This window comes from Devosia sp. XGJD_8 (assembly GCF_046614475.1).
Classification (GTDB): domain Bacteria; phylum Pseudomonadota; class Alphaproteobacteria; order Rhizobiales; family Devosiaceae; genus Devosia.
This window is the reverse complement of record NZ_JBKJHF010000001.1, coordinates 2,861,578-2,974,190: the sequence shown is the minus strand read 5'-3', so window position 1 is coordinate 2,974,190 and position 112,613 is coordinate 2,861,578. Positions and strand designations below refer to the sequence as shown.

General features: G+C 64.2%; 105 protein-coding genes and 1 tRNA gene (2 of these 106 only partly in view). 46 read left to right on the top strand and 60 right to left on the bottom strand.

The window, feature by feature from the left end:
- From ACLI1C_RS14205 to lgt, 7 genes are all read right to left on the bottom strand, one after another.
- Positions 1 to 1,052, bottom strand: partial view of an RNA polymerase sigma factor gene (locus ACLI1C_RS14205; protein ID WP_411397765.1) — the 5' portion only. Its footprint begins 184 nt before the window's first position; the window shows 1,052 of its 1,236 coding nt (coding positions 1-1,052); it begins with the start codon at positions 1,050 to 1,052; the stop codon falls past the left edge of the window.
- Positions 1,052 to 1,402 (bottom strand): YciI family protein, encoded by a 351-nt coding sequence (locus ACLI1C_RS14200; protein ID WP_411397763.1) that lies wholly within the window; start codon positions 1,400 to 1,402, stop codon positions 1,052 to 1,054. Before ACLI1C_RS14200 ends, ACLI1C_RS14205 begins: the two co-directional genes overlap by 1 nt.
- An 89-nt stretch (positions 1,403 to 1,491) precedes the next feature.
- Positions 1,492 to 1,851, bottom strand: coding sequence for a YciI family protein (locus ACLI1C_RS14195; protein ID WP_411397762.1), 360 nt, complete (start codon positions 1,849 to 1,851; stop codon positions 1,492 to 1,494).
- A gap of 83 nt (positions 1,852 to 1,934) precedes the next feature.
- Complete coding sequence (locus tag ACLI1C_RS14190) at positions 1,935 to 2,867, bottom strand: ribose-phosphate pyrophosphokinase (protein WP_411397760.1); 933 nt, start codon at positions 2,865 to 2,867, stop codon at positions 1,935 to 1,937.
- 115 nt (positions 2,868 to 2,982) lie between these two features.
- Positions 2,983 to 3,753 carry a peptidoglycan editing factor PgeF gene (pgeF, locus tag ACLI1C_RS14185; RefSeq protein ID WP_411397759.1) on the bottom strand — a complete coding sequence of 257 codons (771 nt, stop codon included), beginning with the start codon at positions 3,751 to 3,753 and terminating at the stop codon, positions 2,983 to 2,985.
- Positions 3,750 to 4,829 (bottom strand): class I SAM-dependent methyltransferase, encoded by a 1,080-nt coding sequence (locus ACLI1C_RS14180; RefSeq protein ID WP_411397758.1) that lies wholly within the window; start codon positions 4,827 to 4,829, stop codon positions 3,750 to 3,752. Before ACLI1C_RS14180 ends, pgeF begins: the two co-directional genes overlap by 4 nt.
- The gene (lgt, locus tag ACLI1C_RS14175; RefSeq protein ID WP_411397756.1) at positions 4,826 to 5,659 is read right to left on the bottom strand and encodes a prolipoprotein diacylglyceryl transferase; all 834 of its coding nucleotides are present in this window, start codon (positions 5,657 to 5,659) and stop codon (positions 4,826 to 4,828) included. The genes ACLI1C_RS14180 and lgt overlap by 4 nt, the downstream gene beginning before the upstream one ends.
- Before the next feature lie 112 nt (positions 5,660 to 5,771).
- On the opposite strand from lgt, the gene ACLI1C_RS14170 reads away from it, so the two are divergent.
- The 4 genes from ACLI1C_RS14170 to proC all read left to right on the top strand — a co-directional run bounded on the left by ACLI1C_RS14170 (position 5,772) and on the right by proC (position 8,341).
- Positions 5,772 to 6,026 carry an accessory factor UbiK family protein gene (locus ACLI1C_RS14170; protein ID WP_411397754.1) on the top strand — a complete coding sequence of 85 codons (255 nt, stop codon included), beginning with the start codon at positions 5,772 to 5,774 and terminating at the stop codon, positions 6,024 to 6,026.
- Positions 6,027 to 6,749, top strand: coding sequence for a metallophosphoesterase family protein (locus ACLI1C_RS14165; protein ID WP_411397752.1), 723 nt, complete (start codon positions 6,027 to 6,029; stop codon positions 6,747 to 6,749).
- A 270-nt stretch (positions 6,750 to 7,019) separates the two neighbouring features.
- Positions 7,020 to 7,520: a YbjN domain-containing protein gene (locus ACLI1C_RS14160; RefSeq protein WP_411397751.1), complete on the top strand. Its 501-nt coding sequence runs from the start codon at positions 7,020 to 7,022 to the stop codon at positions 7,518 to 7,520.
- Positions 7,517 to 8,341 (top strand): pyrroline-5-carboxylate reductase, encoded by an 825-nt coding sequence (gene proC / locus ACLI1C_RS14155; RefSeq protein ID WP_411397749.1) that lies wholly within the window; start codon positions 7,517 to 7,519, stop codon positions 8,339 to 8,341. Before ACLI1C_RS14160 ends, proC begins: the two co-directional genes overlap by 4 nt.
- A 3-nt stretch (positions 8,342 to 8,344) precedes the next feature.
- Here proC and ACLI1C_RS14150 read toward each other — a convergent pair whose 3' ends face one another.
- Both ACLI1C_RS14150 and ACLI1C_RS14145 read right to left on the bottom strand, forming a co-directional pair.
- Positions 8,345 to 8,848, bottom strand: coding sequence for a hypothetical protein (locus ACLI1C_RS14150; RefSeq protein WP_411397747.1), 504 nt, complete (start codon positions 8,846 to 8,848; stop codon positions 8,345 to 8,347).
- A gap of 181 nt (positions 8,849 to 9,029) precedes the next feature.
- Positions 9,030 to 9,239, bottom strand: coding sequence for a cold-shock protein (locus ACLI1C_RS14145; protein WP_332691596.1), 210 nt, complete (start codon positions 9,237 to 9,239; stop codon positions 9,030 to 9,032).
- Between the two features lie 505 nt (positions 9,240 to 9,744).
- On the opposite strand from ACLI1C_RS14145, the gene ACLI1C_RS14140 reads away from it, so the two are divergent.
- The gene (locus ACLI1C_RS14140) at positions 9,745 to 10,749 is read left to right on the top strand and encodes a methyltransferase (protein WP_411397745.1); all 1,005 of its coding nucleotides are present in this window, start codon (positions 9,745 to 9,747) and stop codon (positions 10,747 to 10,749) included.
- 60 nt (positions 10,750 to 10,809) lie between these two features.
- Positions 10,810 to 11,832, top strand: coding sequence for a low-specificity L-threonine aldolase (ltaE, locus tag ACLI1C_RS14135; RefSeq protein ID WP_411397744.1), 1,023 nt, complete (start codon positions 10,810 to 10,812; stop codon positions 11,830 to 11,832).
- A 37-nt stretch (positions 11,833 to 11,869) separates the two neighbouring features.
- On the opposite strand, the gene ACLI1C_RS14130 is transcribed toward ltaE, so the two are convergent.
- The 3 genes from ACLI1C_RS14130 to carB form a co-directional block, all read right to left on the bottom strand.
- Entirely contained in the window at positions 11,870 to 12,664 is a 795-nt protein-coding gene (locus ACLI1C_RS14130) for a phytanoyl-CoA dioxygenase family protein (RefSeq protein ID WP_411397742.1), read from the bottom strand.
- A gap of 181 nt (positions 12,665 to 12,845) precedes the next feature.
- Positions 12,846 to 13,886, bottom strand: coding sequence for a transporter substrate-binding domain-containing protein (locus ACLI1C_RS14125; protein ID WP_411397740.1), 1,041 nt, complete (start codon positions 13,884 to 13,886; stop codon positions 12,846 to 12,848).
- Between the two features lie 164 nt (positions 13,887 to 14,050).
- Positions 14,051 to 17,365, bottom strand: a complete 3,315-nt coding sequence (gene carB / locus ACLI1C_RS14120) for a carbamoyl-phosphate synthase large subunit (protein WP_411397738.1) — start codon at positions 17,363 to 17,365, stop codon at positions 14,051 to 14,053.
- Positions 17,366 to 17,731: 366 nt separating this feature from the next.
- Between carB and ACLI1C_RS14115 the strand changes: the two genes are divergently transcribed.
- Positions 17,732 to 18,040: a hypothetical protein gene (locus ACLI1C_RS14115; protein WP_411397736.1), complete on the top strand. Its 309-nt coding sequence runs from the start codon at positions 17,732 to 17,734 to the stop codon at positions 18,038 to 18,040.
- A complete protein-coding gene (locus ACLI1C_RS14110) occupies positions 18,037 to 19,830 on the top strand; it encodes a methyl-accepting chemotaxis protein (protein WP_411397734.1) in 1,794 nt (597 codons plus the stop codon). Before ACLI1C_RS14115 ends, ACLI1C_RS14110 begins: the two co-directional genes overlap by 4 nt.
- Before the next feature lie 61 nt (positions 19,831 to 19,891).
- On the opposite strand, the gene ACLI1C_RS14105 is transcribed toward ACLI1C_RS14110, so the two are convergent.
- Together ACLI1C_RS14105 and ACLI1C_RS14100 are read right to left on the bottom strand one after the other, a co-directional pair.
- The gene (locus ACLI1C_RS14105; protein WP_411397733.1) at positions 19,892 to 20,623 is read right to left on the bottom strand and encodes a hypothetical protein; all 732 of its coding nucleotides are present in this window, start codon (positions 20,621 to 20,623) and stop codon (positions 19,892 to 19,894) included.
- Entirely contained in the window at positions 20,620 to 21,549 is a 930-nt protein-coding gene (locus tag ACLI1C_RS14100) for an aminotransferase class IV (RefSeq protein ID WP_411397731.1), read from the bottom strand. Before ACLI1C_RS14100 ends, ACLI1C_RS14105 begins: the two co-directional genes overlap by 4 nt.
- 158 nt (positions 21,550 to 21,707) lie before the next feature.
- Here ACLI1C_RS14100 and ACLI1C_RS14095 point away from each other — a divergent pair, with 158 nt between their 5' ends.
- Genes ACLI1C_RS14095 through ACLI1C_RS14085 form a run of 3 tightly spaced genes read left to right on the top strand, consistent with a single transcriptional unit; the run spans position 21,708 to position 23,047 of the window.
- Positions 21,708 to 22,106, top strand: a complete 399-nt coding sequence (locus tag ACLI1C_RS14095; RefSeq protein WP_411397729.1) for a YciI family protein — start codon at positions 21,708 to 21,710, stop codon at positions 22,104 to 22,106.
- Positions 22,103 to 22,717: a glutathione S-transferase family protein gene (locus ACLI1C_RS14090; RefSeq protein WP_411397728.1), complete on the top strand. Its 615-nt coding sequence runs from the start codon at positions 22,103 to 22,105 to the stop codon at positions 22,715 to 22,717. The genes ACLI1C_RS14095 and ACLI1C_RS14090 overlap by 4 nt, the downstream gene beginning before the upstream one ends.
- 60 nt (positions 22,718 to 22,777) lie before the next feature.
- Complete coding sequence (locus tag ACLI1C_RS14085) at positions 22,778 to 23,047, top strand: DUF2277 domain-containing protein (protein WP_411397726.1); 270 nt, start codon at positions 22,778 to 22,780, stop codon at positions 23,045 to 23,047.
- 1 nt (position 23,048) lies between these two features.
- On the opposite strand, the gene clpS is transcribed toward ACLI1C_RS14085, so the two are convergent.
- The gene (gene clpS / locus ACLI1C_RS14080; protein WP_411397724.1) at positions 23,049 to 23,354 is read right to left on the bottom strand and encodes an ATP-dependent Clp protease adapter ClpS; all 306 of its coding nucleotides are present in this window, start codon (positions 23,352 to 23,354) and stop codon (positions 23,049 to 23,051) included.
- A gap of 81 nt (positions 23,355 to 23,435) precedes the next feature.
- On the opposite strand from clpS, the gene ACLI1C_RS14075 reads away from it, so the two are divergent.
- Both ACLI1C_RS14075 and ACLI1C_RS14070 read left to right on the top strand, forming a co-directional pair.
- Complete coding sequence (locus ACLI1C_RS14075; RefSeq protein ID WP_411397722.1) at positions 23,436 to 23,609, top strand: DUF1328 family protein; 174 nt, start codon at positions 23,436 to 23,438, stop codon at positions 23,607 to 23,609.
- 32 nt (positions 23,610 to 23,641) lie between these two features.
- Positions 23,642 to 24,478, top strand: a complete 837-nt coding sequence (locus ACLI1C_RS14070) for an aldo/keto reductase (RefSeq protein WP_411397720.1) — start codon at positions 23,642 to 23,644, stop codon at positions 24,476 to 24,478.
- A gap of 1 nt (position 24,479) precedes the next feature.
- On the opposite strand, the gene ACLI1C_RS14065 is transcribed toward ACLI1C_RS14070, so the two are convergent.
- The 4 genes from ACLI1C_RS14065 to ACLI1C_RS14050 form a co-directional block, all read right to left on the bottom strand.
- Positions 24,480 to 24,989, bottom strand: coding sequence for an N-acetyltransferase family protein (locus tag ACLI1C_RS14065; RefSeq protein ID WP_411397719.1), 510 nt, complete (start codon positions 24,987 to 24,989; stop codon positions 24,480 to 24,482).
- A 16-nt stretch (positions 24,990 to 25,005) separates the two neighbouring features.
- A complete protein-coding gene (locus tag ACLI1C_RS14060; RefSeq protein ID WP_411397717.1) occupies positions 25,006 to 26,538 on the bottom strand; it encodes a permease in 1,533 nt (510 codons plus the stop codon).
- Positions 26,535 to 27,269, bottom strand: a complete 735-nt coding sequence (locus ACLI1C_RS14055; RefSeq protein WP_411397716.1) for an ABC transporter ATP-binding protein — start codon at positions 27,267 to 27,269, stop codon at positions 26,535 to 26,537. The genes ACLI1C_RS14060 and ACLI1C_RS14055 overlap by 4 nt, the downstream gene beginning before the upstream one ends.
- A gap of 122 nt (positions 27,270 to 27,391) precedes the next feature.
- Positions 27,392 to 27,823 (bottom strand): organic hydroperoxide resistance protein, encoded by a 432-nt coding sequence (locus ACLI1C_RS14050; RefSeq protein WP_411397714.1) that lies wholly within the window; start codon positions 27,821 to 27,823, stop codon positions 27,392 to 27,394.
- Between the two features lie 106 nt (positions 27,824 to 27,929).
- Between ACLI1C_RS14050 and ACLI1C_RS14045 the strand changes: the two genes are divergently transcribed.
- On the top strand, positions 27,930 to 28,373 hold the full coding sequence (locus ACLI1C_RS14045) for a MarR family winged helix-turn-helix transcriptional regulator (RefSeq protein ID WP_411397712.1): 444 nt from the start codon (positions 27,930 to 27,932) through the stop codon (positions 28,371 to 28,373).
- Between the two features lie 76 nt (positions 28,374 to 28,449).
- The gene (locus ACLI1C_RS14040) at positions 28,450 to 28,650 is read left to right on the top strand and encodes a hypothetical protein (RefSeq protein ID WP_411397710.1); all 201 of its coding nucleotides are present in this window, start codon (positions 28,450 to 28,452) and stop codon (positions 28,648 to 28,650) included.
- A gap of 56 nt (positions 28,651 to 28,706) precedes the next feature.
- On the opposite strand, the gene ACLI1C_RS14035 is transcribed toward ACLI1C_RS14040, so the two are convergent.
- Complete coding sequence (locus ACLI1C_RS14035; protein WP_411397709.1) at positions 28,707 to 30,686, bottom strand: bifunctional 2',3'-cyclic-nucleotide 2'-phosphodiesterase/3'-nucleotidase; 1,980 nt, start codon at positions 30,684 to 30,686, stop codon at positions 28,707 to 28,709.
- A gap of 752 nt (positions 30,687 to 31,438) precedes the next feature.
- Here ACLI1C_RS14035 and ACLI1C_RS14030 point away from each other — a divergent pair.
- Genes ACLI1C_RS14030 through ACLI1C_RS14020 form a run of 3 tightly spaced genes read left to right on the top strand, consistent with a single transcriptional unit; the run spans position 31,439 to position 33,764 of the window.
- A complete protein-coding gene (locus ACLI1C_RS14030; RefSeq protein WP_411397708.1) occupies positions 31,439 to 32,371 on the top strand; it encodes a neutral zinc metallopeptidase in 933 nt (310 codons plus the stop codon).
- A gap of 23 nt (positions 32,372 to 32,394) precedes the next feature.
- Positions 32,395 to 33,204: a neutral zinc metallopeptidase gene (locus tag ACLI1C_RS14025; protein WP_411397706.1), complete on the top strand. Its 810-nt coding sequence runs from the start codon at positions 32,395 to 32,397 to the stop codon at positions 33,202 to 33,204.
- Positions 33,205 to 33,251: 47 nt separating this feature from the next.
- Positions 33,252 to 33,764, top strand: a complete 513-nt coding sequence (locus ACLI1C_RS14020) for a hypothetical protein (protein ID WP_411397704.1) — start codon at positions 33,252 to 33,254, stop codon at positions 33,762 to 33,764.
- Here ACLI1C_RS14020 and carA read toward each other — a convergent pair.
- Positions 33,761 to 34,966, bottom strand: coding sequence for a glutamine-hydrolyzing carbamoyl-phosphate synthase small subunit (gene carA / locus ACLI1C_RS14015; protein ID WP_411397702.1), 1,206 nt, complete (start codon positions 34,964 to 34,966; stop codon positions 33,761 to 33,763). The two genes, ACLI1C_RS14020 and carA, sit on opposite strands and share 4 nt — an antisense overlap.
- Positions 34,967 to 35,158: 192 nt before the next feature.
- Between carA and ACLI1C_RS14010 the strand changes: the two genes are divergently transcribed.
- Positions 35,159 to 35,611, top strand: coding sequence for a GatB/YqeY domain-containing protein (locus ACLI1C_RS14010; RefSeq protein WP_411397700.1), 453 nt, complete (start codon positions 35,159 to 35,161; stop codon positions 35,609 to 35,611).
- On the opposite strand, the gene ACLI1C_RS14005 is transcribed toward ACLI1C_RS14010, so the two are convergent.
- Both ACLI1C_RS14005 and ACLI1C_RS14000 read right to left on the bottom strand, forming a co-directional pair.
- Complete coding sequence (locus ACLI1C_RS14005; protein WP_411397699.1) at positions 35,612 to 36,754, bottom strand: diguanylate cyclase; 1,143 nt, start codon at positions 36,752 to 36,754, stop codon at positions 35,612 to 35,614.
- Positions 36,755 to 36,880: 126 nt separating this feature from the next.
- Entirely contained in the window at positions 36,881 to 38,059 is a 1,179-nt protein-coding gene (locus ACLI1C_RS14000; protein WP_411397697.1) for an MFS transporter, read from the bottom strand.
- 184 nt (positions 38,060 to 38,243) lie between these two features.
- Between ACLI1C_RS14000 and ACLI1C_RS13995 the strand changes: the two genes are divergently transcribed.
- Positions 38,244 to 38,807: an HdeD family acid-resistance protein gene (locus ACLI1C_RS13995; RefSeq protein WP_411397695.1), complete on the top strand. Its 564-nt coding sequence runs from the start codon at positions 38,244 to 38,246 to the stop codon at positions 38,805 to 38,807.
- Here ACLI1C_RS13995 and ACLI1C_RS13990 read toward each other — a convergent pair.
- Positions 38,804 to 39,697 carry a YihY/virulence factor BrkB family protein gene (locus ACLI1C_RS13990; RefSeq protein ID WP_411397694.1) on the bottom strand — a complete coding sequence of 298 codons (894 nt, stop codon included), beginning with the start codon at positions 39,695 to 39,697 and terminating at the stop codon, positions 38,804 to 38,806. The genes ACLI1C_RS13995 and ACLI1C_RS13990 overlap by 4 nt on opposite strands.
- 102 nt (positions 39,698 to 39,799) lie before the next feature.
- Here ACLI1C_RS13990 and dnaG point away from each other — a divergent pair, with 102 nt between their 5' ends.
- From dnaG to ACLI1C_RS13965, 5 genes are all read left to right on the top strand, one after another.
- Positions 39,800 to 41,734 (top strand): DNA primase, encoded by a 1,935-nt coding sequence (dnaG, locus tag ACLI1C_RS13985; RefSeq protein WP_411397692.1) that lies wholly within the window; start codon positions 39,800 to 39,802, stop codon positions 41,732 to 41,734.
- A gap of 187 nt (positions 41,735 to 41,921) precedes the next feature.
- Positions 41,922 to 43,988: an RNA polymerase sigma factor RpoD gene (rpoD, locus tag ACLI1C_RS13980; RefSeq protein ID WP_411397691.1), complete on the top strand. Its 2,067-nt coding sequence runs from the start codon at positions 41,922 to 41,924 to the stop codon at positions 43,986 to 43,988.
- A 12-nt stretch (positions 43,989 to 44,000) separates the two neighbouring features.
- Positions 44,001 to 44,291 carry a DUF2442 domain-containing protein gene (locus ACLI1C_RS13975; protein ID WP_411397690.1) on the top strand — a complete coding sequence of 97 codons (291 nt, stop codon included), beginning with the start codon at positions 44,001 to 44,003 and terminating at the stop codon, positions 44,289 to 44,291.
- Between the two features lie 24 nt (positions 44,292 to 44,315).
- The gene (locus tag ACLI1C_RS13970; protein ID WP_411397689.1) at positions 44,316 to 44,609 is read left to right on the top strand and encodes an HlyU family transcriptional regulator; all 294 of its coding nucleotides are present in this window, start codon (positions 44,316 to 44,318) and stop codon (positions 44,607 to 44,609) included.
- Between the two features lie 84 nt (positions 44,610 to 44,693).
- A complete protein-coding gene (locus ACLI1C_RS13965) occupies positions 44,694 to 44,915 on the top strand; it encodes a hypothetical protein (protein WP_411397688.1) in 222 nt (73 codons plus the stop codon).
- Here the strand turns inward: ACLI1C_RS13965 and ACLI1C_RS13960 are convergent.
- The 5 genes from ACLI1C_RS13960 to ACLI1C_RS13940 form a co-directional block, all read right to left on the bottom strand.
- Positions 44,896 to 45,951 (bottom strand): LLM class flavin-dependent oxidoreductase, encoded by a 1,056-nt coding sequence (locus ACLI1C_RS13960; protein WP_411397687.1) that lies wholly within the window; start codon positions 45,949 to 45,951, stop codon positions 44,896 to 44,898. The two genes, ACLI1C_RS13965 and ACLI1C_RS13960, sit on opposite strands and share 20 nt — an antisense overlap.
- Before the next feature lie 102 nt (positions 45,952 to 46,053).
- Positions 46,054 to 46,740 carry a tellurite resistance TerB family protein gene (locus tag ACLI1C_RS13955; RefSeq protein WP_411397686.1) on the bottom strand — a complete coding sequence of 229 codons (687 nt, stop codon included), beginning with the start codon at positions 46,738 to 46,740 and terminating at the stop codon, positions 46,054 to 46,056.
- Between the two features lie 178 nt (positions 46,741 to 46,918).
- Complete coding sequence (locus ACLI1C_RS13950) at positions 46,919 to 47,314, bottom strand: hypothetical protein (RefSeq protein ID WP_411397685.1); 396 nt, start codon at positions 47,312 to 47,314, stop codon at positions 46,919 to 46,921.
- A gap of 180 nt (positions 47,315 to 47,494) precedes the next feature.
- Positions 47,495 to 48,010 carry a TIGR00645 family protein gene (locus ACLI1C_RS13945; RefSeq protein ID WP_411397683.1) on the bottom strand — a complete coding sequence of 172 codons (516 nt, stop codon included), beginning with the start codon at positions 48,008 to 48,010 and terminating at the stop codon, positions 47,495 to 47,497.
- A 133-nt stretch (positions 48,011 to 48,143) separates the two neighbouring features.
- Positions 48,144 to 50,276 (bottom strand): OmpA family protein, encoded by a 2,133-nt coding sequence (locus tag ACLI1C_RS13940; protein WP_411397681.1) that lies wholly within the window; start codon positions 50,274 to 50,276, stop codon positions 48,144 to 48,146.
- A gap of 256 nt (positions 50,277 to 50,532) precedes the next feature.
- Between ACLI1C_RS13940 and ACLI1C_RS13935 the strand changes: the two genes are divergently transcribed.
- Positions 50,533 to 50,955, top strand: coding sequence for a secondary thiamine-phosphate synthase enzyme YjbQ (locus ACLI1C_RS13935; RefSeq protein WP_411397679.1), 423 nt, complete (start codon positions 50,533 to 50,535; stop codon positions 50,953 to 50,955).
- A complete protein-coding gene (locus tag ACLI1C_RS13930; protein ID WP_411397677.1) occupies positions 50,955 to 51,785 on the top strand; it encodes a sulfite exporter TauE/SafE family protein in 831 nt (276 codons plus the stop codon). Before ACLI1C_RS13935 ends, ACLI1C_RS13930 begins: the two co-directional genes overlap by 1 nt.
- Before the next feature lie 120 nt (positions 51,786 to 51,905).
- On the opposite strand, the gene ACLI1C_RS13925 is transcribed toward ACLI1C_RS13930, so the two are convergent.
- On the bottom strand, positions 51,906 to 52,625 hold the full coding sequence (locus ACLI1C_RS13925; protein WP_411397676.1) for an SIMPL domain-containing protein: 720 nt from the start codon (positions 52,623 to 52,625) through the stop codon (positions 51,906 to 51,908).
- Between the two features lie 182 nt (positions 52,626 to 52,807).
- On the opposite strand from ACLI1C_RS13925, the gene ACLI1C_RS13920 reads away from it, so the two are divergent.
- Both ACLI1C_RS13920 and ACLI1C_RS13915 read left to right on the top strand, forming a co-directional pair.
- The gene (locus ACLI1C_RS13920; RefSeq protein WP_411397675.1) at positions 52,808 to 53,959 is read left to right on the top strand and encodes a fumarylacetoacetate hydrolase family protein; all 1,152 of its coding nucleotides are present in this window, start codon (positions 52,808 to 52,810) and stop codon (positions 53,957 to 53,959) included.
- Between the two features lie 25 nt (positions 53,960 to 53,984).
- Complete coding sequence (locus ACLI1C_RS13915) at positions 53,985 to 55,424, top strand: aldehyde dehydrogenase family protein (RefSeq protein WP_411397674.1); 1,440 nt, start codon at positions 53,985 to 53,987, stop codon at positions 55,422 to 55,424.
- Positions 55,425 to 55,475: 51 nt separating this feature from the next.
- Here ACLI1C_RS13915 and ACLI1C_RS13910 read toward each other — a convergent pair whose 3' ends face one another.
- From ACLI1C_RS13910 to ACLI1C_RS13900, 3 genes are read right to left on the bottom strand one after another with little or no spacing between them, the layout of a single operon-like run.
- Positions 55,476 to 55,895 carry a DMT family transporter gene (locus ACLI1C_RS13910; protein WP_411397673.1) on the bottom strand — a complete coding sequence of 140 codons (420 nt, stop codon included), beginning with the start codon at positions 55,893 to 55,895 and terminating at the stop codon, positions 55,476 to 55,478.
- Entirely contained in the window at positions 55,892 to 56,377 is a 486-nt protein-coding gene (locus ACLI1C_RS13905) for a DMT family transporter (RefSeq protein ID WP_411397672.1), read from the bottom strand. The genes ACLI1C_RS13910 and ACLI1C_RS13905 overlap by 4 nt, the downstream gene beginning before the upstream one ends.
- A 54-nt stretch (positions 56,378 to 56,431) precedes the next feature.
- Positions 56,432 to 57,637 carry a PLP-dependent aminotransferase family protein gene (locus ACLI1C_RS13900; protein WP_411397671.1) on the bottom strand — a complete coding sequence of 402 codons (1,206 nt, stop codon included), beginning with the start codon at positions 57,635 to 57,637 and terminating at the stop codon, positions 56,432 to 56,434.
- A 159-nt stretch (positions 57,638 to 57,796) separates the two neighbouring features.
- On the opposite strand from ACLI1C_RS13900, the gene ACLI1C_RS13895 reads away from it, so the two are divergent.
- Positions 57,797 to 59,167, top strand: coding sequence for a PLP-dependent aminotransferase family protein (locus ACLI1C_RS13895; protein ID WP_411397670.1), 1,371 nt, complete (start codon positions 57,797 to 57,799; stop codon positions 59,165 to 59,167).
- A 16-nt stretch (positions 59,168 to 59,183) separates the two neighbouring features.
- On the opposite strand, the gene pobA is transcribed toward ACLI1C_RS13895, so the two are convergent.
- Positions 59,184 to 60,344 (bottom strand): 4-hydroxybenzoate 3-monooxygenase, encoded by a 1,161-nt coding sequence (pobA, locus tag ACLI1C_RS13890; protein ID WP_411397669.1) that lies wholly within the window; start codon positions 60,342 to 60,344, stop codon positions 59,184 to 59,186.
- A gap of 109 nt (positions 60,345 to 60,453) precedes the next feature.
- On the opposite strand from pobA, the gene ACLI1C_RS13885 reads away from it, so the two are divergent.
- The gene (locus ACLI1C_RS13885) at positions 60,454 to 61,290 is read left to right on the top strand and encodes a helix-turn-helix domain-containing protein (protein WP_411397668.1); all 837 of its coding nucleotides are present in this window, start codon (positions 60,454 to 60,456) and stop codon (positions 61,288 to 61,290) included.
- A 203-nt stretch (positions 61,291 to 61,493) separates the two neighbouring features.
- Positions 61,494 to 63,119, top strand: coding sequence for an MFS transporter (locus ACLI1C_RS13880; RefSeq protein WP_411398339.1), 1,626 nt, complete (start codon positions 61,494 to 61,496; stop codon positions 63,117 to 63,119).
- Positions 63,120 to 63,260: 141 nt separating this feature from the next.
- Here the strand turns inward: ACLI1C_RS13880 and ACLI1C_RS13875 are convergent, their stop codons facing one another.
- The 9 genes from ACLI1C_RS13875 to ACLI1C_RS13835 all read right to left on the bottom strand — a co-directional run bounded on the left by ACLI1C_RS13875 (position 63,261) and on the right by ACLI1C_RS13835 (position 72,477).
- Complete coding sequence (locus ACLI1C_RS13875) at positions 63,261 to 63,965, bottom strand: phosphotransferase (RefSeq protein WP_411397667.1); 705 nt, start codon at positions 63,963 to 63,965, stop codon at positions 63,261 to 63,263.
- Between the two features lie 337 nt (positions 63,966 to 64,302).
- Entirely contained in the window at positions 64,303 to 65,004 is a 702-nt protein-coding gene (gene phoB, locus ACLI1C_RS13870) for a phosphate regulon transcriptional regulator PhoB (protein ID WP_411397665.1), read from the bottom strand.
- A 119-nt stretch (positions 65,005 to 65,123) separates the two neighbouring features.
- A complete protein-coding gene (gene phoU, locus ACLI1C_RS13865; protein WP_411397663.1) occupies positions 65,124 to 65,834 on the bottom strand; it encodes a phosphate signaling complex protein PhoU in 711 nt (236 codons plus the stop codon).
- A gap of 28 nt (positions 65,835 to 65,862) precedes the next feature.
- Positions 65,863 to 66,687 carry a phosphate ABC transporter ATP-binding protein PstB gene (gene pstB / locus ACLI1C_RS13860; protein WP_411397661.1) on the bottom strand — a complete coding sequence of 275 codons (825 nt, stop codon included), beginning with the start codon at positions 66,685 to 66,687 and terminating at the stop codon, positions 65,863 to 65,865.
- A 51-nt stretch (positions 66,688 to 66,738) separates the two neighbouring features.
- The gene (pstA, locus tag ACLI1C_RS13855) at positions 66,739 to 68,022 is read right to left on the bottom strand and encodes a phosphate ABC transporter permease PstA (protein ID WP_411397660.1); all 1,284 of its coding nucleotides are present in this window, start codon (positions 68,020 to 68,022) and stop codon (positions 66,739 to 66,741) included.
- 7 nt (positions 68,023 to 68,029) lie between these two features.
- Positions 68,030 to 69,409 carry a phosphate ABC transporter permease subunit PstC gene (gene pstC / locus ACLI1C_RS13850; protein ID WP_411397658.1) on the bottom strand — a complete coding sequence of 460 codons (1,380 nt, stop codon included), beginning with the start codon at positions 69,407 to 69,409 and terminating at the stop codon, positions 68,030 to 68,032.
- Between the two features lie 69 nt (positions 69,410 to 69,478).
- Positions 69,479 to 70,516, bottom strand: a complete 1,038-nt coding sequence (locus ACLI1C_RS13845) for a PstS family phosphate ABC transporter substrate-binding protein (RefSeq protein WP_411397656.1) — start codon at positions 70,514 to 70,516, stop codon at positions 69,479 to 69,481.
- Between the two features lie 425 nt (positions 70,517 to 70,941).
- Entirely contained in the window at positions 70,942 to 71,697 is a 756-nt protein-coding gene (locus ACLI1C_RS13840) for an IclR family transcriptional regulator C-terminal domain-containing protein (protein WP_411397655.1), read from the bottom strand.
- Between the two features lie 111 nt (positions 71,698 to 71,808).
- Positions 71,809 to 72,477, bottom strand: coding sequence for a hypothetical protein (locus tag ACLI1C_RS13835; protein ID WP_411397653.1), 669 nt, complete (start codon positions 72,475 to 72,477; stop codon positions 71,809 to 71,811).
- A gap of 530 nt (positions 72,478 to 73,007) precedes the next feature.
- Between ACLI1C_RS13835 and ACLI1C_RS13830 the strand changes: the two genes are divergently transcribed.
- From ACLI1C_RS13830 to ACLI1C_RS13810, 5 genes are all read left to right on the top strand, one after another.
- Positions 73,008 to 73,083 (top strand) — tRNA-Ile (locus ACLI1C_RS13830).
- A 354-nt stretch (positions 73,084 to 73,437) separates the two neighbouring features.
- Positions 73,438 to 80,601 carry a peroxidase family protein gene (locus tag ACLI1C_RS13825; protein ID WP_411397652.1) on the top strand — a complete coding sequence of 2,388 codons (7,164 nt, stop codon included), beginning with the start codon at positions 73,438 to 73,440 and terminating at the stop codon, positions 80,599 to 80,601.
- 115 nt (positions 80,602 to 80,716) lie between these two features.
- Positions 80,717 to 82,423 carry a type I secretion system permease/ATPase gene (locus ACLI1C_RS13820; RefSeq protein ID WP_411397650.1) on the top strand — a complete coding sequence of 569 codons (1,707 nt, stop codon included), beginning with the start codon at positions 80,717 to 80,719 and terminating at the stop codon, positions 82,421 to 82,423.
- Complete coding sequence (locus ACLI1C_RS13815; protein ID WP_411397648.1) at positions 82,420 to 84,558, top strand: calcium-binding protein; 2,139 nt, start codon at positions 82,420 to 82,422, stop codon at positions 84,556 to 84,558. The genes ACLI1C_RS13820 and ACLI1C_RS13815 overlap by 4 nt, the downstream gene beginning before the upstream one ends.
- A 22-nt stretch (positions 84,559 to 84,580) precedes the next feature.
- Positions 84,581 to 85,927, top strand: coding sequence for an HlyD family type I secretion periplasmic adaptor subunit (locus ACLI1C_RS13810; protein WP_411397647.1), 1,347 nt, complete (start codon positions 84,581 to 84,583; stop codon positions 85,925 to 85,927).
- Between the two features lie 57 nt (positions 85,928 to 85,984).
- Here ACLI1C_RS13810 and ACLI1C_RS13805 read toward each other — a convergent pair whose 3' ends face one another.
- The 4 genes from ACLI1C_RS13805 to ACLI1C_RS13790 all read right to left on the bottom strand — a co-directional run bounded on the left by ACLI1C_RS13805 (position 85,985) and on the right by ACLI1C_RS13790 (position 89,019).
- The gene (locus tag ACLI1C_RS13805) at positions 85,985 to 86,644 is read right to left on the bottom strand and encodes a phosphoribosyltransferase (protein WP_411397645.1); all 660 of its coding nucleotides are present in this window, start codon (positions 86,642 to 86,644) and stop codon (positions 85,985 to 85,987) included.
- Between the two features lie 55 nt (positions 86,645 to 86,699).
- Positions 86,700 to 87,311 carry a LysE family translocator gene (locus tag ACLI1C_RS13800; RefSeq protein ID WP_411397643.1) on the bottom strand — a complete coding sequence of 204 codons (612 nt, stop codon included), beginning with the start codon at positions 87,309 to 87,311 and terminating at the stop codon, positions 86,700 to 86,702.
- A gap of 98 nt (positions 87,312 to 87,409) precedes the next feature.
- A complete protein-coding gene (locus ACLI1C_RS13795) occupies positions 87,410 to 87,964 on the bottom strand; it encodes a fasciclin domain-containing protein (protein ID WP_411397642.1) in 555 nt (184 codons plus the stop codon).
- A gap of 113 nt (positions 87,965 to 88,077) precedes the next feature.
- Positions 88,078 to 89,019 carry a nucleoside hydrolase gene (locus tag ACLI1C_RS13790; RefSeq protein WP_411397640.1) on the bottom strand — a complete coding sequence of 314 codons (942 nt, stop codon included), beginning with the start codon at positions 89,017 to 89,019 and terminating at the stop codon, positions 88,078 to 88,080.
- Positions 89,020 to 89,167: 148 nt separating this feature from the next.
- Here ACLI1C_RS13790 and ACLI1C_RS13785 point away from each other — a divergent pair, with 148 nt between their 5' ends.
- The 8 genes from ACLI1C_RS13785 to glgX all read left to right on the top strand — a co-directional run bounded on the left by ACLI1C_RS13785 (position 89,168) and on the right by glgX (position 103,784).
- Positions 89,168 to 90,427, top strand: coding sequence for an AI-2E family transporter (locus tag ACLI1C_RS13785; protein WP_411397638.1), 1,260 nt, complete (start codon positions 89,168 to 89,170; stop codon positions 90,425 to 90,427).
- Between the two features lie 203 nt (positions 90,428 to 90,630).
- On the top strand, positions 90,631 to 92,493 hold the full coding sequence (locus ACLI1C_RS13780; RefSeq protein WP_411397636.1) for a monovalent cation:proton antiporter-2 (CPA2) family protein: 1,863 nt from the start codon (positions 90,631 to 90,633) through the stop codon (positions 92,491 to 92,493).
- 94 nt (positions 92,494 to 92,587) lie between these two features.
- Positions 92,588 to 95,065, top strand: coding sequence for a glycogen/starch/alpha-glucan phosphorylase (locus ACLI1C_RS13775; RefSeq protein ID WP_411397635.1), 2,478 nt, complete (start codon positions 92,588 to 92,590; stop codon positions 95,063 to 95,065).
- A 99-nt stretch (positions 95,066 to 95,164) separates the two neighbouring features.
- Entirely contained in the window at positions 95,165 to 97,366 is a 2,202-nt protein-coding gene (gene glgB, locus ACLI1C_RS13770) for a 1,4-alpha-glucan branching protein GlgB (RefSeq protein WP_411397633.1), read from the top strand.
- Positions 97,367 to 97,420: 54 nt separating this feature from the next.
- Positions 97,421 to 98,692, top strand: coding sequence for a glucose-1-phosphate adenylyltransferase (glgC, locus tag ACLI1C_RS13765; protein ID WP_411397631.1), 1,272 nt, complete (start codon positions 97,421 to 97,423; stop codon positions 98,690 to 98,692).
- Entirely contained in the window at positions 98,692 to 100,152 is a 1,461-nt protein-coding gene (glgA, locus tag ACLI1C_RS13760; protein WP_411398337.1) for a glycogen synthase GlgA, read from the top strand. Before glgC ends, glgA begins: the two co-directional genes overlap by 1 nt.
- Positions 100,133 to 101,767, top strand: coding sequence for an alpha-D-glucose phosphate-specific phosphoglucomutase (locus ACLI1C_RS13755; RefSeq protein ID WP_411397630.1), 1,635 nt, complete (start codon positions 100,133 to 100,135; stop codon positions 101,765 to 101,767). The genes glgA and ACLI1C_RS13755 overlap by 20 nt, the downstream gene beginning before the upstream one ends.
- Before the next feature lie 13 nt (positions 101,768 to 101,780).
- Positions 101,781 to 103,784, top strand: coding sequence for a glycogen debranching protein GlgX (glgX, locus tag ACLI1C_RS13750; RefSeq protein WP_411397629.1), 2,004 nt, complete (start codon positions 101,781 to 101,783; stop codon positions 103,782 to 103,784).
- A gap of 39 nt (positions 103,785 to 103,823) precedes the next feature.
- Here the strand turns inward: glgX and ureG are convergent, their stop codons facing one another.
- From ureG to ACLI1C_RS13690, 12 genes are all read right to left on the bottom strand, one after another.
- Entirely contained in the window at positions 103,824 to 104,459 is a 636-nt protein-coding gene (gene ureG, locus ACLI1C_RS13745) for an urease accessory protein UreG (RefSeq protein ID WP_411397628.1), read from the bottom strand.
- Between the two features lie 138 nt (positions 104,460 to 104,597).
- The gene (locus ACLI1C_RS13740) at positions 104,598 to 105,029 is read right to left on the bottom strand and encodes a DUF3995 domain-containing protein (RefSeq protein WP_411397626.1); all 432 of its coding nucleotides are present in this window, start codon (positions 105,027 to 105,029) and stop codon (positions 104,598 to 104,600) included.
- The gene (locus ACLI1C_RS13735; protein WP_411397624.1) at positions 105,026 to 105,688 is read right to left on the bottom strand and encodes an urease accessory protein UreF; all 663 of its coding nucleotides are present in this window, start codon (positions 105,686 to 105,688) and stop codon (positions 105,026 to 105,028) included. The genes ACLI1C_RS13740 and ACLI1C_RS13735 overlap by 4 nt, the downstream gene beginning before the upstream one ends.
- On the bottom strand, positions 105,685 to 106,149 hold the full coding sequence (locus ACLI1C_RS13730; RefSeq protein ID WP_411397622.1) for an urease accessory protein UreE: 465 nt from the start codon (positions 106,147 to 106,149) through the stop codon (positions 105,685 to 105,687). The genes ACLI1C_RS13735 and ACLI1C_RS13730 overlap by 4 nt, the downstream gene beginning before the upstream one ends.
- Positions 106,150 to 106,176: 27 nt before the next feature.
- Positions 106,177 to 106,764 carry a hypothetical protein gene (locus tag ACLI1C_RS13725; RefSeq protein ID WP_411397620.1) on the bottom strand — a complete coding sequence of 196 codons (588 nt, stop codon included), beginning with the start codon at positions 106,762 to 106,764 and terminating at the stop codon, positions 106,177 to 106,179.
- 10 nt (positions 106,765 to 106,774) lie between these two features.
- The gene (locus tag ACLI1C_RS13720) at positions 106,775 to 107,158 is read right to left on the bottom strand and encodes an MliC family protein (protein ID WP_411397618.1); all 384 of its coding nucleotides are present in this window, start codon (positions 107,156 to 107,158) and stop codon (positions 106,775 to 106,777) included.
- 94 nt (positions 107,159 to 107,252) lie between these two features.
- Positions 107,253 to 107,705, bottom strand: coding sequence for a DUF4126 family protein (locus ACLI1C_RS13715; RefSeq protein WP_411397616.1), 453 nt, complete (start codon positions 107,703 to 107,705; stop codon positions 107,253 to 107,255).
- A gap of 114 nt (positions 107,706 to 107,819) precedes the next feature.
- Positions 107,820 to 109,529, bottom strand: a complete 1,710-nt coding sequence (gene ureC, locus ACLI1C_RS13710) for an urease subunit alpha (RefSeq protein WP_411397614.1) — start codon at positions 109,527 to 109,529, stop codon at positions 107,820 to 107,822.
- Between the two features lie 11 nt (positions 109,530 to 109,540).
- Positions 109,541 to 109,948 (bottom strand): hypothetical protein, encoded by a 408-nt coding sequence (locus ACLI1C_RS13705; protein WP_411397612.1) that lies wholly within the window; start codon positions 109,946 to 109,948, stop codon positions 109,541 to 109,543.
- A gap of 58 nt (positions 109,949 to 110,006) precedes the next feature.
- Entirely contained in the window at positions 110,007 to 110,315 is a 309-nt protein-coding gene (locus tag ACLI1C_RS13700; protein WP_411397610.1) for an urease subunit beta, read from the bottom strand.
- 13 nt (positions 110,316 to 110,328) lie between these two features.
- Positions 110,329 to 110,631, bottom strand: coding sequence for an urease subunit gamma (locus ACLI1C_RS13695; RefSeq protein WP_332691326.1), 303 nt, complete (start codon positions 110,629 to 110,631; stop codon positions 110,329 to 110,331).
- Between the two features lie 9 nt (positions 110,632 to 110,640).
- Entirely contained in the window at positions 110,641 to 111,501 is an 861-nt protein-coding gene (locus ACLI1C_RS13690; RefSeq protein ID WP_411397608.1) for an urease accessory protein UreD, read from the bottom strand.
- A 62-nt stretch (positions 111,502 to 111,563) separates the two neighbouring features.
- On the opposite strand from ACLI1C_RS13690, the gene ACLI1C_RS13685 reads away from it, so the two are divergent.
- Positions 111,564 to 111,878, top strand: coding sequence for a hypothetical protein (locus tag ACLI1C_RS13685; RefSeq protein ID WP_411397607.1), 315 nt, complete (start codon positions 111,564 to 111,566; stop codon positions 111,876 to 111,878).
- Between the two features lie 57 nt (positions 111,879 to 111,935).
- On the opposite strand, the gene urtE is transcribed toward ACLI1C_RS13685, so the two are convergent.
- Positions 111,936 to 112,613, bottom strand: partial view of an urea ABC transporter ATP-binding subunit UrtE gene (urtE, locus tag ACLI1C_RS13680; RefSeq protein ID WP_411397606.1) — the 3' portion only. It continues 27 nt past the right edge of the window; the window shows 678 of its 705 coding nt (coding positions 28-705); the start codon falls outside the window, past its right edge — the gene reads right to left on this strand; its stop codon occupies positions 111,936 to 111,938.

Below are 112,613 nucleotides of genomic sequence, written 5' to 3'. Positions count from 1 at the left end.
GTGTCGAGGCTGGCCAAAGCGGCCTCGGGACCTTCAACCTCCATCACGGCGGCAGCCCGGTTGAGCACGACCACCGGCGATTGCGTCAGGCGCAGCAGCACGTCGTAGAGCGCCACCACGGCATCCCAGTTGGCACGCCCGCTGATCCGCCGGGCGACATGGGCCGATTGGATGGCCGCCTCGATCTGGTAGCGCCCGGTGGGGCCATGTGCATTGGCATCGCGCAGCAGCGCTTCGGCGCTCACGATCTGTGGCTCGTCCCACAGGGCAATGTCCTGGGCCTCGAGGGGCACATAGGCGCCGCTGCCATCGCGCCGGGCTTCCCGTCGCGCTTCGGCATAGAGCATCAGGGCCAGCATGCCCTTGGCCTCCGGCTCTTCGGGCAGCAGCGACACCACCAGCCGCCCCAGCCAGATGGCCTCGTCGGCCAGCCGCTCGGCCGTCGCATCGCCGATCTCGGTCCAGCCCTTGGCATAGGCGGCATAGATGGCGCCCAGGACGGCGTCGAGCCGCTCGGCAAGGGACTCCCGCCCGGGTATTTCGAATGGGACGCCGGCTTCCTTGATGCGTGCTTTGGCGCGGACGAGGCGTTGGCCCATGGTGGCCGGCGGTATGAGGAAGGCCGCGGCGATATCGATAGCGGTGAGACCCAGGATGGTCTGCAGGATCAGCGGCGCGCGCATGCCGGCCTCGATTTCAGGGTGGGCGCAGGCGAACATCAGGGCCAGTCGCCGGTCCGGAATGGCGTCAGGGTTGGCAGCGGCTTCCGCAAGTTCTTCGGTCATGAGCTGGATATGTCCCTCTCCGGCGGTGCGGGTCTGCCGTCGTCTGACCGCGTCGGTCTGGCGGCGTCGGGCGACAGTCAGCAACCATGCATCGGGATTGGCCGGAACGCCGTGCTCCGGCCAGGTCTTGAGTGCGCTGGCGAAGGCCTCCGCCAGCGCATCTTCGGCGCCCGCCACGTCGCGGGTGCGGGCGGCAAGAAAGGCGAGCAGGCGCCCATAGCTCGCGCGGGCAACCTGCTCGGCAGTCTGGCGCGCCGCATCGTCCATCAGTTCTTGCCAGCGTCCACAACCTGGCGGATCTCGATGGTGCCGAAACGGGAGCTGGGGCAACGATTGGCCCATTCCACCGCCTCTTCCAGCGTCGCCACGTCGATGAAGAAGTAGCCGGCGAACTGCTCCTTGGTATCGGTATAGGGGCCATCGAGCACATCGGTCTTGCCGGCGCGGCTGCGCACGATGGTGCCGTCCTTGCCGGGCTGCAGCCGTTCGCCGCTGGTGAAGCCGGCACCCGCCTTGGCGAGAGCCTGGTTGAAGGCGGCGTAGTCGGCCCAGAGCTGCTGCTGGTTGGCATTGGCCAGGGCTTCGTCGTCGTTGTGAATGACCATCATGTAGCGCATCGCGTTTTCCTTTCATGGTCGGCGCATCATGCTCCGATGCAGCAATGTCGGTGCGCCATGACGGCTTTCGACTTTTCGACGCAAAATTGTCAGTCGGGCCCGTAACCGGGGTGGAAGGGGCGGATTTCGATGGGACCCCAGGCCGCCGCCGGGCACAAGGCTGCCAGTTCGATCGCCTTGGCCATGTCAGGTGCCTCGATCATGAAATAGCCGCCAAGCTGCTCGCGCGTCTCCGCATAAGGGCCGTCATGCACCTTGAGCTCGCCGTCATACCTGGTGATGGTGCGGGCATCTTCAGTCATGCCAAGGGCGGCCGTCGATACAAAGGCGCCGGCCTTTTCCAATGTGTGCTGGTAGGCCGACATCTGCTGCATGGCCTTGGCCATCTCGGCCTGGGGAATGGCGGCGCCCGCCTTTTCGTCGGCATACAGCATCAGCATGAACTTCATCGCGCGTCTCCTCGTTGCGGGCAGCATAGCCCTTCAAGGCAATGTCGCGCGAGGATCGGCGATTTCGACGGCGAGGGGGGAAATTAGTCGAACAGGCTCGACACGCTCTGCTCGCTGGCCGTCCGCGCAACGGCCTCGCCGATCAGCGGGGCAATGCTCATGCGGCGGATATTGCCGGCATTTCGCTGGGCCTCGGTCTCTTCGATCGAGTCCGTCACCACCAGTTCCTTGAGCTTGGATGCGGCGATGCGTTCGGCGGCGCCCTCGGACAAGACGCCATGGGTCAGGTAGGCCGAGACTTCCTTGGCGCCGGCATTCAGCAGCGCTTCGGCAGCGTTGACCAGCGTACCGCCACTGTCGACAATGTCGTCGATCATGATGCAGGTCTGGCCCTCGACATCGCCGATGATGTTCATCACTTCGCTGACGCCGGCGCGGGGACGGCGCTTGTCGACGATGGCCAGGTTGGCGCCGATGCGGCCAGCGACATTGCGCGCCCGGACCACGCCGCCAACGTCGGGCGAGACGATCATGACATTCTTGACGTCATAATTGTCCTGGATGTCACGCACCATGACGGGGGCGGCAGTCAGGTTGTCGGTGGGGATATCGAAAAAGCCCTGGATCTGGGCGGCGTGCAGGTCGAGCGTCAGCACGCGGTTGGCGCCGGCTTCAGTGATGAGATTGGCCACCAGCTTGGCCGAGATCGGGGTGCGCGGCGCCGATTTGCGGTCCTGCCGGGCATAGCCGAAATAGGGGATGACCGCGGTGATGCGCCGGGCCGACGAGCGGCGCAGCGCATCGATCAGGATCAGCAGTTCCATCAGGTTGTCGTTGGCCGGAAAGCTCGTCGACTGCAGGATGAAGGCGTCTTCGCCGCGCACATTGTCATGCACCTCGACATAGACTTCCTTGTCCGCGAAGCGCTTGACCGTGCAATCTGTGAGAGGAAGCTCGAGGTAGCTGGCGACGGCCTGGGCAAGGGCACGGTTGGAGTTGCCGGTCACCAGCTTCATGGGGCGCGATCCTGTCTCAACTACGCCCCGGGCGGCGGGGGTATCCAGTTTCGCGGGCAGCTTTAGCGAGTCCCCTCCGGCCGCGCAACGCAACAAATGGATGAAGGGTAAAGAATTACGTCAGGCCGATGATGGCGATCTGGCGGCCGGTCTTGGTGCCCTGGTGGGTGGCGTAGCGATGGGAGAAATAGCGGTCGGGATGGGCATAGGTACAGCCACCGACCCGGTCCACCGTTCCGATACCGGCGGCCCGCAATTGCCCCTCGACGAAACCGGGCAGGTCGAAATGCGTGCGCTTGCCCGGCGGCACGTGAAAATAGCGCCAGCCATCGGGCTGCAGCGCCACAAACTCGGTCATGAATTGCGGGCCGACCTCGTAATTGTCGCCACTGATGGTGGGGCCAATGACGGCGACGATGCGCGCTGGAGCGGCGCCGAGCCCGGTCATCGCTGCGACGGTGTTTCCAATGATGCCGTCCACTGCGCCGCGCCAGCCGGCATGCACGGCCCCTATGACGCCGGTCTCTTCGTCGGCCAGCAGGATGGGTGTGCAGTCGGCGGTGAGGATGCCCAGCGCCAGTGTCGGCAGCCGGGTCACCATGGCGTCGGCTTCGACCGGCACGTCATTGTCCGGATAGTCGGTCAGCACGCGCACACTGGGGGAATGCACCTGCTTGAGCAGATAGAGGTTCTGGCGCAGATAGCCCAGCGCCTGGGCCGCTCCGGTACGGTTGGCCTCGGCCAGGTGCGGCTTGTCGCCCAGCGCAATGGACATGTTGTTGGAGGCGAATTCGCCCTCCGAATGCCCGCCCTGGCGGCCGAAAAAGCCATGGCGCAGCGCTGGCATGGCAGCAAGCGCTTCGCTCTGTTCGAAAGGCACGGTCATGGCGCAAAGCCTGGCGGGAACAGGCCGGGGCTGTGGGCGCAGAAGGCCTTGAACAGCTCCCCCATCTGCCCGGGCTCCGCCAGCCGCGCCTTGGCGGCAGCGATGTCGGCAGATGAACCCGGATTGGCCGCGCTCAGTGCCTTGGCGCGTTCGTTAAGGCCCAGCCGCGTCAGGAAATCCCCCTGCGTCGCCAGCGGTTGCACAGCCAAACCTGCCTTGGCAGCGACATTGCCCAGAGCCTCGAAGTCGACATGGGCGGAGAGATCGGTCTCACCCGGCGCATCCAGCACATCGGCATATTGATGCCGGCGCACGCCCTGCAGGGTTTCCCCGGTCTGGGTGCGGGCATAACCGTAGTCCACGGCAAGGATAGCCCCGCCCTGGGTCGAAACGATGCTGGCAAGCCGCTTCATCACCTCGCCATTGGCCAGCCCCACCTCGAATACGCTGTTGGGCGCGGCATCGGCAACGGCTTCGGGCATCGCTCCGGGCGGGATCGGCGTCGGGTTGAGCCCGAAGCTGCGGCGGCCCTCGCTCAGGCCCACCATGCGCTCGTGCCAGCCATCGTCCATGCGGACGAACTGGCGGATGGGCAGGGCGTCGAAGAACTCGTTGGCCACAACCAGGAGCGGGCCATCGCCGACTTTTTCGAAGGCATCGATCCATTTCGGACCATATGCTTCCAGTCGCGCATTCTGCTCGGCAATCAGCGCCGGATTGGTCTCGAACAGCCGCAGGTCCAACGCATCGCGAAACCCTTCGGCGCGGCAGGCGACGCGCAGCATGTCGGCCATCAGCGTGCCGCGGCCCGGCCCAAGCTCGAGCAGGGTGAAGGCCTTGGGGCTGCCCATCTGCTGCCAGACGTTGACGCAGAAGAAGCCCAGCAGCTCTCCGAACATCTGGCTGATTTCCGGCGCGGTGACGAAATCGCCCTTGGCACCAAGGGGGTCCGCACTCTTGTAATAGCCCTTGGACGGATGGGTGAGGCAGAGCCCCATATAGCTGGCAATCGACATCGGGCCGCTGGTGCGGATCTGCATGTCGATCAGTTCGGGCAGGGTGGGGGCGTCGGTCATGCCGGAGCCCGCAGTGCGCTCTCTTTGCGGGTGGCCGCATAGGCGATCAGGCCCAGCCCGGCCAGCACGAGCGGAATCGAGAGCACCATGCCCATGGTCAGCCAGCCGCCAAAGAGATAGCCGATCTGGCTGTCGGGCAGGCGCACGAATTCCACCGCGATGCGCGACAGGCCGTAGCCCACCCCGAAGATACCGGCGACCATGCCGGGTCGGCGCAGCGCATAGAAGACGTGGGTTGCCACGCGAATGAGCAGGAACAGCAGCAGGCCCTCAAGTGCGGCCTCATAGAGCTGGCTGGGGTGGCGCGGCAATTGCTCGGGGTCGGTGGGGAAGACCACGCCCCAGGGCAGGGTGGTCGGCGCGCCATAGAGTTCGGCATTGATGAAGTTGGCGATGCGCACGAGGAAGATGCCGATGGTCGAGACGGAGGCGATGAGGTCGAGCCCGCTCAGCCAGTTGCCATTGCCCTTGAAGCGCGTGAACAGCACCACCGCCAGCATCAGCCCGAGCATGCCGCCGTGATAGGACATGCCGCCATCAAGCGTGTTGATGATCTGGCCCGGATTGGCGAGATAGTAGGGCAAGTTGTAGAACAGCACATAGCCGACGCGGCCGCCGAGCACGATGGCCAGCATGGTCCAGAAGGCGAAGTCCCAGATATCCTTGGCCGCAAAAGGCGGTTCGCCCTTGTGCCAGAGCCGGCTATTGGCCAGCAGCAGATAGCCATAGGCGGCGCCGAGACCGACGCCGAACAGGTAGCCCAGCGCATACCAGCGCACCGCAAAGGGGCCGATGGCAAAGGCGATGGGATCAATATTGGGGAAGGGCAATAGCGGCTCCTGCGGCAATCGGCCGGACCATTGCCGCTTCGGCCTCTCTGGTCAAGTCGGGCGGTGTGACCTAAGTAGTGGCTTACAGGGCCAAACCAAGTGGGTGTGTGCGATGAGCCAGAACAACAGGATCTTCGATGATCTGGGCCGATTGATGAACGAGGCGGCTGGCGTTGCCGACGGCGTCCGTCGTGAAGTCGAGACCGCGGTCAAGTCGCAGGCCCAGCGGCTGGTAGCCGATATGGACCTGGTCAAGCGCGAGGACTTCGACGCGCTGCGCGAACTGGTTCAGGTGCAGGGCGAGGAAATCGATGCGCTGCGCAAGGAACTGGCTGCGCTCCAAGGTGGCAAGGGCAAAGCCAGCTAATTGCGTGTCGCCGTTATCTCGGACATCCACGGCAATGCCCTGGCGCTTGACGCCGTGCTGGCCGACATAGTGCGCCATGGCGTGGATGCCGTCTTGAGCCTGGGTGACAATGTCAGTGGACCGGTCGATCCGGCCGGTACAGCCCAACGGCTGATGGCGCTGGGTGGCCTGTCCGTCCGGGGCAATCACGATCGTTGGACAGTCGACTTGTCCCTGCGCGGCTCGGGCGCCATCGACGCCTTTGCGCGCGCGCAGCTGAACCCTTCCCAGCTTGACTGGCTGGCCGGCCTTCCGGCGACGGCGGCCCATTCCGATGCGGTCTTTCTGTGTCACGGCACCCCGGCCGATGACGAGACGCCCTGGCTTGACACCTTCTATAGCGGTCGGACGACCACCGTCCCCGGCGAGGCGCAGGTCGCAGCGCTGGCCGGCGGCTTCGACTACCCCGTGCTGCTGTGCGGCCATACCCATATTCCCCGCTCGCTGCGGCTGCTCGACGGGCGCCTGATCGTCAATCCGGGCTCGGTGGGGATGCAACTGGTGCACGGTTCGCCCGATGCGCGATATGCCATCATCGAGCGTCGGCCTTCGGGCTGGCACACCAACCTGCTTGCCGTGCCCTATGATCATGCCGAAGCGGCTCGGCTGGCGGCTGCAAATGGCTTTCCGCAATGGGCGCAGTCCCTCACCAATGGCTGGGTCGGGCCCGAAAGCCTCTCCTGATCAGGTGAATTGCCCTGTTTTGGGCCAGTTTTGCTGGTGGCAAAGCTGCTGCCGTTAACGCTCCGTTAACCCTGCCGGTCCGATCATCCACAAGAGAATGCCGTCCTAGGTCCGCGTCGCGTCCCCTGAATCAGTGGGGCGGTGTAGGGTCAAATCATCAGGACGATTCGTAAGCCCTTGTGCGTGCGGCCAGTTCCTTGAGTACCCAACATTGCCGGCCCTTCGGGCCGCATGACTCGAATTCACGCGTTGCCAGGACGGAACCCGTCGATGTCACTTCTGCAAGTCGAGCCCGATCGCAATGTCCATCCGGTGGACATTATCGAGCATATCGCCTCGATCAACGACTGGTCCTTCGAGAGACAGGATGCCGACGAGATTTCGATCTCGGTGCGCGGCGGCTGGAGCGACTACCACGTCTCCTTCAACTGGATGGAAGACCTCGAAAGCCTCCACATCGCCTGCGCCTTTGATCTCAAGGTGCCCGAAGGCCGACGCACGGAAATCAAGCAGTTGATCTCGCTGATCAATGAGCAGCTGTGGATCGGCCACTTCGACATCTGGAACAAGGAAGGCGTGGTGCTGTTCCGAAATTCGCACCTGCTGACCGGGGGCGCCGATGTGTCGCCGCAGCAATGCGAGGCCTTGCTCCGCTCTGCGACCGACAGCTGCGACCTCTACTACCAGGCCTTCCAGTTCGTGGTCTGGGCTGGCAAGACGGCGGCGGATGCGCTCAGCCATGTCATGTTCGAAACGGTGGGCGAGGCATGAGTGCGGCCCTGCGCAGCATCGGTCCGGTCATGCTGGTCGGCGCCGGCAAGATGGGGCTGGCGCTGGCCCGTGGATGGCTCGATGCCGGCCTGCCGCCCTCCAATCTGTTGCTGGTCGATCCCAATCCCGGCGATGCGGCCCGTGACCTGGCCGAGGATTATGGGCTTACGCTGAATAGCGAAGCGGTCGGTCTGCAGCCCAATGTCCTGGTGCTGGCGGTCAAGCCGCAGATCGCCGACACGGTCATGGCGACACTCGCTCCGGTCGTGGGGCCGCAGACGCTGGCCATCTCCATTGCTGCCGGCATCGATATTGCGCGCCTGTCGCGTGGCTTGGGCATGGGGCGGGTGGTGCGCACCATGCCGAACACTCCGGCGCAGATCGGAAAGGGCATTACCGGCGCGGTGGCCGGTCCCGAGGTGAATGCGCAGGATCGTGACAATGCCGAGGCGCTGCTGCGCGCGGCGGGTCCGGTGGTGTGGTTTGACGACGAGAGCCAGCTCGACGCCGTGACGGCTGTGTCCGGTTCCGGACCGGCCTATGTCTTCCATCTGGTCGAAGCGCTGGCCGCTGCGGGCAAGGCGCAGGGCCTGCCCGATGCCATTGCCGAGCAGCTGGCCCGCCAGACCGTCATCGGCTCGGCTGCCTTGCTGGAGGCTGATCCGGCTACGCCGGCGGTGCTGCGGCAGAACGTGACGTCACCCAACGGGACCACGGCGGCCGGCCTTGCCGTGCTGATGGGCGACAACGGGTTGACGGAGCTTATCGATCGCACCGTTGCGGCGGCCCGGCAGCGCAGCGAGGAACTCGGGCGCGGCTGACCGTCAGCGGCGACGGGCGCGGCGGTCGCGCAATTCCAGCAAATGGTCCCGGATCGCAGAGACCCAGCCCACAAGGTCAGTCTCCCCGCGCTGTTTGAGCACCTCCTCGGTCCCATCCAGTGCCAGATGGGCGGCCAGAACGTCGTTCTCGTTCCGGGTCACCCCATAGCGGGCCATATAGACCAGAGCGAGATTGGCGCGGCAGGAAGCCCAATCCAGAGGGGCTGTCGTCTTGCGGCGATGCTTGAGCGCCGCTTTCAGCAGCTCCCGCGCCTGGTCGAGCTGGCTGAGCGCAATATCCTTCGAGACATCGGGGAGCTGGGCGAGCGTGCACAGCGCCACGGCCAGGTTGGTCTCGACCTCGCTGCGCAGGTCGGCGGGCAGATCGGTTTGCAGCAGGTCAGTATAAAGCCGCACGGCGGCGTCGAAATCCCGCTTTCCGATGAGGGTTTTGGCATGAGCCAGCTTGGCCGCTACGGTCTCGCCCGCAGCGCGGGATTTGCTCACCGCATTCACAGATATGACGCCATTGCTTCGGCCCGCCGCACATTGCCCCAGGCTTTAATAAACATTGATCCAATGGGCGGCAACAACCTGGCTGCCCGGTCAATGCATAGGCGGCTTGCCAAAGAAAAAGGGCGCGTCCCTCCAAGTTGGACGCGCCCTTTCGTGTCTGTTTGACCGGGGCCTAGGCCGCAGTCAGATTGTCGGCGGCGGACTTGCCGGTCCGCTTGTCCTTGACGATCTCGTAGTTGACCTTCTGGCCCTCATCGAGACCATTCAGCCCCGAGCGCTGAACGGCGGAGATGTGGACGAATACGTCCGCCCCGCCTTCGTCGGGCTGAATGAAGCCATAACCTTTTTGACCGTTGAACCACTTTACGGTGCCAGTTGCCATGATGCGCGTTCCCTCGTGCAGTCGCTGCTGGTAGGCGGTCCGGGCCACTATTGGCCCAGGACTGGTTGATATCGAAATATCGGAAAGTGACGTCAGCAGGCGCGAATGGAATTCGCAGGATCAGATCGGTCGGCCGCAATATTCGATCAGGCGAAGGTAGCCCGAAAAAATGGCGTGTTCAATATCTGTTTAGACATGACAAATCGCCCGGCGAGAACACAGGTTCTGCCAGGGGAAAATACAGCTTCGTCAAGTATTTGCACCGAGCCGTGGTGGCCCGGCGCCGACGCGCGACCGGCAGACGGAACTTGTCGTTGCCGTGCTGCGCCGCGGGCGCCTTGTCGAGGCCGGGCACCAAGGTGTCCGGCCTGACAGGGTTACAATACCGCAAATCGGTGCGCAGGAAACCCGCCCTGTCGTCGCACCCCTGATTTTCTGGCCCCACAAGCCTGCTTGCTTTCCGACCGGATTTGCGGCAAACCCCGCCCGCTAGGCGAGCCGCCTGGTGACCTCCAGAGATCTCTTCGTCTTGACCAAGGCGTTTCATTCTTCCGGCGACGTGATCGCCGATCGTCGCGCGGCTTATGCCGGGATGCTGGCGGAGGGCGGCGACCACGCGGCCGCGGCCGACCTCATGCAGCAGGCTCTTGAGATCACCCCCGACTGGGCCGCAGGCTGGGACCTGCTCGGACAATATTGCGAAAAGATCGGCAATGTCGCTGGGGCCATCTCGGCCTGGCGGCACCTTGAGGCCCTGGACGATAACGGCGTATTCGGCGCCGGGCTGAAGCTGGCCGCGCATGGCGCCGGCGTCGCCTCGGACGGCACCGCCGTTAGCTATGTCGAAGCCCTGTTCGACCAGTATGCACCGCAATTCGAGCGGGCTCTCGTCGACCGGCTGGGCTACCGGGTTCCCGAATTGCTCGATGACCTGGTGCAGGCCGAAATGGCCCGGCTCGGCATCGAAAATTTCACCCGGGCACTGGATCTGGGCTGCGGCACCGGCCTGATGGGTGAAAAGCTGCGCGCCAAGGCCACCTATCTCGAAGGTGTCGACATCTCGGCGGCCATGATCGCCGAAACGGCCCGCAAGGGCATTTATGACAGCCTGCAAAAGGCGGAACTGGTCGCGACCCTCAATGGGCGCCGCGCCGATGCCGACCTGGTGACCGCCGCCGACGTCTTCATCTATTGCGGTGCGCTGCAGCCGATCCTGACCGCGCTCGTGCCGGCCCTCCAGCCGGGCGGGCTGGTCGCTTTCTCGCTCGAGGCGCATGACGGTCCCGAGCCGCTCTTCCTGCGCCCTTCGCTGCGCTACGCCCATGGCGTGGATGCAACACGTGATGCCTTGGTCCTGGCGGGCCTCGAGATCCTGCGCTTCGAGACTGCCGTGCTGCGCTTTGATCGTGGTGCACCGATCACCGGCATGCTGATCGTCGTGCGCAAACCGCCACTGGAGCTGACGGCCGCCAATGACGGGCAGAGCGATGGCGGCGACGTCGCCGCCTAAAAGCCTAGGCAAAGCAGCATGGTCTTGGCACAAGTGGGCTTCGGTCCAAGAGTGCTGCTTATGAATACCATCCGCTACGATTTCCGTTCCGATACCGTCACGCGTCCCCCTGCCGGCATGCGCGCTGCCATGGCCGAAGCCGAGGTGGGCGATGACGTCTTCGGCGATGATCCCACGGTCAACCGGCTCGAGCAGCGCATGGCGGCAATGCTCGGCAAGGACGCGGCGATCTTCGTGCCCTCCGGCACGCAGTCGAACTTGCTGGCGCTGATGAGCCATTGCGGCCGCGGCGACGAATTCATCGCCGGCCAGAAGGCCCATCTCTATGTCAACGAGGCCGGCGGCGCGGCCGTGCTGGGCTCGATCCAGCCGCAGCCCGTTGCGCATCAGAGCGATGGCACGCTGGACCCGGGCGAGATCGAAGCGGCCATCAAGCCCGACGACAATCACTTTGCCCGCACACGGGTCATCGCGCTCGAGAACACATTCGGCGGCAAGGTGCTGCCGATGGATTATATGGTGGAGGTTGCCGGGATTGCGCAGCGGCATGGGCTGGGCCTGCATCTCGATGGCGCCCGTGCCTTCAATGCCTGCGTCGCGCTGGGCGTCGATATCAGGACCTTCACGACGCCCTTCGACAGCGTCTCGATCTGCCTCTCCAAGGGGCTCGGCGCCCCGGTCGGCTCGGTGCTGATCGGCCGGCAGGACCTTATCGACACCGCCCGGCGCCACCGCAAGATGCTCGGCGGGGGCATGCGCCAGTCCGGCATCCTGGCTGCGGCCGGCCTTTATGCGCTCGACCACCATATCGATCGCCTGGCCGATGATCACCGCCGTGCCAAGCGGCTGGCGGAGGGCCTCGCGGCCCATTCGGCGCTCACGGTCACCATGCCCGATACCAATATCATCTTCGTGGACATGGAGGCGGAGACCGGCCAGCGCTTTACCGATTTCCTGGTGTCGCGCGGCGTCGGTCTCACCGGCCGCTATGGCCAGCAGCGCTGGGTCACCCATCTCGACGTGGACGACGCCATGGTCGATGGCGCGCTCGCCGAAGTGGCGACGTTTTTCCGGGCCGCTTGATCAGGGCGGGCGGGATTGTCTCCCGCCCGCCGCTTCTCTACTGGCTGTCCAGCGCCACGCGAATGGCCAGCTCCACCGGCGAGTAATTGCCGTCCGCCCTGTCGACCTCCAGCGGCTCACTTGGCAGTAGCGGCGGCTGGGCCATGAACTTGACCGTCTTGCCGCGATGCCCTTGCGCCGCGTGCACGAGGAAGGGGTGGCAGAGATAGACTGTGCCCGCGGGCCCCGTCGCCAAGGCCTCACGGCCCGTGTCGAACCAGTCCGGCCGGTCGGTGAGCATGTCGCGGAGCGATCGTCCCGCTTCGCCCGCCGGGGCCAGGTAGCGGGCGACTTCGAGATGCGAGCCCGGCCGGATGCGCGTCGGGGCGTCGTCCTCCTCCACATCGGAGAACAGGAACAGCATCAGCAATGCGCGGCCACGCGAATAGACATTGGCCCGCCAGTCGAGGAAATCCGGCGCCTCGTGGCCGAAGCTGACATCGATGTGCCACCCCGTATCGCCGGCATCGACTGGCGAGGGGAAGCGCACCGGGAAGGTCCCGAGCCCACCGCGGGGCAGCCAGCGGCCTGCACCAACCAGCTGGTCATAGGCCGCCCGGAGCGCTGGCGAGTTGACGGCATTGCGGAAAGGCGGCTGGGAAAACTCCCCGAGCCGGACCACTGGCTGGATCCAGGTGGCGGGATTGTCGGGGTCGCAGCCGGTGGCCGCCCAGAGGATGGCGCGGCCCTGGTCGGCCAGGTCGCGGGGGAAGGCATTGTCGATGCGGACAAAGCCATCGGTGATGAAAGCGTCGATCTGCGCTGCGGAGAGCGCGGGCAAAGTGCCAGGCATTGGAAAGTCCATGAGTTCGCGTGACCGCCCATGGCGGCCGAATCGAGCGGTTAGCCGCTCAACGAGTGCCCGTCGGGGGCGCCAGTCAGGCGCCGAGGAACACAGCGAATTTGTTGGACTGGATCATCATCATGATGCCACCCAGCATATTGAGCGGGCTATCGCCGTCAACCCCGTTGCCTCAATGCTCCACGCCGAGGTAGCGGGCGCGCAGCTGCTGTGTCGTGCCATCCTCATGAGCCGCCAGCAGATCGAGCGAAACCGGACGGACCAAGGGGCTCCCCTGCGGCGCGGCGAAGCCGAACTTCTCGGGGTCGAAGAGCGGTCCGACAACCTCAAGGCCGGCATCGGCCATGTGGTGCACATAGTATTCCAGCGCCATGGAGTCGGCGATGACGGCGTCGACCTCCTTGGCGCGAAGACCAGCTTCGGCCTCTTCAAGAGAGCCATAGGCGCGGATGGAAAGGCCGATGGAGCGGGCATAGAGTTCGGAAGTGCCACCGTCGAGCACACCCACGGTACGGTCACGCAGGTCGCTGATCTCCTTGATCTCGTTGCCGACAGCCGCTGCCGTCATCACACTGGTGACCGATGAGGTGACATAGGCCAGCACGGCAACGCCGAAGACCAGCCAGAAGGCGGAAAACAGCCTGCCAAAGGCGCCGAACATCATCTTGCGCGATGTCTTGCCCGACGTGGTGATGGACATGACATGGTAGAAGCTCTCGACCAGCCCGTCGAACCAGCGGCGCGGGAAGTGCGGGTCGAACCGTCGGTCGAATATGGTGAGCAGGATGGTGGCGGCGACAATGAAGAAGCCCAGCCAGAGAAAGGCGCGCAGGTGTCCGGCGTCGCCCAGTTCGCCGAGCAGACTGCCCAGGTGCAGGGCATCGCTGGCATTGACCAGGATGCGCAATCCGCCGTCATGCCAGGGGACCGTAAAGTCCAGTGCGGCAAGGCGCTCGCGCGTGATGGTTAGATTGCCCACTGCCAGATCGATCTGACCGGCCGCCGCGGCAGCAAGCAGTTCTCGCGGCGTGGCATAGGGCTGATAGGTCGGGGAGAGGCTGCCGCGCCGGGCTATATCCTCGAAAAGCTCGAAGGCGAGGCCTGAATAACTGTCGCCCGCACGCATGATGAAGGGCGGGCTGAGATAGATGCCTACGGTAACCGGAGTTGCCGCACCTTCCGCGGCAGCGTCCTGCGCTGTGGCTGTCGTCAAATGACCGGTAAGTAAAACGAGCGCGGCGCAAATTAACGCCAATAGTTTTCGCGAAATAATCATGATGCCCCCGGCAATGCATGTGCACGCTAGCGGTCATGGGTGAAAAAGTTGCTAAATAGAGGCCTCAGTCCATCCGTGAGATGGACTGAGGATGTGTCAGGTCACGCTGCGAAATAGCTCTGCAGCGGGCGGACCGTCAGGTTGCCATTCTGCAGCGCCACAATGCCCTCCACCGCGGCCAGGGCGCCGTCGATGGTGGTGTAGTAGGGGATGCGGCTGAGCAGGGCGGTGCGGCGGATGTCGCGGCTGTCGCTGATCGACTTCATGCCGTCGGTGGTGTTGATCACCAGCTGCACGCCGCCATTCTTCATCGAATCCACGATATGCGGGCGGCCTTCGAGCACCTTGTTGATCTTGGTGGCGGCAATGCCGTTCTCGACCAGGTATTTCTGCGTGCCGCCGGTGGCGAGGATGGTGAAGCCGCCCTCGACCAGGTGGCGGGCCATGTCGACGATATACTGCTTGTCCTCGTCTCGCACCGAGATGAAGGCCACCCCGGACTGCGGCACCTTGGAGCCGGCGCCCATCTGCGACTTGGCAAAGGCCATGGCAAAATCGGTATCGAGGCCGATGACTTCGCCGGTCGATTTCATTTCCGGCCCCAGTACGGTGTCGACGCCGGGGAAGCGGTTGAACGGGAACACGGCTTCCTTGACGGCGATATGGCTGAACTTGCGCTCGACCAGGTTGAAGCTGGCCAGGCTCTCGCCCGCCATGATGCGGCTGGCGATCTTGGCGATGGGCTGGCCGATCACCTTGGCGACGAAGGGCACCGTGCGCGAGGCGCGCGGATTGACCTCGAGCAGGTAGATCACGCCGTCCTTGAGCGCATATTGCACGTTCATCAGCCCGCCGACCTTGAGCGCGAAGGCCAGCTCCGTAGTCTGCCGCTTGAGTTCGGCGATGATCTCGGGACCGAGATTCTGTGGCGGCAGCGAGCAGGCGCTGTCGCCCGAGTGAATGCCGGCCTCTTCGATATGCTCCATGATGCCGGCAACGAAGACGTCCTTGCCGTCGCAGAGCGCGTCGACGTCGATTTCGGTGGCGCCGGAGAGGTAGGCGTCGAACAGCAGCGGATTGTCGCTGAGCACCGAATTGATCTGGCCGGTCTTGTCATTGGGGTAGCGCTGCAGGATGTCGGGCGGCACGAGGCCCGTCAGCGTGTCCTGCACATAGCGCTCGAACTCGTTGGCCGAATGCACGATGGCCATGGCGCGGCCGCCCAGCACGTAGGAGGGGCGGATCACCAGCGGATAGCCCAGGCGCTCGGCGACGAGGCGGGCCTGTTCCAGGCTATAGGCGATGCCGTTCTTGGGCTGGGTCAGCTCCAGCTTGTTGAGCAGCTTGCTGAACAGGTCGCGGTCTTCGGCCAGGTCGATGGCGTCGGGCTGCGTCCCCAGGATCGGCACGCCGGCCTTGAGGACGGCCTCGGCCAGGTTCAGCGGCGTCTGCCCGCCGAACTGCACGATCACGCCATGCAGCGTGCCGTTCTGCTTTTCAGTATGGAGGATTTCGATGACGTCTTCCTCGGTCAGCGGCTCGAAATAGAGGCGATCGGAGGTGTCGTAGTCGGTGGAAACCGTCTCGGGGTTGCAGTTGACCATGATGGTTTCATAGCCCGCTTCGCTGAGGGCGAAGGCCGCATGGCAGCAGCAATAGTCGAATTCGATGCCCTGGCCGATGCGGTTGGGTCCGCCGCCCAGGATCACCACCTTCTTGCGGTCGCTCGGGCGCGCCTCGTCGGCCACGCCGCCGCCGGCAAAGGGCGTCTCGTAAGTCGAATACATATAGGCGGTTGGCGAGGCGAACTCGGCCGCGCTGGTGTCGATGCGCTTGAAGACCGGCCGGACATTGAGGCTGTGGCGGAGCTTCAGCACGTCGGTTGGCTTGAGATTGGCGAGCTGGGCCAGGCGCTTGTCGGAAAAGCCCATGGCCTTGAGCGAGCGCAGCGTCTCGGCTTCCTGCGGCAGGCCGAACTGCTTGACCTTGGCTTCGGTCTCGACAATGCCCAGCATCTGCTCGAGGAACCACGGGTCGATCTTGCAGGCGTCGTGGATGTCCTCGACGCTCATGCCCAGGCGCATGGCTTCGGCGACATGCAACAGCCGGTCCGGCGTCGGGGTGCCGAGCGCCGCCTTGATGGCATTCTTGTCCTCGCCTTCGCCAAGGCCGGGAATGCCGATCTCGTTGAGGCCGGTCAGGCCCGTCTCGAGGCTGCGCAGGGCCTTCTGCAGGCTTTCCTGGAACGTGCGGCCGATGGCCATGGCCTCGCCCACCGATTTCATCGAGGTGGTCAGGCGGTTGTCGGAGCCGGGGAACTTCTCGAAGGCAAAGCGCGGGATCTTGACCACGACATAGTCGATGGTCGGCTCGAACGATGCCGGGGTCATGCCGCCGGTAATGTCATTGTCCAGCTCGTCGAGGGTGTAACCGACGGCCAGGCGCGCGGCGACCTTGGCGATCGGGAAGCCGGTGGCCTTGCTGGCCAGCGCCGAGGAGCGCGACACGCGCGGGTTCATCTCGATGACCACCATGCGCCCGTCGGCCGGGTTGATGCCGAATTGCACGTTGGAGCCGCCGGTCTCGACGCCGATCTCGCGCAGCACCGCCAGCGAGGCGTCGCGCATGATCTGGTATTCCTTGTCGGTCAGCGTCAGGGCCGGCGCGACGGTGATGGAATCGCCGGTATGGACGCCCATCGGGTCGATATTCTCGATCGAGCAGACGATGATGCAGTTGTCCTTCTTGTCGCGGACAACCTCCATTTCATACTCTTTCCAGCCCAGCACGCTTTCCTCGACCAGCACTTCATTGGTCGGGGACGCGTCGATGCCGCTTTCGCAGATGGCCAGGTATTCTTCACGGTTATAGGCAATGCCGCCGCCGGTGCCGCCCAGGGTGAAGCTGGGTCGGATGATGGCGGGCAGGCCGATGACCTCGAGCGCCTGCAGCGCCTCGATCGTGTTATGTGCCAGCATGGAGCGGGGGGTTTCGAGCCCGATCTTCTTCATGGCGTCGCGGAACAGCTCGCGGTCTTCCGCCTTGTCGATGGCCTCGGCCGTGGCGCCGATCATCTCGACGCCGAATTTCTCCAGCACGCCCATCTTGCGCAGGCTGAGCGCGCAGTTCAGCGCCGTCTGGCCGCCCATGGTGGGCAGTAGCGCATCGGGGCGTTCCTTTTCGATGATCTTGGCGACCACTTCGGGGGTGATGGGCTCCATATAGGTCGCATCGGCCAGGTCCGGATCGGTCATGATCGTCGCCGGGTTCGAATTCACCAGGATGATGCGGTAGCCCTCTTCCTTGAGCGCCTTGCAGGCCTGGGTGCCCGAATAGTCAAACTCGCAGGCCTGCCCGATGATGATCGGACCCGCACCGATGATGAGGATCGATTTGATGTCGGTACGTTTTGGCATGGTGCTCGCTCAACTGTGTCTATCACTGTCACGCTCCCGAACCGGAAAAGTGGTTGCCACTTTTCCTGGGAGCGCTCCGAGTCGCAGGCGAGGGAAGAATCGCCCGGACAGCACCTGTCTCGCAGCGAACCGCGCAGCAACTGAGCGCTGCGGCGCGGTGGAAGGTCCAGACATGGTGGTTAGGTGGGCTGTCTAGCGGAAAGGGCCATGGAAGGGAAGGGGGCGATTGCCGCCTGGCCACAAGCAGCGAGGCCCATGCGAGCGTGGAGCGGCCATCGCCGCCGCATGGTTACTGAATCCTAAGCATTGCAGACTAAATTCCACGCCAACAACAAACCGCAGGCACACTGCGGGGGAGGCCGGTCGGTGCGCGAGCTCATTCCTGCGCTGGGTTTTTCTGCCGTGGCGGTCGCGCTATCGGTGGGAATAACCATGGCGGCTCCGGCTCGCGGTGAAATGGCCGTGGCCTTTTCACCCTTCACCAGCGAATCGACCGCCTGGGCCATCATTCACGAGGCCGGTGGTCTCATGGTGGCGCCCACGAGACTGCCCAATGTGGTGGTCGTCTATGCCGCCGACACCGAATTCCAGCAGCGGGCCCGCACCCTGGGCGCTCTCTTCTTCCTTAAAGCAACCGGGCTTTGCGCGCCTGAGACCAGGCCGGAGACAACATGACCCTTGAGACTATTCGCAGCCGTGCCACCATTGCGGTTGCCGGATTATCGGCTCTGATGACCGCCATTGCGGTGCTGACAGAGTTCCTGTTCCAGGGCCAATTCGGCACCGGCAGCCTGCTGGCGGGCTTCGGTTTTGCCGCGCTTATCGCCACCTATGCCTTCAGCCGGCAGTCGGCAGCCTTCCGCTACATGGCTGTCGCCGTGATGATGGCCGAGGTCATGGCTCTCTTGGTCGCCGCGCGCGGCATGCCGCTGCAGACCGATATCCACATGGCATTCTTCGCGGGGCTGGCGGTTTGCGCGCTGCTTTATGACGCCAAGGCGATCCTGCTCGGCGCGGCGCTGGTCGCGGTGCACCATCTTGCACTGGGCATGCTGCTGCCTGACCTGGTCTTTTATGGCGGCGGCGGTTTTCCGCGTGTGCTGATGCATGCCGTCATCCTGGTCATCGAAGCGGGCGGCCTCGTCTGGATGACCATCAATACCCGCCAGTTGCTGACCATTTCCGAATTGCGGTCCGAGCAGGCCCAGGTCAGCGCCCGTGAGGCAGAGTTACTGGCCGATGAAGTAGAGCATGCCACCGAGGCGCGCCGACAGGAACGCGCCCGGACAATGGAACAGCTCTCGGTCGACTTCAATCGCGCCGTCGATGCGGCAATTGACGGCGACTTCTCGGCCCGCATCGCGGCCAATTATGATGATCCGGCGCTGGTCAATCTTGCCCAGTCGATCAACCTGCTGATTGAGACAGTGGGCGAAAGCGTGGGCGATACGGCTCAGGTCATGGCTGGGCTCGCCAATTCTGATCTCAGCGTGCGCATGACGGGTCAATACCAGGGCGCCTTTGCCGCCCTCCAGCATGATACCAATGCTTTGGCCGACAAACTGGCCTCGGTCATGTCGTCGCTGGGGGTGGCTATTGACGGCCTGCGCACCGCCACTGGCGAAATTCTGGCCGGCGCGAATGATCTGTCCGAGCGCACCACCAAGCAGGCCGCCACCATCGAGCAGACTTCGGCGGCCATGGAGCAGCTTGCCACCACGGTCATGCAGAACGCCGACCGGGCTCGCGATGCCAATACCAATGCCGGCGCGGTCAGCCGGACCGCCGAAGAGGGCGGGCTGATCATGAGCCAGGCCACCGAGGCCATGGCCCGCATCACCCAGTCCTCGTCCAAGATCTCCAACATTATTGGCCTGATCGACGACATTGCCTTCCAGACCAACCTGCTCGCCCTCAACGCCTCGGTCGAAGCGGCGCGGGCTGGCGAGGCGGGAGCGGGCTTTGCTGTGGTCGCGGTGGAAGTGCGCCGCTTGGCTCAATCGGCCGCCCAGGCGTCCGCCGACGTCAAGCTCCTGGTCGACGCTTCGGCCGGCGAAGTGGGCTCAGGCACCAAGCTCGTGGCCGAGGCCGCTGCCAAGCTTAGCGCCATGCTTGATGCCGCCAGGGCCAATACCGGCCTGATGGAAGGCATAGCGCGCGACAGCCGCGAGCAGGCTGCTGCCATCGAAGAGGTCACCGTGGCCGTCCGGCTGATGGACGAGATGACCCAGCACAATGCTGCGCTGGTGGAACAAACCAACGCGGCCATCGAACAGACTGAGGCACAGGCCGGGGAACTCGATACCATCGTGCAGGGATTCAAGGTCGACGCCGGAACCCGGCCAGCACGCGCGCCCGTTCCGCTAACCAAATCCGCCAAGGACGTCCGCACCCTGCGCAATACCGCCAGCGCCTACTTGAGCCACGGCAATGCAGCAGTGTCCAAAGACTGGTCGGAGTTCTAACGGGCGAAGGGGCCTGCAGCGACCGACGTTGAAGCCATGGGCGAACGCGCCTGGCTGCCAATTACCCCTTATGCGCCGCCATCCGCTCGTAAAACGGCCGCGCTTCCTCGGCGATGGCCAGCAGATGCCCCGGCAGGTCTGGCGCTGTCTCCTCCGGCGGGGCAAATCCCGTCGTGTTGAAGATGGCGCCATACCAGTGCGGGGCCCAGACCCCGTCGTCGGGGTGCTGCCCCTTGGGCCAGCCCAGCATGGCATCGGTGAAGTTCAGGCCGATGGCGGTGCAGAGCGCGGTCAGCGCCTGGCGCGGGTCGCGACGCACATCCTCGGCCTCGATCACCGGCGGGGCGTGGCCCAGCCGGTCGGCGACGCGGTCGAACAGGTCGGCCTGCTCGGCAAAGCCTATGTCGCGCAGCGTCACGTCCTCGCGCTTCTGCGCATAGGAGGCGAGCACGCGCTCGGGGCGGCGCAGCAGGAAGACATTGGTCACGCCATCCATCCAGTCGCGCGGAAAGCCCTCGATCATGTGGTGGGCCATGTGCTTCTGGTACCAGACCGGCTTGCCGCCCGGCACCGGGCCGAGCATGTCGGCGGCGACGCGTTGCGGGTCCTGCGGCTGGCTCGCCAAAACGGCCTCGTTCATCGGGTGGATGATGCCGGTGGCGGCCAGGTAGGCGGCGTAAAAGGGCTCGTCGCTGACGGCGCAGTCGGGGCGCGAGGAGAAGGCACGCATCATCGCGGTCGACAAATTACGCGGGCCGGACCACATGGCGATGCGGCGGATGGGTTCACTCATGGCGGGTAGATCTCCCGTTCGATCAGGTCGCGGTAGAGGTCCTGGAGGCGCAGCGTCAGCTCGCCGGGAATCGGCCCCGGCCCGGTCAGCGGGTGACCCATGCGGCGGCCATCCACTTCGCGCACGGCAGTCAGCCCGGCAAAGGTGCCGGTGACGAAGGCCTCGTCGGCGCCATAGACATCGGTCAGCGAGAAGTTCTTCTGCCGCACGGTGATTCCCGCCGCCTCGGCGACCCTGATGATATTGCCGCGGGTAATGCCGCCCAGGCAGTAGTCGCCGGTCGAGGTCCAGAGCTCGCCACGCCGTACGATGAAGAAGTGGGTGGAGTTGCAGGTGGCGACGAAGCCCTGTGGATCGAGCATCAGCGCCTCGTCGGCGCCGGCCTTGGCTGCCTGGATGCAGGCCTGGATGCAGTTGAGCTTGGAGTGGGAATTGAGCTTCTGGTCCTGCATGTCCGGCGCGGTGCGGCGGATGGTCGAGGTGAAGAGGCTGATGCCGTCCGGCTTGGGCGAGGGGGCCTTGTATTCGGGAATGATCACGATCGTGGCGTCGCCGATGGTGACGCGCGGGTCCTGATAGGGCGTCGCCTTGATGCCACGGGTCACCATCAGCCGGATATGGACGCCGTCGGTCATGCCATTGGCGGCCAGGCAATCGAAGATGCGCTTGACCAGGGCGTCGGGGGTGAGGCCGATGGAGAAATCGAGCGCCTTGGCGCCTTCATAGAGCCGCTCCAGATGCGCCCAGAGGAAGGGGATCCCGCCCCGGTGCAGCCGCAGCCCTTCCCATACGCCGTCGCCCAGCACGAAGCCGGAGTCGAAGACGGAAACCACGGCCTGGGCGCGCGGCGCCAGCGTGTCGTTGACCGCGATCAGGATATCCGCATTGCGCGGATCATCCACATAGGCATGCACGCCGTAAGCCATTCCAGCACCATCACAAGTTGGGTGTGCCAGTGTCGACCTTCGCGGTGGCGCGGGCAAGCCGTCCGGCGCATTTGTGCGGGCCGACGCGCAAATTTTCGCGCATCATGTCGATCTGGCGGTGGCGCCACCGACTAGCCGCATAACCTGGAGGTCACTCTATGAAATATCTCTGCATCGTCTATGCCGGTGGTGGCGAGGGCACGCCTGGCCCCGATGAGGAAATCGCCATCAAGGACGGCTGCATCGAGCAGGACCATGCCTTGTTCCAGGCCGGCAAGCTGGTCCTGGCCAGCCCGCTGCAGGGGCCGGAAACCGCGGTCGGCCTGCGCTATCGCAACGGCGTGGCCTCGCGGACCGACGGCCCCTATGTCGAGACCAAGGAGTGTATCGCCGGCTTCATGGTGATCGAGGCGGCCGATATCGAGGAGGCCGTCGCCATTGCCAGCGAGGGGCCGCTTGAGGGCATGGCGGATCTCGAAATCCGGCCCCTGCTGGATGAGCGGCACAGCCGCACTGGCATGGACCGGTCGTTCTTCTTCGCCCGAGGCGCCAGATGAGTGCGCTGCAGCTCTACTATACGCATAACCTCAATCCGCGCGTGGCCGTGGCGGTGGCGCGTCATCTCGACCTGCCGGTCGAGTTCGCCCGCTATTCGCCGATGGGTGACGACCGCGAGGCTTTCCTGCCACTCAATCCCAACTCGCTGGCGCCGCTGCTGGTCGAGGATGGGCAGCCGCTCTGGGAGACGGACGCCATCGCCCTGCGCCTGTCGCGCCTCTCCGGTACCGATTTCTGGCTGGATACACATCCCGAAGAGATGATGCGCTGGGTGAGCTGGTCTGCCCACCATTTCACCCGGGCCGGCGGGACCATCGTCTTTGAGACCGTCACCGTGCCGCTCTATATGGGACGCGCGCCCGATCCGGCGGTGCTGGAGCCGGCGATGGCTGACTTCCGCCGCTTTGCCACCATCCTCGACGATGTCCTCGCCGGCCGTGACTGGCTGGTCGGGGGCAGGTTGAGCTACGCCGATTTCCGCGTTGCCACGGCGCTGCCCTTTGCCGGGCGGGCAGGCCTGCCGGTGGGCGACTATCGCCATATCGCCCGCTGGCATGACCGGCTCAATGAGATCGACGCCTGGCGCGAGCCGTTCGCAGGGATCGAATGATCGGGGAGTGGCGGAAAACCGGCAGGCTGGTGTAGCGTTACCGCCAAAAGGAGTGATGCCATGTGCCGCAACATCAAGCCCTTGTTCAACTTCGAGCCGCCGGCCACGCGCAACGAGATGCATGACGCGGCGCTGCAGTTCGTGCGCAAGATTTCCGGCTACAACGCGCCGTCCAAGGCCAATGAGGCCGCGTTCCACGAGGCGGTGGAGGATATCGAAAAGGTCGTCCGCAAGCTGCTCAAGTCCATGGAGACCAATGCGCCGCCGAGGGATCGCGACGTCGAGGCCGCCAAGGCAAAGGAGCGCTCCCGGCTGCGCTTTGGCACCTGAGCTACTCTTCCGGCTCGGTGCTGAAGAGCAGCGGATAGCCGTGGTCGCGGGCGAATTCGGTTGCCCGCGTTGCCTTTTCCTCGGCCACTTCCTTGGTGAAGACGGCCACCACGCAGGCGCCCTTGGTATGAGCCGTCAGCATGATGGCATTGGCCTGCGCCTCGGGCACCCGGAACTCGGCCTTGAGCAGGCGCACGACAAATTCGCGCGGCGTGAAATCGTCGTTGAGCAGGATGACCTTGTGCAGCGGTGGGCGCGCCGGCTTCAGCACGGTCGCGGTGCGGCGCTTGGTATTGGTATCGGCCATCCTTGCCCCCAATCACTGTGTGGCGGAACGGGCCTCTCCGCCATGCGTTAGCAAGCAAAACCTTCCAACTGGGGTCCGGTCATGCTTCAATTGCTCATCATACTCGTCCTCGTGGCTCTTGTCGCCGGGGGCCTCGGCTTCAGCGGCGTTGCCGCGGGGGCAGCCACGCTGGCCAAGATCATCTTTGCCATCATGCTCATCGGCATCGTGCTGCTGCTGATCCTGGCCTTCATGGGCATTGCCATCCTGATCTAGCGCTGCCGATCGCCACCTGCCGGGAGACCGAAATGGCCCAAGTACCGAACATCACTCTCAATGATGGCAAGACCATTCCCCAGCTTGGCTTCGGCGTTTGGGAAATTCCCAATAGCAGCGTGGCAAAGACTGTCGTCACCGCCATCGAGGCCGGCTACCGCTCGATCGATACCGCGCAGGGGTATGGCAATGAGGAGGGCGTCGGGCAGGGCATCGTCGATTCCGGCTTGCCGCGCGATGAGCTGTTCATCACCTCCAAATTGCGCACGAAGGACCAGGGCTACGACGCGACCCTCAAGTCCTTCATGGGCTCGCTGGACCGGCTGGGTCTCGACTATCTCGATCTCTTCCTGATCCACTGGCCGGTTCCCAAGCACGACCGGTATTCCGATACCTGGAAGGCCTTCGTCCAGTTGCAGCGCGACGGGCGCATCCGGTCCATCGGCGTCTCCAATTTCCTGCAGGATCACCTCGAGCGGATCATCGGCGATAGCGGCGTGGTGCCCGCGGTCAACCAGATCGAGCTTCATCCCGAATTCCAGCAACGCGACGTGCGCGCCTTCCACAGCCAGCACAATATCGCCATCGAGTGCTACAGCCCCCTGGGGCGCGGCCAGGTGCTGGGCAATGACATCATCGGCCGGATTGCTGCCCGGCATGGCACCACGCCGGCGCAGGTCATCATCCGCTGGCATGTGCAGCAGGGCCTGATCGCCATCCCCAAATCCGTGCGCCCGGAGCGCATCAAGGCCAATATCGACGTGTTCGGCTTTGCCCTTGACGATGACGACATGGCGGCCATCGCCAAGCTCGACCGGCCCGACGGCAAGATGGTCGGCGATCCGGCGACCAATAACAGCCTGTGGTAGGCTAGAGCCTGAGCTTGAAGCCTTCGTGGCTCTTGGCGAAGCCGAGCTTTTCATAGAAGCGATGGGCGTCGGTCCGGACCTTGTTTGAGGTCAGTTGCACCAGCCCGCAGCCGGCCTCGCGGCATTGCTCGACCGCCCAGAGCACCATCTGGCTGCCGAGGCCCGTGCCGCGCTGGTCGGCGCGGATATGGACGTTTTCCAGCAGGCCGCGCTTCATCCCGAAATTGGGCAGCCCGGGAATGAAGCTGATCTGCAGCGTGCCGACGACTTCGCCATCCTTCTCGGCGACGACGAGGCGATGGCTGGCATCGGCCGTGATCTCGTCGAAGGCAGCGCGATAGCGCGGATCGTCCAGCGTCGTCGGATCGAGCGGCGGCGTATCCTTGCCCCGCGCATCGCCGGCATGGCTGAGCCGGATCATGGTGGCAATGTCGGCTGGCGTAGCGTTGCGGTAGGTCAGTTCGGCCATGTCGATCTCGCGTCGTGACGGGTCGGTTTCGTCTTCGTGCAACTGCGCGCGCGTCGTGTCAACGTCGCCGCGGGCTGATCAGCTTTGCCAATCCCACCACGAAAAGCGCCACAATGGCCGGCCCCAAAGCCAGCCATGATTCTGCCGCGAGCAGGGCGCCGGTGCCGGCCCACATGATCGAGGCGAAGGCCTCGCTCAGCGTGGCGGCGCGGGAGGCGACTTGGCGACGGCGGAACATCGAGCGCTTGGCGACAACGCGGAACCACAGCTGGATGGCGGTGGCCGATCCGGCCGATAAGGCCGCGCATCCCGCGGTGATCAGCGCCATGCGCGGGGAGGAAACAGCCATCATCAGCAGCAGTGGCGACAGCACTACCGCAATGACGATCAGCACGGCCTCGATCTTGGCGATCAGCACGGTGCGCGGCGAAACCGGGGCGGTGACCACGAGGTCATGCGCGTCCTCGCCCGATATGGCGAGCCAGGCGAGGCCGCCGGCCAGTTGTCCCGCGGCCATGACCAGCACCGGCACGACCACGACGAAGGCGCCGCCACTGTCGCCGAAATTCATCCACAGCAGCAAGGCCGGCGGCACGAGATAGAGGATCTGCATCAGCGTCTGCGACAGCAGCCACGGGTCGCGCTGCAGCAGCCGCCATTCCTTGATGCGCAGCACCTGCCGCTGCGACGCCGGGCGGAAGGCGCGTGTCGATGGCCGGCGCTGGCTGCGGATGTGGTTGAGGCCGGCGGCGGAAATGGCGTGGTGCCCATAGCTCGACGCGGTCACTGCGATGGTGAGGGTCAGCGCCCCAAGCCCAAGCGCCAGCATGATGACCGAAGCACCCAGGTCCCCCATGGCGGCACGGGCGGGAAGCCAGAGCAGGCTGCCGAGATCCGGCGCCGAGGCGACGATATCGGCGGACTGGAAGATCGCGAAGCGGGACATGTTGCCATAGTAGAGGATGGCCGCGGCCTGGATGCCGATGACAAAGCCGGCGCCGACAATGCCGGCGACGATCTGCGCCACCAGCCGCGTCTGCCTGGGCCCGACGAGACGAAACAGCGCCATGGTGATGGCTACGGCAATCGCCGTCGACAGTGCGCCCAGGGCGATCACCACGCCATAGGCGGCCAGCCAGTGCGGGCCATCGAGCACCGCCAGCATGTTGATCAGGGGGCTGGCCAGCAGCCCGGTCAGCACGATCGTCGACACGGCGACCGAGGCCGTGCGCACGGCAAAGAGCCGTTGCGACGAGGCGGGCGAGGAAAGGATCAGGTCGAGGTCGGAGCGCGCATAATAGACGCGGGTGACCGATTCCAGCGCCTGCGACAGCATCACGGTCCAGAACAGGAGGCCGCTGCCGCTCAGCAACACCAGTGTCGCCTTGTCGGGCGCTATACCCCGCGTCACCCAGGGCGCCACGAGGCCATAGGCCATGAGGTGCAGCAGCACCACGACCACACCGATAAAGATCGCCAGCCCGATGCCGCGCGCCCGGCGACCGCCGGTCATCATGGCGACCCATTCGCGCCAGGCGAGGTTGAGCTCGTGGCGCGCGAACCAGGTCAGCGAGGCAGGCGCGGGGGTCATGCCGCTTCCGCCACCAGGTCGAGAAAGATGTCTTCGAGGCTCGATTCCCGGCCAATGCGGGCGCGCAATTCGGCCAGCGTGCCCTCGGCGATCAGCCGGCCCTGGCTGATGACGCCGATGCGCTCGGCCATGCGTTCGGCGACTTCGAGGATATGGGTGGTCATGATGACGGTAACGCCATCGCGGACCTTGCCCAGCAGCACGTCTTTGACCTGGCGGGCCGAGCCGGCGTCGAGCCCGGTCAGCGGTTCGTCGAGGATGATCAGCTTGGGCTCATGCACCAGTGCGCCGGCCAGCGCCACCTTCTGGAGCATGCCCTTGGAAAAGCCGCCGCAGAGTTCATTGGCATGCGGGCGCAGGCCCAGCCAGTCGATCAGCTCGTTGGCCTTGGCCTGGGCGGCGCGGGCATCGATCTGCCATAGGCCGGCGACGAATTCGAGATATTCGAGCGGCGTCAGCCGGTCATAGACCATGGGTTCGTCCGACACCCAGGCGACGATGCGCTTGGCGGCGACCGGGTCGCGCCGCGCATCGATGCCGAAGATCGAGATGTCGCCCGCATCGGGCTGCAGCAGGCCGGCCACCATGCGCAAAATGGTCGTCTTGCCGGCGCCATTGGGGCCGAGCAGGGCATAGAATTCACCCGCCCGGATGGTCAGGTCGAGATCGGCGACTACCGGGCGGTCGAAGCTCTTGCTCAGGTGGGAAACGGCGAGGGCGGGGACAGTCATGGCGGCGCTCCGGCGGGATAGCGGCGCGAGCGTAAGCGGGATGCCTTTCCCGGGCGTGAAGCGGCAGCGTTAAGTTTTCGGCAAGGGGGCAACGGGCGCCGCCGGGGCGCCCGTCTGCCGGATCAGGCGACGGTCAGCTTGACGTCGATATTGCCGCGCGTGGCATTGGAATAGGGGCAGATCTGGTGCGCCTTTTCCACCAGCGTTTCCGCCACGGTGCGCTCGATGCCGGGCAGGGTGATGGTCAGCTCCGCCGCAATGGCAAAGCCGGGGCCATCGGCGTTCTCGCCAAACGACACGGCGGCGTCGATCGTGGCCTCATCGGGAACCTTGACCTTCTCGCCACGGGCGACGGCCTTGAGGGCGCCGAGGAAGCAGGCCGAGTAACCGGCCGCAAACAGCTGTTCGGGATTGGTGCCCGCGCCGCCATTGCCGCCCATTTCCTTGGGCGTGTCGAGCGTGACCGACAGGCGACCGTCATCGGTCTTGCTGGTGCCGGTGCGGCCACCGGTGGTGTGGGCATGGGCGGTGTAGACGGCTGACTTGATCGACATGACAGGCTCCTTGTGGTTCGTTGGTGCCGGGTAGATAGTGCACAATTAAATCGTGTGCAATTGAAAAATGCATGCTAGATTGCCGCAGGTGTTCTCCGGAGGTGTCATGACGACCCAGGCTGATCCGCTCAGGCTCGACTCGATGCTGTGCTTTGCCGTCTATGCGGCCGGGCATGCCTTCACGCGCTTCTACAAGCCCCGGCTCGATGCGCTGGGCATCACCTATCCGCAATATCTGGTGTTCATGGTGCTGTGGGAGGCTGACGGCATTACCGTCAAGGCTCTGGGCGACCGGCTGTTCCTCGATTCCGGCACCATCACCCCGCTGGTCAAGCGGCTGGAGGCGCGGGGCCTGCTGCGCCGGCAGCGCGACGACGAGGATGAGCGGCAGGTCCGCATCTTCCTCACGCCCGAGGGCCGGGGGCTGCGGGCGAAGGCCCTTGCCGTGCCGCTGGCTGTGGGCGAAGCGCTGGGCGGGGAGGCTGCGGACGGGGACGCCTTGCGCGAAAGCCTGCACCTGCTGCGCCAGAGGCTCGATGCCGCTTCCTGACGGTCTTCAGTCCCCGGCGGAACTTTGTGGGTGGCGCGCCGTTCTCACCGCGACATAAATCGGAGACTTGAGAAAAATGGCGCCCACTGATCGTGAAACAGTCATCGTGGACCGCGGCGGCAGCGGCGCGGGCGGCGTGATCATCGGGATCATCGTCGCGCTCGCGCTGATCGTCGTGGCCTACTTCGTGTTCTTCAACAACAGCGGCGGCGGCAGCGGCACGGTCGATATCGACGTGCCCGCAGTCAGCGTCGATGTGGTGCCTGACGGGCAGTAAGCCCGGTCCGGACACGGAATAGGGGCGTCCACCTGGTGGGCGCCCCTTTCGTTTGGCTAGAGCGCGATGCGATAGAGGCCGAAGCCCTCGGCATTGGTCTCGCCCGTGGCTTCGATTGCGACGGCCGTCACATCCGCCAGGTGCTCGGCGGCCTTGGGTCCCGTGGCGAACAGCACGGTGGTGTCCCCGATCGGAGCCAGCGACCAGTTGCTGTCGGCCGTGGGGTTGATCGTGCCGTTCTCGACGATGAACCGCACTATGAGGTCGCGGTTGGTGTCGGGACCCTTGAAGATGATGTGGTCGGCCCCGGTTCCGGGGAACGAGCCGCCGCCGCCAGCGCGGTAATTGTTGCTGGCAACGACGAATTTGGCCTCCGGGTCGATCGGCGCGCCGTCAAACATCAGGTCGACGATGCGGTTGGCGTCGGGGTTGGTCACTTCCTTGCCGTCGCTCGAATATTTCGAGGGCTGGGTGAGGTCGATCTTGTAGGTGACCCCATCGATGATGTCGAAATTGTAGGACGGGAAGTCCGGATTGATCAGCTCGGCGTCCACCGCTCCCTTTTCGACCTGGTTGAAGATGCCAGCCGAGCGCTCCAGCCAGTCCTTGACCTCGGCGCCGGTCACGACGAGGGCCTGGATGGTGTTGGGGTAGAGATAGAGATCGGCGACATTCTTGATCGCCACCGGACCCACCGGCACATCGGTGTAGTAGTCCGGGCCGCCGCGGCCGCCGGCCTTGAACGGGGCCGCCGCCGACAGGATCGGCAGGTCTTCCCATTCGGTGCCCTTCATCATCTGCGCGATATACCAGGTCTGGGCCTGGCTCACGATCTGCACCGACGGGTCATCTGCCACCAGGGCGAAATAGGAGTGCAGCGGCGCGGCGGTCTCGCCCACGGCGCGGCGGATATAGTCCAGCGTCTCCTCATGGTCGGTCTGGGCCGCCGCGATCACCTCGGCGTCGTCGGTCACCAGCGCGCTCACCTTGCCGTCGACGCGCTCGAAGATCGGGCGGGCTTCCGACGTATGGGAGACTACGGTCCACTTGCCCTCGGCATCCTGCTCGATCAGCAGGTCGACCAGGCCCATATGGCTGCCCCAGAAGCCGGGCATCACGGCCGGCTTGCCGTTCAGCGTGCCATTGGCGACGTCCACGCCCTCGATGCCTTCATAGTCGGGGCCGGGGAAAACCAGGTGGTGGTGGCCGGTCAGCACCACGTCGATGCCGTCGACGCCCGCCAGCTGCAGCGAGGCATTCTCGGCGCCCGCGCCCTGGTCGGCAGCAATGCCGGAATGGGACAGCGCCACGATGATGTCGGCGCCTTCTTCCTTCATCTTGGGTACATAGGCCTGGGCCGTCTCGACGATGTCGCGCACCTCGACCTTGCCGGTCAGGTGGCTGGCATCCCAGGTCAGGATCTGCGGCGGCAGGAAGCCGATAATGCCGACCTTGATCTTGCGGGTGCCGCCGGCGCCGTCGGTCAGCTCCTTCTCGATGATGCGATAGGGCTCGATATAGGTCTCGTCCGACAGGGCATCCGCACCGAGCGTGCCGCGCACCAGGTTGGCCGAGACGAAGGGGAAATCCGCGCCTTCGAGCGCGCGGTCGAGATAGTCGAGGCCATAGTTGAATTCGTGGTTGCCCAGCGTGGCGCCTTCATAGCCCAGCGTATTCATCGCCGCGACGATGGGGTGCACGTCACCCTGGTTGAGGCCCTTCTCATAGGCGTAATAGTCGCCCATCGGGTTGCCCTGGATCAGGTCGCCATTGTCGAGCAGCATGGCATTGCCGGCCTCGGCACGAATCGACTCGATGATCGAGGCGGTACGGGCCAGGCCCATCGTGTCGTTGGGCGTATCGGCATAGTAGTCGTAGGCAAAGACCGCGACATGCAGGTCCGTGGTCTCCAGGATGCGCAGATGCGCCTGGTTCGACTGGGCCAGCACCGCATAGGGGTGCATGGCCGCCATGGCGCCGACGCTCGCCGAACCGGCGAGGAAGGTGCGGCGGGAAATCTTGGGCAGGAAATTCATTGGTCGTCTCCCTGACGTGTCCACATCGATGAAACAGGGTGCGGGGGCGCCATGCTCCCGAACCATGGACCTTGCGATCCCGTGCGATGCTCTTGCCGTCAGCAGGTGACGCTGGGATGACGGCGGCGTGATGACGCTATGGAATTTTGACCGGGTGGTCAATTTATGACAGTCGGTCTGGCATATGGAGGAGCCGCCTCTGCTGCTGAGAGCTTGCCAATCTAGCCCCACCCCACCGCGCGGCACCTCCCCATGACGAGGAAGGGTGGAGGGGTACGGAATCCCTGACGCGCTGGCCAGGTGTCCTCATGGCCAAATTTACCTCCCCACTTATCCCCCTCCCCGAAACCTGTGGCACACTTCTCCCCATCACTCCGCATGGGCGGCCTGCAGGCGAACAGTGGCGGGGTGAGCCGGGCGCGGGTTTTGCCTCTCGCGCAGGTTCGAGACCTGGCCGCAGCATGGCGAGCGATCATGCTGCGCGATAACCGGGACTGTTCCAAAAACCGGCACCCCGAGGCGGTCGTCGTCTCGTTTTTTAGTTTACCAGAGGCGGCATCCGCCTCGGGGTCCGCCCACCATGTGGGCAAGATCGGTCCGGTGGATCGATCTGAAGTGAGCAAGCCATGAGGGCAATGCGCCGAATGGCAAGTGACAACCGCGCTGCAGGCGGCGCTTGCGCATGCCTGCCGGAACCGATTGCTTTGAAGCGGCTTGTTGCTAGGCTGGGGCACAATCGGAGAAGAACCACCATGAAATGGCGCGGCAGGCAGCAGAGCTCGAACATCGAAGACCGGCGTGGTCAGGGCGGCGGCGGGCTCGGTGGATTGGGCGGCAGCTCATTCGGTCGCGGCGGTGGTTTCCGCCTGCCAACCGGCGGCGGGGGCGGGTCGCGTGGCGGCATCGGCAGCCTGATCGGTATTGTCGTGGTGCTGGGCATCATCTGGTTCGCCACGGGCCAGAACCCGATCGACATTCTCACCGGCGGCTCGAGCACCAGCGGCTCCTCGGCTAGTTCGTCGGGACAACTGCCGACCACCGGGGAAGAGGCGGAGCTGCGCGATTTCGTCGGCGTCGTCGTCAAGGAGACCGAGGACCTGTGGACCGAAGTGTTCCAGGCCTCCGGCGAGGATTATCCCGAGCCGACCGTGGTGCTGTTCACCGGTGCTGTCGACACCGCCTGCGGCGCCGCCGATTCGAGCGCCGGGCCCTTCTATTGCCCGGGCGATTCCAGAGTCTATATCGACCTCAGCTTCTACGATCAGCTGCACCGGCAGTTCGGGGCGCCGGGCGATTTCGCCCAGGCCTATGTGCTGGCCCATGAAGTGGGGCACCACATCCAGAACATTACCGGCGTGCTGCCCGAGTTCAACCAGCGCCGCGCCAGCATGAGCCAGGAAGAGGCCAATGCCTACTCCGTGCGCGTTGAGCTGCAGGCCGATTGCTATGCGGGTGTCTGGGCCAATTATGCCGGGCAGGAGGATCTGCTGGACAGCGGCGATATCGAGGAGGCGCTCAACGCCGCAAGCCAGATCGGCGACGATACGCTGCAGAAGCGCATGCAGGGCTTTGCCGTGCCCAAGACCTTCAACCACGGCACCTCGGCGCAGCGAAAAACCTGGTTCGAACGCGGTTATACTTCTGGCAATCCCGGCGATTGTGATACGTTCTCGGGCAACGTGTAACGATATAATCGGTGGACTAGACAGTGCTGGGAATACCCGAAAGCGTCATGCCGCATGTGCGGCGGTTTGGCTTTTCCGGCGTCATCGCCGTTGCAGTGGTGGTGGTGATGATCTTCGGCATCAACCCCATCACCGTGCTCACCGGGCAGGTGGCTGAGCCGCTGCCGCATACGACGCTGACGGCGCTGGAAGCCATTGCCGCCGGTGAGGATGGGCCGGAGGCGCTGGTCGACGCCGTGAGCCGCGAGGCCAACGGCTTCTGGGAACGGGCCTTCCGCAGCGCCGCCGTGCATTATCCGCCGGTCGCGCTCAAGATGGTGCCGACCAAGGCGGAGCTGGGCTGCGGCATGGCCGGCTCCGATGTGGGCACCTTCTACTGTCCCGATGACAGCACCGTCTATGTCGACATGGCCACTTATGCCGATCTGGTCGCCAGCTTTCCGGCCGAGGGTCACAAGGCGGAGGGCTATCTGATCGGGCTGGCCTATGGCCATCACGTGCAGGCCGCGCTCGATCAGTTCGAGGCGCTCGAGACCCTTGATGCGGCGGAGAGGGTAGTGCGCGAGCAGCAGCTGGGCGCCCAGGCCGCCTGCTATAGCGGCGCCTGGACCAAGTGGGCGGGGCTCGAAATCCTGCTCGATGATCCGGCCATCGTGCGGGCGATCGATTCGGGCAGCACCGGGCGGGACGTTACCGCCGCGCCGTCCCGCGCCCCCATTCCCCGAGCCTTGACGCCGCCGAGCGCGGCATTCCGCGCCCACGGCTATGGCCTGGGCTATGCCATCCCCGCCGCGGGGAGCTGCCGCATGGAGAATATTGGCCAGCCGATCTGAAACATGGCTGCCGCCGCAGCGTTATCCCCGCACACACGGAGGATGCTATGATCGGCAATATGAGCAGCGTGGTTTTTGAATATTTTGCCGATGACGGGCGGTTTCCCAACAACGTCCTGCCGGTCGTGATCTATCGGCGCGCGATTTCGCAGGCGGAAGCGTCGCCCGAGGCCATGGAGGCGCTGTTCGACGGCAATGGCTGGCCGAGCCAGTGGCGCTCCGGCATCTTCGATTATCACCACTACCATTCGACGGCCCATGAATGCCTGGGCATGGCCCGTGGCAGCGCTACGCTGCGGCTGGGCGGGCCGGAGGGTCGGGATGTCGCCGTAGCCGCAGGAGATGTCGTCTTGCTGCCGGCGGGCACGGCGCATCAACGCGTCAAGGCGAGCGCGGATTTCCTGGCCGTCGGCGCCTACCCGCCCGGGCAGGACTGGGACCTGCTGCGGGGCGATACCAGTGATCGTCCCGAAGCCGACAAGCGCATTGCCGCGGTGCCCTCACCCAGCACCGATCCGGTCGGCGGGCAGGGCGGGCCGGTGCTGGAAATGTGGCGTTAGGCGGCGGGTGCTGCGTGTTCGGGGCGCTCTTCCATGCCCTTTTGGGCGCGGACATGGTTGAGGAAGCGCGTGAAGAGGTAATGACTGTCGCGCGGGCCGGGGCTGGCTTCGGGGTGGTACTGCACCGAGAAGATCGGCTTGCCGTCGACGCGCAGGCCGGCATTGGAATTGTCGAACAGCGAGATATGCGTCTCGGTGACGCCGGAGGGTAGGCTCGCCTTGTCCACGGCAAAGCCGTGGTTCATCGAGGTGATCTCCACCTTGCCCGTGGTCAGGTCCTTGACCGGATGATTGGCGCCGTGATGGCCCTGATGCATCTTGGACGTGGTGCCGCCCAGCGCCAGGCCGAGCAGCTGGTGCCCCAGGCAGATGCCGAAGACCGGCTTGCCGGTTTCCATCAGCTTCTGGATCGTGGGCACGGCATATTTGCCGGTCGCCGCCGGATCGCCGGGGCCGTTGGAGAGGAAGATGCCGTCGGGATTGTGCGACAGCACATCCGCGGCCGTCGCCGTGGCGGGCACGACCGTCACCCTGGCGCCTTGGTCGGCGAGGCACCGCAGGATATTGCGCTTGGCGCCGTAGTCGATAGCCACGATGTGGAAGTCGGGATTCTCGAGCTTGCCGTAGCCCTTGTCCCACTGCCAGCCCGTCTGGTCCCAGTGATAGGTCTGGGCGGTCGTGACTTCCTTGGCCAGGTCCAGTCCCTCGAGGCCGGGAAAGGCCTTGAGCTCGGCATTGATCGAGCCGAGGTCGAAAATGCCGGTCGGGTCATGGGCGATGACGCCGTTGGGCATGCCGTTTTCGCGGATCAGCGCGGTCAGGGCCCGGGTGTCGATGCCGGTAATGCCGATGATGTTGCGCTTCTTGAGCCAGGCATCGAGCTTTTCGGCGGCGCGGTAATTGGACGGATTGGTGATGTCGGCCTTGAGCACGACGCCGCGGACACCCGACAAGGCGGCCATGTTGACTGTCTCGATATCCTCGTCATTGGTGCCGACATTGCCGATATGGGGGAAGGTGAAGGTGATGATCTGGCCCGCATAGGAGGGGTCGGTCAGCACTTCCTGGTAGCCGGTCATGGCGGTGTTGAAGCACACTTCGCCGGCGGCATGCCCGATGGCGCCGATGCCGCGGCCTTCCAGGCGCGTACCGTCTGCAAGGATCAGAAGGGCGGTCGCGGGGGATTGCTGCCAGCCGGTCACGGTGGGCCTCCAAGAATTGGTTTCATATGGTCGCGCGGCCGAACCGGAATAGTCTGGGACTTTTCCTGCCACGCTCTGCGATGTCGATTGAGGCCTCGTATTAGAAGCCCGGGCGCGCCAGCGCAAGTGGCGCGACCGCCTTATTGTGCCTATATGGGTCCAGCAAAACGCATAGCAAGAGGACATAATCCCATGCGCGAACAGTTCAGCGAGGGGCTCAAGACCGCCCTCAAGGCCCGCGATACGCGGCGCACTGCCACGCTTCGGGCCATCACCGCGGCCATCAAGGACAAGGATATCGCCATCCGGCAGGAGAACCGCGGTCCGGCCACCAACGAGGAAATCCTCGCCATCGTGCAGAAGATGGTCAAGCAGCGCGAGGAGAGCTTTGCCATCTATGCGCAGGCCGGTCGGGCTGACCTCGCCACGGTGGAAAAGGAAGAGATCGATATCCTCAACGAGTTCCTGCCCAAGGCTTTGACCGATGACGAAGTCGAGGCCGCTATCCGGGCCGCCATCGCCTCGACCGGGGCCGAAGGCGCCAAGGACATGGGCAAGGTCATCGCCCAGCTCAAGGTCGACTATCCGGGTCGCATCGACTTCGGCAAGGCCAGCGGCAAGGTGCGCGCGGCGCTGGCCGGCTGATCAGGCAATGGCGCGGGGCGGGCCGGTCACCCGGTTGCGCCCGTGGCCCTTGGCTTTGTAGAGCGCCGCATCGGCGCGGCTGAGCACCGACGAAAAGCCCTCGCCATGGCCACTGGTGGCGACGCCAACGCTGACCGTGGCCGGAATGATCTCTCCGCTAATCCGAGCCGGCGTCGCCTCGAAATCGGCGCGAATGCGCTCGGCAATGGCCTTGGCATGTTCGATCGGCACGGCCGGCAGGATGGCGCAGAATTCTTCGCCGCCGATGCGGGCCAGCGTATCGCCCTGGCGCATGCCCAGGCCCGCGATGACGCCGAATTGCTGGATCACCGCGTCGCCAGCGGCATGCCCCTGCCGGTCGTTGATTTGCTTGAAGTGGTCAATATCAAACATCAGCACCGCCGTTCCCGCGGGCAGGTCGGTATCACCAAAGCCGTCAAACAAGGCCCGGCGGTTCAGCAACCCGGTCAACGAATCGGTCATCGCGTCCTGCTGGTGCCGCTTGGTGGCGCGGAACTGGTTGAGCGTCAGCGACAGCGCCCCCACCCCGGTGAGGCCGACAATGGCCATGATCGAATTGAACTGTTCGGCCCAATTGCTGGGCGGCGCGGTGAGAACCAGTTCTCCGTCGAGAATCAGAAGAGCGGCGCAAGCCAGAAATGAGATGCTCGTCACGCCGTAGAGGCCTGCATTGGCCATCAGGTGCAGCGGCGCCTCGGCCCGGCCGGCCCAGTATTGATAGGCCGAAAGGGCCATGAACACGGCGCAGGACAGGTTGAGCATCACGGTGCCAACACCACTCAATCCGAGCACGAAAGGAATATTGGTCGCGACAATGGCGGTGGTCCACAAGACAGCTGGCAGCGCCCAGGAGGTGCTTCCTGACCGAAACTGGATGGCCCCCAGATAGATGAGTGCCATGCCGGTGATGAGCAAGGTGAATGGCCCCACCTGCGTCAGCAGGTCATGGGCGCCGCTGCGCAGGCCAAGCAGGGCCAGGGCAACGACGATGAAGGCCATGCCGCCCGCCCAACTGATGAGATAGCTGTCGCGGCGCGCACCGAGCCAATTGATGAGCAATGTCACCATGAGGGCGCTGCCGGAAAAGGCGATGGCGACCATCAATGTGGCATTGTCGATCATGACGTGCTCCGCCCGCCTTCCGGCTCACCCGGTCATTCGGGTGCCATAGCGGAAAATGACCGGGCAATGAATACCGAGCCACGGCATGGTGAGGAAAGCATTAAGCCCGGCAGGATTGTCTGGCCGCTACTCGGCCGGTTGCGGCAACGCCCTAGGGGAGCGGCGTTCCAGCCAATACGAGCCGATGGCGACAAGCACGGCGATAACCAGCGCCACGGTGCCGATCAGCGGCAGGTTGCGGTAGCCGAAACCGCCATCGAGCAGCGTGGCCCCCAGGATGGCGCCTATGGCTATGCCGATATTGAAGCCGGTCGGTATCAGCGCAGAGGCAAGGTTCGGCGCGTCGCCGGCCCAGGCCAGCACGCGGGACTGGACGGGCGAGCCGAAGGCAAAATTGACGCCGCCCCAGAATACCACTGCGATGGCCATGATCATGGGGTAGGGGCTCACTACGTAAAGCAGTGCGAAGGCCAGCGCCTGCGTCGTCAGAATGACGATCAGGGAGGGCATCAGCTTCCAGTCCGCCAGCCGCCCGCCCACAAAGACACCGATGGTCGCGCCGACGCCGTAGAGCAGCAATATCCAGGGCACGACGCCGGCATCAAGGCCGGTCACCTCAAGCAGCAGCGGCGCGATATAGGTAAAGAGGCTGTACTGCCCGATCATCACCAGGATGACGATGGCCAGGGAGGTCACGATCTGCTGGCGACCCAGCGCCTTGAACTCGCGCAGGAAGCTTCCGGTCGTGCTGGATTGCCCGGTAGCGGCTGGCAGGAAGAGCGCGACGCAAAGCGTCGCCGCCAGGCCAAGCGCGCCGACCGCCCAGAAGGTGGCGCGCCAGCCGAGCGCATTGCCTATGGCCGTCCCCGCGGGGACGCCCAGTATATTGGAGACAGTCAGGCCCGACAGGATCAGCGCGACGGCAAAGCCACGCTTGTCCACCGGCACCAGATTGACCGCCACGATGGCTGCGATGCCGAAATAGGTGCCGTGGACAATGGAAACCAGCACCCGCGCGGCCATGAGCAGCTCGAAGCTGGGTGCCAGCGCACACAGGATCTGGCCGAGGGTGAAGGTGGCGCCGAGCAGCAGGATCAGCGTCTTGCGTGAGAGCTTCTTGGTCGCCACCGCCAGGAGTGGTCCGCCGATGGCAATGCCGATCGCATAGCCACTGACCAGATAGCCGGCGATGGGGATCGAGACGCCGAGGCCGGTCGCGACGTCGGGCAGCACGCCGGCGATGACGAATTCCGCCGTTCCGAAGGCGAAGGCGGCGAGGAAGAGCGCGAAAAGTGGAAGTGACATGAAATCAACCGCCCCAGGCGGACCTCGACTGAAGCAGCCTCAAATCATGGGCAGATCGGGGTGGCAATCCACAAATAACCGGCGCGACTATAGAAAATCTCAAAGCCGCAGATGCTTGGCATTGCGGCGAACTGCGCTAAGGTGTTGACGGGACAAGGCGGCAGCCGCCGCGCAGGAGGCTAGAATGACGGTTTCGGCTACAACAAAAAGGCGCTTCGCGCTGGCAACGGCGTTGCGCGGGGCCTTGATGCTGATGGCGGGGCTCTACGCCATCGTGTTCCCCGCGGAAGCACTTACGGTTCTGGTCCTCGCTGGCGGCATCCTGCTCATCGTCGATGGCGTTTTGGGCCTGTGGAGCCTCACTTTCGGCGGCGGCAAGAGCGGCAATTACTGGTTTGACGTGGTGTCCAACGTGCTGTCGCTGATCCTGGGCGTGCTTTTCTTTCTCCAGCCTTTCATCGCGACGATATTCACGGTCACCCTGCTCTCCAGTCTGATCGGCATCGCCGCGCTGATCGTTGGCGTGATGCAGATCGTCGTCATCGTGCGCGAGCGCGAACATTATGCGCGGATCTGGCCGGTCGTGCTCTCGGGTATATCCTATATCCTGCTCGGACTGGTCTTTCTGTTCTTCCCGCTGCTGTCCGCCTCGCTCGGCATGATCTTCGGCGGCGTCCTGCTGGTCTTCTTTGCCTTCGGCCTGTTCGGCTGGGCATGGCGGCTCTACCAGCGCAGCAAGACCGCCTAGGTCTGCGCGGCGCGTTCGGCTTCAGTCTCGCGTTGCAGCTCGGCGTTTATCGTCGCGCCGAGCACAACAATGAGTGCGGAATTGTACATCCAGAGTAGCAGCACGATAGCCGTGGCCAGCGAGCCGAAGGTGGCTTCGAACTGGCCCAGGCGCTCGACGTAAAACGAGAAGATGGCGCAGACAAGCAGCCAGAGCACCGTGGCGATGATAGCGCCCGGCCAGACCCAGCGGGCCCGTTTTGAGCGGCGATCGGGCGCAAAGCGATAGAAGGCCGCTATGGCCAGCACGCCGAGACCAAGCAATATTGGCCAGCGCAGCCAGAGGACCAGTACCTGGCCCGAGCCCAACCAGGGCAGGGTGGCGAAATATGCAGGGATCAGCGCCACCAGGGTGAGCACCGTCATCATCACGATCCCGGCTATGAAGGTGACGCTGATCGACATGTAGATGGCCGCAAGGAAGCCACGCTTGTCGGGCTCCGCATGGGTCCGGGAGGTCGCATACATCAATGCCGCCACGCCCCGCGAACTGCTCCAGGCGGCGACAAGCAGTGAAATCGACAGGCCTATGCCCAGGCCGCTGCGGGGCTGCTCCAGCAGCGTGACCAGCTGGCTGGCCAGGGTCTGCCGCACGGTCTCGGGAATGAGACCCTCCAGGCGATCGATCATATCGGCCAGGAAGGTCGGTTTGGCAAAAAGCCCCAGAACCAGGACCATGCTGGCCACCGCCGGAAACAGGGACAGAAAGCCGAAATAGGCGACACCCGCGCAGCGCATGGCGGTGTCCATGCGCGTCATCGCCCGGGCGGTGCGCCAGAGGACGCGTCGCCAGCGGCGCCGATAGTTCTTGCGTATGGGAGCGGCCGTGGCCCGGACGGTTGTGTCAGTCATCTCGATCAACGTCGACCGGTGAACGAAGTTGCCGCGCTGGCGGTGGCTGTGGAAAAGCTCCTTGCTGATGACTTCGCGGATGGGATTGCTTAGGTAACAGGCATGCGCTTTTCCGATCAGTTCCTCGACGAAATCCGCCAGCGCCTGCCGATAACGCAGGTGGTGGGCGAGCATGTCATCTGGGACAAACGCAAAAGCCAGCCCGGCAAGGGCGACATGTGGGCCTGCTGCCCATTCCACGGCGAGAAGAGCCCGAGCTTTCACGCCGATGACCGGCGCGGTATCTACCATTGCTTCGGGTGCGGCGTATCCGGTGATCATTTTCGCTTTCTGACTGAAAAGGCCGGGATGAGCTTCCCGGAGGCGGTCGAGAAGCTGGCCGGTATGGCCGGCGTGCCGATGCCGGCACGCGATGAGCGGCAGGAAAAGCGCGAAGCCGAACGCAAGAGCCTGATCGACGTCATGGAGCTGGCGACGAAGTATTTCGAGGCAGCCCTGCAGCACAATATTGGGGCGCGTGCGCGCGGATACCTCCTGGAACGCGGTGTGTCGGCGCAAAGCCAGACGCGCTTCCGTATCGGCTTTGCCCCGGATAGCCGCAACGGGCTCAAGGAGCATCTGGCGCAGAATGGCGTCTCGGCGCAGGACATGATCGATACGGGACTGGTTACCAACCGCGATGGCGACCCGCTGACTTATGATCGCTTCCGCAACCGGGTGATGTTCCCGATCATGGATTTCCGCGGCCGCGTGATCGCCTTTGGCGGGCGGGCCATGTCGGCGGATGTACCGGCCAAATATCTCAACTCGCCCGAGACCGAGCTCTTCCACAAGCGCCAGACGCTCTATAACGGCCAGACCGCCCGGCAAGCCGCGCGCGATGGCAGCACGGTCATTGTCGTCGAGGGTTATCTCGACGTGATTGCTGCCGTGAGTGCGGGCTTTGAGGGCACGGTGGCCCCGCTGGGCACAGCCCTGACCGAGGAGCATCTGCAGCTGCTGTGGCGGATGAGTCCGGACCCTGTGCTGTGCTTTGACGGTGACAAAGCCGGGCTCAAGGCGGCCGAGCGGACGGCCGACCTGGTCATGCCCCATCTCAAGCCGGGCTTTACGGTCCGGATCGCCACGCTCCCGGAAGGGCAGGATCCGGACGATCTGATCAAGGCGCAGGGCAGGGCCGCCTTCGCCGATGTGATCGAGAGGGCGCGAAGCCTCTCCGATGTGATCTGGAGCATGGAAACCGGCGGCCTGGTGCCCGAGACCCCGGAGGCCCGGGCGGCCCTCCAGGCCAGATTGCGCGAGCGCTCCAATTCGATCCAGGACGGGTCGGTACGGTTCCACTATGCCCAGGCATTCGACGAGAAGCTGCGCGCCTTCCTCGCGCCGGTGCGGCAGAACCGGTTCGAGCCGCGTGGCGGGCAGCAGCGCTATGGCCAGAGCGGCGCCTATGGGTATCCGAGCCGGGGGACGCCGAGGCTTGTCGTATCCGACACGCTCCGCAATTCGCGCCTGTTGAAGCCCGGGTCGATGGCGGAGGCCACACCGCGAGAGGCGGCGATCATCCTGAGCCTCGTCAATCACCCGGCACTGGTCGAGGACAAGTTCGAGATGCTGGCGGCACTCGACTTCGACACGCCCAGCGCACAAAAAGTGATGAGCGAGATTCTGAACCTCGTGGTGCGGCACCACGATATCTCGGCCGATGACCTGAAAGCCGCGCTGGGCGCCCGTGGGCATGGGGCTGCGCTGGACCGGATGAGCGATGTTCTGGCGCGACAGGGCGTATGGCAGGCCGCATCCGAGATCGCGCTGGTCGATGCCGAGACCGGATTGAGTCACGCCCTGGCCTTGCATAACAAGAAAGTTCAGCTAAATAGGGAACTCAAGGCAGCCGAAGCGGCGCTGGGCGAAGACCCGAGCGAAGAAACCTTTGAAAGGCTGCGGGACATCAAGAACCAGATTACCACTGTCGATGGCACAGAGGCATTGATCGAAGGATTTGGTTCGTTATCGGGACGCGCGACACGCAGCTTTTAGGGATTGTCTCTGAAAGCCGGCGAGTACGCGCGATTTTGCATATGGCTTGTGTGAAATTTATCCGAGGCGAACCCGGCAGCTCTTGAGGCGTTAACGCCTGAGTTACCGAACCTTTACCTTGCCTTGAGGTGTCACCACTTAAGCCTTTACCCGGACCCAGGCGCTATGGGTTCCGACGGAGTACCACATGGCCACCAAGGCAGCACCCAAGTCCACCAAGGAAACCGAGAAGCCGGAAGCCGGCGCCCCAGAGGCGACGAATGACAGCCCGCTGCTCGATCTTTCCGATGCCGCCGTAAAGAAGCTCATCAAGGTCGCCAAGAAGCGCGGCTATGTCACCTATGAAGAGCTCAATGCGGTGATGCCCTCTGACGAGGTCTCGTCCGAGCAGATCGAAGATTTCATGTCCATGTTCTCCGACATGGGCATCAATGTCGTGGACGAAGACGAGGTCGAAGAGACCGAAGTCGAGAAGGACGAAGAAGACCAGGGCCAGGAAGTGGCGCCCGCCACAGGCTCGGCCGTTTCCACCACATCCAACACCAAGACGGGCGCAGACCGCACCGATGATCCGGTGCGCATGTATCTGCGCGAAATGGGCTCGGTCGAGTTGCTGAGCCGCGAGGGCGAAATCGCCATCGCCAAGCGCATCGAGGCGGGTCGCGAGACCATGATCGAGGGCCTCTGCGAAAGCCCGCTGACCTTCCAGGCCATCATCATCTGGCGCGACCAGCTCGCCCAGGGCGAAATCCTGCTGCGCGACATCATCGACCTGGAAGCCACCTATGCTGGCCCCGATGCCAAGCAGGCCGCTCCGTCGCCGGACCTGGTCAACCTCAACGCCGCCCCCAAGATGGAAGCCGTGGTTGAAAAGCCCAAGGCGCCGGCGCCCAAGCGCGCCTCGGGCAATGACGAAGACGATTATGTTCCCGAAGAGCCGCAGGCTCCGCAGGATCCGGCGCCCGATGACGACGACGACGAATATGAAAACGCGCTGTCGCTGTCGGCCATGGAAGCCGAGCTGAAGCCGCAGGTGGTGGAAACCTTCGACCGCATCGCCGAAGCCTATGGCAAGATGCGCGAAATGCAGGACAAGCATGCCGAGGACCGCACGGCTTCGGTGTCGGATGCCGACCGCAAGAAGATCGATGCGTTCCGCGTCGAGGTTATCGCCGACGTCAAGTCGCTGTCGCTCAATGCCGGCCGCATCGAGAACCTCGTCGAGCAGCTCTACGACATCAACAAGCGTCTGGTGAAGCTGGAGGGCCGCCTGCTGCGCCTGGCCGAGAGCTATGGCGTCAAGCGCGAGAAGTTCCTCGAGAGCTATTATGGCCGCGAAGTCGATCCCACCTGGGAAGCCTCGCTCGAGAGCTTCGAAGGCAAGGGCTGGAGCGAATTCGCCAAGCGCGAAGCCGATACCATCCATGAAATCCGCGGTGACGTGGCGACGCTGGCCACCGAGGCCGGCCTCAACATCGCCGAATACCGCCGCATCGTGCACAAGGTGCAGAAGGGCGAGCGCGAAGCTGCTATCGCCAAGAAGGAAATGGTCGAGGCCAACCTGCGCCTCGTGATTTCCATCGCCAAGAAATACACCAATCGCGGCCTGCAGTTCCTGGATCTGATCCAGGAGGGCAATATCGGCCTGATGAAGGCCGTCGACAAGTTCGAGTATCGCCGCGGCTACAAGTTCTCGACCTATGCGACCTGGTGGATCCGCCAGGCGATCACCCGCTCGATCGCCGATCAGGCACGCACCATCCGTATCCCGGTGCACATGATCGAGACGATCAACAAGATCGTCCGCACCAGCCGCCAGATGCTGCACGAAATCGGCCGCGAACCGACTCCCGAGGAGCTCAGCGAAAAGCTGCAGATGCCTTTGGACAAGGTCCGCAAGGTGCTCAAGATCGCCAAGGAGCCGATCTCTCTTGAGACGCCGATTGGCGACGAGGAAGATTCCAACCTGGGCGATTTCATCCAGGACGTGAACGCGATCCAGCCGATCGACGCGGCGATCCAGAGCAACCTGCGGGAGACCACGACCCGGGTGCTGGCATCGCTCACGCCGCGCGAGGAACGCGTGCTGCGCATGCGCTTCGGCATCGGCATGAACACCGATCACACGCTCGAAGAGGTCGGCCAGCAGTTCTCGGTGACGCGCGAGCGTATCCGGCAGATCGAAGCCAAGGCGCTGCGCAAGCTCAAGCATCCGAGCAGGAGCCGCAAGCTGCGGAGCTTCCTCGACAATTAGGAGCGGCTGGTGATGGCCGATCCGCGCCTCAAGGTTACAAGCATCAGGGCCATCGTGCCGTTCAAGCTGGTCGTGACCTTTTCGGATGGATCATCGGGTACGTTCAACGCGGCACCGATGATTGCAGAGCGCGGTGAAGGAACCGAGCCGTTGCGTGACCGGCGCTTCTTTGGCACGGTCGAACTGGCCAACGGCAAGCCGATCTGGCCGAACCACTTCGATCTCTCGCCAGGCTGGTTGCGCGAGGAAATGGAAAAACGCGGCGAACTGCAATTGCCGCTGCCGGTCCGCCGCAAGCGCTGACTGGACGAAAAGAGGAGACGAGCCATGTCGTTTTGGAAGAATCTGTTCGGTGGCGGTGGTTCGTCGAGCAACGAGCCGGCTGGCGACAAGGTGCTCGGCGAGGAAGGCTACAAGGGCTTCCTGATCAAGGCGATCGAGATGAAGGCCGGCAGCGAGCTGCAGCTGGCCGGGACCATCGAGAAAGACATCGGTGGCGAGCTGAAGACGTATCGCTTCGTCCGCGCCGACCGCATGAGTTCTCGCGACGACCTGATCCCCCTGGCACTGGCCAAGGGCAGGCAGATCATCGACGAGCAGGGCGAACATATCTTCCGCTAGCCCGGACTATCGCAATTTATGGCACTGCCGGTGATCGCGGACCTCAGGTCCTGCGAGACCTGCTTGCCGCACAGGAGAATGACCATGGCAAGAAAGCCAACCGCACGCAGCGAATTCGTAATGTTCGACGTCATCTATGAAGATGGCAGCCAGCGGTCCAACCGCAAGGTGGATTCGAGCCTGCTTGGCGGTCTGGACGGCGATGAGCCGGCCCGCACCGCCATCATGGATCAGGACCGCGCCATTTCGGAAAAGTCCGGCATGCCTCCGCTGCAGATCAAGACGATCAAGCGGAGCGGGAAGTAGTCCCCAGCGCCTTGTCGACAGCCGGTTTCACCACTGTTCCGTAGAGTTCGATGGCCTGCATGACCTTGTCGTGCGGTAGCGTGCCGACGCTCAGTTGCAGGCCGAACCGGTCGTGCTTGAACCATTCATGCTGCATCAGGATCTTGTCGATGATCTCCTGCGGCGAGCCCATGAAATATGCGCCCTGCGGGGTGGCCCCGGCATCGAACTGCGCACGGGTGGTCGGCGGCCAGCCGCGCTCCTTGCCGATCCGGCTCATGGCGGCGCTATGGGCGGGGAAGGCGATATCACGCGCATCCTGGCTGTCCGCGGCGATGAAGCCGTGCGAGCTGATGCCAACCGGCAGTGACGTCGGATCGCGGCCGACCTTCTCGGCGGTCTCCCGGTAAAACTGGACCAGCGGGGCGAACTGCCTAGGCTGACCGCCGATGATGGCAATCATCAGGGGCAGGCCATAATAGGCGGCGCGGGCGACGGAGTTTGGCGTCCCGCCGACCGCGATCCAGACGGGCAGCGGGTCCTGCACGGGCTTGGGATAGAGCTCGATCCCGGGAATGGGCTTTGTGTGGGCACTGCCTGGCCAGTTGACCTTGCCGCCTTCCCGGATCTTGAGCAGCAGTTCGAGTTTCTCCTCGAACAGGCTGTCATAATCGTTGAGATCAAGCCCGAAGAGCGGAAAGCTCTCGATGAAGGAGCCACGGCCCGCCATGATCTCGGCGCGGCCGTTGCTGATCAGGTCGAGCGTGGCAAATTGCTGCCAGACGCGGATCGGGTCTTCGGAGCTCAACACCGTGACTGCAGTCGACAGACGGATAGTCTTGGTACGGGCAGCCGCAGCCGCAAGGATCGTCACCGGCGCCGAGGCGACGAAATCAGGCCGATGATGCTCGCCCAGCCCGTAGAACGCCAGGCCAAGCTGATCGGCTAGCTCGATCTCTTCGAGCAGGTCCTTCAGCCGGTCAGACGGGCTTTGCAGCTGGTCCCCATTCAACGGATCGGGCGTATTTTCGGCGAAGGAATAAAGGCCGAGTTCCATCTGGATACCTCATGTTTGGTTCACAGATGGCTCGCCCGGCGGGTGCGATCAAGAACGCACACGAGTGTAACCGCGCACCTCGTCGGTGCGCGGCGGGATGGATCAGACGTTGCTGCCAGACGGCGTATAGGCGAATGGGGCAGGTGCTGGTGACGGCTGGGGCGCCTTCTCCCCAGCTGCCTTGTGGATTTCGCTGACCAGCGCGGGATCGAGCTTGAGCTTGGTGGCCAGCGCATCGAGATAGGCGCGTTCTGCTGCCGTCTCGGCAGTAATGGCGACCAGGGAGGCCGCGTAGATTTCGGAGGCGTGTGCGGGCGTGTCGGCACGAGCAACGACGGCGTTGATATCGAGCGGGCTCGATAGTTCGTCGAAGACCCAGGCTTTCTCCTCCGACGACAGGTTCATCGTCTCCAGCTTGCCGAAGATCGCCTCCTTCTCCTCGGCATCGATGCGGCCATCGGCCTTGGCTGCGGCGATCATGGCGCGGACCAATGTCTTGCCCAGTTCCTCCTGGCCCTGCGTGTCGCTTGCAGGGGGGATGAAAGCATCCTGTGCTGGTGCAGTAGGGGCGCCGGCCTGCTGATTGTTCTGGTAGTTCTGCCAGGCATTGTAGGCAAGCCCGCCTACTGCGGCCACGGCTCCGAGCTTGACGGCATTGCCGGCGAGCTTGCCCAGTCCACCGCCACTCAGCAGCATGCCGGCCGCAAGTCCCGCGGCGCCGGTCATGGCCGTGCGCTGCGTATTCTTGTCGGTCTGTAGGGCTTTGACGATCTGATCGATATTGAACATGGGAGCTCCCTTTCTAGTCGTTGTCGGAGATGGGTAGCGATGGGGTACAGTGCAAGGCAGCGCTGTGCGGGTGCGACCCTTTGCACGTGCAGCGAACATAGAAAGACCCCGGCCGAAGCCGGGGTCTCGATGATGGCACCAGAGGGAGAACTGATGGCATCGGCCGTCAGTTCTGACGTTACTGAGCGGCGGGGGCAGCCGGTTCAGCAACCGGGGCAGCTTCGGTAGCCGGAGCCTCAACCGCGGGAGCTTCCGTCGCCGGAGCGGCGTCAGTCGCAGGGGCAGCAGGGGCCTCAGTCATCGGGGCCGCGTCAGTGGCCGGAGCCGCCGGAGCTTCCGTCATCGGAGCCGGGGCAATGGCCGGATCGGCCGGAGCCTCAATAGCGGGGGTGGTGCTATTGACGTCAACCGTGGTCGACGGGCCGGAATTGGCCGAGAAGACCAGGTAGCCGATGGCCAGCAGGGCCAGGGCGACGATAATGCCGACAAACCAACCTGTGCCACTGCTTTCGCGGGTGTACACGGTCCGGTTGCCATCGTTCGTATAAACGGTATCGCGTTCAGGGATAGCCATGATTTCGCTCCTTTGTTTCACCGTATGGCAAAGAAACGCGGGCCTTTTATTTTCGTTCCCGAACGCGTGATCACGCTGCGTGCAGATTGTCGCAGCTAAATTTCAGTTATGGATTCAATGCATTGGCGCAACACGGGTCGACGGCAAGTGTCGCTCGGCGTGGACCCGAATGCGAAAAAATCAAATATCGGGACCCTTGGCGCTGCCCGGCTTCTTGGAGATTTTGTCGATCAGGGCCAGGAACAGGGCCGAGGCGATGAAGGTGACATGGAGGATCGTGTACCACATGATCTGGTTGTCGGTGTATTGCGGCACGTTGAGGAAGATCTGCAGAAGGTGGATCGAGGAGATCGCCACGATTGTCGAGGCTACCTTGATCTTGAGCGAGCCCGCATCGATCTGGCCCAGCCAGTGGACCTCGCCCTCATTGTCGAAGCGCGACACGAAGTTCTCGTAGCCCGAGATGATGACCATGACGACAAGGCTTGCGATCAGCGCCGCATCGATCAGGCCAAGCACCTTCAGAATGGTCTCGGTTTCGTCCATTCCCATCATGTGGCTGGCAAAATCCCACAGCTTGACGCCGAAGGTGACGGCATAGAGCGCCAGCGCAATGCCCAGTCCGATGTAGAAGACTACCAGCAGCCAGCGGGACGCCAGGATGATGCTCTCGACGAAGATTTCCAGCCGCTTCATGGGATGCTCCAGGATCGATAGCGGCAGGGATAGCAATTTCTGCGAAACTGGCAAGACGTCTGGCGGGCAGGGCACATGACAAAAAGAAAGGCCGGGCGCTGGGCCCGGCCTTTCCGCTATTTGTAGCCGACGATCAGTTTGCTGCGGTCGTGATCAGCGGCGTGATGCGGCGGATGGTGACGCGACGGTTCTCGCGCTCCGCAGTCTCGGTGCGGATCTTGAGATAGCGCTCGCCATAGCCCTGGGTGGCCAGGTTTTCCGGCGGCACGTCGTAGAAGTCGGTCAGGATGCGGGCCACGGTGGCCGCGCGCAGATCCGACAGGCGCAGGTTCGAGATATCCGAGCCGACGGCGTCCGTGTGCCCTTCGATCAGGAAGGTCTCGCTGGGGTTGCGTTCGAGCAGGGCCAGCATGGCGTTCGCCACGCTCGAGAGGGCACCGACCTGGTCGCGGCCGATCGTGGCAGCGCCGGTGTCGAAGGTCAGGCCGCCGACTTCGAGTTTACGCACACTGTCGCGAACACGGGCCGAACGCTTGACTTCGTCGATCGAGTAAAGGCGGGCAACCTGTTCAACCGGCGGCTGCTGGAAGAACACTTCGACCTCGTTCTCGTCGGCGAATTCGGCGTCGAGCACGTAGTCCTGCACCGGGATGTTCAGGCGCAGCGGCGGCAGATCCTCGCCCGGGTCACGCCAGACGATCAGGTCGTCGCTATAGCGATCATCGAAATAGGCCAGGACGTATTCACGGCCATCGGGCGTGATGCGCGAACGGCGCAGGATATCGCCGTTGCGGTTGCGCACGGTGACAATCTGGGTGCCATCGGGCCGCGTGATGGTCTCACGGGTCCGGCCGTTGCTCAGGTTTTCATAGAAGATCTCGTCTTCCTGAGCGTTGTAGAAGCGATCGGTATCCTGACCGACCGAGTTCACCACCAGCTGGCTGCCAATCTGCAGGATGACCTGCGTAATGGCCTGGCCTGGATCGAGCGGCGTCACGTTGTTCTGCTGAACATTGTTCTGCTGGCCGATATTGGTGGTCGAATTGTCCACCGTGTTGTTCTGCGTGTTGTTGGTGACGTTGTTCGTGATGTTGTTCACGACATTAGTCTGTTCGATGATCGTCACGTTCTGAGGTACTTCGGGTTCAGCAAGGGCCTGGACGGCCATGGCTTCACCCTGCTCCTCGGTGACCGAGATACGGGCCGTTTCTTCCGGAGCAATGTTTGCCTGGGCGGCGGCATCGCTCTCGGGCGGAGCTTCGACAGGTGCCTCGGCAACAGGCTCGGCCTGAACTTCGGCTTCAGCTTCACCTTCAACGGCCGGGGCCGTCTCTTCATCCTTGGCGCTGTCGAGCACGGGAGCAACCTGCTCCTGAGTCACGCCCTCGGGAAGCTCCTCGATGATCTCGACCGGCTCTTCCGCAACGGGTGCGGCCGGGTCAACGGCAGGCTGCTCGGGAGCAACCGGCGCTTCTGGCATTGCCGGCACGGCAGGCAGAGACAGGCCATAATCGGCCAGGCAGGTGTTGGTATCTGGGAAGCCAGCTTCGGCGCAGAGTGCGTCGATCTCGGCCTGGGCCGCGGCCATCTGAGCCTGAGCGGCAGCTGCGTCGCCACCGGCCATCATGTCGGCAATGGCTGCATTGTAGAGATCGATCTGAGCCTGAAGGTCAGCCGAAATGTCGATCTGGGCCTCAACGGGTACTTCCGCAGCTGGCTGTTCGACAACCGGCTCTTCAGCCGGAGCGGCTTCTGCAGCGGGCTGTTCGACAGGCGCAGCTTCAACGGGAGCTGCCTCTTCAACAGGCGCTGCTTCCTCAACCGGAGCGGCCTCTTCGACCACAGGTTCAGGGGCTGGCTCTTCAACCGGCGCAGGCTCTTCCATCACCTCGGGGGTGGGTTCCGGGGCCGGCTCGGCAACAGGCTCCTCGACAGGAGCGGGTTCTTCCACGACTTCTGGGGCGGGCTCTTCAACCGGAGCAGCTTCCTCTACGGGTGCTGCTTCGACGGGAGCGGCAGGCTCGGCTGCCGGCGCGGCGGAGATCGCGGCAATGCACTCGTCAATGCTGGCATAGCCAGCGACGATGCAGAGCTCGGTCAGGGTGCCTTGGGCCGCTTCAAGAGCGGCGGCGTCACCGGATGCCTGGGCGGCGGTATAGGCCTGGTAGGCGGCGACGAGATCGCCGTCCTGCGCGCGAACGGTCAGCGGCAGCAGGGCCATGAGACCGATGCTGGTGCCGGTCAGTAGCCAGTTTCTAAGGCGCATTGTTCTTTTCCTTTTATGTCGGTTGACACTTGAGCCAAGCATCGTGGTGTCAGTCTGAACGCAAACTGAATGGATTTTGCAGCCAGCTGAGTGATGCTTTCTCCCCGCAGGGCCCGCAACGCCTGGTATGTGCGATGGTTCCCTCCCGCGTCAGCGTCGACCGTTTCGGCGCGATAGTGGCGCCAATGCGGCGGCCGAGACGGATCGCGCCAGCGATGCGCTGGTCCGATGCGGGCGATCATGCTAGGGCCACTCTATGCAACAGGCCGTCGAAACGCTCATTATTTCCTCCGAGGGGCAAGGCCTCTACGAGTTCACCGGCGCCCTGCGCCAATTCGTGACCGCCGCCGACGTCGCCACCGGCCTGGTGACGGCCTATGTGCGCCACACATCCTGCTCCCTGCTGATCCAGGAAAACGCCGATGCCGACGTCAAAACCGACCTTGACGGCTTCTTTCGGCGGCTGGTGCCTGAGGGCATGGACTGGCTGGCCCATACGACTGAGGGGCCGGACGACATGCCCGCCCATATCAGGGCGGCGCTGACGCAGACATCAATCGGCATTCCGGTCCTCGATGGTGAGCCGGCATTCGGTACATGGCAGGGCATCTACCTGTACGAGCATCGTCGCCGCCCGCATCGGCGCGAGGTGATACTTCACATCATTGGAGACCGTTGATGGACTGGACGACGCTGATTGCCTATTGGCCCTTCGTGGTCGGGCTGATGGTCACGGGGGTCGTCTCGGGCATCGCTGCGGGTCTGCTGGGCATAGGTGGCGGAGCAATCATCGTTCCGGCACTCAGCAATGCCCTGCTGCTGCTGGGCTATGACGCCGATGTTGTGCAGCATGTGGCAGTGGGTACGTCGCTGGCCATCATCATTCCCACCGGCATCATGAGCGCCCTCGCGCACCACAAGCGGGGCGCGCTGGACCTCAACGTCTTGCGGCTCTGGGTGCCATTTATCGTGACAGGCACCTTCATCGGCGGGCTCATGGCCGGGCTCTTTTCGGGCGATGTGCTGCGGATCGTGTTTGCGATCATGGCCTTCGTTATCGCGGCCAACATTATCTTTGCCTTTCAGACAAAGCTGATGGGCCACTTGCACGGATCGTCGCTGACGCACCGGATCTCGGCGTTTGTGGTTGGTTATATTTCGTCCCTGATGGGGATCGGGGGCGGCTCGCTCACTGTGCCCACCCTGGTTGCCTTTGGTGCCACAATGCATGCCGCCGTGGGCACGTCGGCGGCGGTGGGGGTGGCCATCGCGATTTCCGGCACGTTGGGTTTCATCATCTCGGGTTGGGGCGCCGGTGGCCTGCCGCCGCTCAGCCTGGGCTATATCAACCTGGTGGCGCTGGTGCTGGTGGCGGTGCTGGCGGCGCTGTTCGCTCCTCTGGGCGCTGCGCTGGCGCATCGGCTCGATCAGAAGACGCTCAAGTATGTCTTTGCGGCTTTCCTGATCGTGGTGGGCCTGAACATGCTGTGGAAGGTCCTGGCGGGATAGGCCGCAAAAAGCAAAGCCCCGCGTGGGTGCGGGGCTTTGCGGCAATCGGTTGGTGGGGACGGGTGACTACGATGGACCGCCCCCACCGCCCAAGCCCCCTCAGAAGAGGGGTATGGGTTATTATTCGGAGTCGGTGTCCAGTTCCCACTGGACGTTGACATTGATGGCAAAGGCCAGTTCGCCTGCCTCGACCGGAACGGGCGCGCTCGCGGCCATGTCGGCCCGCGCATACATCGGGTAGGGCTGCGGGCCGTTGAAACCCTGCGCTTCGGAAATCGACACGATATCGTCGAGCGTGCCGCCCGCAGCGGTGGCATAGAGCTCGGCCTTGGCACGCGCGTCGGCGAAGGCCGCCTTGCGGGCCTCATCATAAAGTTCGGACGGATCGGCCACGGCAAAGCTGACGCCATTGACGGTATTGGCGCCGACGGTCACCGACTTGTCGAGGATGGACCCGAGCGCGTCGAGCTGGCGCACAGTAACGGTGACGGTGTTGCTGACCTGATAACCATTGATCCGTGGCGGCAGGGTATAGCCGTTGGCATCGCGCTCGTCGGAATAGACATAGTTCGGGTTGACCGAAAAGCCTGATGTCTGGATGTCGCGGGGCTCGATGCCGGCGGCCTTCAGCTCGGCAATCAGTTCTGCCATGGCGGCGGTGTTGGCGTCGAGCGCCTCGCGGGCGGTGGCGCCCTGCGTGGTGACGCCGGAATTGATCTGCGCCATGTCCGGGGCGGCCATCACTTCGCCCCGACCTTCGATGCTGATGGTGCCAGCATAGGCGGGCACGGCAAGGCCAGCAAAAACGGCAAGTGGAACAAGGGCAAAAAGGCGACGCATGGGAAACTCCATAAGCTAATGGATGGGACTACTCCTCATCCATTGCGTCAGTATTGCGGCACAGATGAACTGGAGTTGAACGAGCCTGTGGAGAGGAGGTTCCGCCAAAAGTATGACTTTTGAGGCTTGCGCGGCGGTGTGCCGGTGCGGTACTCACTGCACCAGCATTTAGGGGGCCGGACATGGGCGACAAGCACTATCCAGATGGCATTCTGCTGGGGCGTGCCCGCGTACCTGGTCTCGATCAGCCGCGCATCGTGACCGTGCGGGATGGCGATGTCGTGGATATCACCGCCAAGGGCATGGCCACGGTCCGCGACATTGCCGAGAGCGGAAGCGCCGCCGAACACGTGCGAAACGCGCCTGGAGCAGTGCTGGGGCGAGCTGACACGATCCTGGCGAACAGCGTGGCGGGTCAGATCGATCTTTCGTTGCCGAGCCTGCTTTCGCCGATCGACCTGCAGGCCATCAAGGCATCAGGCGTCACGTTCGTCGTTTCCCTGCTGGAACGGGTCATCGAGGAACAGGCCAGAGGCGACAAATCCCGCGCGGATGCGTTGCGCGGGGAAATTCTCGACCTGATCGGTACCGATCTCAGCGAGCTGGTGCCAGGTTCCGAGACCGCCATGAAGGTCAAGGCGGCGCTGATCGAGAAAGGCGTGTGGAGCCAGTATCTTGAAGTCGGCATCGGCCCCGACGCCGAAATCTTTACCAAGGCCCAGCCGATGAGTTCGGTAGGCTATGGTGCCGAGGTTGGGTTGCATCCGTCGTCGAGCTGGAACAATCCGGAGCCGGAAGTGGCGCTGCTTGTGACCAGCGCGGGCGCCATTATCGGGGCGACGCTGGGCAATGACGTCAACCTGCGCGATGTCGAAGGGCGTTCGGCGCTGCTGCTGGGCAAGGCCAAGGACAACAATGCTTCCGCCTCGCTGGGCCCGTTCATCCGGCTGTTCCATGGCGCGTTCACGCTCGAGACGGTCAAGCAGAGCGAGATCGCCCTGCGCGTCGAGGGCGAGGATGGCTTTGTGCTCGAGGGCCATTCCTCGATGAATCAGATCTCGCGGACGCCGGAATCGCTGGTGGCTGCCACCATTGGCGGACACCACCAATATCCGGATGGCCTCGTGCTCTATCTCGGCACCATGTTTGCGCCCGTGCAGGATCGCGGTGGGGCCGGCAAGGGCTTCACCCACAAGCTCGGCGATATCGTCTCGATATCGACATCCGAACTGGGCACCCTGACAAACAGGGTGAACCTCTCTACCAAATGTCCGCCCTGGACTTACGGTGCCAGCCATCTGCTGCGCGACCTGGCCAGGGCCGATCTCCTTTAAAGACCCATCCGAAAGGCATTCCAACATGGCTGAACTGCACAAGAACCTCATCAACGGGGAATGGGTGGGCTCGGACGGTATCGAGAACATCAATCCGTCCAATATCTCGGAAGTTGTCGGGCTCTATGCCCGCGCCACGGCTGAAGAAACCAAGCAGGCTATTGCTGCCGCCAAGGCGGCATTCCCGGCCTGGTCGCGCTCGGGCATCCTCGAGCGCCATGCCATTCTCAGCAAGACCAGCCAGGAAATCCTGGCGCGCAAGGCCGAACTGGGCGAGCTGTTGAGCCGTGAAGAGGGCAAGACCCTGCCTGAAGGCATTGGTGAAGTGACGCGCGCGGCGCAGATTTTCGACTTCTTTGCCGGTGAAGTCCTGCGCCTTGCTGGCGAAGTGCTGCCATCGGTGCGCCCCGGCGTGGGCGTGGAAATCACCCGCGAACCGATCGGGGTGATCGGCATCATCACGCCGTGGAACTTCCCGATCGCCATCCCGGCCTGGAAGATCGCGCCGGCTTTGGCCTATGGCAACACTGTCGTGGTGAAGCCGGCCGACCTCGTCCCCGGCTCGACCTGGGCCATCGTCGACATCCTGGTGCGCGCCGGCCTGCCCAAGGGCGTGCTCAACCTCGTTATGGGCAAGGGCTCCGTGGTCGGGCAGACCATGCTCGACAGCAAGGATGTGACGGCGATCAGCTTCACCGGCTCGGTGGGCACCGGCAAGCGCGTCGCGGCAGCCTCGATCGAGCATAACCGCAAGTTCCAGCTGGAAATGGGCGGCAAGAACCCGACCGTGGTGCTGGATGATGCCGATCTCAAGGTGGCGGTGGAAACCGTGGCGCAGTCGGCCTTCTTCTCGACGGGCCAGCGCTGCACGGCCAGCTCCCGCGTCATCGTCACCGAAGGTATCCACGATGCCTTCGTCGATGCGCTGTGCGAGCGCACCAAGAACCTGCGCGTCGGCGATGCCTTGGCAAAGGACACCGAGATCGGCCCAGTGGTCGATCCGAGCCAGCTCAAGCAGGACATGGACTATATCGGTATCGGCCAGGACGAAGGCGCCGAGCTGCGCGCGGGCGGCCAGCGGGTCAATGCGCCAACCGAGGGCTATTTCCTGCAGCCGGCGCTGTTTACCGGCGTCACCAACCAGATGCGCATTGCCCGCGAGGAAATCTTCGGGCCTGTCGCGGCGGTGATCAAGGTCAAGGATTACGAGGAAGCACTCGCCACGGCCAATGACACCGAGTTCGGCCTGTCGGCCGGCATCGTCACGACCTCGCTGAAGTATGCGACGCATTTCAAGCGCAATGCCGAGGCCGGCATGGTGATGGTCAATGTGCCGACGGCCGGCGTGGACTTCCACGTGCCGTTCGGGGGCCGCAAGGGTTCGAGCTATGGCTCGCGCGAGCAGGGCAAGTATGCGGCCGAATTCTTCACCGTGGTGAAGACGGCCTATACCGCCGCCGGCTAGTCCGAGCAGCCGTTCGTTCTGCAAACCCGCGGACTCTGTCCGCGGGTTTTTTTATCGGCGCTGCGTCAGCGCCATGCCGGCAAGGATTAGGACGACGCCCAGGGCGCTAGCCCAAAGCGTGGTCGGTACGGCCCGTATGAGGTCGAGGGCGACACCGGAAACCATCTGGCCGCCGATGACGAGCAGGGCAGTGTTGACCGCGCCGATGCGCGCAATGAGCCAGCTGCCGGCGGCAACGAAGACGACGCCGATGGGGCCGCCCACATAGGCGTGCCATGGGGCATCGGCAGCTCCGGCAGGCACCAGTCCGCCCACTAGCGGGCCGAGCAGCGTCAGGATGGCGAAGCCGATGATATGGTTCCAGAAGGAGGCGACGAGTGGTGTGGTCGAGAGTGCCAGCCTGCCGTTGAGCTGGCGGCTGAGGCCAACCAGCAGGCCGGCCAGCAGGGCATAGGTGATGGCAAGGGTCATGCCGCACCGCCCATGCCGAAGAGAATGATCAGGGCGCTGCCGGCGATGATCAGGGCCAGGGCGCCAGCGTCGCGTAGCGACAGCTTGCGCCGCGGCAGGCCGAACAGGCCCCAGCGATCGGCTGCCAGGCTGAAAACCACCTGCCCGGCGAGACCGAGCGCCAGCGTGCCGGCAAGGGCCAGCGGCGTGTTGACCGCGGTCGAGGTGAGCATGACGGTGGCGCCTCCGGACAACCCGCCAAGATAGGCCCAGAGTGGCGCACGGGGCTTCCCTGCAGCAATGGCGGGCCGCCGGCGCCACAGGAGGGCGAGCAGGATGGCCGCAGCAATAGTCCCCGTGCCGTGGGCGGCCCAGGAGGAAAACAGGGCGTTGCCGTAGCGGCCCAGTTCACCGTTGAAATAGACCATGAGGGTCAGCAGGCCGCCGGTGCCGAAGGCCGCCAGGAGATGCAGCGGGTTCAACCGCTCCGCACTGGACGTCATGACGTGAGTTCCGATTCGCAGGTGGGAAGCCAAGCCTAGCACGGCTCTGCGGCGTCAGTGGACGTTCACCACCCGGCCCATGGCCTGCTCGCCGATCAGGCTGCAAAGCTTGAATATGCCCACTTCGATCTGGGCTTCGTCGCATAGGGAGAAGCTCAGGCGCATGGTGTTGCGGCCCGACCCGTCCGGGTGGAAGGCGCCACCCGGGACGAAGGCGATATCCTGCCGGATGGCCTGTGGCAGCAGTGCTGCCGCATCAATATGGTCGGGCAATTCAAGCCAGAGGAACATGCCGCCATCGGGCTTCTGCCAGCGCATGCCGGGCGGTGCGTGGCGCTCAAGCGCCGCCAGCATGGCATCGCGGCGCACGCGGTAAACCGCGCGAATCCGGGCGATCTGGGTGTCGTAGCAGGCCTGGGCAACCTGGTGCATGACCATCTGGTTGGTGGTCGCGGTGTGCAGGTCCGCGCCTTGCTTGAGCAGCGTCAGGCGGCGGATGAGGGCGGTTGGTCCGCAGATCCAGCCGATGCGCAGGCCGGGCGACAGGGTCTTGGAGAAGGTGCCGCAATAGAGGGTGCGGGTGCGTTCAATCGAGCCGGATGCGGCGGAGTCGACCGCGGCGATGGACGGCAGGTCCTCGCCATCATAGCGCAGTGCCGAATAGGCGGCATCTTCCACGATGATTGCGTCGAGGTTGGCGGCCTGGTGAAGCGCCTGGTGCCGCGCGGCCTTGCTCATGGTGGCGCCGTCTGGATTGGCGAAATCGGGCACGAGATAGATCAGCCTTGGCGCATTGGCGCCGGTGGGCTGGGGTGCGTCGAGCGCGGAGAATAAAGGTTCGTAAGCGGAGAACGACTGGAGCGCGCCCAGATAGGTGGGGCGGGCGGTGATGACTCCATTTCCCTTGTCCAGCAACAGTTTACCGATGAGGTCGAGCGCCTGCTGGGAGCCGCTGGTGACGAGGATATTGTCCGGGCCGGCCGGCACGCCGAGGCGGACCATATGGTCGGCGATCCACTCCCTGAGCGGCAGATAACCTTCGGTGGTGGAATATTGCAGGGCCTCGCGTGCGATGGAGGGGCCGCCGAAGACGTGGCGCCAGGCATCCTGGAACAGGCCGACATTGAACAAAGCCGGATCGGGAATGCCGCCGGCAAAGGAGATCATCGAGGGTTTGCCGACGAGCTTGAGAAGCTCGCGAATCTCGGAGGCCTTGATGGCCTGGGCGCGGGATGAGAGGCGGAATTCCGGTGCCGTCATTTGTATCACCATGAAAATGATATTAGTGATACAAACACCAGAAAATTGTTATGTCAATTATGTTGACCTTTTTAACGTGAAACGTCGGCTTTTGCCGCAAGACCGTCACAAGTCTGAACGCGTCGACAAAGGGATCAGGATGGCGATACTATCGAATCAATGACCGATACAATTTCTGACGACAAAGAGAGCATGGCGCTGCCCGACAATGCGCAACCCATCCACGAGCGCGTGGCCACGGCTGTGGAGATGGCGATTGCCGAGGGGCGCTATGGACCGGGCCAGCGCCTGCCGACGCATCGGCAGCTGGCGCAGCAGTTTTCGGTCTCGATCGGCAGCGTGACGCGCGCCATCGATGCGCTGAGTGCGCGCGGGGTGGTGCGCGGGGAAATCGGGCGCGGGACTTTCGTGCTGGACCGGCCCGACATCGGTGCTGATGACGGCGGCATTGTCGACCTGACGATCAATGCGCCGCCGCCGGTGATCGCGCCGCATCGCATGGCCGAGGCGAGCGAGGTGGCGAACCGCTACGCCCTGGCGCTGCCGCATGGCGGCTATGGCGACCTGAGCGGCACCGAACGGCAGCGCGGGGTCGTGGCGCGCTGGCTGAGCGAGATGCGGACGCCGCTGGCTGCCGATGACCTGCTGCTGTGCAATGGGGCGCAGCAGGGGCTGCACCTGGCCTTTGCCACGCTGCGCGAGAGTTCGACCACGGTGCTGACCGAGAGCGCGACGTTTCCCGGCGCCCTGGCGGCGGTGGCCAATCTGGGCATGGTGATGGCGCCGGTGGCGCATGATGGCGAGGGCATGCTGCCCGAGGCGTTGGGCGCGGCGCTGGAGGCGACCGGCTCGAAGATCATCTACACGACGCCGGTCTGCCAGAACCCGCTGGGCTTCGAGACCGGCCCCGAGCGACGGCGGGCCATCGCCAGGACCGCCACGCAGCATGATGCGGTGATCGTCGAGGACGATATCTACGGGCTCTACGCGGCCAAGGGCAAGCTGACCTATCGCGATCTGGTGCCGGAACGGGTGATCTATGTCACCAGCCTCTCCAAGAGCCTGACGCCGCTGATCCGCCTCGGGGTGATCGCGCCGCCGCCCGCGCTGATGGCGGCGGTGCGCAAGCGGCTGCGGGCGGAGAGCTGGGGCCTGCCGCCCTATGTGGCGGAGCTGGCGGCGGCGATGATCGAGATCGGCATGGCTGACGAGGCTGCGGCGGCGCTGCGGACCGAGGGCTGGCGCCGGCTGGGGCTGACGCGGGCAATCTTGGCGATCGACACGGTCCCGATGCCGGGCGGTGCGCCACATCTGTGGCTGCCGATGAGCCCGTTCAAGGCAGAACAGCTGGCCCGGCGCGCCGGCGAGGCGGGCGTGCGCATCACGCCGCCCTCGGCGACGCAGGTGGGATCGTCACCGGTGGCCGGCGTGCGGCTCTGCATCATGGCGCCCCGCACGCGGCGTGTGCTGGAGCGCGGGTTGAACGTGCTGGCGGGGCTGCTGGACAGCGAGGAAGATGTGGTGGTGTGAGCCACCACCCGGAAAACTAGGCCGGCAGGCCCACATAGTTCTCCGCAAGGCTCTGCTGGGCGGCGCGTGAGCCGGTGAGATAGTCGAACTCCGCCCGTTGGATCCTGCGGCCGAAGGGGCCGGTCTCCGGGAAGGTGTGCAGCAGGCTCGTCATCCACCAGCTGAAGCGCTCAGCCTTCCAGATGCGCGACAGGACGTGGTTCGAATAGGCGTCGAGTGCGGCGGGCGAGCCTTCGCTGAAATGCTCGATCAGGGCATCGGCCAGGGCGGCGACGTCGCTCATGGCGAGGTTGAGGCCCTTGGCGCCGGTGGGCGGTACGATGTGGGCGGCGTCGCCGGCGAGAAAGAGCTGACCGAAGCGCAGGGGCTCGGCGACGAAGCTGCGCAGCTGGGCCACGGATTTCTCGATGGAGGGGCCGGTCTGCATCGCCTCGGCCGTTTCGGGCGCGAGGCGCGCGCGCAATTCATCCCAGAAGCGGTCGTCGGACCAGGCGCCCACCTGCTCGTCGGCGGGGACCTGGATATAATAGCGGCTGCGGGTGCGCGAGCGCTGCGAACAGAGCGCGAAGCCGCGCTCGTGATGGGCATAGATGAGCTCATCGGCCACGGGTGGACGATCGGTCAAAACGCCAAGCCAGCCAAAGGGATAGACGCGCTCGAAAGTGGTCAGGGACCGTTCGGGGACGCTGCGGCGGGAGACGCCGTGGAAGCCGTCACAGCCGGCAATGACGGCGCAATCGATGCGGTGTGTGGCGCCGTCCTTGCGGTAGCTGACCCAGGGCTGCTGGCCGTCGAAATCGTGCAGTTCGACGTCTTCGGCCTCGTAGATGGTGCGGGACTGCCGGATGGCCATCAGGTCGCGCGTGACCTCGGTCTGGCCGTAGACCATGACCTGGCTGCCGACCAGGGCGGAGAAATCGATGCGGTGGCGATCCCCGTCAAAACCCATTTCGATGCCGTGATGCACCAGGCCCTCGGCATGCATCCGGGCGCCGGCAAGGGCGCGGTCCATCAGGTCGACGCTGCCCTGTTCGAGAACGCCGGCGCGGATGCGGCCGAGCACGTAATCGGCGCTCTTGCGCTCGACGATGACGGCGTCGATGCCGGCGAGTTCGAGCAGGCGACCAAGCATGAGCCCGGACGGACCGGCGCCGATGATGGCAACCTGAACGCGCATGAATTCCTCCCTTTGCAGCCAGTATGCCGGCCTTTTGCTGCCAGCATGCTGGTGGTTTTCTGGCGGTTTTCCAATGGACGGGCGGCGCAAACTATTGGATTATCCGAACATGAACTCCATCCCCAGCTATGCGCTTTACGGCGAGGCCGATTCCGACCGGGAGCAGGACTGGCTGCATTGGGAAACCATCCAGTCGCGCAGCCGGCTGCATGACTACCGGATTGCCCCGCACCGGCATGAGCAGTTCCTGCAGATCCTGCACCTCACCGGGGGCAGCGCGCGGCTGACGGTGGACGGCGCGGCGTTTGCGCTGCGGCCATCGAGCGTGGTGGTGGTGCCGGCGCTGACGGTGCATGGCTATGAGTTCAGCCAGGATGTCGAGGGGATCGTGGTCACGCTGATGGAGCGGGACGTGCGCGATGCGGGGCTGGGCGACCTGGGTGCGGTGGTGCTGCGCGAGACTGCCGCGCTGAGCGGGGCGCTGGACCGGCTGATCGCGGAGGCGGACCGGCCGGGGCCGGGACATGGCGTGGCGATGCGGGCGCTGATCGCGCTGCTGGTGGTGGCCATTCAGCGCGCCGGGCTGGATGGGGCGCAGGCGGGGGCGGGGAGCAGCGAGCGCAGCGTGGTGCATGCGCAGTCGTTTCGCTGGCTGGTGGACAGCCGGTTCCGGCAGACGCGGCGGATTGCCGATTATGCGGCCGAGATCGGCATCAGCCCGACCCATCTCAACCGGGTGAGCCGGGAGGTGCTGGGCGCCTCGGCGCTGGCGGTGATCGAGCGGCGGGTGGCGCTGGAGGCGCGCCGGATGCTGCTGTTTTCGACGCTGAGCATCAAGCAGATCGGGGCGGAGCTGGGCTATGAGGACCCGGCCTATTTTGCCCGGTTCATGAAGCGGGTGCTGGGGACAGCGCCGGGGGCGTATCGGAAGCGGGTGCTGGGGTAGCTCTGGGGACGTCTCCGAGTCCGAGCGTAGCCCGGCAGGTGAGCGTTGCGGGCGCGGTGCGTCCATCCCCTCCTAACCTCCCCTTGCAGAAGGGGAGGAATCTCATCGCGTCGGCGGCGCCAACTTTCCCGCCCACACCAAAGGCTGCATTGCCAAACCACGTGTGGCGGACCTAGACAGGTCAGGACTGAAAAGGAAGCATGATGTCTGATCGACCGCCCATGCTGGCGCCATTCCGGCATGAGACTTTCCGGCTGCTGTGGCTGGCGACGCTGGTGTCCAATCTGGGTGGGTTGGTGCAGTCGGTTGGCGCCGGCTGGATGATGACCACGCTGACCGACTCGCACAACATGATCGCGCTGGTTCAGGCCTCGACCACGCTGCCGATCATGGTCTTCTCGATCGCGGCCGGAGCGCTGGCCGACAATTTCGACCGGCGCGTCGTCATGCTGATCGCGCAGGGCGGCATGATGGTGGTGTCGCTGATGCTGGCGGCGCTGGCCTTCATGGGCCTGCTCAATCCCTGGCTGCTGCTGAGCTTTACCTTCCTGATCGGCTGCGGCACGGCGCTGTTCAATCCGTCGTGGCAGGCCTCGATGGGCGATATCGTGCCGCGCGCCGACCTGCCCGGGGCGGTGACGCTCAATGCGATGGGCTACAATATGATGCGCAGCGTCGGCCCGGCGGTGGGCGGGCTGATCGTGGCGCTGGCCGGTGCGGCGGCGGCCTTTGCGGTCAATGCCTTTTCCTATGTGCCGCTGCTCTATGCGCTGCTGCGCTGGAAGCCGGAGCGGCCGGCCAGCAAGCTGCCGCGCGAGAATTTCGGCAGCGCCATGTGGGCGGGCATCCGCTATGTGTCGCTGTCGCCGAACCTCACCACAGTATTGTTCCGCGGCTTTCTGTTCGGCTTTGCGGCGGTGGCCATCCTGGCGCTGCTGCCATCGGTGACCAGCGACTATGTCGGCGGCGGCGCCATGGTCTATGGCACGCTGCTGGGCTGTTTCGGGCTGGGGGCGATCGGCGGCGCCTTCCTCAATGGCCGCGTGCGCGAGCGCTACAGCAACGAGACCATCGTGCGGGTGGCCTGCGTCGCCTTTGCCCTGAGCAGCGCGGCGCTGGGCTATAGCCGCGACCCGCTGCTGAGCCATCTGGCGCTGCTGCCGGCGGGCGCCTGCTGGGTGCTGTCGCTGTCGCTGTTCAATGTCTCGATCCAGCTATCATCGCCGCGCTGGGTGGTGGGACGGGCGCTGTCGCTCTACCAGACGGCGACCTTTGGCGGGATGGCCGCGGGCAGCTGGGTCTGGGGAATGAGCGCCGATGCGCTGGGGCCGGATTCGGCGCTGGCGCTGGCCGGCGTGGTGATGCTGGTCTGCGCACTGGTGGGCTTCCGGCTGCCGCTGCCGCAATTCAATGCGCGCGATCTCAACCCGCTCAATACGTTCAACGAGCCGGTGCTGAAACTGGACCTGCGGCCGCGCAGCGGGCCGATCATGGTGATGGTCGACTATCGCATCGACCAGGGGGACATTACGCGCTTCCTGGCGCTGATGGCCGACCGGCGCCGCATCCGCATCCGCGACGGGGCGCGGCAATGGTCGCTGCTGCGCGACCTGGAGCATCCCGAGGTGTGGACCGAGGCCTATCACGTGCCGACCTGGATCGACTACCTGCGGCACAATCTGCGCCGCACCAAGGCGGATGCCGAGAATATCGACCAGATCCGGGCGCTGCATCGCGGGGGCGAGCCGCCGGTGGTGCGAAGAATGATCGAGCGGCAGACCGTGCCGCTGCGGGATGATACCCCGATCCGGGATACGCCTGAGGTTTGAGACCCGCCTCCTAACCGCCGGGTGAGGGGGACTTTTGGGTGGTGCGTAGGGAAGGCCCCTCACCCGGCGCTGCGCGCCGACCTCTCCCCCGGAGGGAGAGGTGAAGGTCCGGGATAAGCCGGGTCCAAGGGGCTTAGCCGTTCAGGGCAGGCCGTCGGGGTGATGGTGATTGGTAATGTTGACCAGTGTCCAGGCGAGACAGGCTTGTGCCCATTCGGCTCCGGCCACAAGCCCGCGCTGTTTCGCCCAATGCGCCCGCCCAGCCTGACGCCCGGGAAGACACGCGGCCACCAGATCCGGCGTGCATGAGGGATGGTCATAGGCCGCGACGAACAGATCAAGGCGGCGCAGTTGATCCTGCGGGCTCCAGCGGTCCTCGCCGAGGCCGAGCCAAGTCCAGACACTGTAGGTGAGGTCCCACAGGCGGGTGCCGGGCATGATGGTATCGAAATCGATCATGCCGGCTGGTCTGTCGTCGACAAGGACAGTGTTGGCCGGTGTCCAGTCGTTGTGACACATGACCTCGGCTCCGGCGGCAGGGACCGGGGGGAAGTCGGTCGTGCAGTCGTGGAAGCGTCGCAGGAGATCGGCCGCGTCGGTCAGCTGGGCGTCGCTGAAATCGTCCTTGTCGAACAGGACTTCGCCAGGCAGGTAGGTGAGGATTTCGCGGCCCTGATCGTCATGGCCGAGGAAGCGTGGGGCGTGGCCGAAGCCCTTGCGTTCCAGGTGGGCCAGCAGGGCCTGCTGCATGCGCGTATCGTGCCGGGTGGCGCGGCGGATGGTGTCTCCGACACGCACAACGCCGTTGACCTGCCCGCCGGCGAGGGGAATTTCCTGTTCTGACAAGCGCGCCTCCACGTGGGGGCACAATAATGCGGCACGGGGCGGGAGCAAGAGCGGCGCTGCGGGATGATCTCTCCTTCGAAGGGAGAGAGGGGCGGGATGGGCGTGGGCTCGAATATTGGGGCTCCCAACACCCCCTCCCATCCTCCCCCATCAAGGGGGAGGTGCTGTCCGGTGGATGGGCGAGACCGCGCCACAATCCACGTACTCACAAGGGGCCGTACCCCCACCTAACCTCCCCCTGGCAGGGGGAGGGACTGATGCAGTTTGTGGGTCGCGATGTGGCCAAGGTCGCCGTGCGGCTCCTCCCCCTGTCAGGGGGAGGGTGGGAGGGGGCGCCTTACGCGACCTGGGCGAACCTTTCGTCGAAGGCGTAGCCGGCGCCGCGGACGGTGCGGATGGGGTCGGTTTCGCGGCCGCGGTTGATGGCGCGGCGGAGGCGGCCGATATGGACGTCGACGGTGCGCTCGTCGACATAGACGTCATTGCCCCAGACACCGTCGAGGAGCTGCTCGCGTGAGTACACTCGACCAGGATGGCGCATCAGGTATTCGAGCAGGCGATATTCGGTGGGGCCGAGATGGACGTCGCGATTGGCGCGGCGGACGCGGTGGGTGGTGCGGTCGAGCTCGAGATCGCCGACCTTGAGGGCGGCGGTGACGAGATTGGGATTGGCGCGGCGCAGCAGGGCGTGGATGCGGGCGATCAGCTCGGGCACCGAGAAGGGCTTGACCACATAGTCATCGGCCCCGGTGGCCAGGCCCCGGACGCGCTCTTCTTCCTCGCCGCGGGCGGTGAGCATGATGATCGGGATGCGGGCGGTTTCCTCGCGGGCGCGCAGGCGCCGGCAGAGTTCGATGCCGGAAATCTCGGGCAGCATCCAATCGAGCAGGATGAGATCGGGCAGCTTTTCCTGAATGGCGCTCTGGGCCTCGTCGCCGGTTTCCGCGGTGACGACGCGGAAGCCCTCGGCTTCGAGATTGTAGCGCAGCAGGATGGCGATATCGCCTTCGTCTTCGACAACGAGGATCGTGGCGGGCATGAGATGTGCTCCCGTCGGTTGCGGCACCATGGCCGGTGCTTGTGGCTCCACCCCTCCGAGCCTCCCCCATCAAGGGGGAGGTACGGGCCGGTGGTTGGGAGGCGTCAGCGCTTGTGCGGCTACGCCTTGATCTGGGTGCGGTGCAGTTCCTGGACGTCGTTGGTCAGGGGCTTGCCGGTCTGCAGGTAATAGGCGCGCTCGGCGATGTTGGTGGCGTGATCGCCAATGCGTTCCAGGCTCTTGGCGCAGAACAGCAGGTGGGTGCAGGTGGTGATGTTGCGCGGATCTTCCATCATGTAGGTCAGCAGCTCGCGGAACAGGGAGGTATGCATGGCATCGACCTCGTCATCGCGGTTGCAGACCTCGATGGCGGCGGCGGCATCGCGGCTGGAATAGGCGTCCAGCGCTTCCTTGATCTGGCGCAGCACCAGGGCCGTCATGTTCTTGACGCCGTTGTAGAAAGTGGGCTGCAGGCTCATGCCTTCGAGCTTGAGCGAGCGGCGGGCCAGCTGCTTGGCCATGTCGCCGACGCGCTCCAGATCGGAGGCGACGTGGATGGCGGTGACAATGGCGCGCAGGTCGGAGGCCATGGGCTGGCGACGGGCGATCATGGAGACGGCCATTTCGTCGATCTTGCGCTGCATGTCGTCGATGCGCTGGTCGGCGATGATGGTCAGGTCGGCCAGTTCGCGGTCGAGCTTGAGCAGGGCCTTGGTTCCATTCTCGATGGCCACTTCGACCTGGCCGCCCATTTCGGCGATGGTCTGGGCGAGCGCGACCAGTTCGTCATTGTAGGACGAAACGATGTGTTCGGAGCCGGTATTGGGCATAGCGTAATCCTTGTTGTCCGAGCCCGGATCAGCCGATGCGGCCCATGATGTAGTCCTGGGTCTGCTTGTTGACCGGGTTGGTGAAGATGTCTTCGGTGACGCCTTCCTCGATCAGCTTGCCCAGGTGGAAGAAGGCGGTCTTCTGGCTGACGCGGGCCGCCTGCTGCATGGAGTGGGTGACGATGACGATGGTGAAGTTCTCGCGCAGCTCGTCGATCAGCTCTTCGATGATGGCGGTGGCGATGGGGTCCAGCGCCGAGCAGGGCTCGTCCATCAGGAGGACTTCCGGCTTGGTGGCGATGGCGCGGGCAATGCAGAGGCGCTGCTGCTGGCCACCGGACAGGCCGGTGCCGGGCTCGTTGAGGCGATCTTTGACCTCTTCGAAGAGGCCGGCCTTGCGCAGCGAGGAGACGACGATTTCCTCGGTCTCGGCCTTGGTCGAGACCATGCCGTGGATCTTGGGGCCGTAGGCGACGTTTTCGAAGATCGACTTGGGGAAGGGATTGGGCTTCTGGAACACCATGCCGACGCGGGCGCGCAGTTCCACAACGTCGAGGTTCTTGTCGTAGATGTCCTCGCCATCAAGCGTGATCCTGCCGGTGACGCGGCAGATGTCGATGGTGTCATTCATGCGGTTGAGCGAGCGCAGGAAGGTGGACTTGCCGCAGCCAGAGGGGCCGATCAGCGAGGTGACGCGGTTGCGCTCGATCTCGAGGTTAACCCCGAACAGGGCCTGCTTGGCGCCGTAGAAAACGCTGACATCCTCGCCCTTCATGGCCACTGTGGGAGGAATTACCACCTGGTCGGGCTTTGCCACGAGCGTCGAACCCTTGTTTTCGGTCATCGCGTTCATCTCTCAGAATTCCGTCTTCTGGCGCGAGGCGCCGGTTGCATCTTGTCAGTGTTACCAGCGCCGTTCCAGCCGCTGCCGCAGGAAGATGGCGACCGCGTTCATGAGCAGCAGGAAGCCCATCAGAACCAGGATGCCGGCCGAAGTGCGCGAGACAAAGCCGCGCTCGGGGCTGTCGGCCCAGATGTAGATCTGGGTGGGCAGCGCGGTGGAGGCTTCCAGCACGCCACCGGGCGGGCTGGTGATGAAGGCATTCATGCCGATCAGCAGCAGCGGGGCGGTTTCACCCAGTGCCTGGGCGAGACCAATGATCGTGCCGGTGAGAATGCCGGGCAGGGAGAGCGGCAGCACGTGGTGGAGGATGACCTGCTGGGGTGAGGCGCCCATGCCATAGGCGGCCTCGCGGATGGAGGGCGGGACGGCCTTGAGGGCGTTGCGGGTGACGATGATGATGGTGGGCAGGGTCATCAGCGCCAGCACCAGGCCACCAACCAGCGGCGCCGAGCGGGGCAGGCCGAAGATCTGCAGGAAGACGGCCAGGCCGAGCAGGCCGAAGACGATGGAGGGCACGGCCGCGAGGTTGTTGATGTTGACCTCGATCAGGTCGGTCCAGCGGTTCTTGGGGGCGAATTCCTCAAGATAGGTGGCCGCGGCGATGCCGACGGGGAAGCTGATGAGGAAGCAGACCAGCAGGGCATAGAAGGAGCCGGTGATGGCGCCGGAGAGGCCGGCCAGTTCGGGGAAGCGGCTATCGGCATTGAAGAACAGGCCCCAGTTGAAGGGGGTGGAGACACGGCCCTGCTCCTGCAGGCTGTCGAACCACTCGATCTGCTGATCGGTGACGCGCCGGTTTGCCTCGGGCGTATTGCGGTCGATATTGCCCTTGTTGAGCTGGTCGAAGATGTCGGCGGCCGGAATATCGAGCGTCAGCGTGCCGCCGATCACCGATGGATCGGCCACCACGGCGTTGCGCACGAAGAACTGGGTATTGTTGGTCAGGATCTGCGCGATCTGCCGGGCCTGGGCGGGGCTGTCGGACGGCAGCAGGGCGCCAACACCATCGCTGACCACGGCGCGCCAGTTGCCTTCGGCGGGATCGGCCGGATCGACATATTCGGCGCTGATCGGGAAATCGACGCGGATATGGGTCTGCACGAAGGCCGAGTAGCCGCCCAGCACGAGGGTGAAGAGCAGGATGCCGAGCAGGCCCACGGCAATGGAGATGGCCGTGATGCCATAGGCGCGCAGGCGGAAGTCGGCGGCGTTGCGCTTATTGCGCAGGCGGGCGCGATTGATCGCGGCAGTCTGGACCTGGGTCGGCAGGGTTGCGTCGGTCATGATGGCCTCAGTCGTACTGTTCGCGATATTTGCGCACGATGGTCAGCGCAACGACGTTGAGCCCCAGCGTCACCAGGAAGAGCACGAGGCCCAGGGCGAAGGCGGCAAGCGTCTTGGGGTTGTCGAAGGAGGTGTCGCCGATCAGCAGGGTGACGATCTGCACGGTGACGGTGGTGACCGAGTCGAGCGGATTGATGTTGAGCGTGGCGATGAGGCCGGCGGCCATGACCACGATCATGGTTTCGCCAATGGCGCGGCTGAGGGCGAGCAGGATGCCGCCCATAATGCCCGGCAGGGCGGCGGGCAGCAGCACCTTGGTCATGGTTTCGGCGCGGGTGGCGCCCATGGCCAGCGAGCCGTCGCGCATGGAGCGCGGCACGGCGCGGATGGCGTCATCGGCGAGCGAGGAAATGAACGGGATGATCATGATGCCCATGACGCCGCCAGCCGCGATGGCGCTGTTGGGCGAGGTGGCCAGGCCCATGAGATTGCCGGCGCCGCGAATGGCGGGCGCCACGGTGAGCACGGCGAAGAAGCCGTAGACCACGGTGGGGACGCCAGCCAGGATTTCCATGATCGGCTTGATGATGTTGCGGACACGGTCGCTGGCATATTCGGTGAGGTAGATGGCGGTGAAGATGCCGATCGGGGTGGCGACGAGCATCGCGATGGTGGCGATGACGATGGTGCCGACAAAGACCGGGACCGCACCGAAGGCGCCATTGCCGGCGACCTGATCGGCGCGAATGGCGATCTGGGGTTCCCAGCGCAGGCCGAAGAGGAATTCGTGCACCGGCACGAGCTTGAAGAACTCGATGGATTCGTAAATCAGCGAGGCGATGATGCCGATCGTGGTCAGGATCGCCGCGATGGAGCAGGCAATCATGATGCCCGAGGTGAAGGCTTCAACGCCGTTGCGGGCGCGGAAGCGCGGCGCCAGACGCGAATATGCGAAGAACATGGCCAGCAGCATGGCCGCAACCACGACGACCACCATCAGCCAGGAGGCGATCTGCTGCCAGCGCAGCAGGGTCTCGGCGGCGGCGGTGATCTCGGGGGTCGGCTCGGCGAAGATGCGGCCGGCGGCGACATTCTTGATTTCGGAAAGCAGCAGGTTCTTGTCGGCGGCAGAGGCCGCTTCGGTCAAAGTCGCGGGCAAGGTGGACAACAGCATGTTGTCGATCACCGAGCCCTGCGCCATCAGCCAGAGCAAAAGCAGGACCAGGGCGGGGACGCCGACCCAGACGGCGACGAAGGCGCCGTGATAGCCGGGCAGGGAATGGGTGGAGACGCCATTGGTCGCCACGAAGCGATTACCGGCGGAGCGCCCGACGAAGAAGGCGGCGATCGAAAAGACAAGGATTGTCAGGAAGAGATAGCCGACCACGACGCGAGCCCCCAGGGACGAGACGAAACAAGAAGGGAAGCCGGGGTGAACCCCGGCTTCCCAGTCGTATTAGTTGCCTGCAGTCATTGCCGTCGATTCGGCAACGGCGGTGCGGGTGGCGTCACGCTCTTCGGTGCTCAGCGGGATCAGGCCGCGCTCGGAGAGGTAGCCACCTTCGCCGAAGGATTCCTCGGAGACGTATTCGGTGACGAATTCCTCGAGGCCGGGGATCACGCCCTTATGGGCGTTCTTGACGTAGATATAGAGCGGGCGCGACACGGCATAGGACGCGTCGGCAATGGTCTCGGTGGTGGGCAGGACGCCATCGACGGCCACAGCCTTGAGGGTGTCGCTGTTCTCGTAGAGGAACGAGTAGCCGAAGATGCCCAAGGCATTGGAGTCGGCGTTCAGGCGCTGCACGATCAGGTTGTCGTTTTCACCGGCTTCGATGAAGGGACCATCCTGGCGCATGCGCGAGCAGGTCTCTTCCATGGCGTCTTCATCGAGAGCCGCGATGGCTTCGAAGCCTTCGCAGCCTTCGAGCATGACCAGCTCGACGAAAGCGTCACGGGTGCCGGAGGTCGGAGGGGGGCCGAACACGGTGATCGGGGTGTTGGGGAGCGAGGCGTCGATGTCGGACCAGTTCTTGTACGGGTTGTCGACGATGGCGCCGTCAACTTCAACCTGGGCAGCCAGGGCCTGGAAGATCTGGGCCTTGGTGAGGTCCAGGTCCGGACCCTGCTGGGAATGGGCGATCGACAGGCCGTCGTAGCCGATCAGAACTTCGGTGACCGAGTCGACGCCGTTGGTCTGGCACAGCTCGAATTCGGACTGCTTCATGGCGCGCGAGGCACCAGTGATATCGGGATGATCCGGGCCAACGCCGCCGCAGAAGATCTGCATGCCGCCGCCGGTGCCGGTCGATTCAACGACAGGCGCCGTGCCGCCGGTCATGGCAGCGAACTGCTCGGAGACTGCCTGGGTGTAGGGGAACACGGTGGACGAGCCAACGATGCGGATCTGGTCGCGCGACTGGGCGAAGGCGGCGGTGGTGCCGAACGCGGCAAGCGCGATCACGGCAGCACTGGCGTAGAGTGCGGTCTTCATGGGATTTCCCTTTCGGAATTCGTTTTCGAACATGGCCGACCTTCCGGAACATCCCCCGGGCCGCCCTGTGACGCGGCAGACCATAGGGTGGCTAGGCGACAGTTTTATTGCTGTTGCGTGACGCGTTTGTGACAGGTTAATGCGTTGATTTTGCAGTGAAACGTCCGGAAGAACGCGATTCCGGCGTGGCTCTGTGACATTCGAATGTGACAGAGCGGCGTGAGTCCGCGCAGCGAGACCAGCGGCAGTCTAGCCGGGCTTTGTGACAGTGATGCCATGGCTGCGGGTGGTTCGCTCGGGAGGGTATTCGGCCCGTGGCGAGGTCTGTCGCCGCGTGTCCGGGGCTCGGCGCACCCACCCCCTCCTACCTCCCCCATCAAGGGGAGGTTTCTCTCCACTCTTAGGGCGCAATCGTGCCACGCCCACTAGCGCAGCAGGGGGCGGACTTCGGCCTGGATCTTGCGCATCAGGGGCAGGAAATTGGCGATCATGTGCGAGGTGGAGGCGCGGGCGGAATGGGCGCCGACATTGAGCGCGGCCACGGTCTGGCCCTGCGCATTGAAGAGCGGCACGGCGATGGAGCAGAGACCCAGCTCGAGTTCCTCATCGATCACGGCAAAGCCCTGGGCGGCGACGACGGCCAGCTCGGTGGTGAGCGAGGGCAGGTCGGCCTTGGTCTTGGCCGTATAGGCAACCAGCTCGGAGCGGTTGAGGATGTCGCGCGCCGCATTGGGGGGAATGGCGGCGAGCAGGATGCGGCCCATCGAGGTGCAATAGGCCGGCAGGCGCGCACCGGCGCCCAGATTGATCGACATGACCCGGCGGTAGGAGGCGCGGGCGATATAGAGAATCTCGGTATTGTCGAGTATGGCGGCAGAGGAGCTCTCGTTGATCTGGGCCGAGAGGTCTTCGAGGAAAGGCTGGATCAGCCGGGGCAGCGGCGTGGCCGCCAGATAGGAATGGCCCAGATTGAGCACGCGCGGGGTGAGGCGGAAGAACTTGCCATCATAGGAGGCGTAGCCGAGATGGGTGAGGGTGAGCAGGCAGCGGCGGGCCGTTGCGCGCTCAAGGCCGGTGCGATTGGCCACATCGGTGATGGACTGGCTGGCATGTTCCTCATCGAAACACTCGATGACCGACAGGCCCTTGACCAGTCCATTGATGATGTCGCCTTCGCGCATGACCCGCTCCGCTTCAAGCGGCCGGGGGGCCGCAGGGCATAATGCCTCGTCACAGGCATGCTATATAGCGGAGTGGGCGATACTCGAACAAAAATCGCTGAGCGCACGAGGTCAGGCGGGGAAGGGTGAGCCCTTGGTTGCGGCATCGTCGTTGTGCTGGGGCGCAGCGCGGTTCCGGGCCCGTTTGGCGGCGACACTGGAAATGCCGAAGAAGGCCAGGATAGCGAGGGCATTGTTGGCGATAAGCAGGGCGCAGAACATGGCCCAGAGCTGGTCGGCAGGCAGGCTGTTGTTGAACTGGGGGATGGCACCCAGGGCAACCGGCACATACCAGCTGGTGACCGACGTGGTGCCGCCGACGACCATCAGAATGCGCTGATAGGCGCTGAGACCGCCAAACAGGGTGCGGGACACCTGCTGCTCGACAACGGGCAGGACCACCTTGTGCAGGAAGACGGCGTTGACCGTCAGCACGCCGACTACGCTGACCTTGGCCCAGATCTTGGGATTGGCGAGCTTTTCGGGGTCGAAGGCCCAGTAATAGGCCAGGAAGGCCAGGCCGCTGATCCAGAGCATGACGAGGCCCGCCGTCACCACCTTGGTGCCGAATTCGAAGGCTTCGGCGTGGGACCGGCGGATTTTGGCCAGCACCATGAAGCGAAGCATCATGAGATCGAGAAAGGTTGCGGTGCCCAGGCCCAGGGCCAGGCCGATGAAGTGTACAATCCGAATGCCACCCTTGAGGAAGGTGGGTTCGGCAAGAAGAGATGTCAGGGTCATCTGTGTTTCCATGCGTGCAGGTGCGACGCGACCAAACAAATGGCAGCGGACTGTGAACATTGGTGGTTGATAACGCAAATATACAAACACCGGGCCCAAGAGATGACGAGGTGTTCTTCGTCACCAATGCGCAGCCTGGCGAGCCGTGATTATGTCTCACGGTGGAATGTTCAGATAATCGGGGAAACGCGGCCAATTTGTGAGGCGTGTGCGAGCTTGTGGATTTTGTCCGGCCTAGCGCAATCCGGCGCGGGCTAAGCTGTTCACTTTCCCGCGAGATTCGGCGCGGCCCAAGTGGGATAAAAATGAGCAAGCAGGGCCATGAGCGGGCATAATAGCGGTGCAATAGGTCCAATCGTGGCAGAATGTGGCGTGATTCGATCCCAATGGCCGGCCGCGGGCGGACTGGCGGGGGGGGGCGCGGGCCTCCCATTGCGCGGTAGGCGCGCCGACATGCATGGCGTGGCCGGGACGAGGGGAAGCCACTTCTCTCTTGCCAGCCTGCGCTACCCTCCCTATGAGGCAGATGGGGGCCTATAGCTCAATGGTTAGAGCCGACCGCTCATAACGGTCTGGTTCCAGGTTCGAGTCCTGGTGGGCCCACCAAAGAATCTGGCGGTTTCCGAGTGATCGGGAGGCCCTGTTGTGTTTGCGTCCCTCACGCAATCCAGGCCCGATTGGTGGCTCGTGCGACCGGCACTCCTGAATTTTCTGCTCTCCGCTCCGGTCGTACTTACTGGGCTAAAGTCCAGTATCGACACGTCCTAACGTCCGGAAATACCGGAGACCTTGATGCCCTTAGTTCGTCGGACCTTGTGACCTGACGCCCGATGCATCCATTGGGCACTATTCCTCCACGCTGACGGTCATGGTGCGCCCTGTCCGTTGCACCGATACCAGCCCGACACAGTCGGTCGGGTCGTCATGCAGTGTCGCTGAGGGGCGACGGAGGGAGTTATCATGGTAACCTATATCAAGAGCGACCTGGAGTTCATTCTCAAGCAGATCCAGATTTCGGAGGCCCATGCGGCGGGAACGCCGCTTTATGGTCCCGGTGGGCTAATCCCGGCCTACAATATCGCCTGGGGCCTGCGCACGGTTGACGGTTCCTACAACCACCTGCTGCCCGGCCAGGAATATTGGGGCGCGGCGGACCAGCCATTCCCCGAGCTGCTCGAACCCGACTTCCGCACCATCATGGTCGATCCCGATGGTCTCGGGCCATCGCCTGCCATCCCGATCACCTATACGCCGGGAGCCGATGCCGACGGTCCGGGAACCTTCGCGGACCCGGGTGACGTCATCGACCCGGAAGTGCGCACGATCAGCAATCTGATCGTCGACCAGACCCTGGGCAATCCGGCAGCCATCCTGACCGCCCTGCAGCGGGCCGGCGTCGACCCCGCCCTGCAGCTGGGGATCACGGCAACCATCAGCGCTGCCTATGCACCGGTCGAACCGCTGTTCCAGGCCGTTGCCGTTGCGGAGCGCGATGACGCTGCTGCGTCGGCCGCTGCTGCTGCGAGCCCCGGAAACGTCCTGCTACAGGCGGCCGCCGATGCTGCGGCCGCCGCCCTTGCGACAGCCCGCGCCAATCTCGATGCTGCGGACGACGACCTGATGGCGTTGCTCGATGCCAATGGCATAACGCTGGACGGCGCCAATGTGCATCTGCCCAATATTGCCCCCGACGAGGGATTGTCGGCCCCGTTCAACTCGTGGTTCACCCTGTTCGGCCAGTTCTTCGACCATGGTCTCGACCTGGTCAACAAGGGTGGCAGCGGCACGGTGATGATCCCGCTGCAGCCGGACGATCCGCTCTATGTCCCCGGCAGCACGACCAATTTCATGGTGCTGACCCGTGCGACTGTCGGACCGGGTGCTGACGGCATCATGCTCGACGATCCCAATACGGCGGTTGATGAAAGCGCCGACAATACGCGGCCGGTCAATACCACTACGGCATATGTCGACCAGAACCAGACCTATACGTCGCACTCCTCTCACCAGGTGTTTCTGCGCCAGTATGAGCTCAATGCCGATGGCGATCCTGTCGCCACGGGCAAGCTCATCGAGGGTGCCAATGGCGGCATGGCGACCTGGGGTGAACTGAAGGCCCAAGCCCGCGACCTGCTGGGTATCCTGTTGACCGACGACGACGTGGGCAACGTGCCCCTGCTGCGGACGGACCAGTATGGCAATTTCATCCCGGCGGCCAATGGCATGCCGCAGATCATCACCGGCATCGGTGGTGACGGCATTCCCAACACGGCCGACGACATCGTGGTGGTCGGCAATATCGCCGCCCCGGTCAATCCGACCACTGTGCTGGCCCTGCGGACTGGCCATGCCTTCCTGGCCGATATCGCCCACAATGCGGTGCCGACCGGCCTGGCGGATGGCGACATCACCATCGGCCTGGGCAATCCGGATAACGGTCCTGCCGAAGACGGCTCCTATGACAACGAACTGCTCGATGCGCACTTCATCGCCGGCGACGGTCGCGTCAACGAGAATATCGGCCTGACCGCCGTGCACCATGTCTTCCATGCCGAGCATAACCGACTGGTCGAGCACACTAAGGAAACCGTGCTGGCCGATGCCATCGCCCTGCGCGATGCAGGTGCCTCCGACGCTCAGTCCGTGGCCTTCCTCAATGAATGGCTGGCCGTGGACGTCGCGACGATCCCGGCCAATGTCAATTCGTTGGTCTGGGATGGCGAACGTCTGTTCCAGGCGGCCAAGTTCGGTACGGAAATGCAGTACCAGCACCTGGTCTTCGAGGAATTTGCCCGCAAGATCCAGCCCAACATCAACGTGTTCCTCGTGCCAGACGGCTTCGACACGACCCTGGACCCGTCCATCGTCGCCGAATTCGCCCATGTGGTTTACCGCTTCGGCCACTCGATGCTGACCGAAGGAATCGACCGCTTTGATCCCAACTTCCTCGAGAGCGATATCGGCCTGATCGAGGGCTTCCTCAATCCTACCGCATTCAACGGGGTGGGCGGCTCCATCGCCGATGAGGTCGCGGCTGGCGCCATCATCCGGGGCATGACCCGGCAGGCCGGCAACGAGATCGACGAGTTCGTGACCAGCGCCCTGCGCAACAACCTGCTGGGCCTGCCGCTCGACCTCGCCACTATCAACCTGGCCCGTGGCCGCGATACCGGCGTACCCTCGCTGCAGGCGGCGCGCCGTGACTTCTACGAAGCCAGCAACCAGAATGTGCTGCTCAAGCCCTATGTGAGCTGGGTCGACTTCGCCAGCCACCTCAAGCATGAAGCCTCGATCATCAACTTCATCGCGGCCTATGGCACGCATTCGCTGATCACCGGTGCCACTACGCTCGAGCAAAAGCGCGATGTCGCTTTGAGCATCATCACCGGCGTTTCGGTGAACGGCGTGGTCATTCCTGACGATGCCCAGGACTTCCTCAACGGCACCGGCGCCTATGCCAATGACCTGGGCGGCTTGGAAAATGTCGACCTCTGGATCGGCGGCCTTGCCGAGGAGATCATGCCGTTTGGCGGCATGCTGGGTTCCACCTTCAACTTCGTGTTCGAAGTGCAGATGGAAATGCTCCAGAGCGGCGACCGCTTCTACTACCTGCAGCGGCTCGACGGGTTGCACCTGTTCGGCGAGATGGAGAACAACTCCTTCGCGGCGATGATCATGCGCAATACCGACGCGACGCATCTGCCCTCGGACGTGTTCTCCACGCCCGGACTGATCCTGGAAGTCGACCAGTCGCGCCAGTTCAACGACCTCAACGGCGACGGCGTGCTGGAAAGCACCGATCCGGTCGGCACGGGCCTGCTTACGCAGCTGGTCAGCCGCAACGACCCAACCACGGCCGGGCCTGACACCAACTACCTGCGCTATACCGGTGGTGACCATGTCGTCATCGGCGGCACGGATGCGGACGACACCATCATTGCCGGCATCGGTGACGACACGCTCTATGGCGATGCGGGGAATGACTATCTTGAGGGTGGCTTCGGCAACGATATCCTCAATGGCGGCGACGGCGACGACATCATCGTGGACGCCGGCGGCGACGACAATATCAAGGGCGGTGCCGGCAATGACGTCGTCCATGCCGGACCGGGCCTCGACCTGGTACTGGCCGGCGCTGGCCATGACTTCGTCTTCCTTGGCACCGACATGGGTTCGGAAGTCTTTGCTGGTACCGGCAACGACTATATCTACGGCAACAAGAATGCCGAACGCATCCTGGGCAACGAGGGCAACGACTGGATCGAAACCGGCACTTTCGACGGTGCCCCCGGCGACAATTTCGATGAAGTCTTCGCTCACGACGGCATCGATGGACACGACGTGTTCCTCGGTGACGGCGGGTTCGACGAGTTCATCGGCGAAGGCGGCGACGACATCATGGTCGGCAGCGCGGGCCGCGGCAAGATGGTGGGTATGTCCGGCTTCGACTGGGCGACCTACAAGGACAACACCATGGCGGTGAATGCCGACATCGGCATTCCGATCGTCTTCGACGAAGCCCCGGTCCTGCCCCAGAATGCCTCCCTCGACGAATATGAATCAGTCGAGGGCCTGTCCGGCACGGCGTTCAACGACGTGCTGACCGGCACCAACGAGGATGCCACGACCCTGGCCTCCTTCGCGAATGGCGGTTCGGGCGGTGGCTATCTGGGCAGCGTGCTCGATGCCGAAGGCATTGCCCTGATTAATGGCCTGCAGGCGGTAGTGGGAGCCGGCGTGACCGAGTTCGGCTCGGGCGACATCATCCTGGGCGGCGACGGCAGCGATCTGATCACCGGCAAGATGGGCGATGACATCATCGACGGCGACAAGTGGCTCAACGTGCGGATTGCCGTGCATGAATCGGTTGGCGTCGACGGCGGTGTCGGTCCGGTGCTGGAATATGCCAACAGCATGACCCAGCTGGCTTCCCGCATGTTCTCGGGTGAAATCAACCCCGGCCAGCTGCGGATCTATCGTAATATCGAAACGGCCGATGGAACGGGCGATACCGACATTGCCGTGTTCGGGGACGACTTCGCCAACTACACGATCACCTCCAACGGTGACGGCTCGATCCAGGTGACGCATGTTGTTGTCTCGGACGGGCTGGAATCGGACGGTTCGGACCGCGTCAGCAATGTGGAAATGCTGCGCTTCCGCGACCTCGACTACTCGCTGGTCAAGCCGGTGGTGCAGCTCTACACTCGGGATGTCGCCAGCTATCTGGAAGACTTCGCCACGCAGAGCTATTCGGGCACTGACAGCGGCGGGACCACGCCTTGGACCACGAACTGGACTGAAACCAATGACGGCCCCGGCGCTGGCAGCCCCACCGGTGGCGATATCCAGATCACCGGCGGCCGGCTGGCTTTCCTGAGCGGCACCGATGGCGGGGAAATCGTTACCCGCATGGCGAACCTGACCGGCGCGACTGCTGCAACCCTGACCTTCGATTTCGAGGACCAGAGCCTCGATGTGGGTGAGAATGTGGTCGTCGAGGCCTATAATGGTTCGACATGGCAGGTTCTCTCGTCCCTGGGTGGCAGCACGCCGACCGGCAGTGCCAGCTTCTCGGTCAACCTGACCCCGGCACAGATCGGCGCCTTCTCTGGAATCCGCTTCCGCACCGAGGGTACGTTCGAGGGCGGTGAGAATTTCTACATCGATAATATCCGGCTGACCTACTCGTCTCCGGCCGCGGTGCCTAGCGCCAATTATGCGACCACGTTCAACGAAAATGGCGCGGCCGTGGCCATTGCAAGCGGCCCGAGCATTACCGATGACGGCACGTCGCTGGTATCGGCCCGGGTCTTGCTGACCAATGCGCAGCTTGGTGACGTCCTGGCCTGGGGTGCATTGCCGGGCGGGATCAATGCCAGCCTCGACTCCTCGGTTGAGGGGCAACTCGCTGTCCTGCTGACGGGAAATGCCTCGCTGGCAGCCTACCAGTCGGCAATCCAGTCTGTGACCTTCAGCAACAGCTCCGACAATCCGGGCGCAACGGCCAGGGTCATCGAAGTCACGGTCAATGACGGGTTCGTGAACAGCGATCCCGCGGTGACAACCGTCACCGTCGTATCAACCAACGATGCGCCGGTGGCGGGGAATGACAATGTCATCACCAATATTGCCGGGCCAGTGGCGATCTCGCATGCCTTGTTGATGCTCAACGACACCGATCCCGAGGGCAATCCGCTCAGCGTGACCGGTGCCAGCGAACTCAATCTCAACTTCTCCGTCGTCAACAATCCGACCAATGTCACGGCCACACGCACCGACGGCGATAATACCAAGAACTTCACCTACACGGTCAGCGACGGTTCGCTGAGCGACTCGGCCAATGTCGACCTTACCTGGGATACCGGAGCCTCGGTCGACGGCGGCGCCGGCGACGACATCCTGCTGGGCAGCGACGGTGCCCACACCTTCGATGCCGGCGCTGGCAACGACATCGTGTTTGCCGGCGGCGGGGTCGACACGATCATCTGGAACGCCAATACCACCGGCGCCACGGATGGGTTCGATCGGGTGGATGGCGGCTTGGGGACCGACACGTTCGATGTCAACACCCGGGCTGGGACGGCGGAAGTGTTCCGCGTCTACACCCGTGATGCGGCAGAAGATGCAGGCATCGTCGTTGTGGGTTCGACGACGGAGATCGTCATCACCCGCCAGGCGGGTGGGGTGACCTCGGTCATTGCCGAACTCGACAATATCGAGGAAATCCGCATCGGCACCCAGACGGCCGACCCGACCCCCGGCGGGGCCGGCGGCACACCGGGCGACAGTGTCCAGATCTTCGGTGACTTCAGCACCACAAGCTTGGCGCTCAACACGATCACTATCGAAGGCACGGACGGTGACGACACCATCGACATCTCGTCGCTGACCTCGGCCCACCGCATCGTCTTCAAGTCCAATGGGGGGAATGACACGATCGTCGGTACCCTGCGACCACAGGACGTGATCGAGCTGCCCGCCGGGATGACGCTGGACGACTTCGTCGAGAATACCGACGAGAACGGCCTCACCACGCTGAGCGATGGCGAACACACGATCAGCTACGTCTCGCCCCATGGCTCCCATGTGGTCGAGACCGACGATGACGAAGACGATGATGACTACGACGACGAGGATGAAGACGAGGACGACGACGAGGAGGATGAAGACTGCGACACCGATGACGAGGACGATGACGACGCTCCGGCGCCGGTTCACTCAGGCTCCGTTGTCGGCACGCCGCAGGACGATCTCCTGGTCGGCACCTCCGGTGGTGACCTGGTCTTCGGCTTTGCCGGAACCGATCACATCATAGCGGGTGCCGGGGCCGATGTGGTCCGGGCCGGGGCTGGGCATGACTTCGTGGCTGGCGAGGCCGGTCGGGACGTGCTGTTCGGCGAAGACGGTGACGACGACATGTTCGGCGGCAATGGCGACGACATGCTGTATGGCGAAGCTGGCGACGACCGTCTGTTCGGCGAGAACGGCAACGACCTGCTGGATGGCGGCGACGGCGACGACGCGGTGTTCGGCGGCAATGGCAACGACATGTTCGTGGCCTCGATGAATGACGGCAACGACACCTACTATGGCGGCGACATTTCCGAGGATACCGGCAATGACACGCTGGACATGGGTTTCCTCACCGTCGATGTCGCCGTTGACCTGGGAACCGGAGCCAATGGCCGCGGCAGCGCGGTCAGCAGCCAAAGCGGTACCGACACCCTGTGGGGCGTGGAAAATGTCACCACAGGCTCGGGCAACGATACGATTGTCATGAGCAATGCCGTCAATATCGTCGACGGCGGCCAGGGCGAGGACGTCTTCGTCTTCGGCTCTGCCACGGCGGCCCATGGCGATACGATCCGCGGCTTCGAGGCCGGCGACAAGATCGACCTGTCGGGGATCGACGCCAATACCGGGATGGCGGGCAATGACACGTTCACCCTGGAAGGCGGCCAGGCAACGACCGCGCCGGGGCAGATCGTGGTCACCCACGAGACCCGCGAGGATGGCGAGTACACCGTGGTTGTCGGCAATACGTCCGGCGACAATGCGCCCGAGTTCCGCATCAACATTGCGGGCAACCATGCGCTGACGGCGGACGACTTCAACCTCTAGCCTCCAACTCCACCCGGCCGGTGTCCTACCGGCCGGGTTTTTTCGATCATCCAGCCCGGGGGCTAAAACCATGGCATCAAATGCGAAGGCAATGGCGGAACATCGCGGAGACGAGATGTTGCGCAAGGAATTCAAGGGTGTGTCGGTCTTCGTCTTCTGGATTTCCGGCATCATCAACGTGCTGGCGCTGACCGGCTCATTCTACATGCTGCAGATCTACGATCGCGCGCTGACCAGCGGCAGCATCCCGACCCTGCTAGCCCTGTCGGTTCTGGTCATCGGGCTCTATCTGTTCCAGGGCGTGTTCGACGTCATCCGGTCGCAGCTGCTGGTGCGCATGGGCGCACGGTTTGACCGCATGCTGGCCCCGATCGCCCACCGCGTCAGCGTGGACATGCCGCGCTTCGGCTTTTCGACCGGCGAGGCGCTGGAGCGCGGACGCGACGTCGACACGATCCGCACCTTCATGGGCAGCCAGGGGCCGGTGGCCCTGTTCGACCTGCCCTGGGTGCCGCTCTATATTCTGTTTGTCTATTTCCTGCACCCGGTGCTCGGGGCGGTCACCCTGGGTGGCGCCATCGTTCTGGCGCTGCTGACGGTGTGGACGGAACTGCGCTCGCGCAAGCTGGCCTCGGCGGCCCAGCAGGCGCAACTGGCGCGCAATGCGGTGGCGGACTCCAATGCCCGCAATGCCGACATCATCAAGGCCATGGGCATTTCGAGCCGGGCCGTCTCCCGCTTCAACACCGCCAACCAGGACCACCTGACCCTGCAGACCCGGGCCAGCGACGTCATCGGCACGTTCGGTGCCTTTTCCCGCGTGCTGCGCATGGTGCTGCAATCGGCCCTGCTCGGGCTGGGTGCCTATCTGACCATCCAGGGCCAGATGTCGGCGGGCGCCATCATCGCCGTGTCGGTTGCCGCTTCGCGGGCCCTGGCTCCGATCGACATGGCCATTGCCAACTGGAAGGGCGTGGTGGCAGCACGCCAGGCGTTCAAGCGGTTGCGCGACACCATGATTGCCCTGTCCGGCATGGCGCGTCCGCTGGAGTTGCCCGCGCCGACCAAGTCGTTCAAGGTCGACAAGATCACCGTCGCTGCGCCAGCCACCGGCCGGGTGCTGCTGACCGAAGTGGCCTTCGAGCTCAAGGCCGGGCAGGCCCTGGGCGTCATCGGTCCCAGCGGTGGCGGCAAGACCACGCTGGTCCGCGCCCTGACCGGCATCTGGCCCGCCTTGCGCGGCTCGATCCGGCTGGACGACGCGGACCTGACGCAGTGGGATGAAGACAAGATCGGCGAATATGTCGGCTATCTGCCGCAGGACGTTGCCCTGCTCGACGGCACCATTGTCGAGAACATCACGCGGCTGGCGCCGCAGCGCGATGCCCGCGCCATCGTGGCGGCAACCAAGGCGGCCGGCGTGCACGAGATGATCGTGCGCCTGCCGGATGGCTATGACACCCAGCTCGGTCCGATGGGCACGGCCCTGTCGGCCGGCCAGCGCCAGCGCATCGGCCTGGCGCGGGCGCTCTATGGCGATCCCTTCGTGGTGATCATGGACGAGCCCAATGCCTTCCTTGATGCCGAGGGCGAGCAGGCCCTGAACCTGGCGATCCGGCAGGTTCGGGCCCGGGGCGGCATTGCCATCGTCGTTGCGCACCGCCCGTCAATCCTGGCGGAGGTGGATATGGTCGCGGTGATCCAGAATGGTCGCCTGACGGCATTCGGACCCAAGGACGAGATCGTGGCCGGCCAGCGCCAGGCCAATGTCAACGCCCCCAGGATCGTCGAGCCGCGTGCAGAAGCGGGAGAACCGGCATGATCATCGAGGCCAAATCAACCCGACAGCCGCCCGAGGCGGGCGATCCGCGCAAGCCGTTTGAGCTGGTGCCCGAGAAGGCATCGCGCATTCCGGTCTATTTTGCCTTGCTCATTACGGGCCTTGCCGCCTTTCTCAAGAGTGCCTTTCCGGCCCGGTCGGTCGAAGAGCAGGCGGGACCCGATGGCAACCGGGACGCGGCCCTGAAGGAAACGCCACGCGGCCAGCGCACCGAGCCGGACATGCCAATGCTTGTCGACAATACGACTACCGGCTCAATCAGCAATGAGAAGCCGGGCTTTGGTGTCCTGCGGTCGAGCGGCAGCTGGGAGAGCGGCTTTACGCTGATCGAGCCGCTGTCGTTCAACTATACGGCGTCGTTCGAAATGCTGGGTCCCCAGGTTGCGGCCTTTTTCCCGGCGGCGTTCAGCGTGCAGCCGCAGAATGACAACCAGCCTACGCCCGCAGGCGGTCCGGGCAGACCGGTAAAGGCCGGACCGGACGAGGATGATGTGCCCGACCTGTCGGATGAGGACCCGCTGGAGGATCCCGATGTTCCGGATGAGGATGATGAAGACGAGGAAGACGACGATACGGAGCAGGCCAACCGTGCCCCGGTCGCGATGGGGCCGGTGCGGCTCAATGACGTTTTTGCCGGCCAGGTCGTCCTGATCGGTTTGTCGCATCTGCTGATGGGAACCACCGACCCCGATGGCGACACGCTGAGTGTCAACGACATCACGGTGAGCGGTGGCATGCTGGTCCAGGTTGGGGGAGGCTGGTCGTTCATGACGGTGCCCGGCATGCTGGGCCTCATCACCTTTACCTACAATATCAGCGACGGGCTGCTCGAGATCGTGCAGACCGCCAGCCTCGAAGTGGTCCGCAATACCGTCCTGCTGACCCCATGGGACGATGTCTTCGTCGGCACGCCCTGGGACGACGACATCGACGGCCTGGCGGGCGATGACATCATCGACTCACGCGCCGGCAACGACGTCGTGGTGGGCGGGCTCGGCGACGACAACATCAATGGCGGGGACGATGACGACCAGCTGTTCGGTGGTGTCGGCAATGACATCATCTTCGGCGGCGCCGGCAATGACATTATCGGCGGCGGCGAGGGTGACGACCGGCTGTTCGGCGATGCCGGCGACGACATCATCGATGGCGACGCCGGCAACGACACCCTGATGGGTGGCGACGGCGACGACATTCTCGACGGTGGAGATGGCGACGACCTTCTCGAAGGCGAGGCGGGCAATGACACCATGATTGCCGGCGCAGGCAATGATGTGGCGCGCGGTGGCGCGGGCAATGACGTGGTTGAAGGCGATGCCGGCAACGACGCGCTGGCGGGCGGGGAGGGCGATGACATCCTCGACGGTGGCGATGGCGACGATGTCCTTGATGGCGAAGCGGGCCATGACACAATGTTCGGCGGCGCCGGCAGCGATGTGCTTGAAGGCGGCGCCGGCGACGACGAGCTGATGGGCGAAGCCGGTGACGACACGCTTGATGGCGGGGAGGGGAGCGACCTGCTCGATGGCGGCGAAGGGGATGACACGGTGCTCGGCAGTGCGGGGCACGATCATATCGATGGCGGGGAGGGGCATGACACGCTCGACTACTCGGCCTTCACCGACACCATTACTGTCGATTTCGACGCCGGCACGGCCAGCAGCGAGGAGATCGACGAGGACCATTTCGAGAATATCGAAGCAGTCATTGGTGGCCAGGGCAGCGACGTCTTCAAGATTGGTGCCACCGCGGCAGTGATTACCGGCGGCCGCGGCGACGACCTCTTCATCTTCACCGTGACGGACAATGCCCCGACGGTCAGCCATCAGCTGATGCATGAGATCCTCGATTTCGTGGTCGGCGATCGCATTCACGTGGCCGACTACGAGATTTCCCGGCGCGCCGAACGGGCCGAGGAGGACCTCTTCGAGCAATTCTACCATGAGCTTGATGAAGGGTTTGAGTCCGACCTGCCGATCCGGGTCACCCACGCCTTCTATGATGACATGGATCACACGATCATCGAGGCCGATCTCAACCGCGACAGCATTTATGAAATTCACATCACGTTGGATGGCGTCCAGCCGGACATGATTGCCGGCAATCATTTCGCCTGAGGGGCGAGCAGGGAGTATGACTATGAGTACGATGGATATGGCGGCACCCTATGCGCGTTCCGAGGGGTTGTCCGCAGGCAGCGTCAAGCTTTCGGATTTTCCCCTCAAGGGTAGGATTATCCTTGGCAGTGTAATGGCCATGCTGCTGCTGGGCGGAATTGGCGGCTGGGCGGCTACGGCAAAGCTTTCGGGCGCCATCATTTCCAGCGGCACTGTGCTGGTCGACGAGAATGTGAAGGTCATCCAGCATCTCGATGGCGGCGTGGTGCGGTCCATCGAAGTGCGCAAGGGGCAGACGGTCGCCACAGGCCAGGTGCTGCTGCAACTCGAAGACGTGCCGATCCGCAGCGAGCAGTCCATATTGCGTGGCCAGCTGGCCGAGCTGCTGGCGCGCCAGGCGAGGCTTGTCGCGGAACGCGACGCGGCCGCGGCGATCAGCTTTCCGGCGGATTACCTGACGAACTATCCCGGCTCGGACCTCATTCTGCAGGGCGAGCAGCAGCTGTTCGACAGCACACGGCGCAACCGGCTGTCGCAGCGCGGGCAGCTGGAGCTGCAGGTGGCGCAGTTGCGCGAGGAAGTGGGCGGGCTGGGTTTCCAGGCCGCGGCACTCGAGGACGAGCTGGCGCTGGCGCGGGAAGAGCGCGCCCGCCTGGGCGAGCTGGCGCAAAAGGGACTGGTCGAGACCACGCGGCTCAACGCCGCCGACCGCGAACTGGCACGCATGCTGGGCAGCCAGGGCGAGTTGCTGGCCAGCACGGCACGCGCCAATGCGCGGATCAGCGAAGTCGAGCTGCAAATCCTGGCGATCGACGAAATCGGCTATACCGAAGCGCAGCGGGAACTGCGGAGCGTCGAGGCCAGCATTGCCGAATTGCAGGACCGGCTGGCCGCCGTGGACGACCGGCTCGCACGCACCCAGATCCGCTCGCCGGTCGACGGCACCATCAATGAACTGTCGGTGACCACGCTGGGCGGCGTCATCAGCCCGGCCGAGCGCCTGATGACCATCGTGCCCGTGGATGCCAAGCTCAAGATCGAGTTCAATGTCGCGGTCAGCGATATCGACCAGGTCGAGCTGGGCCAGGATGTGAAGCTGCGGTTCAGCGCCTTCAACCAGCGCACGACGCCGGAAATCGAGGGCATGGTGTCCCGTGTCTCGGCGGCAGCCACCAGCGATCCTGACAGCGGGCAGAGCTTTTACGTCATGGAAGCCGAAGTGACCGGGGACCTGTCGGTGCTGGGTGAGCGTGGCCTCATCCCGGGCATGCCCGTGGAAGTGTTCGTGCAGACCGAACAGCAGGTGGCGCTGGCCTATTTCGTCAAGCCCTTCACCGACCAGATCACGCGGGCATTCCGGGAGGAATAAGGCTGAAGCGCCTGTCCTGACCAACCGCAGCATCGTCTGCCCAGATCACAGCCAGCGTCAGGGCCGCGTTGATCGGGCGGACGGGGCCGCGGCCAGGGCCTGAAGGACCGCGTCGTCTTCAACCTGCCGAAAATCGGCATAGTAGAGACCGATGGCGCCAAAGGGCTCATGCTGCTCCAGGCAGATGACGTCATCGGCCTCGCCCTTGAGCGTCAGGAGAATATCGGGGGCGGCGACGGGCACGGCGACGACGATCTTTCGCGGATGCATGGCGCGCAATGCGCGGATGGCGACGCGGATGGTGGCGCCGGTCGCAATGCCATCGTCGATCAGGATCACCATGTGCCCGGCCAGCGGCGGGAAGGGGCGCTGCGCGAGATAGCGCTGCCGGCGGCGGTCGATTTCTGCCAGCTCCCTGTCTCTTACTGCGGCGAAACCGGCCTCCGAAATCCGGGCGGCGGCGATGACGTCTTCATTGCGGATGGTGACAGGCTCGGCGCCACCGACAATCGCGCCCATGGCCAGCTCCGGTTGCTGCGGCAGGCCGAGCTTGCGCACGATGAGCAGTTCCAGCGGCGCCTTGAGGGCACGCGCAACCCCCGCGGCCACGGGCACGCCGCCCCGGGGCAGGGCGACGATAACGGGGTGATCGGCCTGGTAGTGCTGCAGCGCCCGAGCCAGCTGCTCGCCGGCGTCCTTGCGATCGTGGAATGGCATCGCAACTCCTTCATCGGAGTGTCAGATCGGCCGATAATCGCCCCTGTGCGGGCGGTCAGTGTTGCCAGACGACGAGGCCGGCGGCGGTGGCCATCATGGCGCCGGCCGTCTTGTTGAGGCGGCCCAGGGCTCGGGGGCTCTTGAACATTTCGCGGGCGGCCGAGGCCAGCCAGGCATAGCCGCAGCCGATGAGCAGCAGAACCACGACCACGATGAAGGTCAGTTCGGCAAAGGCGATGGGGTTCATCTGGTCGAGCGGGATCACTGTGGGCAGGATGGCCAGGTAGAAAACGATGGTCTTGGGATTGCCCATGGTCAGCGAGAAACCGGCCAGGAAGGTGCGCCAGGCGTCTTCGCTCTTGGGCTTCATCTGCTCGGCGCCGGGCCGGGCTGTCCAGAATTTGTAAGCGATATAGAGCAGATAGGCGGCGCCGGCCCAGCGGACGACGACGAAGACCGGCCCGAAATAGGTGGCAATGGCGGCCAGGCCGAAAACGGCGAAGACGAAATAGACCAGGTCGCCGGCCAGAATGCCCAGCACCATGGGGAAGGCGCCCCTGAAACCACCGCCCAGAGCGCGAGCCACCACGGCCGCAACGCCTGGCCCGGGGACCAGAACGGCGATGGCATAGGCGACGGTGAAGGTCAGGAGGGTGAAGACGTCCATGATGCGGTCTCGGTTTGGGAGCGCGACACTAATCCCGAGCCACTGAAAAGCAAAGGCCCCGCGCAAGCGCGGGGCCCTGGCCATCTGACAGGCGTTGTTTATTTGGGGAGCAGCACGTCATCGACGACGTGGATGACGCCATTGGACTGGTTGACGTCGGCGATGGTTACGCGGGCGGCACCACCGGACTCGTCGTAGACGAAGATGGTATTGCCGCGGGCGATGGCAGTGAGGGTATCGCCGCTGACCGTGCGGAAACTGAACTGGCCGTTGTCGCTGGCGGAAATGCCGGCCATCAGGTCGGCGGCGGAAACCTTGCCGGCAACGACATGGGCCGTGAGCACCTTGACCAGTTGACTCTTGTTGGCGGGCATCAGGAGGGTATCGACGGTACCGGCGGGCAGCTTGGCGAATGCAGCGTTGACCGGGGCGAACACCGTGAAGGGACCTGCACTCTGCAGGGTATCGACGAGGCCGGCAGCAGTAACGGCGGCGACCAGCGTGGTGTGGTCGGCCGAGTTGACGGCGTTCTCGACGATGTTCTTGTCGGCGAACATTGCGGCACCACCCACCATCGGATTGCTCTGCGCAAAGGCAGCGGTGGTCGAAAGCAGTGCGAACGTGGCCACGGCGGCCAGCTTGGCGAAATGCATGATTGTCTCCCTGTTGAGCCGGCCGTCGGTCAATGCCTTCGGTTCGGTTGCAGGAAGCTACGGCTGCTGCTCAGGCGCAGTTGCAGCGGTTGCATCACGCTTCGGTGAAGGCCTCACGGCAGCAGGGCGAGCCGCTCGGTCAGCAGCTTGAAGAAGCCGTCCGCATTGCCATTGCGCAGATAGGTGACGTTTCGCACCTTGCCGGTGACGTGCCAGTAATCGGCGACGGTCATGCCGACGGTGAGCTCGCTGGCGGTCTCGATGCTGACATTGCAGTGGCGGCCGTCGAAGAGGTCGGGCTGGAGCAGCCAGGCGATGACGGTGGGGTCATGCAGGGGGGCCCCGGCCCAGCCGTATTTCAGCAGATCGAAGGTTTCCGAGAAGGTCAGCATGGCGTGGACGGCTTCGCCGGTGCGGTTGCCGAGGTTGCGGATGGCCTCGAGGCGCTCGGGGGTGGACTGGATCTGATGGGTGACGTCGAGCGGCAGCATGGTGATGGGGGCGCCGCAGCGCAGCACCACGTCGGCGGCTTCCGGATCGACATAGATGTTGAATTCGGCGGCCGGGGTGATGTTGCCGACCTCGAAATAGGCGCCGCCCATCATGACGATCTCGGCGATGCGGTCGGCGATGGCAGGCTGCTTGACCAGGGCCATGCCGATATTGGTCAGCGGCCCGAGCGTGCAGAGGGTGATGGTGCCGGGTTCGGCCGCCATCAGGGTATCGATGATGTAGTCGACACCGTGCTGGGGCTGGAGGGGAATGGTGGGCCCGGGCAGGTCGGGGCCGTTGAGGCCGGTTTCGCCATGGACATGCTCGGCAGTCACCAGGTGGCGGCGCATGGGGCGGGCGCAGCCGGCATAGACCGGGATGTCGGGGCGGCCGGCCAGCTCGACGATCTTGCGGGCATTGCTGGCATTGTGATGGAGGCCGACATTGCCGGCCACGGCCACGATGCCCAGCACCTCCAGCTCGGCGGGGGAGGCCAGCGCCAGCAATATGGCGACGGCGTCGTCCTGGCCGGGGTCGGTATCGATGATGATCTTGCGGGGCATGGTGGGGCCTTGGGGAGAGTGCGAATCCGGGCGGCACACTAGCGAAGCGAAATGGGGCGGTCGACTGCCTGCGCGGGGCTTGCTCAACGGAACGTTTGCATGAAGGTGGCGTTACCAAAACGCGGGGGGTGTCAGATACGGAAACGATATGACACGCGCGGCCACCAAACGGGCAATACATACAGATTCAGACACCAGCCAGTTCGAGCGCATTGCGGCCAATGCCGCGCGCATGGCACTGGTTTTCATCGGCTTTATCGTCCTGCTGGTTGCGCTGCAGGCGGGGCAGGTGATCCTTGCGCCGGTAACGCTGGCCATCGTCATCGGGCTGATGTTCGGGCCGGTGGCGGACCGGGTGGAGCACTTCGGCGTGCCGCCGGCGCTATCGGCTGCCGTCGTCGTGCTGATGTTCATTGGGGTGATTGCGACCGGGGTGGCGCTGTTCGCCGTGCCGCTATCGGACTGGGTGGCGCGGGCGCCGCTGATCTGGGCAAAGCTGCAGCAGCAATTGGCCAATCTCGAAGGCTCGCTGCAGTCAGTCAGCGCCTTCCAGGAACAGCTGACCTCGGTCTTTGGCAGCGACAATGCCATGACGGTGACGGTGGAGGATGGCGGGCAGATGATCGACGTCGCCATGCTGGCGCCGGCCATCCTGGCGCAGGTGCTGATCTTCCTCGCCAGCCTCTATTTCTTCGTTGCAACGCGCGACCATATCCGGATTTCCGTGCTCTCGCTGTGCGTGAGCCGCCGCATGCGCTGGCGCACGGCGCATGTGTTCCGCGATGTGGAGGCCAAGGTCAGCCGGTTCCTGCTCTCCATCACCTTCATCAACTTCTGCGTCGGCTGCGCCGTGTCGCTGGTGATGTGGGCCATCGGCATGCCCTCTCCGATCCTGTGGGGCGCCATGGCGGCCGTGCTGAACTACATTCCCTATGTCGGGCAGGGCGTGATGGTGCTGGTGCTGCTGGCCGTGGGGCTGGGCACCCAGACGGAACTGCAGGCCATCCTGCTGCCGGTGGGGTGCTACGTCGCCATCAACTTCGTCGAGGGCCAGATCGTGACGCCGCATTTCATCGGCCGGACGATGACACTCAACCCGTTCATCATCTTCCTCTCGATCACCTTCTGGCTGTGGGCCTGGGGGCCGGTAGGGGGTCTCGTTGCGGTGCCATCGCTGCTGATCGCCACCTCGATCATGGCGCATGCGCTGCCGAGCAAGCCCATGGTGCCAAGCCGGCCGGTACGCCGGACGCGCAACATGACGCCGGAACAGGAATTGCTGGCCAATACGGCCAAGGCGATCCGCGAACAGGCTGAGCTGGAGGACAGCCCGGCCGAGAAGCGCCAGGAAGAGCGGATGCAGCCGCCCGAAGGCACGGCACCGAGCGGCATGGAGCCTTCCCGCTAGCGGCCTTCCTCCCCTCTCCCCTAAGGGCGCCTTGGGGTAGGTGAGGAGCCTTTCTCCACCTGCCTGGAGGAAGGCCCCTTTACCCGCTGGCGTTGCCGTCGAACTCCCTCCAAAGGGAGAGGTAAGGGAGCCTTGCATGGAGATGGCTTGACGGGTTGGCGTCGGAGCGAAAGACTCTGTGCCTGAATGGGTAGGAGTTTCCTGTGGCGGGTGAAGTTGTTGGGCATGCTGCGGAAGCGGCGGGGCATGGTGTCGACCTGGTCCCCATTGTTGTGCTGCTGGGTGCGGCTGTCATCGCCGTGCCGCTGTTCAAGCGCATGGGGCTGGGGTCCGTGCTGGGCTATCTGGCCGCGGGTCTGCTGCTCGGGCCCTCCGGCATCGGGCTGATCAGCGACCCGGAATCGGTGCTGACCACGGCCGAGCTGGGCGTGGTGATGTTCCTGTTCATCATCGGGCTCGAAATGGAGCCCTCGAAGCTCTGGGCCCTGCGCAAGCAGATATTCGGGCTTGGCGTGATCCAGGTGGCCGGGAGCGGGGCGCTGCTGACCGGGGTCGGGGTGCTGCTGGGCTTTACGCCGGTCGTGGCCTTCATCTTCGGCGCGGGCTTCGTGCTGACCTCGACGGCCATCGTCATGCAGATTTTGGGTGAGCGCGGCGAACTCTCCACCGATAGCGGGCAGCGCATGGTGTCGATCCTGCTGCTGGAGGACCTCGCCATCGTGCCGCTGCTGGCGCTCGTGGCAATCCTGGCGCCATCGGGGACCGAAGATGTCGACATGATCACGCGGATCATCGGCATTGCCGCGCCGATCGGCGCGGTCCTGCTGCTGATCTTCCTGGGACAGCGGATCATGAACCCGTTCTTTGCGCTCCTGGCCTCGAGCAAGCTGCGCGAGGTGATGACCGCTGCTGCCTTGCTGGTGGTGCTGGGGGCAGCGCTGCTGTTCCAGGCCAGCGGGCTCTCCATGGCCATGGGGGCGTTCCTGGCGGGCGTGCTGCTGTCGACCTCCACCTTCCGGCGGCAGATCGAGGCCGATGTGGAGCCGTTCCGCGGCATCCTGCTGGGCCTGTTCTTCCTGGCCGTGGGCATGTCGCTGGACATGGCGATCGTGGCGCAGAGCTGGCAGCTCATCGCGGTGAGCGTGGTGGCCTATATGCTGGTCAAGGCAGTGGCGATCTATGTCATCGCGCGGCTGCTACGAGCGGGACATGGCGAGGCGTTGGAGCGGGCCGTGCTGATGGGGCAGGGCGGGGAATTCGCCTTCGTGCTCTATACCACTGCCGCGGCGGCCGGCATTATCGACGGGCCGACCAATGCGATCTTTACCGCCACGGTCATCATCTCGATGGTGCTGACGCCATTCTTCATCGCGGGCCTGCGTTTCGTCATGCCCCGGGAGGCGGCGCAATCGATGGATGGCGTCGAGGAGGTGAGCGAGCTTTCAGCCAAGGTGCTGATCATCGGCTTTGGCCGCTTCGGGCAGATTGCCAGCCAGCCGCTGCTGGCGATGCGGCACTCGGTTTCGATCATCGACAATGACACGGACATGATCCGGGCGGCCGCGCAGATCGGCTTCAAGGTTTACTATGGCGACGGGACGCGGCTCGATATCCTGCGGGCGGCGGGCGCCGGCACGGCCGATGTCATCCTGATCTGCACGGATCGGCGGGAGCAGACGACGCTTATCGCCGAAATGCTGCGGGACGAGTTTCCGCTGGTCAAGGTGATGGCGCGGGCCTTTGACCGCTCGCATGCCATCGAACTGGTGCGGGCGGGCGTCGAATTCCAGCAGCGCGAGGCGTTCGAATCGGCGCTGGTGCTCGGCGGCGCGGCGATCAGGTTGCTCGGGGCGGGTGATGAAGAGGCCGCCGAGGTGGTGGAGGGCGTGCGCGATCGCGACCGGCAGCGCTTCGACCGGCAACTGGCGGGCGAGGACTGGCGAAACCTGGGGCAGTTGCTGCTGAGCAATGCGCAGGACCAGGCCGAGGAAAGCGGCGTCAACGTGCCCGAGCAGGTGGCGGAAGACGCCGTAGAGAAAAGCACGCATCCAGCACGGCCGGCATAAGGGATCGCGCTTTGGGGGCTTCCGCCTGCCCAAATTAAGTGCAAGACTAAAGTCTCTAGAGGGGAATACATCGTCATGAAATCTGGATTGCGATATGCCGCAACAGCCGATCGTTTACGACGCCCCTACGCCGGAGCCACGCGCCACTACCGTTGAGGCCATTCAGGCTGAAATCCTGGAAAGGTTGATCTACTCCGTCGGCAAGGATCCTATCGTTGCCAGGCGGCATGACTGGCTGGCGGCGACAATCCTGACGGTGCGCGACCGTGTGATGGATCGCTGGATGGAGTCGTCCCGCGAAACTTGGCGGACGTCGAACAAGCGCGTCTATTATCTCAGCCTCGAATTCCTCATCGGGCGCCTGATGCGCGACGCGATGAGCAATGTCGGGCTGATCGAGCCGGTGCGCGACGCGCTCAAGAATCTCAATGTCGACCTGGGCGACCTGATCAATCTCGAGCCCGATGCGGCGCTGGGCAATGGCGGCCTCGGCCGCCTCGCAGCGTGCTTCCTTGAATCCATGTCGTCGGTGAAGATCCCGGCCTATGGCTATGGCATTCGCTATGTGCATGGCCTGTTCCGCCAGGAAATGAGCGAGGGCTGGCAGGTCGAGCTGCCCGAGGAATGGCTGGCGCACGGCAATCCCTGGGAATTCGAACGGCGCGAAAGCGCCTATGAGGTCGGCTTTGGCGGCCATGTCGAGCCGGTGACCGATCCCGATGGCACGGTGCGGCAGGAATGGCGCCCCAATGACCACGTGCTGGCCGTGGCCTATGACACGCCCATCGTGGGCTGGCGCGGCGCGCGCGTGAACACGCTGCGGCTGTGGAGCGCGCAGCCGATCGACCCGATCCTGCTCGACAAGTTCAATTCCGGCGACCATATCGGCGCGCTCGAGGAAAGCTCGCGGGCGGAAGCGATTACCCGCGTGCTCTATCCGGCGGATTCGACCGCGGCGGGGCAGGAATTGCGGCTGCGGCAGGAGTTCTTCTTTTCCTCGGCATCGCTGCAGGACATCGTGCGGCGCCACCTGCAGCAATATGGCGACCTGGGCTCGCTGCCCGACAAGGTTGCCATCCAGCTCAACGACACCCATCCGGCGATTTCGATCTGCGAGCTGATGCGCATCCTGGTCGACGATAACGGGCTCAAATGGGCCGAGGCCTGGAAGCTGACGCGCGGCACGTTCGGCTATACCAACCACACCCTGCTGCCCGAGGCGCTGGAAAGCTGGCCGGTGGCGCTGCTGGAGCGGCTGCTGCCGCGGCATATGCAGATCATCTACCAGATCAACGCCGATGTGCTGACCGATGCGCGCAACCGCGCCAAGTTCAGCGACGCGCAGGTCGCCAATGTATCGCTGATCGACGAGAATGGCGGGCGCCGCGTGCGGATGGGGCAACTGGCCTTTGTCGGCTCGCACTCGATCAATGGCGTGTCGGCGCTGCATACCGAACTGATGAAGCAGACCGTATTTTCGGACCTGCACAAGCTCTATCCGGACCGCATCAACAACAAGACCAACGGCATCACGCCGCGACGCTGGCTGATGCAGTGCAATCCGGGGCTGACCAAGCTGATCAGCGAGCGGATCGGGCCGGAATTCCTCGACGATATCGACCTGCTGCGCGGGCTCGACGCACATGCCGCCGACCCGACCTTCCAGGGGCAGTTCGTGGCGGTCAAGCAGGCCAACAAGCAGCGCCTTGCGCAGCTGATCAAGGACCGCCTCAACATCGTGGTGTCGCCCGACGCCATGTTCGACGTGCAGATCAAGCGCATCCACGAATATAAGCGACAGCTGCTCAACATCATCCAAGCGGTTGCACTATATGACGAAATTCGCGCGCATCCGGAACGGGAATGGGTTCCGCGCGTTAAAATCTTCGCGGGCAAGGCGGCTCCGGGATACTGGAACGCCAAACTCATCATCAAGCTGATCAACGATGTGGCCAAGGTCATCAACCATGACCCGGCGGTGCGCGGACTGCTCAAGGTGGTGTTCCTGCCCAACTACAATGTGAGCCTGGCAGAAGTGATCGTGCCGGCGGCCGATCTCAGCGAGCAGATTTCGACCGCGGGGATGGAAGCCTCGGGCACGGGCAACATGAAGTTCATGGCCAATGGCGCCATCACCATCGGCACGATGGATGGCGCGAATGTGGAAATGCACAAGGAAGCGGGGCCGGACAATATCGTGATTTTCGGCCTGACCGCAGACGAGGTGAACGAGAAGCGCGCCAAGGGCGAAGTGCCCCGGACGGCGATCGACAATTCACCGCGGCTCAAGGAGGCGCTGGAGGCCATTTCCTCGGGCGTGTTCTCGCCGGACGATCCCAACCGCTATCGCGACCTGATCGGGGGTCTCTACGACCACGACTGGTTCATGGTGGCGCGCGATTTCGACGCCTATACGGCGGCCCAGGCGGAAGTCGACGCCATCTGGAAGGACAAGAAGCGCTGGAATGCCATGGCCATCCGCAACACGGCACGGTGCGGCTTCTTCTCATCGGACCGGACGATCCGGCAGTATGCGCAGGATATCTGGGGCGTTTCGACTGCGGCGAAGTGACGGCGGACGGGGACGGCAACTGGCGCGGAAGACCGGCGCCGTCCGATATGTGTGGTTCAGGCGGGCCGGCAATGAGCCGGTTTTTGCCTCCGGGGGGACGTGCGTGTGACCAAGGAAGACTGGCAAGCCGATTCAAAGGACGTGGACGCGATCATCAATGGTCGCCACCACAACCCGTTTGCGCTGCTCGGCCTGCATGAGGTCAACGGGCAGTGGGTGCTGCGCGCATTCATCCCGCATGCCGAAACGCTGGCGGCGTTCGGGCTGGACGGGACCGAGCTGGGACATCTGATCCCGCGCCATGCCGGCGGGTTCTTCGAAGGCAAGGTGGCGCTCAAAGGCCGCCAGCCGATCCGCTACCATGCCAGCAATGCCGGCGGGGAATGGGACGTCTATGACCCCTATTCCTTCGGGCCGGTGCTGGGGCCGATGGACGATTTCTATATCGGCGAAGGCAGCCATCTGCGGCTGTTCGACAAGCTCGGCGCCCATGAGATGGAATTCGAGGGCATCCACGGCACGCATTTTGCGGTGTGGGCGCCCAATGCGCAGCGCGTCAGCGTGGTGGGGCCGTTCAACGAATGGGACGGACGGCGCAACCCGATGCGCAATCGCCTGGAGACCGGTATCTGGGAAGTGTTCATTCCCGTGCTGGGGACGGGGACGCTCTACAAGTATGAAATCGTGGGACCGGACGGAGTGGTGCTGCCCCTCAAGGCCGATCCGTTTGCGCGGCAGTCCGAAATGCGGCCGCGGACCGCCTCGGTGGTGCCCGACCCGACCGAATTCACCTGGACGGACAGCCGATATCTCGAAGAGCGGGCGACGCGTGACTGGCGCCGCACGCCGATGTCGATCTACGAGGTGCATCTGGGCAGCTGGCGGCGGCGGCCGGATGGCGGATTCCTGAGCTATGACCAGCTTGCCGAGCAGCTGGTGCCCTATGCGGCGGATATGGGCTACACCCATATCGAGCTGATGCCGATCAGCGAGCATCCGTTCGATCCCAGCTGGGGCTACCAGCCCACCGGCATGTATGCGCCGACCGCGCGGCATGGCGACCCGGCGGCGTTTGCGCGCTTCGTCAATGCGGCGCATGAGGCGGGGCTGGGCATCATCCTCGACTGGGTGCCGGCGCATTTTCCGACCGATGCGCATGGCCTGGCCAATTTCGACGGCACGGCGCTCTATGAGCATGCCGATCCGCGGCAGGGCTACCACCCGGACTGGAACACCGCGATCTACAATTTTGGGCGCAAGGAAGTGGTGGCGTTCCTGCTCAACAACGCCCTCTACTGGCTCGAGAAATTCCATATCGACGGGCTGCGCGTCGATGCGGTGGCCTCGATGCTCTACCTCGATTACTCGCGCCAGCATGGCGAATGGGTGCCCAACAAGTTCGGGGGCAACCAGAACCTGGAAGCCGTCGAATTCATCAAGCGGGTGAACACGGAAACCTATCGGCTGCATCCGGGCACGTTCATGATCGCCGAGGAATCCACGTCTTGGCCGGGCGTCAGCCACCCCACCTTTACCGGCGGGCTGGGCTTCGGGTTCAAGTGGAACATGGGTTTCATGAACGACACCTTGCGCTTCATGAGCCGCGAGGCGGTGCACCGCAAATTCCACCACAACGACATGACCTTCGGCATGGTCTATGCGTTCAGCGAGAATTTCGTGCTGCCGCTCAGCCATGACGAAGTGGTGCATGGCAAGAAATCGCTGCTGGAAAAGATGCCGGGTGACGACTGGCAGAAGTTCGCCAACCTGCGGGCCTATCTCGCCTTCATGTGGGGGCATCCGGGCAAGAAGCTGCTGTTCATGGGGCAGGAATTTGCGCAGCGGGAGGAGTGGGCCGACGGCAAGTCGCTCGACTGGTACCTGCTCGATGCGGGCATGCATGAAGGCATGCGGCGGCTGGTGGCGGACCTCAACGTGGCCTACCGGCAGTTGCCGGCGCTGCACGAGCGCGACAACGAGCCGGACGGGTTCGAATGGGTGATCGGCAACGACCACGCCAATTCGGTCTTTGCCTGGCTGCGCAAGGCGCCGGGGAGCGACCCGATCCTGGTGGTGTCCAATTTCACGCCAGTGCCACGCAGCGGCTACAAGATACCGATGCCGCTGGCCGGCAAATGGGTGGAACGCATTAATACCGATGCCGGTTGGTATGCGGGCTCCAATACCGGCAACCAGGGCGCGGTCGAGGCTTATGCCGTCGAGGGTGAGCATTGGCCGGCAGAGGCGGAAATCTACCTGCCGCCGCTATCGACGCTGTTTCTCAAGTACGAACCGGCGTGAGCCGGATGGATGCATAGTCCCGGAAAACGGGCAGTAGTGGAGGGTTAGAAGAGAATGGCAGACTATAGAGTACCATCGCCGCTGGCCCGCGAGGCCATGGCCTATGTGCTGGCAGGTGGACGCGGCACGCGCCTGATGGAACTGACGGACCGGCGCGCCAAGCCGGCTGTGTATTTCGGCGGCAAGTCGCGCATTATTGACTTTGCTCTCTCCAACGCGATCAATTCGGGCATCCGCCGCATTTCGGTGGCGACGCAGTATCAGGCGCATAGCCTGATCCGGCACCTGTCGCGCGGCTGGAACTTCCTGCGGCCCGAGCGCAACGAAAGCTTCGACGTGCTGCCGGCCAGCCAGCGGGTGGCCGAGGACATGTGGTATGCCGGCACGGCCGACGCCGTGTACCAGAATATGGACATCATCGAGGATTACGGCGCGCGCTATATCGTCATCCTGGCGGGCGACCATATCTACAAGATGGACTACGAAATCATGCTGCGCCAGCATGTGGACACGGGAGCCGATGTGACCATCGGGTGCCTGGAAGTGCCGCGCATGGAAGCCACAGGCTTTGGCGTGATGCATGTGGACGGGCGCGACCGCGTGGTCGATTTCATCGAAAAGCCGAAGGATCCGCCCAGCATTCCCGACCGGCCCGATACGGCGCTGGCCTCGATGGGCATCTATGTGTTCGAGACGCGGTTCCTGATGGAACAGCTGCGGCGCGACGCGGCGACGGAAGGCTCCAGCCGCGATTTCGGCAAGGATATCATCCCCTATATCGTCAAGAACGGCACGGCCTGGGCGCATCGCTTCACGCGGTCCTGCGTGCGCTCGAGCAAGGAAGACGTGGCCTATTGGCGCGACGTCGGCACGATCGACGCCTATTGGAAGGCCTCGATCGACCTGACCGATATCGAGCCGCAGCTCGATCTCTACGATCGCGACTGGCCGATCTGGACCTATGCGGAAATCACCCCGCCGGCCAAGTTCGTGCATGACTTCGACGGGCGCCGCGGCTCGGCGGTCAATTCGCTGGTTTCGGGCGACTGTATCGTCTCGGGCGGGCACCTGCAGCGGACGCTGCTGTCGACCGGTTCGCGCGTGCATTCCTATTCGATGCTCAACGAGGCGGTGGTGCTGCCCTATTGCGATATCGGGCGGAATGCGCGGCTGACCAAGGTGGTGATCGACCGCGGCGTCAACATTCCCGAGGGACTGGTGGTGGGCGAGGATCCCGAATTCGACGCCAAGTGGTTCCGACGCACCGATGACGGCGTGACGCTCATCACCCAGGCGATGATCAACAAATATCTGGCTGGGCGATGATTGAAGTTCTCTCGGTTGCGTCCGAGGTCTATCCGCTGATCAAGACTGGGGGGCTCGCCGACGTGGCGGGCGCCTTGCCCGGGGCGCTGGGCAGCCATGGGGTGACCATGCGCACGCTGGTGCCCGGCTATCCGGCCGTCATGGCCAAGCTGAGCGGCGGCCGGGTCGTCAAGGAACTGGACGACCTGTTCGGCGTGCCGGCCAAGCTGATCGCCGCGCGGGTCGAGGGGATCGACGTCATCGTCATCGATGCGCCGGCGCTCTACGACCGGCCGGGCAACCCCTATGTGGGGCCCGATGGCTGGGACTGGCCGGACAACTGGAAGCGCTTTGCGGCGCTGGGCTGGGTCGCGGCGGAGCTGGGCCTGGGCCTGGTCGACGGCTATCACCCCCAGGTCATCCACGCGCATGACTGGCAGGCTGGGCTGGCGCCGGCCTATATCAAGTTCGGCCCGAGCATGAATGTGAAGACGGTGATGACCATTCACAACATCGCCTTCAAGGGCTTTTTCGGCCCTGAAATCTTCAGCCAGCTGCGCCTGCCGCCGCATGCCTTCGGGGTGGGCGGGGTGGAGTATCATGGCGGCATTTCCTACCTCAAGTCGGGCATGGAATGTGCCGACTATGTCACCACGGTCAGCCCCAACTATGCCGACGAAATCCGCACGCCGAACTTCGGCATGGGGCTTGAGGGGCTGCTGAACGGCCGAGCCGACACGCTGGTGGGCATTCTCAACGGCATCGACACCGATGCCTGGAACCCGGCGACCGACGGCGCGCTGGTGCGCAGCTTCACCGCCAACACCATCCAGGGCCGCCAGGCCAACAAGCAGGCCGTGGTGGACAAGTTCGAGCTGGATGGCACGGATGGACCGCTGTTCTGCGTGATCAGCCGGCTGACCGACCAAAAGGGCATGGACCTGCTGCTGCAGGCGGTCGATGGCCTGGTCGACCTTGGCGGACGGCTGGCGGTGCTGGGATCGGGCGAAGCCTATCTCGAAGACGGGTTCCGCCGCGCCATGCAGCGCCACAAGGGCAAGGTGGGGATCGTCACCGGCTATGACGAGGGCCTGAGCCACCTGATGCAAGGCGGGTGCGATGCCATCCTCATACCATCGCGCTTCGAGCCCTGCGGGCTGACCCAGCTTTACGGGCTGCGCTATGGCTGCGTGCCGGTGGTCAGCCGGATCGGCGGGCTTGCCGATACGGTGATCGACGCCAACCCGGCCGCCATCGCGGCCGAAGTGGCAACGGGCATCGTGTTCGACCCCAACAGCGCGCATGCGCTCTACGAGGCGATCCGCAAGACGGTGCGCCTTTTTGCCGACGAGAAACTCTGGAAGAAGATTCAGCGGCGGGGAATGAAGTCGGAAGTCTCCTGGGAGACCAGCGCGGCGCGCTATGCCGACCTCTACGCCACCATTAGCGGGCTCAAGACCAATGACGATCCAGACAATTAACACCACCCCCTATGCCGACCAGAAGCCGGGCACGTCGGGCCTGCGCAAGCGGGTGACCGTCTATCAGCAGCCCAACTATGTCGAGAACTACATCCAGGCGATCTTCGACAGCCTCGAGGGCTTTGCCGGGCAGACGCTGGTGATGGGCGGGGACGGGCGCTTCTACAATGACGTGGCCATCCAGAAAGCCATCCGCATTGCGGCGGCCAATGGCTTTGGCCGGGTACTGGTGGGGCGTGGCGGGATCCTGTCGACGCCTGCGGCCAGCCATGTGATCCGGCACTACAAGGCCTTTGGCGGGCTGGTGCTGTCGGCCAGCCACAATCCGGGCGGCCCGGATGGCGATTTCGGCATCAAGTACAATATCTCCAATGGCGGACCCGCGCCGGAGAAGATCACCGATGCGGTCTATGCCCGCAGCAAGGTGATCGACAGCTACAAGACCACGGATACTGCCGATATCGACCTGGAGCGGATCGGCACGCAGGCCGTGGGCGACATGACGGTCGAGGTAATCGACCCGGTGATCGACTATGCCGCGCTGATGGAGACGCTGTTCGACTTCGGGGCGATCCGCGCGATGTTTGCGTCGGGCTTCCGGATGACGTTCGACGCCATGAATGCCGTAACCGGCCCCTATGCCCATGCCATTCTGGAAGACAGGCTTGGCGCCCCCAAGGGGACGGTGATCAACGGTACGCCATCGCCCGACTTCGGCGGCGGCCATCCCGATCCCAACCTGGTCTATTGCAAGGAGATGCACGACCTGCTGATGACGCCGGAAGGCCCCGACTTCGGGGCGGCGTCAGACGGCGACGGCGACCGCAACCTGATCATCGGCAAGAACCGCTTCGTGACCCCATCGGATTCGCTGGCACTGCTGGCGGCCAATGCGCATCTGGCGCCGGGCTACAAGGCGGGCATTGCCGGCATTGCGCGCTCCATGCCGACCAGCGCGGCGGCCGACCGGGTGGCGGAAAAGCTCGGCATCGAGATGCACGAGACGCCTACGGGCTGGAAATTCTTCGGCAACCTGCTCGACGCCGGACGGGTCACCATCTGCGGCGAAGAGAGCGCGGGTACGGGTTCGGACCATGTGCGCGAGAAGGATGGCCTGTGGGCCGTGCTGCTCTGGCTCAACATCATCGCCGCCCGCAAGCAGAGCGTCGACGAGATCGTGCGCGCGCACTGGGCGACCTATGGGCGCAACTATTATACGCGGCACGACTATGAAGAGGTCGATGCCGCCATTGCCGGCAAGCTGGTGGACGATCTGCGGGCGCAATTGCCCGGCTTGCCAGGCAAAATCCTGGGCGACGACCTGCAGGTCGCCTATGCCGACGACTTTACCTATCACGACCCGGTGGATGGCTCGACCAGCGCCAAACAGGGGATCAGGATCGGGTTCACAGACGGTTCGCGAATAGTCCTCCGACTGTCGGGAACCGGCACGGTCGGCGCCACGTTGCGGCTCTATCTCGAGCGCTATGAGGCAGCCGATGGACGACACGATCTCGACACCCAATCCGCCCTTGAACCCCTCATCGAGCTGGCCGACGTGCTCGCCGGGATCAAGCAGCGCACCGGTCGCCAGGAACCCAGCGTCATCACCTAGCATCGGACATTCAATGAAACCCATGCTTGTCCCCAACGGGGGCAGTATCGACCATCTCGGCGCCACTCTGACCGAAGAGGGGGTCAATTTCGCGGTCTATTCGGAGAGCGCCACCAATATCTGGGTGTCGATCTTCGATGAGCAGGACCATGAAACGGACCGCTTCGAACTCGATGTCCACAAGGACCATATCAGGGCCGGGCTGATCGCCGGGCTCGGCGCCGGCACGCGCTATGGCCTGCGCGCCGATGGCCCGTATGAACCCGACCAGGGCTATTTCTTCGATCCGATGAAGCTGCTGGTCGACCCCTATGCCAAGCGGCTGGACCGGGTATTCGTGCGCTCGCCGCGCTTGCGGCTCGATCGCAGCGAGGCGGTGGATACCGCGCCGCTGATCCCCAAGGCCATCGTGGTCACCGGCAGCGGAGAGAATGCCGTGCCGCGCAAGAAGGGGCCGGGCCTGTTCTATGAAATGAATGTGCGTGGCTACACCATGCGCCACCCCAGCGTGCAGGGTCCGCTGCGGGGGACCATTGCCGCGCTGACCACGCAGCGGGTCATCGACCACCTCAAATATATCGGCGTCGATACGCTGCAGCTGATGCCGACGGCGGCCTGGATCGACGAGGGGCATCTGCCGGCACTCGGGCTGACCAATGCCTGGGGCTATAATCCGGTGGCCTATTCGGCGGTCGACCCGCGGCTGGCGCCGCGCGGGCCGCATGAACTGCGCAACATGACCGATCTCTATCGCAAGAACGGCATCTCGGTGATCCTGGACGTGGTCTACAACCACACCGGCGAGAGCGATGCGCAGGGACCGATGCTGAGCCTGATGGGGCTGGATGCCAGGACCTATTACCGGTTCGTCGAAGTCGACGGCAAGCAGCACCTGGTCAACGATACCGGCACCGGCAATACGCTGCGCTGCGACCACCCCGCCACGCAGCGGCTGGTGATCGACAGCCTGCGCTACTGGGTCGAGGAGATGGGCGTTTCGGGCTTCCGCTTCGACCTGGCCACTGTGCTGGGGCGCGATCCGGGGTTCAATCCCAATGCGGTGATGCTGGAAAAGATCAAGGCCGACCCGGTGCTGAGCAAGTGCATCCTGGTGGCCGAGCCGTGGGATCCGGGTCCGGGCGGCTATGCGCTGGGCCAGTTCGGCAAGGAATTCAAGGAACACAACGACACCTATCGCGATGAAATTCGCGAATTCTGGCGCGGTGAGAACGGCAAAATCGGTGCACTGGCGGGCAAGATTGCCGGCTCGGCCGAAATCTTCAACTTTGCCGGCCGCAAGCCCAGCCATGGCGTCAACATGCTCGCCGTGCATGATGGTTTCACGCTGCGTGACCTCGTCAGCTATCACGACAAGCACAATGAGGCGAATGGCGAAGGCAATCGCGACGGGCACAACCACAATGCCTCGTGGAACTGCGGTGCCGAGGGCGAGACGGATGACGAAGCCATCCAGGCGGCGCGCAAGCGCGACGTCCGGGCGCTGCTGGCCACTCTTTTCCTGTCGCGCGGCGTGCCGCTGCTGCAGCAGGGCGACGAGATGTTCCGCACCCAGCAGGGTAACAATAATGCCTATGCGCAGGACAATGAAATCACCTGGCTGGACTGGGAAAACGGCGATGGCGAACTCGTCGATTTCGTCGCCGCGGTGCACAAGTTCCGCAAGGCCCACTCCGCGCTGACGCATGACCATTTCCTGACCGGTCAGGAAAAGAATGGCGTGCGCGACGTGGTGTGGCTGCATCCGGACGGGCGCGAGATGAATGAGGGCGACTGGGGCGACTCCACAGCTTCGGTGCTCGGCATGCATCTGCGCAACAAGGATGACGAGGTGCTGGTCTGGTTCAACCGCCGTGCCGAGCCTGTCGTGGCGCGGTTGCCAGAGGGCGAATGGGTCGTGGGCGTCCAGTCGGACAATCTGGCCAGCGTTGCGATTTCGGAAGGAACCGCGACGTTGACGCTGCGCTCCGTCGTCGCGCTGGTCCGGCCGACCGCCTAGGCAGGCGGGGAGGGGCTGCGCCTCTCCCCATTCGGGCGCCTATTCGGCGGCTCTGGTGTCGACGAAGCCGCCGGCGCGTTCGATATAGGCGATGATCTGGTCGAGGCTCTCGCGGCGCAGCAGGTCCGTGAATATATACGGCCGGCCTTCGCGCACCTTCTGGGTATCGCTTTCCATCACCTCGAGACTGGCGCCCACATAGGGGGCCAGGTCGGTATGGGTGATGACCAGGAGATCCGAGCGGGAAATGGCCGGGCCGCCCTTGCGCGGGATCTTTTCGCCCTGGGCGACGGAGATCACATATATGGTCAGGTCCGCCAGATCGGGCGAGAAGGTCGCGGCGAGGTTGTCGCCGCCGCTCTCGATCAGGATGATGTCGAGATCGGGAAACTTGCGGTTGAGATCGTCGATGGCGGCGAGGTTGAGCGAGGCATCCTCGCGGATGGCGGTATGCGGGCAGCCGCCGGTCTCGACGCCGACAATGCGGTCTTCCGAAATGGCCTGGACCCGCGCCAGGATCAGCGCATCCTCGCGGGTATAGATGTCATTGGTGACCACGGCCATGGAATAGCGGTCGCGCATCGCCTTGAGCAGCATTTCGCACAGCGTGGTCTTGCCGGAGCCGACGGGGCCGCCGATGCCGATGCGCAATGGACCATTCAGACTGCGTTGCATAATTCTACTCCTACGGCCGCCTGACGCGGCTTTCTGCGCTTCCGGTGCTCACGTACTCACAGTACGCTCCGCTCCGGTTCTCGAAAACCACGCCAGTCGACTCGCAGGAGCGAATTCTGCAACACAGTCTCCGCGATTTCATAGCAGCCTCATGATGACGAGTGCGAGAAAGCCGGCGCCGAGCAGCAGGCAGAGCGGGGAATAGACGCGGCGGTCGTTGAGCCGGAAATTGGGTTCGGGGGTCTTGTCGGCCCACCATGCGGTATAGCCGATGGCGCCGCGGGCGAGGAAAACGGCGGCAAGCGGCAGGCCGAGTAGGGTCAGGGCAGTCCCGCCGCCATCATGATCGGCGAGGGCCAGGGCGATGATGCCGGCGGCGAGCGTCGCCAGGGAGACGGCGAGGGAGGCCAGCCGTGGGGGCATGCGCTCGATGTCGCGAAAGCCCACGACGGTCTGGGCCAGCAGTTTTTCGGAACGGATGGGCCAGGTCTGGCCCAGCGACCACAACAGGTGGGCAACCGAGACGGACAGCAGGGCGACGAACATGAATGCGGCGATGAGCATGCTCATGAGCGGAAAATTCTCGTGGTCAGGGTTTCATGGGCCATCTGGGCAATATCGGCGGCGTAGGCCACCGCGCCAATATCGTCCAGTGTGGCATGCTGGCACAGCGTGGCGAGGGACGCTATGGCCGGCTCCAAGGCGGCCATGATGGAAAGGCCATCGGACTGGCCGATCGGCACCAGGCGCACGGCGACCGAGACCTGGCTATGGGCGGCGGCGGTTAGCCAGGCCAGCAAGGCGGCGTCGAGGGCGATGGCGTGGCCCGCGGCGATGGCGCCTACAGCAATGGGATAGGGGCAGGGATCGGGCAGGTGGGCCAGGACGGGCGTGGGCCAGGCCCTGGCGGCGCTCGCGAAGGCCGCGCCGGTGATGGTGGTTTCGTCGTGCCGCTCGCGGGCGGGCGTCAGGGCGAGGCAGAGATCGGCGAGATCGCGCAGGGCGGCGGGCTCCTGTGCGGCGCGGTGGGCATGGGCGAGCAGGATGGCGTCGGTGCGGAGGCTGCCATGATTGAGCACGCCCTCGACCCAGGCCTGGGTGGTCGTGCGATCATGCACCGTGCCGGCGGCTATGGCGGTTTCGAGGCCGGCCGACCAGGCGAAGGCGCCGACCGGGAAGGCCGGCGACAGCCAGGTCAGCAGTTTCTGCAGGTCGGCATTGGCGCTCATCGGGCCAGCAGGGCATGGCCGGCGTCGCCATGGCTGTGATAGGCGCCATGCTCGGCGAAGAAGGGCTCGGAAATATTGGTGATGCTGGCGCCCAGGCCTTCCAGCATGGTCTTCAGCACGTGGTCGCGCTTGATCAGGATGCGATCTTCCTCGAGCTGCGCCGAGGTGTGGCGATTGCCGATATGCCAGGCGAGGCGGACGAGATGGGCGACGTCGCGGCCGCGGATTTCATAGAGCAGTTCCTCGGCGGCGATGACTTCGACGAGGCGGCCGTCTTCGAGCTGCAGGGCGCTGCCGTGTTCGAGGGTGATGGTCTGGGGGAAGTCCACCATGATTTCGTCGCCATGCACGAGGCGCAGCAGCTTGCGGCGCAGGCGGCGCTCATCGTGTTCGAGGGTGACGAGATCGAAGGGAATGCCCTGTCCGTGATCCGGGGGCAGGATGGAGGCGACACGCAGCATGGAACTCTGGAACTTGTCAGTGGTCGGTCAGGGTATCGTATAGAAAAACCGGCTGATCAAATAGGTCTGATAGACCAGATGCAGCAGCACGGCGCCGAGATGGACGCGGCGGTCGGCCGAGCGGATGGCGACGGCGCAGAGCAGCAGGCCGAAGGGAATCTGGATGGCATAATCGATCTCGAAACGGGTCCAGTAGCCGTCGCCCTTGATCATCGTGTCGATGGCGTCGAGCACGAAGGTGGCGCCGAAGAGGCCAAAGAACCAATGGCGGCGCTTGAGGAAGAAATCCTCGTAGCCGTCATATTCGGCGATGTTGTCCGGGGACAGCAGGGCGGCCAGCAGGAACAGGGTGACCGCATAGACGATGAGGAACAGCGTGATGGCGAAGCTCCACTGTTCCAGCCGGAACAGCGCGAACTCCCACCACCAGAACAGCACGAGTTCGAGCAGGATGGAGAACATCCACAGCAGGTGGATGGAGGACCGACGCAGGCGCTGCGGGTGCTGGATCAGGCCCGCCACGGTCATCAGCAGGCGGGTGATGCCAAGGCCGACGACCATGCCCATGACGATGCGGACATGGGGGAAGAGTTCAGCGGTGCCCAGTGGTTCCATGGTGGCCTGATTATGGGGTGTTGTTGATTTCCGTGCAGGTCAGCACGGGCTCCGCATCCTCGCCCAGCGTTGCATCATAAAGGCTGGCGTCAGTGCCCTTGCTCCACCAGATCCACTGCCCGGCGGCGTAGCGGACGCCGGAGCCGGAAATGACTGCGGCAAAGACCAGTTCCTCCACTTCACCCGCGACCGGCACGAGGGCGAGGAAGTTTGGCGCGGCATTGAGATAGGTCACGACGAGGGGCGCTTCGGTTGCGCAGTCATAGGATACGATACGGCGCTCGAAATCGCCGCCACTGCCCAGTTCGATCTGGAGGGAGGATTGGGCCGCGCCGGCTGGCGCGGAGAGGAGGAGCAGGGCGGCGATGGCCGCGCCGATAGTGGGGTGATTCATGGCTTGGATCCTTTGATGTCGGCACGGCCAGTGTGACGGCAATAGTGGCGATGATGCGGGGCATGCCGCCGCATCACAAGTGGCCGTGCGCCATTCAGGCCAGATAGACGATCACGATGGCCGCGACGATCGCCACCGCATCCTCGATCAGCGCGGCGGGCAGGTCACGACCGAGGGCCCTGGCCAGGCGGGCGCGGGCTTCTGCGCCGAGCAGGGTGCCGATGACCGCGCCGACGGCGCCAAGAATGCCGCCGATGATCCAGTCGGCCGGCATGAGCAGGGCGCCGGCAATGGCACCCAGCACGATGCGCGTGCCGAACTGCATGGGCACTTTGCGGCTCGGGGTGGCCGGGAGCTGGTCGGTCACCAGTTCGGCGATGGCGAGCAGGGTGACGATGATGACGGCGATGATGTTGCCCAGGAAGGCGGCGGGCGTGGCGCTGAGATCGATCCAGCCGAGCCAGGCGGCCCAGCTGATCGCGGCGATGGGCGTGGCAGCGCGCAGGCCCGCGACGACGCCGATCAGTATAGCCAGAAGGTAAAGCATGATGGTTGCCCCTGTTGTTGCGGCAGCGACACCGCAATGCAGTATTGACGCTTCCGTGATCGGCCAACAAGGCCGATCAGACAGGGTGATGGCAAATAATGGCGCCAGGTGTGGCTAGAACAGGAAGTAGCGCTGCGCCATGGGCAGTTCGGTGGCCGGTTCGCAGGTCAGCAGCTCGCCATTGGCGCGCACTTCGTAGGTTTCGGGATCGACCTCGATATCGGGCGTGGCCGAATTGTGGATCATCGCCGCCTTGCCGATGCCGCTGCGGGTATTGGTGACCGGCAGCAGCTGCTTGGCGACGCCCAGCTTGCCGCGCAGGCCATCGTCATAGGCGGCCTGGGAGATGAAGGTGACCGAGGAATTGGTCAGCAGCTTGCCGAAGCTGGCGAACATGGGGCGGTAGTGCATGGGCTGGGGCGTCGGGATCGAGGCGTTGGGATCACCCATGGGGGCGGCGGCGATGGAGCCGCCGAGCAGGATCATCTCGGGCTTAACGCCGAAAAACGCCGGATTCCACAGCACAAGGTCGGCCCGCTTGCCCACCTCGATGGAGCCGATGTGCTGGCTCATGCCATGGGCGATGGCGGGGTTGATGGTGTATTTGGCGATGTAGCGCTTGACCCGGAAATTGTCGTTGTCGCCAGTTTCTTCTGCCAGCTTGCCGCGCTGTTTCTTCATCTTGTCTGCCGTTTGCCAGCAGCGGATCAGCACCTCGCCAACGCGGCCCATGGCCTGGCTGTCGGAGGAGATGATGGAGAGCGCACCCATGTCGTGCAGGATATCCTCGGCGGCGATGGTCTCTTTGCGGATGCGCGATTCAGCGAAGGCGACATCCTCGGGGATGGAGGGCGACAGGTGGTGGCAGACCATCAGCATGTCGAGATGCTCGGCGATGGTGTTGACCGTATAGGGGCGGGTCGGATTGGTGGAGGAGGGAATGACATTGGGCAGACCCGCGACGCGCAGAATGTCGGGCGCGTGGCCGCCGCCGGCGCCTTCGGTGTGGAAGGCGTGGATGGTGCGGCCCTTGAAGGCGGCAATGGTGTCTTCGACAAAGCCCGACTCGTTGAGCGTGTCGGTGTGGATCATCACCTGGACGTCATAATCGTCGGCGACGGAGAGGCAGTTGTCGATGGAGGCGGGGGTCGTGCCCCAATCCTCGTGCAGCTTGAGGCAGGAGGCGCCGGCCAGGATCATTTCGGCGAGCGGGGCCGGGCGGCTGGCATTGCCCTTGCCGGCCAGCGCCAGGTTCATCGGGAAGCCATCGAAGCTCTCGATCATGCGCTGGATGTGCCAGGCGCCGGTGCAGGTGGTGGCGAGCGTACCATGGGCCGGGCCGGAGCCGCCGCCGAGCATGGTGGTGACGCCGCTCATCAGCGCCTCTTCGATCTGCTGGGGGGCGATGAAGTGGATATGGGCGTCCATGCCGCCCGCGGTGAGGATGCGGCCCTCGCCGGCAATGGCCTCGGTGGAGGGGCCGATGATGATATTGACCCCCGACTGGGTATCGGGATTGCCCGCCTTGCCGATGGCGGCGATGCGACCATCCTTGAGGCCGATATCGGCCTTGTAGATGCCGGTGTGATCGACCACGAGCGCATTGGTGATCACCGTATCCACCGCGCCCTCGGCGCGGGTGCGCTGGGACTGGCCCATGCCATCACGGATCACCTTGCCGCCGCCGAACTTCACCTCCTCGCCATAGGTGGTGAAATCCTTCTCCACCTCGATGAATAGCTCAGTATCGGCCAGGCGCACGCGGTCGCCGGTGGTGGGGCCATACATGTCGGCATAGGTGGCGCGGGATATGCGTGCGGGCATGGTGCCTCCGGCTAGTTGGGCGGTGCCGTCCTGGTCTGGACGTAGTTCCGGTAATTGGTGTGGGTGGTTTCGATGAGGTCATCGAGCAGGGACGCGCCCTGCAGCAATTGCGGATTGTCGCCGCCCGATGCGGCGAGCGACATGCCGACGATCTGGAGGGCATAGGCGAAGTTCACCTTGTCCTCGTCCAGCATGCGATTGCCTTCTGTATCGATCTCCTGGAGCAGTTGCAGGACGTCGGCCGGGGTCAGCACGGCCTTGAGGTCGCGCCAGGTCTCGCGCTTGCCCATATCCACGAGCCTGGCGGCGGCCGAGCCCAGCACGAACATGGCTTCGCCATTCTCCATGCCTTCGCGGCGCAGGTCCTCGAGGACGGCCGTGATCTTGCTCAGCAGTATGGTCTGGGTTTCCGGGGTCATGTTGGGCTCCTTTGAACAGTGCGGCGCTTGTAATGAAGTTCGCGCGCGCCGCACAGGCCTAGTCGAGGGCTCCCATGACCTGCTGGCGGAAGCCATGCACGATGCGGTCGCCACCGAGCGGGATGAGCCGCACTTCACGCGCCTGGCCAGGCTCGAAGCGGACGGCCGTGCCGGCGGCGATGTCGAGGCGCATGCCGCGCGCCTTGTCGCGGTCAAAGCTGAGGCCGGCATTGGCTTCGAAGAAATGGTAGTGCGAGCCGACCTGGATCGGGCGGTCGCCGGTATTGGCGACCTCCAGCGTCAGTTGCGGCGCGCCGGCGTTGAGTTCGATCTCGCCGGGTCTGGTGATGACTTCGCCTGGGATCATGGTGCGGGCCTCCTCAGCGGATCGGTTCGTGGACGGTGACGAGCTTGGTGCCGTCGGGGAAGGTGGCCTCGACCTGGATATCGTGGATCATCTCGGCGATGCCCTCCATGACCTGTGCGCGGCTGACCACATGGGCGCCCGCTTCCATCAATTCGGCCACGGGGCGACCGTCGCGGGCGCCTTCGACCACGAAATCGGTGATCAGCGCGATGGCTTCTGGATGGTTGAGCTTGACGCCGCGCTCGAGGCGCTTGCGGGCGACGATGGCCGCCATGGCGATCAGCAGTTTGTCTTTTTCGCGCGGGGTGAGGTTCATGAGCGGATCCTAGAGATGCCAGAGGCGCGGGAGCGAGCCGGCGCCGGAGAGTTCTGCAAGAATTGGAACGATCAGGCGGCGCAAGGCAAGCCCGGTTTGGGCCAGAGCGCGTATGACCAGACGCTCGCCATTGGCGCTGGCGGCGATGCGCCCGTCAGCGGGCAGGACATCGCGCAGCCGCGCGAGGCGGGCGGCGCAATGCTCGGCCGAGGGCGCGACATGGAGCAGGGTAGCAAAGGCCCGCCTGCCGGCGAGCAGGGAGAGGCCGTTGCGCTCGGCCAGGGTGCCGTCGAGTCTGGTGGCCTCGGCATGGATCAGCCGGCCATTGCGGCGGATGCGCCAGTTGTCACGCAATTGTGCGTCGAGAGCGGTTTCCCCCATGGCGTCGCGCCCGAGCAGGATTGCTTCGACGGCAGTGAGGCTGGCGCCATCGGCCAGGTCGATCTCGATGCGGCGGTCGAGACGGCTGGCGGCGAAGAGGATGGTCTCCTGCGGGAGCCAGTCGAGATGGGCGCCGGCACCGACGGAGAGGCGGGTCTGGACGGTCGCGGCGCCACCGATGGAGCGATAGACGCGCTCGCAGGCCTGGGTGGTCAGGACCATGCGGCCATTGGCTGCAAGATCGGCGGACCAAGCCATCCGATCGCCACCGGTCAGGCCGCCCGCGGTATTGATCAGCACGGCCTCGAGGGCCGTCGTGTGGGTATGGGGCAGGCGGATTTTGGCGCAGCCGTCCTGATAGAGCGTGGCCAGCCGCGTCGCGTCATCGCGCTGCAGGGTGGAAATGCCGCCGACACCACGGGCACGCTGCAGCCCGGTTACGGGTTCAGCGGCAGCAGTTGTGATCGGTTTGTTGGCAACTATTGTCAAAGAGAGGCGTTTCCCGGGGGAGCATGCGCTCCATAGTTGAGACATTACAGAAGGCTATTAAAATGCACATCAAATCCATTGTTTCCGCCGGCGCCCTCGCCATCGCACTCGGTTTCACCGGCGCTGTTTCTGCCCAGACCATGATCGGTGGCCAGGAGATTTCTGAAGCCGATATGGAGCGGGTTAAGGTTCACTGCGAAGACCTGCAGAACCAGGAAAATGCCGCTGTCGGCACCAGCTCCAATTCGGATGACGCAACCGCCGATGGCACCGAAGGCAGCACCGAGCAGGGCACTGAAGAAGGTACCGCTGGTCTCGTGCAGCTGGACGAAGTGACGCTCGAGCAGTGCCTCGAGGCCGGTCTGATCACCGAATAAGCCTCCATACTATTACAGTATCCTCGACGCCCGGCCTTGTGCCGGGCGTTGTTGTATCTAGACCATCAAATGGCGGCGGACGTCGGGCAGATCGAGATCGCTGGCGGGGCCGGCATGCTGAATCTCGCCGCGATCCATGACGTAGATGTCGTCGGCGATTTCCCGGCAGAAATCGAGAAATTGTTCGACCAGCAGGATGGTCATGCCCTTCTCGTCGCGCAGGAATTGCAGGGCGCGGCCGATATCCTTAATGATGGACGGCTGGATGCCCTCGGTGGGTTCATCGAGGACGAGGACCTTGGGTCGGGTGACCAGCGCACGCCCGATGGCGAGCTGTTGCTGCTGGCCCCCCGAGAGGTCTCCGCCGCGCCGACCCAGCATGGATTTCAGCACGGGGAATAATTCGAAAATGTAGGGCGGGATGTTGCGATCGGCCCGCGGCAGGCCGGCATAGCCCGTTTCCAGATTTTCCTTCACCGTCAGCAGCGGGAAGATCTCGCGGCCCTGGGGCACATAGCCGATGCCCATGCGGGCGCGCTTATAGGGCGGGGCCTTGCGCAGGACCTCGTCGCCGAAGGTGATTTCCCCGGCCGAGATGTTGTTGACGCCGGTGATGGCGCGCAGGGTGGAGGACTTGCCGACGCCATTGCGACCGAGCACGGCGGTGATGCGGCCCGGCCTGCACTCGATGGACACGGATTTGAGCGCCTGTGCGGCGCCGTAATGCAGGTCGAT

What these genes read in the sequence shown, in the direction of transcription:
- ACLI1C_RS14200 (WP_411397763.1), bottom strand. Translation starts at nt 1,402, where the DNA reads ATGCGCTACATGATGGTCATTCACAACGACGACGAAGCCCTGGCCAAT.
- ACLI1C_RS14195 (WP_411397762.1), bottom strand. Translation starts at nt 1,851, where the DNA reads ATGAAGTTCATGCTGATGCTGTATGCCGACGAAAAGGCGGGCGCCGCC.
- ACLI1C_RS14190 (WP_411397760.1), bottom strand. Translation starts at nt 2,867, where the DNA reads ATGAAGCTGGTGACCGGCAACTCCAACCGTGCCCTTGCCCAGGCCGTC.
- pgeF (WP_411397759.1), bottom strand. Translation starts at nt 3,753, where the DNA reads ATGACCGTGCCTTTCGAACAGAGCGAAGCGCTTGCTGCCATGCCAGCG.
- ACLI1C_RS14180 (WP_411397758.1), bottom strand. Translation starts at nt 4,829, where the DNA reads ATGACCGACGCCCCCACCCTGCCCGAACTGATCGACATGCAGATCCGC.
- ACLI1C_RS14170 (WP_411397754.1), top strand. Translation starts at nt 5,772, where the DNA reads ATGAGCCAGAACAACAGGATCTTCGATGATCTGGGCCGATTGATGAAC.
- ACLI1C_RS14160 (WP_411397751.1), top strand. Translation starts at nt 7,020, where the DNA reads ATGTCACTTCTGCAAGTCGAGCCCGATCGCAATGTCCATCCGGTGGAC.
- proC (WP_411397749.1), top strand. Translation starts at nt 7,517, where the DNA reads ATGAGTGCGGCCCTGCGCAGCATCGGTCCGGTCATGCTGGTCGGCGCC.
- ACLI1C_RS14145 (WP_332691596.1), bottom strand. Translation starts at nt 9,239, where the DNA reads ATGGCAACTGGCACCGTAAAGTGGTTCAACGGTCAAAAAGGTTATGGC.
- ltaE (WP_411397744.1), top strand. Translation starts at nt 10,810, where the DNA reads ATGAATACCATCCGCTACGATTTCCGTTCCGATACCGTCACGCGTCCC.
- ACLI1C_RS14130 (WP_411397742.1), bottom strand. Translation starts at nt 12,664, where the DNA reads ATGCCTGGCACTTTGCCCGCGCTCTCCGCAGCGCAGATCGACGCTTTC.
- carB (WP_411397738.1), bottom strand. Translation starts at nt 17,365, where the DNA reads ATGCCAAAACGTACCGACATCAAATCGATCCTCATCATCGGTGCGGGT.
- ACLI1C_RS14110 (WP_411397734.1), top strand. Translation starts at nt 18,037, where the DNA reads ATGACCCTTGAGACTATTCGCAGCCGTGCCACCATTGCGGTTGCCGGA.
- ACLI1C_RS14105 (WP_411397733.1), bottom strand. Translation starts at nt 20,623, where the DNA reads ATGAGTGAACCCATCCGCCGCATCGCCATGTGGTCCGGCCCGCGTAAT.
- ACLI1C_RS14100 (WP_411397731.1), bottom strand. Translation starts at nt 21,549, where the DNA reads ATGGCTTACGGCGTGCATGCCTATGTGGATGATCCGCGCAATGCGGAT.
- ACLI1C_RS14095 (WP_411397729.1), top strand. Translation starts at nt 21,708, where the DNA reads ATGAAATATCTCTGCATCGTCTATGCCGGTGGTGGCGAGGGCACGCCT.
- ACLI1C_RS14090 (WP_411397728.1), top strand. Translation starts at nt 22,103, where the DNA reads ATGAGTGCGCTGCAGCTCTACTATACGCATAACCTCAATCCGCGCGTG.
- ACLI1C_RS14085 (WP_411397726.1), top strand. Translation starts at nt 22,778, where the DNA reads ATGTGCCGCAACATCAAGCCCTTGTTCAACTTCGAGCCGCCGGCCACG.
- clpS (WP_411397724.1), bottom strand. Translation starts at nt 23,354, where the DNA reads ATGGCCGATACCAATACCAAGCGCCGCACCGCGACCGTGCTGAAGCCG.
- ACLI1C_RS14075 (WP_411397722.1), top strand. Translation starts at nt 23,436, where the DNA reads ATGCTTCAATTGCTCATCATACTCGTCCTCGTGGCTCTTGTCGCCGGG.
- ACLI1C_RS14070 (WP_411397720.1), top strand. Translation starts at nt 23,642, where the DNA reads ATGGCCCAAGTACCGAACATCACTCTCAATGATGGCAAGACCATTCCC.
- ACLI1C_RS14060 (WP_411397717.1), bottom strand. Translation starts at nt 26,538, where the DNA reads ATGACCCCCGCGCCTGCCTCGCTGACCTGGTTCGCGCGCCACGAGCTC.
- ACLI1C_RS14055 (WP_411397716.1), bottom strand. Translation starts at nt 27,269, where the DNA reads ATGACTGTCCCCGCCCTCGCCGTTTCCCACCTGAGCAAGAGCTTCGAC.
- ACLI1C_RS14050 (WP_411397714.1), bottom strand. Translation starts at nt 27,823, where the DNA reads ATGTCGATCAAGTCAGCCGTCTACACCGCCCATGCCCACACCACCGGT.
- ACLI1C_RS14045 (WP_411397712.1), top strand. Translation starts at nt 27,930, where the DNA reads ATGACGACCCAGGCTGATCCGCTCAGGCTCGACTCGATGCTGTGCTTT.
- ACLI1C_RS14040 (WP_411397710.1), top strand. Translation starts at nt 28,450, where the DNA reads ATGGCGCCCACTGATCGTGAAACAGTCATCGTGGACCGCGGCGGCAGC.
- ACLI1C_RS14035 (WP_411397709.1), bottom strand. Translation starts at nt 30,686, where the DNA reads ATGAATTTCCTGCCCAAGATTTCCCGCCGCACCTTCCTCGCCGGTTCG.
- ACLI1C_RS14030 (WP_411397708.1), top strand. Translation starts at nt 31,439, where the DNA reads ATGAAATGGCGCGGCAGGCAGCAGAGCTCGAACATCGAAGACCGGCGT.
- ACLI1C_RS14020 (WP_411397704.1), top strand. Translation starts at nt 33,252, where the DNA reads ATGATCGGCAATATGAGCAGCGTGGTTTTTGAATATTTTGCCGATGAC.
- ACLI1C_RS14010 (WP_411397700.1), top strand. Translation starts at nt 35,159, where the DNA reads ATGCGCGAACAGTTCAGCGAGGGGCTCAAGACCGCCCTCAAGGCCCGC.
- ACLI1C_RS14005 (WP_411397699.1), bottom strand. Translation starts at nt 36,754, where the DNA reads ATGATCGACAATGCCACATTGATGGTCGCCATCGCCTTTTCCGGCAGC.
- ACLI1C_RS14000 (WP_411397697.1), bottom strand. Translation starts at nt 38,059, where the DNA reads ATGTCACTTCCACTTTTCGCGCTCTTCCTCGCCGCCTTCGCCTTCGGA.
- ACLI1C_RS13995 (WP_411397695.1), top strand. Translation starts at nt 38,244, where the DNA reads ATGACGGTTTCGGCTACAACAAAAAGGCGCTTCGCGCTGGCAACGGCG.
- ACLI1C_RS13990 (WP_411397694.1), bottom strand. Translation starts at nt 39,697, where the DNA reads ATGACTGACACAACCGTCCGGGCCACGGCCGCTCCCATACGCAAGAAC.
- dnaG (WP_411397692.1), top strand. Translation starts at nt 39,800, where the DNA reads ATGCGCTTTTCCGATCAGTTCCTCGACGAAATCCGCCAGCGCCTGCCG.
- rpoD (WP_411397691.1), top strand. Translation starts at nt 41,922, where the DNA reads ATGGCCACCAAGGCAGCACCCAAGTCCACCAAGGAAACCGAGAAGCCG.
- ACLI1C_RS13975 (WP_411397690.1), top strand. Translation starts at nt 44,001, where the DNA reads ATGGCCGATCCGCGCCTCAAGGTTACAAGCATCAGGGCCATCGTGCCG.
- ACLI1C_RS13970 (WP_411397689.1), top strand. Translation starts at nt 44,316, where the DNA reads ATGTCGTTTTGGAAGAATCTGTTCGGTGGCGGTGGTTCGTCGAGCAAC.
- ACLI1C_RS13965 (WP_411397688.1), top strand. Translation starts at nt 44,694, where the DNA reads ATGGCAAGAAAGCCAACCGCACGCAGCGAATTCGTAATGTTCGACGTC.
- ACLI1C_RS13960 (WP_411397687.1), bottom strand. Translation starts at nt 45,951, where the DNA reads ATGGAACTCGGCCTTTATTCCTTCGCCGAAAATACGCCCGATCCGTTG.
- ACLI1C_RS13955 (WP_411397686.1), bottom strand. Translation starts at nt 46,740, where the DNA reads ATGTTCAATATCGATCAGATCGTCAAAGCCCTACAGACCGACAAGAAT.
- ACLI1C_RS13950 (WP_411397685.1), bottom strand. Translation starts at nt 47,314, where the DNA reads ATGGCTATCCCTGAACGCGATACCGTTTATACGAACGATGGCAACCGG.
- ACLI1C_RS13945 (WP_411397683.1), bottom strand. Translation starts at nt 48,010, where the DNA reads ATGAAGCGGCTGGAAATCTTCGTCGAGAGCATCATCCTGGCGTCCCGC.
- ACLI1C_RS13940 (WP_411397681.1), bottom strand. Translation starts at nt 50,276, where the DNA reads ATGCGCCTTAGAAACTGGCTACTGACCGGCACCAGCATCGGTCTCATG.
- ACLI1C_RS13935 (WP_411397679.1), top strand. Translation starts at nt 50,533, where the DNA reads ATGCAACAGGCCGTCGAAACGCTCATTATTTCCTCCGAGGGGCAAGGC.
- ACLI1C_RS13930 (WP_411397677.1), top strand. Translation starts at nt 50,955, where the DNA reads ATGGACTGGACGACGCTGATTGCCTATTGGCCCTTCGTGGTCGGGCTG.
- ACLI1C_RS13925 (WP_411397676.1), bottom strand. Translation starts at nt 52,625, where the DNA reads ATGCGTCGCCTTTTTGCCCTTGTTCCACTTGCCGTTTTTGCTGGCCTT.
- ACLI1C_RS13920 (WP_411397675.1), top strand. Translation starts at nt 52,808, where the DNA reads ATGGGCGACAAGCACTATCCAGATGGCATTCTGCTGGGGCGTGCCCGC.
- ACLI1C_RS13915 (WP_411397674.1), top strand. Translation starts at nt 53,985, where the DNA reads ATGGCTGAACTGCACAAGAACCTCATCAACGGGGAATGGGTGGGCTCG.
- ACLI1C_RS13910 (WP_411397673.1), bottom strand. Translation starts at nt 55,895, where the DNA reads ATGACCCTTGCCATCACCTATGCCCTGCTGGCCGGCCTGCTGGTTGGC.
- ACLI1C_RS13905 (WP_411397672.1), bottom strand. Translation starts at nt 56,377, where the DNA reads ATGACGTCCAGTGCGGAGCGGTTGAACCCGCTGCATCTCCTGGCGGCC.
- ACLI1C_RS13900 (WP_411397671.1), bottom strand. Translation starts at nt 57,637, where the DNA reads ATGACGGCACCGGAATTCCGCCTCTCATCCCGCGCCCAGGCCATCAAG.
- ACLI1C_RS13895 (WP_411397670.1), top strand. Translation starts at nt 57,797, where the DNA reads ATGACCGATACAATTTCTGACGACAAAGAGAGCATGGCGCTGCCCGAC.
- pobA (WP_411397669.1), bottom strand. Translation starts at nt 60,344, where the DNA reads ATGCGCGTTCAGGTTGCCATCATCGGCGCCGGTCCGTCCGGGCTCATG.
- ACLI1C_RS13885 (WP_411397668.1), top strand. Translation starts at nt 60,454, where the DNA reads ATGAACTCCATCCCCAGCTATGCGCTTTACGGCGAGGCCGATTCCGAC.
- ACLI1C_RS13880 (WP_411398339.1), top strand. Translation starts at nt 61,494, where the DNA reads ATGTCTGATCGACCGCCCATGCTGGCGCCATTCCGGCATGAGACTTTC.
- phoB (WP_411397665.1), bottom strand. Translation starts at nt 65,004, where the DNA reads ATGCCCGCCACGATCCTCGTTGTCGAAGACGAAGGCGATATCGCCATC.
- phoU (WP_411397663.1), bottom strand. Translation starts at nt 65,834, where the DNA reads ATGCCCAATACCGGCTCCGAACACATCGTTTCGTCCTACAATGACGAA.
- pstB (WP_411397661.1), bottom strand. Translation starts at nt 66,687, where the DNA reads ATGAACGCGATGACCGAAAACAAGGGTTCGACGCTCGTGGCAAAGCCC.
- pstA (WP_411397660.1), bottom strand. Translation starts at nt 68,022, where the DNA reads ATGACCGACGCAACCCTGCCGACCCAGGTCCAGACTGCCGCGATCAAT.
- ACLI1C_RS13845 (WP_411397656.1), bottom strand. Translation starts at nt 70,516, where the DNA reads ATGAAGACCGCACTCTACGCCAGTGCTGCCGTGATCGCGCTTGCCGCG.
- ACLI1C_RS13840 (WP_411397655.1), bottom strand. Translation starts at nt 71,697, where the DNA reads ATGCGCGAAGGCGACATCATCAATGGACTGGTCAAGGGCCTGTCGGTC.
- ACLI1C_RS13835 (WP_411397653.1), bottom strand. Translation starts at nt 72,477, where the DNA reads ATGACCCTGACATCTCTTCTTGCCGAACCCACCTTCCTCAAGGGTGGC.
- ACLI1C_RS13825 (WP_411397652.1), top strand. Translation starts at nt 73,438, where the DNA reads ATGGTAACCTATATCAAGAGCGACCTGGAGTTCATTCTCAAGCAGATC.
- ACLI1C_RS13820 (WP_411397650.1), top strand. Translation starts at nt 80,717, where the DNA reads ATGTTGCGCAAGGAATTCAAGGGTGTGTCGGTCTTCGTCTTCTGGATT.
- ACLI1C_RS13815 (WP_411397648.1), top strand. Translation starts at nt 82,420, where the DNA reads ATGATCATCGAGGCCAAATCAACCCGACAGCCGCCCGAGGCGGGCGAT.
- ACLI1C_RS13810 (WP_411397647.1), top strand. Translation starts at nt 84,581, where the DNA reads ATGAGTACGATGGATATGGCGGCACCCTATGCGCGTTCCGAGGGGTTG.
- ACLI1C_RS13805 (WP_411397645.1), bottom strand. Translation starts at nt 86,644, where the DNA reads ATGCCATTCCACGATCGCAAGGACGCCGGCGAGCAGCTGGCTCGGGCG.
- ACLI1C_RS13800 (WP_411397643.1), bottom strand. Translation starts at nt 87,311, where the DNA reads ATGGACGTCTTCACCCTCCTGACCTTCACCGTCGCCTATGCCATCGCC.
- ACLI1C_RS13795 (WP_411397642.1), bottom strand. Translation starts at nt 87,964, where the DNA reads ATGCATTTCGCCAAGCTGGCCGCCGTGGCCACGTTCGCACTGCTTTCG.
- ACLI1C_RS13790 (WP_411397640.1), bottom strand. Translation starts at nt 89,019, where the DNA reads ATGCCCCGCAAGATCATCATCGATACCGACCCCGGCCAGGACGACGCC.
- ACLI1C_RS13785 (WP_411397638.1), top strand. Translation starts at nt 89,168, where the DNA reads ATGACACGCGCGGCCACCAAACGGGCAATACATACAGATTCAGACACC.
- ACLI1C_RS13775 (WP_411397635.1), top strand. Translation starts at nt 92,588, where the DNA reads ATGCCGCAACAGCCGATCGTTTACGACGCCCCTACGCCGGAGCCACGC.
- glgC (WP_411397631.1), top strand. Translation starts at nt 97,421, where the DNA reads ATGGCAGACTATAGAGTACCATCGCCGCTGGCCCGCGAGGCCATGGCC.
- ACLI1C_RS13755 (WP_411397630.1), top strand. Translation starts at nt 100,133, where the DNA reads ATGACGATCCAGACAATTAACACCACCCCCTATGCCGACCAGAAGCCG.
- glgX (WP_411397629.1), top strand. Translation starts at nt 101,781, where the DNA reads ATGAAACCCATGCTTGTCCCCAACGGGGGCAGTATCGACCATCTCGGC.
- ureG (WP_411397628.1), bottom strand. Translation starts at nt 104,459, where the DNA reads ATGCAACGCAGTCTGAATGGTCCATTGCGCATCGGCATCGGCGGCCCC.
- ACLI1C_RS13740 (WP_411397626.1), bottom strand. Translation starts at nt 105,029, where the DNA reads ATGAGCATGCTCATCGCCGCATTCATGTTCGTCGCCCTGCTGTCCGTC.
- ACLI1C_RS13735 (WP_411397624.1), bottom strand. Translation starts at nt 105,688, where the DNA reads ATGAGCGCCAATGCCGACCTGCAGAAACTGCTGACCTGGCTGTCGCCG.
- ACLI1C_RS13730 (WP_411397622.1), bottom strand. Translation starts at nt 106,149, where the DNA reads ATGCTGCGTGTCGCCTCCATCCTGCCCCCGGATCACGGACAGGGCATT.
- ACLI1C_RS13725 (WP_411397620.1), bottom strand. Translation starts at nt 106,764, where the DNA reads ATGGAACCACTGGGCACCGCTGAACTCTTCCCCCATGTCCGCATCGTC.
- ACLI1C_RS13720 (WP_411397618.1), bottom strand. Translation starts at nt 107,158, where the DNA reads ATGAATCACCCCACTATCGGCGCGGCCATCGCCGCCCTGCTCCTCCTC.
- ACLI1C_RS13715 (WP_411397616.1), bottom strand. Translation starts at nt 107,705, where the DNA reads ATGCTTTACCTTCTGGCTATACTGATCGGCGTCGTCGCGGGCCTGCGC.
- ureC (WP_411397614.1), bottom strand. Translation starts at nt 109,529, where the DNA reads ATGCCCGCACGCATATCCCGCGCCACCTATGCCGACATGTATGGCCCC.
- ACLI1C_RS13705 (WP_411397612.1), bottom strand. Translation starts at nt 109,948, where the DNA reads ATGACCCCGGAAACCCAGACCATACTGCTGAGCAAGATCACGGCCGTC.
- ACLI1C_RS13700 (WP_411397610.1), bottom strand. Translation starts at nt 110,315, where the DNA reads ATGATCCCAGGCGAAGTCATCACCAGACCCGGCGAGATCGAACTCAAC.
- ACLI1C_RS13695 (WP_332691326.1), bottom strand. Translation starts at nt 110,631, where the DNA reads ATGAACCTCACCCCGCGCGAAAAAGACAAACTGCTGATCGCCATGGCG.
- ACLI1C_RS13685 (WP_411397607.1), top strand. Translation starts at nt 111,564, where the DNA reads ATGCACATCAAATCCATTGTTTCCGCCGGCGCCCTCGCCATCGCACTC.